At 58.5% G+C, this 98487-nt stretch carries 92 protein-coding genes and 1 pseudogene; 51 read left to right on the top strand and 42 right to left on the bottom strand.

Features of this window, described 5'->3' with window-relative positions; translation table 11 throughout:
- Positions 1-299 precede the first annotated feature (299 nt).
- The 4 genes from A3GO_RS26455 to A3GO_RS0115835 all read right to left on the bottom strand — a co-directional run bounded on the left by A3GO_RS26455 (position 300) and on the right by A3GO_RS0115835 (position 3068).
- Positions 300-554 carry a hypothetical protein gene (locus tag A3GO_RS26455; protein ID WP_029134238.1) on the bottom strand — a complete coding sequence of 85 codons (255 nt, stop codon included), beginning with the start codon at positions 552-554 and terminating at the stop codon, positions 300-302.
- A gap of 32 nt (positions 555-586) precedes the next feature.
- Positions 587-1033, bottom strand: coding sequence for a hypothetical protein (locus A3GO_RS0115845; protein ID WP_157606842.1), 447 nt, complete (start codon positions 1031-1033; stop codon positions 587-589).
- A 107-nt stretch (positions 1034-1140) separates the two neighbouring features.
- The gene (gene ggt, locus A3GO_RS0115840) at positions 1141-2805 is read right to left on the bottom strand and encodes a gamma-glutamyltransferase (protein WP_029134236.1); all 1665 of its coding nucleotides are present in this window, start codon (positions 2803-2805) and stop codon (positions 1141-1143) included.
- 14 nt (positions 2806-2819) lie between these two features.
- Positions 2820-3068 carry a YfhL family 4Fe-4S dicluster ferredoxin gene (locus A3GO_RS0115835; RefSeq protein ID WP_029134235.1) on the bottom strand — a complete coding sequence of 83 codons (249 nt, stop codon included), beginning with the start codon at positions 3066-3068 and terminating at the stop codon, positions 2820-2822.
- A gap of 222 nt (positions 3069-3290) precedes the next feature.
- Here A3GO_RS0115835 and A3GO_RS0115825 point away from each other — a divergent pair, with 222 nt between their 5' ends.
- Both A3GO_RS0115825 and mobA read left to right on the top strand, forming a co-directional pair.
- On the top strand, positions 3291-4163 hold the full coding sequence (locus A3GO_RS0115825) for a formate dehydrogenase accessory sulfurtransferase FdhD (protein ID WP_051302456.1): 873 nt from the start codon (positions 3291-3293) through the stop codon (positions 4161-4163).
- Positions 4156-4773, top strand: a complete 618-nt coding sequence (mobA, locus tag A3GO_RS0115820; protein ID WP_029134233.1) for a molybdenum cofactor guanylyltransferase MobA — start codon at positions 4156-4158, stop codon at positions 4771-4773. Before A3GO_RS0115825 ends, mobA begins: the two co-directional genes overlap by 8 nt.
- 299 nt (positions 4774-5072) lie before the next feature.
- Here the strand turns inward: mobA and A3GO_RS0115815 are convergent, their stop codons facing one another.
- The 11 genes from A3GO_RS0115815 to had form a co-directional block, all read right to left on the bottom strand.
- Positions 5073-6266 carry an acyl-CoA dehydrogenase gene (locus A3GO_RS0115815; RefSeq protein WP_029134232.1) on the bottom strand — a complete coding sequence of 398 codons (1194 nt, stop codon included), beginning with the start codon at positions 6264-6266 and terminating at the stop codon, positions 5073-5075.
- A gap of 98 nt (positions 6267-6364) precedes the next feature.
- Positions 6365-7072 (bottom strand): 3-oxoacyl-ACP reductase FabG, encoded by a 708-nt coding sequence (gene fabG / locus A3GO_RS0115810; protein ID WP_029134231.1) that lies wholly within the window; start codon positions 7070-7072, stop codon positions 6365-6367.
- 10 nt (positions 7073-7082) lie between these two features.
- A complete protein-coding gene (locus A3GO_RS24145; RefSeq protein ID WP_037375644.1) occupies positions 7083-7997 on the bottom strand; it encodes a GNAT family N-acetyltransferase in 915 nt (304 codons plus the stop codon).
- Positions 7998-8144: 147 nt separating this feature from the next.
- Entirely contained in the window at positions 8145-8387 is a 243-nt protein-coding gene (locus A3GO_RS0115795) for a YfhL family 4Fe-4S dicluster ferredoxin (protein WP_029134230.1), read from the bottom strand.
- A 29-nt stretch (positions 8388-8416) separates the two neighbouring features.
- On the bottom strand, positions 8417-9259 hold the full coding sequence (gene bcrD / locus A3GO_RS0115790) for a benzoyl-CoA reductase subunit D (RefSeq protein ID WP_029134229.1): 843 nt from the start codon (positions 9257-9259) through the stop codon (positions 8417-8419).
- 2 nt (positions 9260-9261) lie between these two features.
- Entirely contained in the window at positions 9262-10581 is a 1320-nt protein-coding gene (gene bcrA / locus A3GO_RS0115785) for a benzoyl-CoA reductase subunit A (RefSeq protein WP_029134228.1), read from the bottom strand.
- Between the two features lie 12 nt (positions 10582-10593).
- The gene (bcrB, locus tag A3GO_RS0115780) at positions 10594-11889 is read right to left on the bottom strand and encodes a benzoyl-CoA reductase subunit B (protein WP_029134227.1); all 1296 of its coding nucleotides are present in this window, start codon (positions 11887-11889) and stop codon (positions 10594-10596) included.
- Positions 11890-11896: 7 nt separating this feature from the next.
- Positions 11897-13057 carry a benzoyl-CoA reductase subunit C gene (gene bcrC, locus A3GO_RS0115775; protein WP_084610151.1) on the bottom strand — a complete coding sequence of 387 codons (1161 nt, stop codon included), beginning with the start codon at positions 13055-13057 and terminating at the stop codon, positions 11897-11899.
- Positions 13058-13059: 2 nt separating this feature from the next.
- Positions 13060-13830: a cyclohexa-1,5-dienecarbonyl-CoA hydratase gene (locus tag A3GO_RS0115770; RefSeq protein WP_029134225.1), complete on the bottom strand. Its 771-nt coding sequence runs from the start codon at positions 13828-13830 to the stop codon at positions 13060-13062.
- Positions 13831-13833: 3 nt separating this feature from the next.
- Positions 13834-14970 (bottom strand): 6-oxocyclohex-1-ene-1-carbonyl-CoA hydratase, encoded by a 1137-nt coding sequence (gene oah / locus A3GO_RS0115765; RefSeq protein WP_029134224.1) that lies wholly within the window; start codon positions 14968-14970, stop codon positions 13834-13836.
- Positions 14971-14982: 12 nt separating this feature from the next.
- The gene (gene had, locus A3GO_RS0115760) at positions 14983-16056 is read right to left on the bottom strand and encodes a 6-hydroxycyclohex-1-ene-1-carbonyl-CoA dehydrogenase (protein WP_029134223.1); all 1074 of its coding nucleotides are present in this window, start codon (positions 16054-16056) and stop codon (positions 14983-14985) included.
- Positions 16057-16264: 208 nt separating this feature from the next.
- Here had and A3GO_RS0115755 point away from each other — a divergent pair, with 208 nt between their 5' ends.
- From A3GO_RS0115755 to A3GO_RS0115655, 20 genes are all read left to right on the top strand, one after another.
- Positions 16265-18028 (top strand): 2-oxoacid:acceptor oxidoreductase subunit alpha, encoded by a 1764-nt coding sequence (locus A3GO_RS0115755; RefSeq protein ID WP_157606841.1) that lies wholly within the window; start codon positions 16265-16267, stop codon positions 18026-18028.
- Positions 18028-18867, top strand: coding sequence for a 2-oxoacid:ferredoxin oxidoreductase subunit beta (locus A3GO_RS0115750; RefSeq protein WP_029134221.1), 840 nt, complete (start codon positions 18028-18030; stop codon positions 18865-18867). The genes A3GO_RS0115755 and A3GO_RS0115750 overlap by 1 nt, the downstream gene beginning before the upstream one ends.
- Positions 18864-19382, top strand: a complete 519-nt coding sequence (locus A3GO_RS0115745) for a ferritin-like domain-containing protein (protein ID WP_029134220.1) — start codon at positions 18864-18866, stop codon at positions 19380-19382. Before A3GO_RS0115750 ends, A3GO_RS0115745 begins: the two co-directional genes overlap by 4 nt.
- Positions 19383-19680: 298 nt before the next feature.
- A complete protein-coding gene (locus A3GO_RS0115740) occupies positions 19681-20085 on the top strand; it encodes a thioesterase family protein (protein WP_029134219.1) in 405 nt (134 codons plus the stop codon).
- 12 nt (positions 20086-20097) lie between these two features.
- Positions 20098-22833, top strand: a complete 2736-nt coding sequence (locus tag A3GO_RS0115735) for a molybdopterin-dependent oxidoreductase (RefSeq protein WP_029134218.1) — start codon at positions 20098-20100, stop codon at positions 22831-22833.
- Positions 22830-23483 carry a 4Fe-4S dicluster domain-containing protein gene (locus tag A3GO_RS0115730; RefSeq protein WP_029134217.1) on the top strand — a complete coding sequence of 218 codons (654 nt, stop codon included), beginning with the start codon at positions 22830-22832 and terminating at the stop codon, positions 23481-23483. The genes A3GO_RS0115735 and A3GO_RS0115730 overlap by 4 nt, the downstream gene beginning before the upstream one ends.
- On the top strand, positions 23483-24367 hold the full coding sequence (locus A3GO_RS24140) for a hypothetical protein (RefSeq protein ID WP_037375642.1): 885 nt from the start codon (positions 23483-23485) through the stop codon (positions 24365-24367). Before A3GO_RS0115730 ends, A3GO_RS24140 begins: the two co-directional genes overlap by 1 nt.
- Positions 24364-24966 (top strand): NADH-dependent phenylglyoxylate dehydrogenase subunit gamma, encoded by a 603-nt coding sequence (gene padE / locus A3GO_RS0115720; protein WP_037375641.1) that lies wholly within the window; start codon positions 24364-24366, stop codon positions 24964-24966. The genes A3GO_RS24140 and padE overlap by 4 nt, the downstream gene beginning before the upstream one ends.
- Positions 24963-25271: an NADH-dependent phenylglyoxylate dehydrogenase subunit delta gene (gene padF / locus A3GO_RS0115715; protein ID WP_051302454.1), complete on the top strand. Its 309-nt coding sequence runs from the start codon at positions 24963-24965 to the stop codon at positions 25269-25271. Before padE ends, padF begins: the two co-directional genes overlap by 4 nt.
- Positions 25271-26509 (top strand): NADH-dependent phenylglyoxylate dehydrogenase subunit alpha, encoded by a 1239-nt coding sequence (gene padG / locus A3GO_RS0115710; protein ID WP_051302452.1) that lies wholly within the window; start codon positions 25271-25273, stop codon positions 26507-26509. Before padF ends, padG begins: the two co-directional genes overlap by 1 nt.
- Positions 26510-26519: 10 nt before the next feature.
- The gene (gene padH / locus A3GO_RS0115705; protein WP_029134213.1) at positions 26520-27773 is read left to right on the top strand and encodes an NADH-dependent phenylglyoxylate dehydrogenase subunit epsilon; all 1254 of its coding nucleotides are present in this window, start codon (positions 26520-26522) and stop codon (positions 27771-27773) included.
- A gap of 15 nt (positions 27774-27788) precedes the next feature.
- Positions 27789-29120: an NADH-dependent phenylglyoxylate dehydrogenase subunit beta gene (padI, locus tag A3GO_RS0115700; RefSeq protein ID WP_029134212.1), complete on the top strand. Its 1332-nt coding sequence runs from the start codon at positions 27789-27791 to the stop codon at positions 29118-29120.
- A gap of 25 nt (positions 29121-29145) precedes the next feature.
- A complete protein-coding gene (locus A3GO_RS0115695) occupies positions 29146-30456 on the top strand; it encodes a phenylacetate--CoA ligase family protein (protein ID WP_029134211.1) in 1311 nt (436 codons plus the stop codon).
- A 9-nt stretch (positions 30457-30465) separates the two neighbouring features.
- Positions 30466-30672, top strand: coding sequence for a hypothetical protein (locus A3GO_RS0115690; RefSeq protein WP_029134210.1), 207 nt, complete (start codon positions 30466-30468; stop codon positions 30670-30672).
- A 227-nt stretch (positions 30673-30899) separates the two neighbouring features.
- On the top strand, positions 30900-33233 hold the full coding sequence (locus A3GO_RS0115685; RefSeq protein WP_029134209.1) for an aldehyde ferredoxin oxidoreductase C-terminal domain-containing protein: 2334 nt from the start codon (positions 30900-30902) through the stop codon (positions 33231-33233).
- A 91-nt stretch (positions 33234-33324) separates the two neighbouring features.
- Complete coding sequence (locus A3GO_RS24135; protein ID WP_051302451.1) at positions 33325-34218, top strand: helix-turn-helix transcriptional regulator; 894 nt, start codon at positions 33325-33327, stop codon at positions 34216-34218.
- A 260-nt stretch (positions 34219-34478) separates the two neighbouring features.
- Positions 34479-35684 carry a 3-oxoadipyl-CoA thiolase gene (pcaF, locus tag A3GO_RS0115675; protein WP_029134208.1) on the top strand — a complete coding sequence of 402 codons (1206 nt, stop codon included), beginning with the start codon at positions 34479-34481 and terminating at the stop codon, positions 35682-35684.
- Positions 35685-35914: 230 nt separating this feature from the next.
- Positions 35915-37969 (top strand): CoA-binding protein, encoded by a 2055-nt coding sequence (locus A3GO_RS24130; protein WP_084610149.1) that lies wholly within the window; start codon positions 35915-35917, stop codon positions 37967-37969.
- A 684-nt stretch (positions 37970-38653) separates the two neighbouring features.
- The gene (locus A3GO_RS0115665; protein ID WP_029134207.1) at positions 38654-39796 is read left to right on the top strand and encodes a helix-turn-helix transcriptional regulator; all 1143 of its coding nucleotides are present in this window, start codon (positions 38654-38656) and stop codon (positions 39794-39796) included.
- Between the two features lie 535 nt (positions 39797-40331).
- Positions 40332-41471, top strand: a complete 1140-nt coding sequence (locus tag A3GO_RS0115655; protein ID WP_157606840.1) for a hypothetical protein — start codon at positions 40332-40334, stop codon at positions 41469-41471.
- A gap of 271 nt (positions 41472-41742) precedes the next feature.
- On the opposite strand, the gene tehB is transcribed toward A3GO_RS0115655, so the two are convergent.
- The gene (tehB, locus tag A3GO_RS0115650) at positions 41743-42309 is read right to left on the bottom strand and encodes a tellurite resistance methyltransferase TehB (protein WP_029134205.1); all 567 of its coding nucleotides are present in this window, start codon (positions 42307-42309) and stop codon (positions 41743-41745) included.
- A 130-nt stretch (positions 42310-42439) separates the two neighbouring features.
- Here tehB and A3GO_RS26915 point away from each other — a divergent pair, with 130 nt between their 5' ends.
- From A3GO_RS26915 to A3GO_RS0115630, 5 genes are all read left to right on the top strand, one after another.
- Positions 42440-42589, top strand: coding sequence for a hypothetical protein (locus A3GO_RS26915; RefSeq protein ID WP_435685527.1), 150 nt, complete (start codon positions 42440-42442; stop codon positions 42587-42589).
- Positions 42590-42643: 54 nt separating this feature from the next.
- On the top strand, positions 42644-43189 hold the full coding sequence (gene sigZ, locus A3GO_RS0115645) for an RNA polymerase sigma factor SigZ (protein ID WP_029134204.1): 546 nt from the start codon (positions 42644-42646) through the stop codon (positions 43187-43189).
- A gap of 81 nt (positions 43190-43270) precedes the next feature.
- Positions 43271-44071, top strand: coding sequence for an arsenite methyltransferase (locus A3GO_RS0115640; RefSeq protein WP_029134203.1), 801 nt, complete (start codon positions 43271-43273; stop codon positions 44069-44071).
- 246 nt (positions 44072-44317) lie between these two features.
- Positions 44318-45175, top strand: coding sequence for a flagellar motor protein MotA (locus tag A3GO_RS24125; protein ID WP_245621760.1), 858 nt, complete (start codon positions 44318-44320; stop codon positions 45173-45175).
- Between the two features lie 6 nt (positions 45176-45181).
- A complete protein-coding gene (locus A3GO_RS0115630; RefSeq protein WP_029134202.1) occupies positions 45182-46459 on the top strand; it encodes a peptidoglycan-binding protein in 1278 nt (425 codons plus the stop codon).
- Between the two features lie 76 nt (positions 46460-46535).
- On the opposite strand, the gene A3GO_RS0115625 is transcribed toward A3GO_RS0115630, so the two are convergent.
- The 3 genes from A3GO_RS0115625 to A3GO_RS0115615 all read right to left on the bottom strand — a co-directional run bounded on the left by A3GO_RS0115625 (position 46536) and on the right by A3GO_RS0115615 (position 48911).
- Positions 46536-46760, bottom strand: a complete 225-nt coding sequence (locus A3GO_RS0115625; protein WP_029134201.1) for a hypothetical protein — start codon at positions 46758-46760, stop codon at positions 46536-46538.
- A gap of 104 nt (positions 46761-46864) precedes the next feature.
- Positions 46865-47530 carry an FAD-binding oxidoreductase gene (locus tag A3GO_RS0115620; protein WP_029134200.1) on the bottom strand — a complete coding sequence of 222 codons (666 nt, stop codon included), beginning with the start codon at positions 47528-47530 and terminating at the stop codon, positions 46865-46867.
- A gap of 16 nt (positions 47531-47546) precedes the next feature.
- Complete coding sequence (locus tag A3GO_RS0115615; RefSeq protein WP_029134199.1) at positions 47547-48911, bottom strand: NAD-dependent succinate-semialdehyde dehydrogenase; 1365 nt, start codon at positions 48909-48911, stop codon at positions 47547-47549.
- A gap of 549 nt (positions 48912-49460) precedes the next feature.
- Between A3GO_RS0115615 and A3GO_RS0115610 the strand changes: the two genes are divergently transcribed.
- Both A3GO_RS0115610 and A3GO_RS0115605 read left to right on the top strand, forming a co-directional pair.
- On the top strand, positions 49461-50207 hold the full coding sequence (locus A3GO_RS0115610; protein ID WP_029134198.1) for a flavodoxin family protein: 747 nt from the start codon (positions 49461-49463) through the stop codon (positions 50205-50207).
- Positions 50208-50432: 225 nt separating this feature from the next.
- Entirely contained in the window at positions 50433-51644 is a 1212-nt protein-coding gene (locus A3GO_RS0115605) for an MFS transporter (protein WP_029134197.1), read from the top strand.
- 27 nt (positions 51645-51671) lie between these two features.
- Here A3GO_RS0115605 and A3GO_RS25440 read toward each other — a convergent pair whose 3' ends face one another.
- A complete protein-coding gene (locus tag A3GO_RS25440; protein WP_084610147.1) occupies positions 51672-52202 on the bottom strand; it encodes a DUF4405 domain-containing protein in 531 nt (176 codons plus the stop codon).
- A 387-nt stretch (positions 52203-52589) separates the two neighbouring features.
- On the opposite strand from A3GO_RS25440, the gene A3GO_RS0115595 reads away from it, so the two are divergent.
- Entirely contained in the window at positions 52590-53567 is a 978-nt protein-coding gene (locus A3GO_RS0115595) for an alpha/beta hydrolase (protein WP_029134196.1), read from the top strand.
- Between the two features lie 32 nt (positions 53568-53599).
- Here the strand turns inward: A3GO_RS0115595 and A3GO_RS0115590 are convergent, their stop codons facing one another.
- The 9 genes and pseudogenes from A3GO_RS0115590 to A3GO_RS0115545 form a co-directional block, all read right to left on the bottom strand.
- The gene (locus tag A3GO_RS0115590) at positions 53600-54373 is read right to left on the bottom strand and encodes a ferredoxin--NADP reductase (RefSeq protein ID WP_029134195.1); all 774 of its coding nucleotides are present in this window, start codon (positions 54371-54373) and stop codon (positions 53600-53602) included.
- Between the two features lie 140 nt (positions 54374-54513).
- The gene (locus A3GO_RS0115585) at positions 54514-55047 is read right to left on the bottom strand and encodes a DUF2244 domain-containing protein (RefSeq protein WP_029134194.1); all 534 of its coding nucleotides are present in this window, start codon (positions 55045-55047) and stop codon (positions 54514-54516) included.
- Positions 55048-55121: 74 nt separating this feature from the next.
- Positions 55122-55949: an SURF1 family protein gene (locus tag A3GO_RS0115580; RefSeq protein ID WP_029134193.1), complete on the bottom strand. Its 828-nt coding sequence runs from the start codon at positions 55947-55949 to the stop codon at positions 55122-55124.
- A complete protein-coding gene (locus tag A3GO_RS0115575) occupies positions 55946-56821 on the bottom strand; it encodes a cytochrome c oxidase subunit 3 (RefSeq protein ID WP_029134192.1) in 876 nt (291 codons plus the stop codon). Before A3GO_RS0115575 ends, A3GO_RS0115580 begins: the two co-directional genes overlap by 4 nt.
- A 59-nt stretch (positions 56822-56880) precedes the next feature.
- A complete protein-coding gene (locus tag A3GO_RS0115570) occupies positions 56881-57435 on the bottom strand; it encodes a cytochrome c oxidase assembly protein (RefSeq protein WP_037375640.1) in 555 nt (184 codons plus the stop codon).
- Between the two features lie 126 nt (positions 57436-57561).
- Positions 57562-59157 (bottom strand): cytochrome c oxidase subunit I, encoded by a 1596-nt coding sequence (gene ctaD, locus A3GO_RS0115560; RefSeq protein WP_037375638.1) that lies wholly within the window; start codon positions 59155-59157, stop codon positions 57562-57564.
- Positions 59158-59167: 10 nt separating this feature from the next.
- Complete coding sequence (coxB, locus tag A3GO_RS0115555; RefSeq protein ID WP_335340055.1) at positions 59168-60289, bottom strand: cytochrome c oxidase subunit II; 1122 nt, start codon at positions 60287-60289, stop codon at positions 59168-59170.
- A gap of 412 nt (positions 60290-60701) precedes the next feature.
- Positions 60702-61485 (bottom strand): annotated as a pseudogene (locus A3GO_RS24115) (slipin family protein).
- A 1-nt stretch (position 61486) separates the two neighbouring features.
- A complete protein-coding gene (locus A3GO_RS0115545) occupies positions 61487-62881 on the bottom strand; it encodes an NfeD family protein (RefSeq protein ID WP_029134188.1) in 1395 nt (464 codons plus the stop codon).
- Between the two features lie 306 nt (positions 62882-63187).
- Here A3GO_RS0115545 and A3GO_RS24110 point away from each other — a divergent pair, with 306 nt between their 5' ends.
- The gene (locus tag A3GO_RS24110; RefSeq protein ID WP_051302447.1) at positions 63188-63658 is read left to right on the top strand and encodes a c-type cytochrome; all 471 of its coding nucleotides are present in this window, start codon (positions 63188-63190) and stop codon (positions 63656-63658) included.
- 9 nt (positions 63659-63667) lie between these two features.
- Here the strand turns inward: A3GO_RS24110 and A3GO_RS0115535 are convergent, their stop codons facing one another.
- From A3GO_RS0115535 to A3GO_RS0115515, 4 genes are all read right to left on the bottom strand, one after another.
- Positions 63668-64561 carry a CPBP family intramembrane glutamic endopeptidase gene (locus A3GO_RS0115535; protein WP_029134187.1) on the bottom strand — a complete coding sequence of 298 codons (894 nt, stop codon included), beginning with the start codon at positions 64559-64561 and terminating at the stop codon, positions 63668-63670.
- A gap of 262 nt (positions 64562-64823) precedes the next feature.
- Positions 64824-65027, bottom strand: coding sequence for a YgaP family membrane protein (locus tag A3GO_RS0115525; protein ID WP_029134186.1), 204 nt, complete (start codon positions 65025-65027; stop codon positions 64824-64826).
- A 30-nt stretch (positions 65028-65057) separates the two neighbouring features.
- The gene (locus A3GO_RS0115520) at positions 65058-66203 is read right to left on the bottom strand and encodes an OmpP1/FadL family transporter (protein WP_037375634.1); all 1146 of its coding nucleotides are present in this window, start codon (positions 66201-66203) and stop codon (positions 65058-65060) included.
- Between the two features lie 49 nt (positions 66204-66252).
- Entirely contained in the window at positions 66253-66867 is a 615-nt protein-coding gene (locus tag A3GO_RS0115515; RefSeq protein WP_245621759.1) for a cytochrome c, read from the bottom strand.
- A gap of 170 nt (positions 66868-67037) precedes the next feature.
- Between A3GO_RS0115515 and A3GO_RS0115510 the strand changes: the two genes are divergently transcribed.
- From A3GO_RS0115510 to A3GO_RS0115500, 3 genes are read left to right on the top strand one after another with little or no spacing between them, the layout of a single operon-like run.
- A complete protein-coding gene (locus A3GO_RS0115510) occupies positions 67038-67745 on the top strand; it encodes a response regulator (RefSeq protein ID WP_029134183.1) in 708 nt (235 codons plus the stop codon).
- 9 nt (positions 67746-67754) lie between these two features.
- A complete protein-coding gene (locus A3GO_RS0115505; RefSeq protein WP_029134182.1) occupies positions 67755-69089 on the top strand; it encodes a HAMP domain-containing histidine kinase in 1335 nt (444 codons plus the stop codon).
- Positions 69086-69538, top strand: a complete 453-nt coding sequence (locus A3GO_RS0115500; protein ID WP_029134181.1) for a hypothetical protein — start codon at positions 69086-69088, stop codon at positions 69536-69538. Before A3GO_RS0115505 ends, A3GO_RS0115500 begins: the two co-directional genes overlap by 4 nt.
- A gap of 4 nt (positions 69539-69542) precedes the next feature.
- Here A3GO_RS0115500 and A3GO_RS0115495 read toward each other — a convergent pair whose 3' ends face one another.
- Positions 69543-70235, bottom strand: coding sequence for a hypothetical protein (locus A3GO_RS0115495; RefSeq protein WP_029134180.1), 693 nt, complete (start codon positions 70233-70235; stop codon positions 69543-69545).
- A 115-nt stretch (positions 70236-70350) separates the two neighbouring features.
- On the opposite strand from A3GO_RS0115495, the gene A3GO_RS0115490 reads away from it, so the two are divergent.
- The 3 genes from A3GO_RS0115490 to A3GO_RS0115480 all read left to right on the top strand — a co-directional run bounded on the left by A3GO_RS0115490 (position 70351) and on the right by A3GO_RS0115480 (position 73981).
- Positions 70351-71163 carry an NAD-dependent protein deacetylase gene (locus A3GO_RS0115490; RefSeq protein ID WP_029134179.1) on the top strand — a complete coding sequence of 271 codons (813 nt, stop codon included), beginning with the start codon at positions 70351-70353 and terminating at the stop codon, positions 71161-71163.
- 240 nt (positions 71164-71403) lie between these two features.
- The gene (locus A3GO_RS0115485) at positions 71404-73134 is read left to right on the top strand and encodes a 2-oxoacid:acceptor oxidoreductase subunit alpha (RefSeq protein ID WP_037375631.1); all 1731 of its coding nucleotides are present in this window, start codon (positions 71404-71406) and stop codon (positions 73132-73134) included.
- Position 73135: 1 nt separating this feature from the next.
- Positions 73136-73981, top strand: a complete 846-nt coding sequence (locus tag A3GO_RS0115480; RefSeq protein ID WP_029134177.1) for a 2-oxoacid:ferredoxin oxidoreductase subunit beta — start codon at positions 73136-73138, stop codon at positions 73979-73981.
- A gap of 226 nt (positions 73982-74207) precedes the next feature.
- Here the strand turns inward: A3GO_RS0115480 and A3GO_RS0115475 are convergent, their stop codons facing one another.
- From A3GO_RS0115475 to A3GO_RS24105, 5 genes are all read right to left on the bottom strand, one after another.
- Positions 74208-74453, bottom strand: coding sequence for a YfhL family 4Fe-4S dicluster ferredoxin (locus A3GO_RS0115475; RefSeq protein WP_029134176.1), 246 nt, complete (start codon positions 74451-74453; stop codon positions 74208-74210).
- A 44-nt stretch (positions 74454-74497) separates the two neighbouring features.
- On the bottom strand, positions 74498-74977 hold the full coding sequence (gene coaD / locus A3GO_RS0115470) for a pantetheine-phosphate adenylyltransferase (protein ID WP_029134175.1): 480 nt from the start codon (positions 74975-74977) through the stop codon (positions 74498-74500).
- A gap of 248 nt (positions 74978-75225) precedes the next feature.
- The gene (gene rsmD, locus A3GO_RS0115465; RefSeq protein WP_029134174.1) at positions 75226-75801 is read right to left on the bottom strand and encodes a 16S rRNA (guanine(966)-N(2))-methyltransferase RsmD; all 576 of its coding nucleotides are present in this window, start codon (positions 75799-75801) and stop codon (positions 75226-75228) included.
- Between the two features lie 6 nt (positions 75802-75807).
- Positions 75808-77127, bottom strand: a complete 1320-nt coding sequence (locus A3GO_RS0115460; protein ID WP_037375628.1) for a M16 family metallopeptidase — start codon at positions 77125-77127, stop codon at positions 75808-75810.
- A complete protein-coding gene (locus tag A3GO_RS24105; protein WP_037375626.1) occupies positions 77117-78496 on the bottom strand; it encodes a M16 family metallopeptidase in 1380 nt (459 codons plus the stop codon). Before A3GO_RS24105 ends, A3GO_RS0115460 begins: the two co-directional genes overlap by 11 nt.
- 200 nt (positions 78497-78696) lie before the next feature.
- Between A3GO_RS24105 and ftsY the strand changes: the two genes are divergently transcribed.
- From ftsY to paaX, 7 genes are all read left to right on the top strand, one after another.
- Positions 78697-79692: a signal recognition particle-docking protein FtsY gene (gene ftsY, locus A3GO_RS0115450; RefSeq protein WP_029134172.1), complete on the top strand. Its 996-nt coding sequence runs from the start codon at positions 78697-78699 to the stop codon at positions 79690-79692.
- An 18-nt stretch (positions 79693-79710) separates the two neighbouring features.
- A complete protein-coding gene (gene ftsE / locus A3GO_RS0115445) occupies positions 79711-80388 on the top strand; it encodes a cell division ATP-binding protein FtsE (protein WP_029134171.1) in 678 nt (225 codons plus the stop codon).
- Positions 80388-81359 (top strand): permease-like cell division protein FtsX, encoded by a 972-nt coding sequence (gene ftsX / locus A3GO_RS0115440; protein WP_029134170.1) that lies wholly within the window; start codon positions 80388-80390, stop codon positions 81357-81359. The genes ftsE and ftsX overlap by 1 nt, the downstream gene beginning before the upstream one ends.
- Before the next feature lie 134 nt (positions 81360-81493).
- Positions 81494-82342, top strand: a complete 849-nt coding sequence (gene rpoH / locus A3GO_RS0115435) for an RNA polymerase sigma factor RpoH (protein WP_029134169.1) — start codon at positions 81494-81496, stop codon at positions 82340-82342.
- Positions 82343-82880: 538 nt separating this feature from the next.
- Positions 82881-83345 (top strand): ABC transporter substrate-binding protein, encoded by a 465-nt coding sequence (locus tag A3GO_RS0115430; RefSeq protein ID WP_029134168.1) that lies wholly within the window; start codon positions 82881-82883, stop codon positions 83343-83345.
- A 78-nt stretch (positions 83346-83423) separates the two neighbouring features.
- Entirely contained in the window at positions 83424-84083 is a 660-nt protein-coding gene (locus tag A3GO_RS0115425; protein WP_029134167.1) for a CBS domain-containing protein, read from the top strand.
- A gap of 102 nt (positions 84084-84185) precedes the next feature.
- A complete protein-coding gene (paaX, locus tag A3GO_RS24100; protein WP_051302445.1) occupies positions 84186-85133 on the top strand; it encodes a phenylacetic acid degradation operon negative regulatory protein PaaX in 948 nt (315 codons plus the stop codon).
- Positions 85134-85632: 499 nt separating this feature from the next.
- Here the strand turns inward: paaX and A3GO_RS0115415 are convergent, their stop codons facing one another.
- The 3 genes from A3GO_RS0115415 to paaZ all read right to left on the bottom strand — a co-directional run bounded on the left by A3GO_RS0115415 (position 85633) and on the right by paaZ (position 90050).
- Positions 85633-86676, bottom strand: a complete 1044-nt coding sequence (locus A3GO_RS0115415) for a 2Fe-2S iron-sulfur cluster-binding protein (protein WP_029134166.1) — start codon at positions 86674-86676, stop codon at positions 85633-85635.
- Between the two features lie 96 nt (positions 86677-86772).
- Positions 86773-87798, bottom strand: a complete 1026-nt coding sequence (locus tag A3GO_RS0115410; protein ID WP_051302444.1) for a hypothetical protein — start codon at positions 87796-87798, stop codon at positions 86773-86775.
- A 230-nt stretch (positions 87799-88028) separates the two neighbouring features.
- Complete coding sequence (paaZ, locus tag A3GO_RS0115405) at positions 88029-90050, bottom strand: phenylacetic acid degradation bifunctional protein PaaZ (RefSeq protein WP_029134164.1); 2022 nt, start codon at positions 90048-90050, stop codon at positions 88029-88031.
- A gap of 346 nt (positions 90051-90396) precedes the next feature.
- Between paaZ and paaF the strand changes: the two genes are divergently transcribed.
- The 7 genes from paaF to A3GO_RS0115370 all read left to right on the top strand — a co-directional run.
- Positions 90397-91176 carry a 2,3-dehydroadipyl-CoA hydratase PaaF gene (paaF, locus tag A3GO_RS0115400; protein ID WP_051302441.1) on the top strand — a complete coding sequence of 260 codons (780 nt, stop codon included), beginning with the start codon at positions 90397-90399 and terminating at the stop codon, positions 91174-91176.
- Between the two features lie 11 nt (positions 91177-91187).
- On the top strand, positions 91188-91979 hold the full coding sequence (paaG, locus tag A3GO_RS0115395; RefSeq protein ID WP_029134162.1) for a 2-(1,2-epoxy-1,2-dihydrophenyl)acetyl-CoA isomerase PaaG: 792 nt from the start codon (positions 91188-91190) through the stop codon (positions 91977-91979).
- A gap of 5 nt (positions 91980-91984) precedes the next feature.
- The gene (gene paaH, locus A3GO_RS0115390; RefSeq protein ID WP_029134161.1) at positions 91985-93502 is read left to right on the top strand and encodes a 3-hydroxyacyl-CoA dehydrogenase PaaH; all 1518 of its coding nucleotides are present in this window, start codon (positions 91985-91987) and stop codon (positions 93500-93502) included.
- 36 nt (positions 93503-93538) lie between these two features.
- Positions 93539-94750 carry a 3-oxoadipyl-CoA thiolase gene (pcaF, locus tag A3GO_RS0115385; protein ID WP_029134160.1) on the top strand — a complete coding sequence of 404 codons (1212 nt, stop codon included), beginning with the start codon at positions 93539-93541 and terminating at the stop codon, positions 94748-94750.
- Between the two features lie 140 nt (positions 94751-94890).
- Entirely contained in the window at positions 94891-96195 is a 1305-nt protein-coding gene (paaK, locus tag A3GO_RS0115380; protein WP_029134159.1) for a phenylacetate--CoA ligase PaaK, read from the top strand.
- A gap of 27 nt (positions 96196-96222) precedes the next feature.
- A complete protein-coding gene (locus tag A3GO_RS0115375) occupies positions 96223-97425 on the top strand; it encodes an ABC transporter substrate-binding protein (RefSeq protein ID WP_470406615.1) in 1203 nt (400 codons plus the stop codon).
- A 184-nt stretch (positions 97426-97609) separates the two neighbouring features.
- On the top strand, positions 97610-98487 hold an 878-nt coding region (locus tag A3GO_RS0115370; protein WP_029134157.1), incomplete at its 3' end, for a branched-chain amino acid ABC transporter permease.

Genomic DNA, 98487 nt, shown 5'->3' with positions numbered 1-98487 from the left:
CCTACCCAGAGTTGCGAAGGCAAGAGACCCTCGATGACAACACAGGTCAGACCGGCATACCGAAAACCTGGCGTGCCCACAGTTTACGAGAACGATAGGGNGATAAGGACGGTATGTGCGCATGCTCATCAAGGCCAGAAGCCAAGAGTCGCTTCGATAACAGGCCGGATATATGGTAGCAACTTGTCCCTGCCATCGAGATCTAATGCCTTGCAAATGGGGAGGAGACCATATATGGGCACGCTTTCCGTGCCCACCCTGCGAGATTTTGGTGCAGCCAAAACGGCACCCCGGCAATCTCACTTGCCGACCGGAATCCCGATACCGCCCATCTGACTCAGCTGCTGCTGTTTGCGTACATTCCTTGCCGCCTTCTCGCCCACAAAGGCAGTGAAAGCCTCTACATTCTCGTAACCCATGTCCATGGCGAACTTGGTAACGGCAAAGACCAGGTCACGGGTCTTGGCGATCTCTTCGTGGCTGCGCCCGCAACCGGAGCAGTGGGTGCCCTCCTGACTGCAGAAATCACCACCTTTACACGGACTGAATTGCATAAATACTCTCCTCACTTTTAAAACCGTTACTATCAATGAGCGGTCATCAAACGAACCGTACCGATGACCTCTTTCGCGCCACCGTCGTGGCTGTCATAGATCCTGAAGAAGATACCACCTTCCGGCAGCTCCCCGCCAAACTGGCCGGTGGCGGCATAGCGCCAGTCATCCTGACTGGCCTGCACGTTGTCAAACTTCAGTTTATCGAACAGAGTGCCTTCCCTGTCCATGATATCCACCTCAAGTTGATGCTCACCCCTGTCCAGCAACAGATTGAGCACCATATAGGCCATGACCTCGGGATCACCCGCCCTCAGCCGGTTAAACACCCGTTCCGGCTGCACCGAATCCTCATCCGATGCGATCCGCTCGGCGAAATAGAGGTTGGTGATATAGGCAGCCTGACGATATTTTCCCGCCAAGGCCAGTTCGGGAAGCAGCAGACCCAGCAGGCACAAAACAACGAATACTCTAAGCATCCATCCTTTCCGGTAACGTTTGCGGACAGGCACATTGAAACCAGATGAGGCGACTTTTTCAAGTCGGCGGCCTTCCACGAACAGCCGCACGGATTCGGAGAACGCACTCACTCCACAACCGCCTTGCCGATTCCCCGGGGATCACTGGCGCCACTCAGGTGGCCGTCCTGCCGGTTCCAGAACAGGGCCTGCATGTTCCCATAACCTGAATCAAGCGGCTTCAGTTTGTGTCCCAGCTCCATCAGCTGCCGCTGTTCATCGGTATCCAGTGCGCCGGGTTCAAATTGGATCACGTCCGGCAGATACTGGTGGTGGTATCGCGGCCGGCTGACCCAGGCTTCGGGTCCACCCCCCTCCGCTAATGCCAGGATACCGTGCAGCAGCATGCTAATGATCCGACTGCCTCCGGGTGTGCCCAACACGGCCACGCCCTGATCGGTTTCAACAAAAGTGGGGGTCATGCTGGAGAGCATCCGCTTGCCCGGTTCAATGGCATTCGCCTCACCCCCCACCAGACCATAGACATTGGGTGCGCCGGGGCGCGCCGAGAAGTCATCCATCTCATCATTCAGCAGAATTCCGGTGCCCGGCACCACAAAGCAGGAGCCAAAAGGATAATTAATGCTCAGGGTGGCGGAGACCCGGTTACCCTCGGCATCGATAATCGAATAGTGAGTGGTGTCCTGCCCCTCAAGCCCAGTTCCGGCCGGCTGGTAACGACTCGGAGTGGCGGCATCCAGCTGAATATCGCGCGTCAGCCCGGCCGCATAGTCGGGATCTATCAGCCGCGCCACCGGCATATCGACAAAATCCGGGTCACCCAGATACTCGGCCCGATCCCGATAGGCGCGACGCATCACCTCCACCACCAGATGCTTGCGCTGCACTGACGGGTATTTATCCAGGTCAAACCGGGCCAGTTGGTTGAGCATGCTGATCAGTACGATACCGCCGGATGAGGGGGGCGCCGCACTGGTGATTTTCATGCCGCGGTACTCACCATGGACCGGCTCCCGCTCCACCACCCGGTATTCGGCCAGATCCGGCAACTGCCAGATCCCCCCGGCGGCCCTGACACCGGCCACCAGACGTTCCGCCACCGGACCGCGATAGAAGCCATCATGGCCCTGCTCCGCCATCCGGCGCAGGGTTTCTGCCAGCTGCGGCTGCCTGACAACTGCGTCCAGAGGCGGTACCGCGTCATCGATCAGGAACTGTTGTTTGCTGGCCGGCCACTGCCGAAGCTGCTCCAGCCGCCACTCCGCCATGCGCCGGTAGTGGCCGTCCACCGGGAAACCCTCCCGCGCCAGGCGTATCGCCGGCGCCAGGGTCCGGGCCAGCGGCAGGCGACCGTAGCGGGCCGCGAGATGGGCCAGCGCCGCCGGCTGTCCCGGAATACCGGCAGCGAGTGGACCATTCACCGACAGGCCTGGCACCACTTCGCCCTTCGAGTCCAGATAGAGATCACGATGCGCCGCCAGCGGCGCCCGCTCGCGGCCATCCAGCATCACCTCGAAACCGTCCCGGGCCCGGTGCAGCAGCCAGAAGCCGCCACCGCCCATACCGGAGCTGTAGGGTTCCACCACCGCCAGCACCGCTGCCACCGTGACGGCGGCATCGAAGGCGTTGCCGCCTTGGGCCAGGATGGCATGCCCCGCCTCGGTAGCCAGCGGATGGGCCGAGGCGATGGCACCGCGCTCCTGGGCCGCCGGCAGACCAGGCGGCAGCCACAGGAGCAACAACAACCACAGGAAGGGGCGCTGATGCCGCACGTCAGGCAACCGGGTTATCCATTGATGATCCGGTTGAACTTCTCCAACAACTGCTCTTCGGTCTCCACATGGTCCGGATCTTTGGGGATACAATCCACCGGGCAGACCTCGACACACTGGGGTTCATCGAAGTGGCCCACGCATTCGGTACAGAGATTTGGATCGATCACATAGATCTCATCCCCCTGGCTGATGGCGCCATTGGGGCACTCGGGTTCACAGACATCACAGTTAATACACTCATCGGTAATGATCAGGGCCATTGTTTAAACTCCAGATAGACTTGGCATCATGCCGTGAATTATATCCTGTATCCGTTATGTCAGGATAAATTGATAAAAGTAACGATCTGTCGGTCCAACCTTCAGGGCGGCCGGTTTACGGATCTGTGGCATAATGCCGCATCGACCAACGGCGGCGGCATGTAGCGATCCAGCTTCGGCCCCATCAACAGGTAACCCGTCAGATCAAGGAATTCGAGCATCATGACTGCCGATTCAATATCCTCGTCCGCATCCACCAGCCTGATACTGAGTGACGCCGGACTCGACTCCACCCTGGCCGTTACGTCGCTGGATGAATACGGCGACCCGCGCGAAGGCCATGTAGCGGCGGAGCGTGCCCTGACCCTCTATCTCAACAAACGCGAGCTGGTCACCCTAATGACCCTGGGGTCGCAGCCCGAGATGCTGGTGCTCGGCTGGCTGCGCAACCAGCGACTGGTGCAGCGGGTCGACCAGGTCGCGGTGATCCAGGTGGACTGGGAGACCGGTTCCGCCGCCATCCAGACCCGTGAAGAGATCCCGGACCTTGAAAACCGGCTCAGCCGCAAGACCGTCACCACCGGCTGTGGCCAGGGTACGGTGTTCGGCGACCTGATGGATGACCTGGACAAGATCGACCTGCCCAAAACCGAACTCAAACAGTCCCTCATCTATGGCCTGCTCAAGGCCCTGGACCAGCACAACCAGATCTACCGGCGCGCCGGCGCCGTGCATGGCTGCGCCCTCTGCCAGGGCACCGATATTCTCCATTTCGTCGAAGAGGTCGGTCGCCACAACGCCGTCGACACCATTGCCGGCCACATGTGGATGAACCAGACCGCGGGCCACGACAAAATTTTCTATACTACCGGCCGGCTCACCTCGGAGATGGTGATCAAGGTGGCCCAGATGGGCATCCCGATCCTGCTCTCCCGCTCCGGCGTCACCCAGATGGGGCTGGAACTGGCCCAGCGCTTGGGGGTCACCCTGGTGGCCCGCGCCAAGGGCGAGCACTTCCTGCTCTATCACGGTGCCGAACAGTTCCAGTTCGACCAGCCTCCGGGCAGAGCCAAACAGGTAAAACACCATGACTGACCAGACATCCCGGCCATCAATCACCGCCGTCATCCTGGCCGGCGGCAAGGCCCGCCGCATGGGCGGACAGGACAAAGGGCTGGTGGAACTGGCCGGCCGGCCCCTGATCGAGCATGTGATTGCCCGTATCAAACCCCAGGTCAGCCGGATCCTGATCAACGCCAACCGCAATACCGAGCAGTATGCCCGTTATGGCTATCCCGTGGTCAGTGACAGCCTGAGCGATTTTCAGGGCCCACTGGCCGGATTCCTCGCGGCCATGCAGCAGGTGGAGAGCGATTTCATCGTCACCATCCCCTGTGACGGTCCCTGCCTGCCTGATGACCTGATCAACCGCCTCTACAACGCCCAGCAGGCGGCACAAGCCGAGATTGCCGTGGCCCACGACGGCAACCGCATGCAGCCGGTCTACGCTCTCATCTCCACCCGCCTGCAACAGAGCCTGAATGAATTTCTCGCATCAGGCGAACGCAAAATCGACTGGTGGTACGCGCGGCACAACACGGTCACCGCCGACTTTTCCGATGCACCGGAGACCTTCCTGAACATCAATACCCTGGAAGAGCGGGATCGGTTCCAGCCAATCGGCCACAACAGTCCCTCCTGTTGATCCAATCCGCCGGTTTCATCGGCAACGGCAACCCCTGCAACTACCCGGGTTTCCGCTCGCATCCAATCAGATCAGGTACAGCCCCACCTCCCAATAAACGACAGAAACAGAAAGCTGGCAGCCCCACGCTGATTCATTAGATTCACATCTCTCCGACTATGGCGCTGCGCTCCCTGAGCCTCGCCGCATCACTTCACCCGTGGTCAAAAAAACGGCCCCGGGGAGGGGCCAAAAATGAGAGACGGGAATACGAGATGAAATGGTTGCCGGTTGCTATAGCAACCGGCATTGGAGACGAATCAGGGCGCGAACGCCTGAATGCCGGTCTGGGCACGCCCAAGTATCAGCGCATGCACATCATGGGTACCTTCGTAGGTATTGACCGCCTCCAGGTTCATGGCGTGACGAATCACGTGGAACTCATCCGAGATGCCGTTGCCACCGTGCATATCACGGGCAATACGCGCGATATCCAGCGCCTTGCCAGCGTTGTTGCGCTTCATCAGGGAGATCGCCTCCGGCGCTGCCTGTCCGGCATCAAACAACCGTCCAAGCTGCAGGCAGCCCTGCAGTCCCAGGGTGATCTCGGTCTGCATGTTGGCCAGTTTCAACTGGATCAGCTGATTGGCCGCCAGCGGCCGACCGAACTGTTTCCGGTCCAGGGTATAGGTGAGCGCACGATGCCAGCAGTCTTCCGCAGCACCCAGTACGCCCCAGGCAATGCCGTAGCGGGCACGGTTGAGACAGCCGAAGGGACCGGCAAGCCCCTTCACGTTTGGCAGCAGATTCTCCGCCGGGACAAATACCTCGTCCATGACGATCTCGCCGGTGATGGACGCGCGCAGCGAGAACTTGCCTTCGATCTTGGGTGCGGACAGTCCCTTCATACCCTTTTCCAGGATAAAGCCACGGATCACACCCTCGTCATCCTTGGCCCAAACGATAAAGACGTCGGCGATCGGTGAGTTGGTGATCCACATCTTGGAGCCGGACAGGGAGTAGCCGCCATCCACGGTGCGGGCACGGGTCTTCATGCCGGCCGGGTCGGAACCGTGATCCGGCTCGGTCAGGCCAAAACAACCCACCAGTTCACCAGTGGCCAGCTTCGGCAGGTATTTCTCGCGCTGCTCTTCCGTACCGTAGGCGTAGATGGGATGCATCACCAGGCTGGACTGCACGCTCATGGCGGAACGGTAGCCGGAATCGACCCGCTCCACTTCACGCGCAATCAAACCGTAGGAGACATAGTTGAGTCCGGCGCAGTCGTAACCATCAATGGTGACGCCCAGCAGACCCAGCTCGCCCATCTCGTTCATGATTTCACGATCAAAATGTTCGTGGCGATTGGCCTCGAGCACCCGTGGCATCAACTGTTCCTGACAGTATTTCTGCGCGGTATCCCGCACCATCCGCTCTTCCTCAGTCAACTGCTGATCCAGGAGTAACGGGTCTTCCCATTTGAATGGGGCTCTTGCCTGTGTTTTTGAATTCATAGCCACTTATTCCGGTTGTCTGAGAATGGTGGATGCGCTTCGCTTATCCACCCTACATCTGTGGGTGGATAAGCCGGCAGGCGTATCCACCGGATCTGTTAAATATACTGACCGCTATCCACCTTGATCACCTCACCGGTAATCATGCGCGCCTTTTCGGAAAGCAAAAACAGCACCGCATTGGCGATATCTTCCGGAGTTGCCAGCTCCTTCAGCATCGTCTCATCCAGCGCCTTCTGCAGGAATTCCTCCGGCAGCTTTTTCGCCATCTCGGTAAGTACCATGCCGGGAGCCACGGCATTCACCGTCACACCCTTGCCGCCCAGTTCCCGGGCCGCCGTCTTGGTCAGACCGATCATGCCCGCCTTGGCAGCAGTGTAGTTGGCCTGACCAAACTTACCCCGCATACCGTTGATCGAGGTGATATTGACAATACGGCCATGACCCTGTTCGCGCATCCGCGGGGCAAGCGCCCGGATCAGATAGAAGGCGCCACCCAGATTGATATTGATCACCGAGTGCCACTCTTCGTCACTCATCTTGGCAATACTTCTGTCCCGGGTGATACCGGCATTATTCACCAGCAGGGTGACATCATCCGGCAATTCATCCACCGCGGCCTTGACGCTCTCCGGGTCGCCGATATTGACCTCATGGAAGATGCCGGGTGTTGACCCGCTCTCTCCCACGCTCAGGTCAAATACATGCACCTCGGCACCCGCCGCTACCAACATCTCGGCCACCGTCCGGCCGATACCGCTGGCACCTCCGGTTACAACCGCCTTTCTGCCTGAAAAATCCCACATGACTATCGCCTCAGAGCGCGCAGGAGAGTGACAGTTCCTGGGCGGGACGGAACCCCGAGCTGGCCAGGAAACGATTCAGGTCAAAATTCTCCCACTCCACTTCGGTGCGCACATTTTCCACCTGCAACGAGGCCAGGTTATCCATCAACTGGGCCATCAGGGCGGAGCCGATACCGGCCCCCTTGTACTCCGGCCCGACACCCAGGGTATCGACCACGGCGGTGGACTCGGCACGGCCAAAGCTGCCGTAGTCAACCCGCGCCATTACAAACCCGGCCACCAGACCGTCCTGCTCGGCCACCATGGAGACACGAACACCGCTATCCGAAATCACTTCTGCTACCTTTTGCGTCAGATAGGTCTCACGATCCTCATTGGTGATATGTCTGTCAATCCGGCGAATCGAATCCAGGTCGGATTCAGCCAGTGAACGTACCGGGCGAAGTTCGATATCATCTTCCTCGTCCAGCGCCAGCGGGCTGGTATCCCGGGTCAGCACATTGCGTGCCGCCAAGGTGAAACCGGCGTTGGCAAAGTAAGCCAGCAGCTCCTGCTGATGCCAGTTGGCCTGGGTGCGCAGGCTGCCGCAACCCCGTTTAGCCGCCTCTTGCTTGAGTGCATTCATCAGCAGCATGCCGACACCTGAACCCTGCTCACCGGGTTGCACACCGAGAGCATCGATCACCGCCACCGGCTGATGGGTGCCAAACTCGCCCTTCAGCACATGGGCGAACAGGAAACCACAGAGCTGGCCATTCACACTGGCGACGAAACTGATATGGGTCTCCGGAGAGCGGCCCATCGCCTGCAGGCGTTTATTAAAAAATTCCGGGCGCGCATCGCCGCCGAGATTTTTGTCCAGTCCAATGACCTGCTCAATATCGCCTTCCTGCATTGGCTGTATCTGGCATTTTTTTTCCGACATCTCAACCCCTCCGGGTATTTTGTTTAGCATGCTGATGCACCAATGTGCACCGCCTGGCCAATACGGCGGGCAAGCGACTCCACTGCGGATTGGTACGGCCTGATCCAATCCGCGGGAGACGGTTGCCCGGCTTGACCTTCAGTCAACTCAGTGCAGCGTCTCGTACTTCGCCTGCAGCTGTTCCTGGGTCTCCTCAAAATCCGGATTGGGTACGATACAATCCGGTGGGCAGACCAGCTGGCACTGTGGTTCGTCCTCGGCGCCGACGCATTCGGTGCATTTCATCGGATCGATCACGTACATCGGATCACCCGCCGTGATGGCATCGTTCGGACACTCGGTCGGGCAGGCATCACAAGCGGTGCAGTCTTCATTAATCATAAGGGCCATAGCAATTTCTCCTTACGTGGGATAGATGATTATGACGCGATTGCCAGTGAGCCCTGCTCAGCCAGCTTCTCGTAACGATAGGCGCCCCAGATGGCGGCACCGATGGCACCAGCATAAGGAGAATCCGGATGGTTCACCGCCTTGGTCGGAATCTTCATTTTAACCATGGAGGCGTTGATGGAGTCCATCAGCCCCTCGTCCAGCGCCAGACCGCCACTGAGGAATGTCACACCCTCGTTAGCCTTGATTACGCGCAGCAGTTTTACCAGTCGACCCGCCATGGAGTCATGGATTCCACGCAGGATATTGGGTGCCGAGATGCCGCGCGACACCATGTTGATCACATCGGTCTCCGCCAGTACCGCACAGATACTGGATACATCTTCCGGATTGTCAGCCTGCTTGGAGAGTTCACCAATCTCGTTCTGGGCAATACCCAGGTAACGGGAGATATTCTCCAGGAACTGGCCCGAGCCGGAAGCACACTGACTGGTCATACGATAGGTCAACACCTTGCCGTGCTCATCCATCTTTACCGCTCGACCATTGAGCGCGCCCATATCCAGCACCGAGCGGGACTCGGGGTTGAGGTAGATGGCGCCACGGGCGTGTGTCGTCATGGAGTAGAAGTGACCGGTAGAGAACTCGATGTTCTCACCGTCGCCGGTGGTGGCGGTGTACTGAACATCCGACTCTTTAAGCCCGGCCTCTTCCAGCACCTCGTCGTAGGCGCGCCGCGCCAGCTCCTTCGGATCGCGTTGACGGATCTTGTCATTGCGACGGGCCACCCACTCATAGTTGTCCCCATCTGTTTTGAACAGAACGGTTTTAATACAACCTGAGCCAACATCAATGCCTATACTTGTCGTCATGCTTATGCCTCCTCTACGGCACGGCGGGCAAACTCTGCACCACCCAGTGCCCCGGTATAAATTGAATCCGGGTCGATATTGATCTGCACGTCGCCATAGTTCTCCTGAACCAGTTCGCGCAACTGTTTGACAGCGGCCTCGTTCTTGGCCACACCACCGGTAAAGGTGAATTCATCATCGATACCGCCGGAGCGGGAAATGATCGACATGGCGCGCAGGATAATGGCGCGGTGCAGACCGGCCATGATGTCCTCACGTTTTTCACCCAGCGACAGGCGGTCGCGCAACTCGGCACCGGCAAACACGGTACAGGTAGAGTTGATGCGCACGGTCTTGGTGGCTTGCATGGCCATCGGTCCCAGTTCGTGCAGGCCCAGGTTCATCTCGTCAGCGATGTAACCGAGGTAGCGACCGCAACCGGCGGCACAACGGTCATTCATCTGGAAGTTGACCACGATACCCTTGTCGTCGATCTGGATACCCTTGGTGTCCTGTCCGCCGATATCCAGCACGGTGCGGGTCTTGGGATACATCAGATGAGCGCCCAGGCCGTGACACAGAATCTCGGAGCGAATGTGCTCTTTCGGGAACGGCAGACGTACGCGGCCATACCCAGTGCCAACGACAAAGGTCTCTTCCAGGTCCAGATCCAGCACCTTCTTGATTGCCTCCATCACATCAGCCGGATCGACACTGAGATCAGTCTCTTCTTCCAGCACCTTGGTCAGTGCCCGCAGGAATTTTCCTTCCATGTCGGCATTTGGTGGACGGTTCTCCACCTCAATAATCGACTTGTCATAGATGTTGATCAGGGTATCGAAATTCATACCCATCTCTTTCGCGGTCTCTTCGGCAATGTTCATGTACTCAGAACCGGCCAGATCGCGGAAGAAGTCAGACTTGCGCACCACGCCCGGTCCAAACAGTCCCTGCAGCTTGTCGGCCAGACGGGCAAAGGCCACATCCAGCACGCCACAGATCTTCTCTTTCTGTCCCGGATAGCGCAGATCTCCCGCATTTTCCGCACAGGTCTGATGCAGATCTTCCAGCTGTTCCAGGAACAGCTCCAAGCGGAAGTGACGCTCCAGGTTGAACAGCAACCGGTCGATCTTCTCACCCTCGAGCCCGGCCAGCCCTTCCAGCTGGCGATGAAACAGGGTCAGACGCGTGCTAATGAATGCTTCCAGTTTCGCCACGCGGCTGGCGGTATCATAGTTGGAGCGGGAGTTGGTAATACCACGTCCCAATACTTCGCCTTTTTCGTCCATTACCACCGCCTTGGTGGTGGTGGAACCCAGGTCAATGCCTATATAACACTTCATGCTCAGGCCCCCTTAAGCTGTCTTTCTGCTGGAACGACGTTTCTGATCGACCATCTGGAAATAACTCTCCAGGCGGTTTTTCACATTGGCCGCGGAGAAGTAACGCGGGTCAACCAGATCAGTCTCTACAAATGCACCCGGTTTACCGGTGCGTTTCTCGATTTCGTTCATCATCATCAACTGGCCGGCTGAAAAGCTGTTGCAGCTCTTGATGGAGTTGATGAGCAGACCATCGGCCTGATACTCATTCATGTACTTCTCAATCAGGTCGACACGGCTGGGCATGTTGCGGTTGGTGTAACAACCCAGGCAGTAGTCGGCCAGTGACTCCAGCGGATTGGTCGGATCATGACGGAAACCCTCGTCATACACGCCGCCCACCTTGGTGTAGGTGCTGGCCACAACCACGGCGCCCTCGTCATAGAACATCTTCCAGAACTCGCGGAAGCTGGTCCAGTTTGGCGGACCTTCCACAACCAGACGGTATTTCTCTTCACCCATGTCACCTTCCGGGGTGATAGGTCCAAGACCATCCTTTAACCGCTGCTCGATCTCACCGCGCAACAGCTGATAGTACTCAATGGCATCCTGGGTACCGCGGAATGCGGTGAAGATCGGGCCAATGTAGTAGACACCACCGAAGTAGGCATCAATAGGTGAACGCACATTCTTGGCGCTCTCCAATACCCAGACCAAGTCGTCTTCCGCCTTGGCGGAACGGGCCATGTTCTCCCGCAACCGGTCGATATCAAACTTGACGCCCGAGGTCTTTTCCAGTGCCGGAATCACCTCTTCCTTTAACTGCTTGACCACAAAGTCACGCATGTTGTCGGTAATGACACCGTCGCCGGTATAGGGCACCTGCAACATGACGGTGTCGCAGTTGTACTCCTTGCGCAGCAGCTCGAACCACTTCATGAAAGTAAAGCAGCCGGTGTAAGAGAGCAGCAGCAGATCGGGGTTTGGCATCACCTTGCCATTGGGGGCAATGTTGCCCTTGGACATCATGCCGATGTCCGCCTTCACGTAGGTACAAACATCCTCTGAGTGACCACCGCGTTCGGCATCCATGATCATGCCGCCGCTCTGCTTGCGCATGCCGTTGTTGATCGCATTGATCTCCGGCAGATTATTGAGCAGGCCGAAGCTGCTGATCAGCTCGTTCAGGTTTCCCGGAACGAAAGTTGAGACGATCTTTTTGCCGGTTTCAGGAGCACCGGTGAGTGCATCGTAGTTGCCTGCGATCATCTCTTTCTGCTTGAGCATCGATGCGTCTTTGATCGCTTCTGGTTTGGTTGCAGTATTCATAGTGATCTTAGCTCCACAGCTTGAGGGAATCGGCAAAGGTACCCGCCTGTTCGCGGATCGGCTGCATCTGACCCGAGTTCTCTGCATATTTAAAGGAGATGTGCGGTACATCATTCTCGCTCATCTTGGCGGCCAGCAGGGGGCGTTCCAGCAGGGCCGGGTCACAGAAACTCGGCGCGGCGAAGATCACACCTTCCGCCTTGTTTTTCCTTACCGAGTCCAGTAGATACTGACCAACCTTCTCCTGGGTGTCGCAGTATTTGGCGGAAGAGTCGGCCGAGTGATGGAGGAAGGCATCCGCCAGGTTCTTGATCGGGTCACCCTCCGTGGGCACCTCTTCCATCAGCCAGCGGTTGACCAGCATGTAGTCATCATCCACCACATAACAACCGGCCATCTCGATCGACTTGATCAGGTTCAGCGGCGGCTGTTCACAGAACGCACCACAAGTGATGATGCGACAGTTATCGCGGATCGGGCGATCCTCTTCCTGGGCCGCTGCCATGTAGTCGGTCAGCATCACAATATGCTCTTCAACCGGCAGTACCTGACCGGCACGCATCAGCAGATAGACCTCGGAACTCGGCACCTTCCAGGGCTCGTCGGAACGCATGGCGTAGACATCACGCACCAGTTGACGGTGCTGGTTATAGATGGCGATGGAGTTGCTCAGCGCCTCATCGGTAATCTTGTTACCGGAGAGCTTCTCCATGTCATGGCGCAGCTCCTGCATCTCCCTCTGGTAATACTCGCCACCGATGTCATCGCGGTAGTTCTGCGGTACGTCAAAATACTTGGCATAGACGTTCGGCTTCATCAGCTTCCACATACCGGAGAGGTTGCGGATTACGTCGCAGATGCTGGGGAACAGCATGCCATCGACAAAGTCGAGACGACCGGTCAGGCCCAGTTCAATGGTGGAACGGGGGATGCGGCAGATGTAGCTCTGGTAGAAGGCGTCACCATGGATCACCTCCAGGCCGTCACCACCACCCAGGATGCCCAGGGGCAGCATGCCGGCGGCATGGATGATCTCCTCCGGAATGTACACCGGCATGAATCCAACCACTTTGCGACCGGGAGCCGCCTCTTTCCAGGCACGTGATGCAGCGAAAGTAGTATCTTCATACAACTCTTCACAGCGTGCGATTATCTCTGCAGTACTCATACTTACCTGTCCTCCCATTTGGCTGGACGTTTCTCAAGGAACGCATTTAAACCTTCTACAGCATCATGACTGGCCATCAGACCGTCCAGATAAAGGGCTTCAACGCTTGCCAGTTTGGCTTTGATACGCGCCACCACATCACTTCTGGCCGCCTGCACTGCAAAACGCAGCGAAGAGGCCGAATGGGGCGCAAGGAATTTGTCGAAATAGGCGATTGCCGCTGCCTCGGGATCTTCGGCAACCTGATTAACCAGCCCCATGCTCAGGGCCTCGTCACTCTTGACGCTGCGACCGGAAAACAGCAGGTCTTCCGCGTTGGCCAGACCGATTCGCTCGGGTAGCAGGCAGGAGGCCGCCGGGGCGAACACCGCCAGCTGTATCTCCGGCTGACCCAGACGCGCATCGGGCGCGGCAAACAACTGGCTGCCGGCCGCGACCACTTCCAGGCCACCGCCCAGACACTGACCCCGGATGGCTACCAGGATCGGCACCGGGAAATCCAGCATGGTCTCAATCAGGCGATGCAGGCTGCGCAGCATGGCAGCGCAACTGCCGGGCAGATGCTCCTCCACACTGGCGCCAAAGCTGAAGTGGGGACCTTCAGCATCCAGCAGCACAGCGCGCAACGAAGCCTGCCCGGCATATTGCTCGAAGGCCGTCTGCAGTGCGCCGATCATGGCGGCATCCACAATATTGGCCTTGGGCCGGTTGAGCCGCAGCCGCAGCAGCGCCCCGTCCCGGTCCATCCAAACCTTGAGCGGCGAATCGCTCATGCCTCAGCCCTCCTTACCCGGCATCAGGCTCTCGATCAGCTCGGGAGTCCAGGGAGCCGCCTCTGCCAGGGCCTGGCGCAGGGCGACAAAGTCGATCTCACGTCCCACCTCGCGATTGCCTTCATTGAAGGCACGGAAACCGGTGCGGGCCTCGTTCATCATGTTCAGGGCCAACCAAGCCCGGGAGTTTTCCTTGTTGCGGTTCCACGCCTCCAGTTTCGGTTTGCGCAGTTCCTCAAGACTTTTGGTCATGCACTCGGGGAAGGTCTCGATCAGCTTGGCGCAGAGATCTTCCACCGCCTGGTCCAGCAGGCTCAGATCGATCTCGCCCTGCTTGATCAGTGCCTTGGCCGCCTTGGCCTCTTCGCCACTTTTGAACTCACCGTGCACGATGCGACCATACTCATCCAGCATCTGGTCGGTGACCGCCATCGGGTTGGCGACAAACTTACCGTCCACCTTCAGGGCCGGTACGATCTGGGAGACGATACCCAGGCGGTACGCCTTGTGTGCCGAGAAGGGCTCACACAGCGTGCCGGAAACCATCGCCTGCTCGCAGCCGATCATGACCGGCAGGAAGTCGGTAGCGCCGCCAATGGCCGCGGAACCGTGCTTGGGACCGGCCTGGCCGAAGTTGGCCAGATCCTGTGCCACGGAGTAATCCGCCGCCATGCCGATCTCCTGTCCGCCGCCGATACGCATGCCATTGACCCGGCAGATCACCGGCTTGTCGCAGCCCAACATGGCGCTGACCATGTCGTTAAACAGGCGCATATACTGACGGTATTCCTGCGGGTTGCCGGCATAGTACTCGGCATATTCCTTGGTATTGCCACCGGTACAGAACGCCTTGTCGCCGGCACCGGTAAACACCACGGCGTTCACATCACGGGCGGAACTGGCGGCACGGAACGCGAGGATCACGCCCTTCACCATCTCAGTAGTATAGGAGTTATATTGGGCCGGGTTATTCAGGGTGATCCACATGTTGTAGAGCCCCTCTGCCACGGTACCGTCACGGCGCTTGGCAGGCCGTTTCTCGACCAGCAGCCCCTCGAAACTGAGTTCAGGAACCAGGTTATGGTCAACCATGGCGGCCGGCTTGGTGTTATTGATAATGCTGCGTGTTGAATCTCTCATAATACGTCCCCTTTAAAGATTCGGAACCAGAATGGCACGCTCGGTCAGAAGGTGGCCCTTGGCCGCTTCAAACACCGCGTTGATATCGTTTAACGAATGAAGTTTCACAAAGGGCTTCATCTGAATCTTGTTCTGCATCACCAGATCAAGCGCTTTTGGATAGTATTCAGGCAGGCAACCCCAGTTGCCCTGCAGGCGGGCGCTGAAGGCCATCAGATTTGACAGCCGCAACTCCAGCTTGGCCATGGTAAAACCGACCACCGCCAGATGGGAGCCGTAGGTCAGCAGACTGAAGGCGGTCTCCTGACCCGGAGCCGAACCGGAACATTCAAAAATCTTCCACTCGGTGGCACGCAGCCCATTCGACTTCACATGCTCTTTAATCAGCTTTTTGATCGCACGGGCATCGTGCTCCTTGGCGTTCAGGGTCAACTCGGCACCAAAATCCTTCAGCTGATCCAGCTTGCCCTGATCCACGTCGATAGCGACCACATGGGCCCCCATGGCGTTGGCAATCTGCACCGCGTAGCCACCGACACCGCCAACACCGATCACAATGGCCACATCACCCTCATTGATCCCGGCCAGCACCGCGGCCTGGTAGGGGGTGGTCACCGCATCGGCCAGCACCGCCACTTCGGCCAGACTCATACCGGCCGCCTCGAGCTGGGCCTCATCCACCGGACAGAGTCCGCGGGCCGGCACATTAATATGGGAAGCGAAGCCGCCCTGGATATCGTTACCCGGCATCTTTTGGCTGCGGCACATGGTACCCAGGCCGCGCTGGCAGAGATCACACTCACCACAGGGCATCACCGCGGGAATTACCACCGCCTTGCCCAGCATGGCCTCGGCACCTTCTCCACAGGCGACTACCCGGCCGCTGATTTCATGCCCCAGGGTCAGGGGCAACTCGTGGTTGGTACGGACACCGTCATATAGAAAACCAAGATCGGTATGGCAGACACCGCAGCCGGCCACTTCCACCGTTACCTCACCTGCCACTGGCGTCTCGAAAGTGCACTCCTGCTTGGCGAAAGGCTCGCCAACAGCAGTCATTTGCCAACGGTATCCATTAATACTCATAGTCTGCTCTCTCCGAAATTTTCATTTCACGCACTTACGCTGTGGCAATGAATTATATTTCACTTTCAACCCTTGTCAACCTAAAATTGTGTACTATATTTCCTTTGACACGACCCATTTCATGAAATATGATTCATTTCACCTGCAACCAATCGGGTAAATCCCAGCAAAATCCTGCGATATATATCATATTTATAAGGTATATCTAATGAACAATTCTGCATCCACCGAGACCGCCAAAGGCAGTTCCACAGGCGCTCCCCGTTCACTCTCCATTGCCATGCTCGGCAGTGGAGGTTCCGGTGTCATGACTGCCGGCCAGCAACTCCTGGACGCAGCTGGCCAGGCCGGCTGGTACGGCATGATGACCCGTTCATCGGGCCCACAGATCCGCGGCGGTGAAGCCGCCGCCCTGCTGCGCCTCTCCCCTCAACCCGTGGAGACCCACAAGGGTCGTTTCGATATCCTGCTGGCCATCGACTGGCTGAACGCCGACCGTTTTGTCGGCGAGATCATTCTGGACAGCAACAGCATCGTGATCGGCGATGTGGGCGGCCAGGTACCTGATGCCATCAGCAATATGGGTGGACGTTATGTGGAACTGCCCCTGAGCGAACTGGCCAAGGGCATCACTGGCGGACGCCCCAACATGGTGGCGCTCGGCGCTCTGGCGCAGCTGATCAACCTGCCGGTGGACGCCCTGGAAAAGGTGTTGACCAAGTCGTTGTCAAAAAAAGGTGAGGCGGCTATCGAGGCCAGCATGTCTGGCGTCAGGGCCGGTATCGAGCAGGCATCCGCTATTCCTGATATCCCGGAATTCCGGATTGAAGCCAACTCCCAGGTGGAGCGCTGGAGCATCACCGGCAACGAAGCCGCCGGCCTGGGCGCGATCCGCGGCGGCGTGCGCTTTGTGGCGGCCTACCCGATCACCCCCGGCACAGAAATCCTCGAGTGGCTGGCACCCAATCTAAAGAAGGTGGGCGGCGTACTGGTGCAGGCGGAAGATGAACTGGCCTCGATCAATCAGTTGATTGGCGGCTCCTTCGGCGGCACTCCCTCGCTCACCGCCACCTCCGGCCCCGGTCTGGCGCTGATGATTGAATCCATCGGTCTGGCCGTCGCCTCGGAGACGCCGGTGGTCGTGGTCGACGTCATGCGTGGCGGCCCCTCCACCGGTATCCCGACCAAGTCGGAACAGAGCGATCTCAACATCGCCCTCTACGGTCTGCACGGTGACGCACCCCACATCGTGGTCGCACCGATGTCGATTGGCGATTGTCTGTTCACCACCCAGTGGGCCACCCACCTGGCCGAAACCCTGCAAACCGCATCGATCGTGCTGTCCGATCAGTCACTGGGCCAGACCCGCGCCCTGATCGACCGGCCGGCCGATATAGCGTTTGTCTCCGGGGGCCGCAAGATCACCAGCAAGGCGGAAGATTTCCGTCGCTATGTGGTCAACGAATCCGGCGTTTCTCCCATGTCCATCCCGGGCACACCGGGCTGCCAGTACACCGCCGACGGCCTGGAACACTCCCCCACCGGCACTCCCTCCAGTCGGGCCGAGGACCATATCCAGCAGTTGAACAAGCGCAAGCGCAAGCTTGACCAGTTTGACTATGGTGATCACTGGGCCAAGATCGAGGGTAAAGGCGACATGGCGGTACTGACCTGGGGCTCGAGCACCGGGCCGGTCAGCGAGGCGATCGACATGCTGGCGGCGGAAGGCCACAAGGTCAGACTGATCAGCATGCGTCTGCTGTCACCGACACAACCGGAACGCCTGGCGGCCGCCCTGGCCGGCGTGCAACGCACCCTGGTGGTCGAACAGTGCCACGGGGCACAGTTCTATCACTATCTGCGCGCCCATTATGACCTGCCATGCGAACTTCGCTCCATGGCCGTCCCCGGCCCCCTGATGATCCGTCCCGATGATGTCTACAGCGAACTCAAAGCGTGGGAGAACGACTAATGGAAACAGCAAACCCCTGTCCCAGTCTGAAACCGAATGAATACAAATCCGGCACCAAGCCCGTCTGGTGTCCCGGGTGTGGTGACTACAGTGTGCTGCTGGCCATCACCAAGGCGATGTCCGAGATGAACCTGGAGCCGGAAAACGTCGCGCTGGTCTCCGGCATCGGCTGCTCCTCGCGTCTGCCCGCCTACCTTAACGTCTACGGATTCCATGCCGTTCACGGCCGTGCGCTGCCCGTTGCCACCGGTCTCAAAGTCTCGCGTCCCGACCTCACGGTACTGGCGGCGGGTGGTGACGGTGACGGTTTCTCCATCGGCGGCAACCACTTCATGCACGCCTGCCGGCGCAACGTGGATATGACCTATATCGTCATGGACAACCAGGTCTATGGCATGACCAAGGGCCAGGCATCCCCCACCACCGATCCCGATTGGGACAAGAGCAAACTGACCCCGGGTGGCACCAAGATCAATCCCTATTACCCGCTGGTGATCGCCCTCGCCTCCGGTGCCAACTTTATTGCCCGCGCCTCCAGCACCGATCCCAACGGCGCGGCCAAGGTACTGGTGGACGCGATTCGCCATCCCGGCTTCTCCTTTGTGCACATGCTCAGCCCCTGCGTCACCTTCCGCCCCGAACAGAAGGACTGGAAGAAAATGGTGCGCGCGGCGCCGGTCGAGCCGACCAAGGATCCGGCGGTCGCCGCCAAGCGGCTGATGACCGATGACAACTTCTTCCTCGGCACGCTGTACAAGGGCGACCGGGCTGCCTATCAACCGGAGCTGAAAACCACGGTTGAACACCTGTCGGACCTGGAACAGGGGTTCGTGTTGTGACCGGGTCACAGATCGACAGCAAGGTCGAACTACTTGCCCGCACCCTGGCCATGCTCTCGGAAATGGTTGAGCGCTATGACCTGTTTGCCGACCAGATGGAGGTGATGAACAATCCGGAAGCGGCGGAGCTCTTCCGCTGGCTGGAAAAAAAGCAGAATAGCCGTACCCGGGTGGTGCAGGAACTCAGCGAAGGACTGACCCTGCCACATATCCCACCCTGGGATTACAACTGGGATGACGCCATCAATACCGAGGTGCCGGGACACAGCAGCGCCCACTATATGATGACGCCCTACCACACCCTGACCCTGGCAATGGATGTCGAGCAGAGTGCCGCTGACCTGTTCCGACAGATCGAACAGGGTTCGACGGTTGCGGAGGTACAGAAACTGGCGCGCAGCTTTGCCCGGGAGGCCAGTGAATTCCGTGACTACCTGAAACAGAAACGCGCAGCGCATCCAGTGCCTGAAGCAGGCTGGGACGAGGATGAGGATCCACCCTTGCTGCTTGAGTAAAGCAACAGATAGTTTCTTTAATAACTTTTTAAAAAGGAGATTATCACGTGGTCGACGGGGTTCGTTTTACTCGTCAGATTCTGCGGACTTTACATCTGACCACGTACCATCCCAGGATCATCTGACAATTGTCAGAAACAACTCAATTGGAACAAAAACCGGTTGACGATTGCACCAAATAGTTTATTTTGAAACTAAATCAATAATAATAAATGCGAACATGAAAACTGTATCGGATTGTCACTGACAAGACGATTCAAAACCCTTACTTGAACAATAACAGACGAAGGCATAGGCAATGAAAGAGAGCTTGAAGGAAGGACTGGCAAGAACCGACCGCTACGAGATTGACAAGGCTCGTACCGTAAACTTTGTCGGCGACGACTGCGCGGTCTATTCAACACCCAGCCTGATCTACGATATGGAAGTGACCAGCCGCAACCTGCTGCTGGAGCATCTGGATGCAGGTGAGGACTCGGTCGGCACCCGGGTTGAAATGGATCACACCGGCGCCACCCTGCTCGGTATGTGGGTGGAGATCACCAGCACCATCACCGAGGTAAAGGGTCGCATGGTGAGCTACGAGTTCACCGCCCGTGACGCGCTGGAGAATGTCGCCAGGGGCAAACATACCCGCTTTATCGTGGATACCGAGCAGACCGCCGCACGGCTTAAATCCAAGGCCGCAAAAGCAACCAGCTAAAGGCAGACAGCCATGACCACTGAATCACCCACAGGCAAGACCAAGATCCCGACATACTGTTATCAGTGCGTCGCCGGTCCCGACCTGCTCAACGTCCGGGTCGAAGACGGTATCGCCACCGAGGTGCAACCCAACTTCGACGCGGCGGACTGCACACCGGCCGCTGGCAAGGTGTGCGTCAAGGCGTTTGGACTGATTCAGAAGGTCTACAATCCGCATCGCATTCTCACCCCGATGAAGCGGACCAATCCGAAGAAGGGGCGCAACGAAGATCCGAAGTTTGTCCCGATCAGCTGGGACGAGGCGCTGGACACCATCGCCGACAAGGTGAAACAGATCCAGGTCGAAGGCAAGACCGACGAGGCGGGCTACCCCAAGATCGCCGCCAGTTTCGGCGGCGGCGGCACCTCCACCTACTACATGGGCACCTTCCCCGCATTCCTCAGTGCCATCACCCCGATCGACATGGGATTCGGCAGCGGCCAGGGCGTCAAGTGCTACCATTCGGAGCATCTTTACGGTGAGCTCTGGCACCGCGCCTTCATCGTCACCCCGGATACACCGAAGTGCGATTACATTATCTCCTTCGGCATGAATATCGAGGCCTCCGGTGGTGTGTGCGGTGTAAAACGGCATGCCGACGCCCGCGACCGGGGAGTCAAACGGATTCAGGTTGAACCGCATCTCTCCCAGACCGGTGCCGCCTCCTCCGAATGGGTGCCGATCAGGCCGAAGACCGATCCGGCATTCATGTTCGCACTCATCCATGTGCTGCTGCATGAGCAGCGCGACCGCCTGGACAAGGTGTTCCTGCGTGATCGCACCGGCTCCCCCTACCTGGTGGCGCCCAACGGCTACTACCTGCGTGACCCGGAGAGCAAAAAGCCGCTGATCTATGACCTGAAAAGCAAGCAGGCGGTGCCCTTTGATACGCCGGATACCGAACCGGCCCTGGAGGGACAGTACATCCTCAGCGGCATCGAGCTGGGCGCCGACGAGGATCGCTGGGAGCACCAGGATATCAAGGTCACCACGGCCTTTGAGAAACTGGTTGAACACATGAAGCCGTTCACCCCGCTATGGGCCGGACGGGTCTGCGATGTGGACCACAAGATCATCCGCCGCATCGCCCTGGAGTACCTGGATCACGCCCGCATCGGCGAGACCATCGAGGTGGACGGGCGCACCATGCCGCTGCGCCCGGTCGCGGTCACCCTCGGCAAGACCGTCAACAACGGCTGGGGCGGCTTCCACTGCTGCTGGGCCCGTACCATGCTGGCAGTGCTGGTGGGTGCACTGGAAGTGCCGGGTGGTACCATCGGCACCACCGTGCGTATCAACCGCCCCGCCTCCGATCGCAACGACAGCGTCAAGCTTTCCGAGGACGGCTTCCTCGCCTATCCGATGAATCCGACCGACAAGGAGAACTGGGTCGCCAAGCCGGAGGTACGTAACGCCAACCGCACCCTGGTGCCGCTGGTCGGTAACTCGGCCTGGAGCCAGGCCCTGGGGCCGACTCATCTGGCCTGGATGCAGCAGGAGAAGGGGCCGGAGCATTGGCCACAGGCCACCAAGCCGGCCCTCTGGTTCGTCTATCGCACCAATCCGGCCATCTCCTTCTGGGATACCGAGCAGATCACCGAAACCATCGCCACCTTCCCGTTCACGGTCTGTTTCGCCTATACCCGCGACGAGACCAACCACATGGCGGATATCCTGCTGCCGGATCGCACCGACCTGGAGGGGCTGCAGCTGATCCGTATCGGCGGTACCAAATTTATCGAACAGTTCTGGGATCATCAGGGCTTTGCCCTGCGCCAGCCGGTGACCGAGCCGCAGGGCGACACCCGCGACTTTACCTGGATCAGTACCGAGCTGGCACGACGCTGTGGCGTGCTGGAGAAGTACAACAAGGCCGTCAACCGCGGCGCCGCCGGCGTCGCACTGAAGACCGACTATTACGATTTCAGCCTGGACGAGAGCCAGGCCCACGACGTCGAGACCATCTGGGACGCCAACTGCAAGGCGGCCAGTGCCGAGATTACCGGCGGCAAGGAGAGCCAGGGCCTCGACTACTACAAGGAGAAGGGCTACCGACTCACCGGCTTCCCGCGCATCAAGTGGTACCTCACCGCCAAGATGGAGGATGAGGGTGTGCGCTATGAACTGCCCTACCAGGAGACCCTGAAGCGGGTCGGCGTACAGCTGGGTCGGCGCCTGCACGAGCGCGGCATCAGCTGGTGGGACGAGCAGTTGGAAGAGTACGAGGGACTGCCCGACATGATGGATTTCCAGGCACTCTGGGAAGGGGCGCTGGAGCGCAACTTCGGTGTCGATATCAGCGATTATCCGTTCTGGCTGGTCACCTCCCGCAGTATGCAGTACGCCTGGGGCGGCAATGTCTCGATCCAGATGATCCGCGAAGTATCCCAGAACATCGGTACCCATGGCGGCCTGGTGATGAACACCGGTCAGGCGCACAAGCTGGGCCTCAAGGATGGCGACCGGGTGGAGATCACCTCACCGCTCAGCGCCACCCGGGGCATCCTGGTCACCCGCCAGGGCATTCGCCCCGACACCCTGATGCTGATGGGCCAGTTCGACCATTGGGCGACCCCGTTTGCCAAGGATTTTGACGTACCGAGCATGAACTCCCTGGTACCGATGCTGCTGGATCTGACCGACTCCAGCGGTTCCGGCGCGGATCTGGCCCGAGTCAAGATCAAGAAGATTGGAGATGCCAAATGACCCGTTATGTGATGGTCGCCGATATCAACCGCTGTGTCGGTTGCCAGACCTGCACCGCGGCCTGCAAGCACACCAATGCCACGGCGCCCGGCGTGCAGTGGCGCAAGGTACTGGATTTTGAAGTCGGCACCTACCCCAATGTACGCCGCGCCTTCATTCCGGTGGGTTGCAACCACTGCCTGGATGCGCCCTGTGCCGATGTCTGCCCCACCCTGGCCACCTACAAGCGGCCCGACGGCATCGTCTCCATCGACTACGATCTCTGTATCGGCTGTGCCTACTGTATCCAGGCCTGCCCCTATCAGGCCCGGGACCGGGTAGACATACCCAACAAGGCCTATGGCAAGCAGTTCGGTCAGATGAAACATGAGCAGAAAGTGCCCCACAGCGAACGCCGCGCGGTGGCGCAGAAGTGCACCTTCTGCGTTGACCGCATCGACTATGGCACCGCCAACGGCCTCACGCCGGGCATCGACCCGGACGCCACGCCGGCCTGCGCCAACAGCTGTATCGCCAATGCCCTGATTTTCGGCGACATCGACGATCCGGAGAGCAACGTGTCCCAGCTGCTGCGCACACATGAACACTTCCAGATGCACGAAGAGCTGGAAACCGGCTCGGGCTTCTATTACCTGTGGGAACGTAAATAATGTTAGGTCCTACTCTACAGAAACGCTGGGACTGGCGCGCTGCCGGCAACTTCATCTGCGGCGGCACCGGCTCCGGTCTGCTGGTGGTCGCAGCCCTGTTGTCGGCCCTGGGGCTGCACACCACCGGCTACGCCCTGCTCGCCAGCGCCTTCGTCGCCACCGGCCTGGGTCTGGTATGGCTGGAGATCGGCCGCCCGCTGCGCTCCATGAACGTGTTCCGCAACCCGGCCACCTCCTGGATGACCCGCGAAGGCATGGTGGCCATGCTGCTGCTGCCACTGGGCATCCTCACCTTCTTTACCGGCTCCACTTCCCTGCTGATCCTGAGCGCCATCCCGGCGGCCCTGTTTCTGTATGCCCAGGCGCGTATCCTGCACATGGCCAAGGGCATCCCGGCCTGGCGCACCAATGCCATCAATCCGCTGATCGTGACCACCGGCCTGACCGAGGGCATGGGTGTGTTGCTGATATTTGCCGGGCTGGTGGAAGGCAACGTGGCCGCCCTGTTCGTCGGCTATGGCTGGATCATCGCCCTCTCGCTGGTATTCCTGCGCGGCGCGGCCTGGCTCAACTACCGCTACTCACTGGCCAACAACGCACCGGAGCAGACGCTGCAGGTGCTGGAACGGGCCAACATCGTCATCACCCTGCTTGGTATAGCCACGCCGCTCGTGCTGCTGTTCCTGGGCAAGAGTTACGCGGCCTATCAGTTACCGCTGGCGGCGGTAGCCGGATTTTTCATGGTGCTGTGCGGCTGGTTCTGCAAGTACCAGATCATCATCTATGCGGCCTACTACCAGGGCTTTGCCATCACTCACACCCCGGCGCGGGGCGGCGGCAAGCCCGGCCCCGGACTGAAACCCGGCTGGAGATTGCCACAATGACAATAACCGCAGTAGAACAAAAAACCACCCACGAGGTACGCCTGCATGGTCGCGGCGGACAGGGCGCGGTGCTCGCCTCCAAGATCCTCGCCAAGGCCATAGTCATGAGCGGACAGCATGTCACCGCCATCCCGGCCTTCGGCTTCGAGCGGCGCGGCGCGCCGGTGGCCGCCTTCTTGCGCTATTCCGATCGACCCTTGCGGGCGGTCACCAATATCTATGCGCCGGATTACATTATCTGTATCGATCCGAGCATCCCCAAGGCGGTGGATATCTTTGCCGGGGTGCAGCCGAACAGCACCCTGATCCAGGCCACGCGCCAGTCGGCCGAGTCGCTCAACTGCCCCGAACAGGTCACCAGGGTGGTGCTGTGCGACGCAGTCACCATTGGCATGGAGGTGTTCCGCCGCCCCATCACCAATACCATTATGCTCGGCGCCTTCGCCAAGGCCACCGGCATCGTCACCATGGAGGGACTGCGCGCCGGACTGGAGTCGGCCAATTTCCGCGACGCCGGCCTGGAGCAGAATCTGATCGCGGTCGAGCGCGGCTTCAACGAATCAATAGTGAAACAGCGACAGGGAGGAGAGTGGGTATGAGCAACGACCCGGATTACAAAATGAAAGCCCACCCGCGTCCCGATATGAGCCAGGTGCCGGACAACCTCTGCCCGGTCGCCATCATCGAGAACGGCATGCTGCCAGGCGACTGGCGCGCCGAGCGGCCAATCGTCGACCGCGCCAAATGCGTCAAGTGCGCCATCTGCTGGATCTTCTGCCCCGTGCAGTGCATCGTCGAGAAGCCGGCCTGGTTCGATGTCAACTACGACACCTGCAAGGGTTGCGGTATCTGTGCCGTGGAGTGTCCGCACAATGCCATCAAGATGATTGAGGAGATCAAGTAATGGCCACGCCTGCCCTGAAGATGAAACACCCCGGCTGCGCCCAGTCCATTGTCTGTGACGGCAACGAGGCGGCCGCCTGGGCCGTCGCCCTGGCCCGCCCCGACCTGGTGGCGGTGTATCCGATCACCCCCCAGTCCTCGCTGGTGGAGTACGTCTCCCAGTTTATTGCCGACGGCAAGATACAGGCGGAACTGATGAACGTGGAGGGTGAGCACAGCGTGCTCTCCGCCCTGCACGGCGCCGCCCTCGCGGGTGGCCGCACCTATACCGCCACCTGCGGTCCCGGTCTCGCCTTCATGTTTGAACCCTACTGGCGCACGCCGGGCATGCGCCTGCCGATCGTCGCCTCGCTGGTCACCCGCGACGGCATCACCCCGCAATGCGTCTGGGGTGGCCAGCAGGACGCCATGACCATGAAGGAGACCGGCTGGATCCAGATCTACTGTGAGACCGTGCAGGAGGTGCTGGACACCACCATCATGGCCTACCGCATTGCCGAGCATCACGACGTGATGCTGCCGGTGAATATCTGCCATGACGGCAACTATCTCTCCTACGGCGTCACCCAGGTGGACGTGCCGGAGCAGTCCGCTGTGGATGACTACCTGGGCGAGAAGGACGTCAACTGGCATGTGGCACTGGATCCCATGCGGCCCATGGCCGTCGATCCGCTCACCGGTGGCGCCGGCGGTCCGGGGCCGAGCAAGTTCGTCGCCTATCGCAAGGGTCTCTGTGAAGGCATGCAGAACGCCCTCGGCGTGATCGAACAGGCCCATGCCGACTGGGCGGATATTTTCGGTCGCGACTATGCCCCGCTGGTGGAGGAGTATCGGCTGGATGACGCCGACTACGCCCTGGTCACCATCGGCTCCATGACCGGTGCCGCCAAGGATGCCATCGACAGCGCCCGGCTACGCGGTGAACGGGTCGGCCTGATCAAGATCAAGACCTTCCGCCCGTTCCCCGTCGAGGCCATGACCCGCGCCCTGAAAAAGGTCGAGGCGGTCGGCGTGGTGGATCGCTCTGTGCACTACGGCTGGGATTGCGGACCGCTCTACCAGGAGGTACTGAGCTGCCTCTACCGCGCCGGCAAACCGGTTGCCTCCGGCTCCTTCATTGGCGGACTGGCCGGTGCCGACCTGACCGAAGGCCACTTCGCCCGCGCCATCGAGCGCACCGCGCAATTGCTGGCGGGTACTGAATTCGACGGCCCGGTGTGGCTGAACGAGAACGATTGAGGAGCACCCGATGAACACGACCCACTATCTCATCGCCGGTGCCAGTCATGCCGGCCTGGAAGCGGTCCACCGGATTCGCCTGGTGGATGAGACATCCCCCATCACCCTGGTGACCCGCGATGCCCACGCACCCTACTCACCCACCATCCTGCCCTACGTGGTGTCGGGACAGAGTGCCCCGGAGCGGGTGGTGCTGCGCAAGGCGGATTATTTCACCCAACACAACGTCACCCTGATCAGCGACAACGAACTGGTGGCCATTAATGAGAACGACCGGGTCGCCAGCCTCAAATCCGGCGACCAGTGGCAGTATGAAAAACTGCTGCTGGCCACCGGGGCCGACCCGATCATCCCGCCGATTCCGGGACTCAGCGAGACACCGTTCCATGTCCTGCGCACCATGCAGCACGCCATTGATCTGCGTGAGCATGCCGGCAAGGCAAAGCGCGCCGTGGTGCTGGGTGCCGGTCTGATCGGCATGCACGGCGCGGAGAACCTGCGCCACGCCGGTCTCGATGTCACCATCGTGGAGATGTGTGACCAGGTGCTGCCGGGTTATTTCGACCCGCGCGCCGCTTCGGTCATCGAGACCGCCTTCAACGACAACGGCATCCACATGGTGATGGGTAGCCGGGTAGTTAAAGTTGAATCACAGGATAACGGCTGTCGGATCACCCTGGAGAATGGCAACAGCCTGGAGGCCGACCTGCTGCTGGTAGCCACCGGCGTGAAACCGCAACTCGATTATCTCAAGGGCACCTCGGTCCAGGTGGACCAGGGCGTCCTGGTGGATCGCAACATGCGCACCGACGCACCGAATATCTGGGCCGCCGGCGATGTCGCCCAGGCCGCCGACTTCTATGGCGAGGACAAGGTGATGATGGGCATCCTGCCGGATGCCGTTACCCAGGGCGCGATTGCCGCCATGGATATGGCCGAGGATCATGCACTCGCACCCTACGTGGGCGGTGTGCCGATCAACACCTACACCTTCTTCGGCCAACAGGCGATTTCGGTCGGCCAGTGCATGGCCGATGCGCAACTGGAAGAACTGACCCGGACCGATGACGATAACCAGCGCTACCTGAAGATCCTGCTCAAGGATAACCGGCTGCATGGCATCTCCAGCATCAATGAAGAGATGGATGCCGGCATCATGTGGCAACTGATCCTGCGCAAGATCGATCTCACCCCGGTAAAAGATGCCTTTATCGCCCGACCGCTGGAAACCGGCCGCGCCCTCATGTCCAGCACCTGGCGATAACGGGAGAACAGATTTATGACCGCTTATAACACCATCGCCTTCGATCCGTCGCGCTGCGAACTGTGCAACGACTGCAATGCCTGCATGACCGCCTGTTCCCAGATCAAGGCAGGTACCGACGACCTGCTGCACTCACGGATCAAGATTGTCGCCGGCTTCAACGGCAACCCTCCGGAACTGGCCCTGTGCCGTCAATGCGGCGACCCGGAGTGCACCAAGAGCTGCCCCTCCACCGCCCTGACCAAGAACCCGGAGACCGGCCTGATCGACTGGGACGAGAGTCTCTGTATCGACTGCCTGCTCTGCACCGTCGGCTGTACCTACGGCGGCATCACCTACAACGCCGAACTGAAGCATGTGGCCAAGTGCGATCATTGCGATGGCGACCCGGCCTGCGTCAAGGCGTGCCCGAGCGGCGCGCTGACCTATATCACCTCGGCCAGTATTTTCAACGAGCAGCATGAGCGGGAAGACCTGTTCGTACCCGGGCTCTCCGCCTGTCAGGGCTGCAACTCCGAGATGATCATGCGCCACTCGTTGCGCAAGGTGGGACCCGACACGGTGCTGGCCACCCCGCCCGGCTGCATCCCCGGCATGGGTTCAGTCGGATTCAACGGCACCACCGGCACCAAGGTCCCGGTATTCCATCCGCTGCTGACCAACACTGCTTCGATGCTGGCGGGGGTGAAAAAGCAGTACAACCGCATGGGCCGCAATGTCACCGCCATGGCACTGGCGGGCGATGGCGGAGCCGGTGACGTGGGCTTCCAGTCGCTCTCCGGTGCGGCCGAGCGCAATGATCAGATCCTGTTTATCTGTGTCGACAACGAAGGCTACATGAACACCGGCATGCAGGCATCCGGCAGCACCTCCTACGGCTCCTGGACCACCACCACGCCGGTGGGCACCGAGATGAAAGGCAAGCGCACCAGCCAGAAAAATCTCGCCATGATCATGATGAACCACAACTGCGAGTACGTGGCCACCGCCTCTACCGCCTTCGTTGAGGACTATTATGAAAAACTGGACAAGGCACTGGCCGCCTCCGAACGCGGCTTTGCCTATCTGCACATCTACTCTCCCTGTCCCACCGGCTGGCGCTTCCCGTCGTCCCAGACCATCGAGGTCTGCCGCAAGGGCGTGGAGACCAACTTTGCTCCCCTCTGGGAGTATGAGCGGGGGGGTGAACTGCGCTTCACCCACTCCATCGATAACCCCCTGCCGGTCGAGGCTTATCTGAACCTGAGTGGCAAGTACCGCCATGTGAGCAAAGAGCAGTTGGCTCACATACAGGAGCAGGTCAATGAACGGGTGAAATCCCTAAAACGCTTTGCCGGACTAAACTAAAAAATACAACGAGGAGTGTGACACCATGTCAGATACTGGTGCCGATAATTATTATTTTGATCAAGAAGCCGAATGCATGCCGCGTGAGCAGTTGTTGCAACTGCAGTTGCAGCGACTGAAGACACGCCTGCAGCACGCCTATGACAACGTCCCGCACTATCGGGAGGCGTTCGATGCACAGGGTGTGAAGCCTCATGACCTGGAAAACCTGGAAGATCTCGCCAAGTTTCCCTTCACGGTAAAGAACGATCTGCGCGACGCCTACCCGTTCAACATGTTCGCCGTGCCCCGGGAACAGATCTCCCGGCTGCACGCCTCTTCCGGCACCACCGGCAAGCCGACCGTGGTTGGTTACACCGATGGGGACATCAATAACTGGGCCGACCTGATGGCACGCAGCATCTCCTGTGCCGGCGCCCGCCCCGGCGACATTGTGCACAACGCCTATGGTTACGGCCTGTTCACCGGCGGGCTGGGCGCCCATTACGGTGCCGAGCGGCTGAAGTGCACCGTCACCCCCATGTCCGGTGGCAATACCGAGAAGCAGATTGCGGTGATGAGCGATTTTGGCTCCCACGTACTGCTCTCCACCCCCTCCTACGCCCTCAACATAGCCGAGGTGGCCAGGAGTGAGGGCGTGGACCTGGCGGCCGGACCACTGCGCGTAGGCATATTCGGTGCCGAGCCCTGGAGCGACGAGATTCGTGGCGAGCTGGAGAAACAGCTTGGCGTGAAGGCGATGGATATCTATGGCCTGTCCGAGATCATGGGCCCGGGCGTGGCCTGCGAATGTACCGAGCAGAACGGCCTGCACGGCTGGGAGGATCACTTCCTGTTCGAGATCGTCGATCCCGAAACGCTGCAGCCCCTGCCCTATGGCGAGGTGGGCGAACTGGTGATCACCACCCTGACCAAGGAAGCGCTGCCGATCATCCGCTACCGTACTCACGACATCACCAAGCTGACCGATGAGCCGTGCAGCTGCGGCCGCTCCCATGTGCGCATCCTGCGCGTCACCGGTCGCAACGACGACATGATGATCATCCGCGGCGTCAACGTCTATCCGTCACAGATCGAGTCGGTGCTGGTGAGTGTTGCCGGCGTGGCGCCCCACTACCAGCTGGTGATCCAGCGTGAGGGCATCATGGACACCCTGAGCGTGGATATCGAGCCGGAACCCGATTTCATCGGTGACAGAAAGGCGCTCGGCGCGGAAGTGAAACACCACATCAAGTCGATGATCGGTGTGACCTGTACAGTCAACGTACTGGATACCGGCGAGGTTCCCCGTTCCCAGGGCAAGGCCATTCGGGTTCGCGATCTGCGAAAAAAATAGGAGGCACTCGTGAGCTTTTGTCACAGCTGTAGTCACTGGCGTTATGAGGAGAACGTCGTCCTGCGCAATGAGCATGAGCAGGAAGGGTTCGGCGTTTGCGAACTGTTCGAGCAGATGCGCTCAAATCCGCTGCGCGCCCTGGTGCGCACCGATGATGAATTCGCCGGGATACAGATGCGTGGCGAGTTCGGTTGCAATCTGTTTCAACAGAAGTAGCGATTCAAAACGGATCGGCGCCCGCAGGGCGTCCGCAGGGCGGACCAGCTCCGCCACCGAAAGGTCGGGGTCGGCGTTGACTCCGCCCCTCGGGTAAACATGGATCAACAGCGGCTTCCGGCAAAGGGAGCTACACAGGGAGTGGGCGTATGCAGGCAACGGAGGCCTGTACACGCCCGGCCCGCCTGCTGCCGAATCGGTAACAGGAGAATGTCAGAGGATATGTCATGAATACCAGAGATCGCGTCGACGCATTGCTGAACCGCCTGCATGATGCACCCCAGTACCCCACTCAGGGTGCTGTACTGTTCGTGGATCTGGAGCGGCGCAGCCACCGCAAGGCCTATCTGCCGAAGGAGGTGTTGACCACCTTCCTCAGCGGCCGCGGTGCCAACATGTACCTGCTCTACAATCTGCTCGCAACCGAGCAGGCGGAACCGCTCAAACCTCTCGATCCACAGGTACCGTTGATCTTCGGCAGCGGGGTCTTCACCGGCTACATGGCCTCCGCCACCCGGGGCAATGTCACCAGCCTCTCTCCGGAGAGTGACGCCATCCTCGACAGTAATGTCGGCGACTATTTCCCCGCCTTCATGCGCCACCACGGTTATGACCACCTGGTAGTTTATGGGCGCAACCCGCAGTGGACCCTGTTGAAGATCTCATTCGACGACGTGCAGTTCCTTGATGCCACCCCCTACATCGGGATGGACAACCTGGACGTTACCGAGGCGATCGAGCGAGATTTCGAACGCACCGAGCGCAAGGACATGGCCCTGGCGCGTATCACCAGCGCCGGCGAGAACCTGGCCCTGAGTGCCGGCATCATGGGTGGTATCAAGGCGATCTGGGCGCGTGGCGGCCCCGGCGCCAAGATGGGCTCGCTGGGTCTCAAGGCGATCATGATCGATGGCGCGCCGGGCAAGATCGCCACCTCCAAGGAGTTCAAGCTGGGAGCCAAGGAGATCAGCAACAAGGTGATCAGCACCAGCGTGATTCACAACGCACTGAAGACCGTTGGCACCCCGTTTCTGTACAAGCCAAGCCGTATCCTTGGTGCCATCGGCACCAAGAACAACCAGGAGAACACCTGGGTGGAGGACCTGGACGCCGACAATTTCGACGGCTACCGCACCGGCATGGACGGTTGTTACAAGTGCCCGGTGAAGTGCCGGCCGTTGAACGACATGACTCCCGGCGCCAAGGGTGGCTTTGGCGCCAACGCGCTGAAAGGCGTGACCGGCAACGCCAGCTACGATACCTCGCAGGCGGAGGTGCAGCATGAACACACCGCCAGCTACCAGGGCATCAAGGGCGACGGGGTATTCGACCGGTACGACAAGGGCGATGGTCCGGAATATGTCACCGTCGGCAAGTTCGGCCCCAACATTGGCATCACGGAACCGGAAAAGGTGCTGCGGCTGAACAACATCCTCAACGACCTGGGACTCGACTCCTCCGGTACCGGAGGCGCCATCGGTTGGGCCATGGAGCTCTACCAGCGCGGCGTTATCGACCAGACCACTACCGGCGGCCTTGACCTGAGCTGGGGCAACTATGAGGCGGTAGAAAAACTGCTGTTCATGCTGGCCCGGCGCGAAGGCTTCGGTGACGTGGTGGCCGATTCCAGCCAGGCGGTGGCCACCGGCAAGTATCCGCCCGAGGCACTGGACTATCGCATGACCGTTAAGGGGCTGTTCCAATCCGACCCCCATGACAGCCGCATCCTCAAGGCGTTTGCCCTGGGGCTGGCGGTGGCGACCCGCGGCATGGATCACCTGCGCAACCGGGTCACCCTGGAGATCAACGCCCGTATCAACGACGACGCCGAGTTCAAGACCGCCCTGTATGGCGGCAAGGTCTCCGCGGAACCGAATCAGTACGGCGGCAAGGAGTACGCGGTACGCCGCTGTGAGGACACCTTCGCGGTCGGCGACTCGGTAGGCATGTGCCGCTTTACCACCAAGCTGTTCAACTCGCCGTCCCTGACCGGTACCGAGGAGTTTGCGCAGCAGCTCAAGTTGCTGACCGGGATCGAGATGAGCAGCGACGACCTGCTCAACAGCGGTCGCAACGTGATCGCCGTGGAGCGCATGATCAATGCCCTGCGCGGTCTCACCGATGCCGACGACACCCTGCCCAGACGCTGGTTCGAGGAACCCAACAGCGCCGGCCCATTCAGCGGCGAAAAGATCGATCAGCAGGCGTTCGATGAGATGAAACAGCGTTTCTACGAAGTTTCCGGCTTCGAACCGGATGGACTGCCCAGCAGCGACTGGTGGGACAGCCTCTCCCAGGTGCTGACCGGTTACAGCCTGAAGGTAAATCTGCCGAAACTGCCCGGGGTCAAACGCAACAGCCTGGTCATCAACCGGCCGGTGAAAGATATCCGGGAGCTGAGGCAGCGCCTGAAAAACAGCCTGCCGCAGGCGGCTGAGGCGCTGGGCGACAGTTCGTTCGGTATCTCCATCAACGATCATCTGGTAGTCGCCTCTGAACAGGGAATGACCCTGCACAATGGCGACGAAGTGAGTCTGGTACCGATGCTGGCGGGGGGGTAAATATATAGACAGAAATCAATGTGGAAAAGGTACAAATATCAGTATCATGGTAATATCAGGCTGGAGAGGTTACTCATAGGAACGTGAAGGCATGACCGAGACAATCAACCCCCCCACAGGGGAAGACGCAGGTATTGAAGAGCTCACCGAAGTGGTCGGCTCTCGGGTGCGTTCCGTGCGTTCGCGGCGCGGGCTGACACGCAAGAACCTGGCCTTTCATTCGGACGTCTCGGAGCGTTATCTGGCCCAGCTGGAACGCGGCACCGCCAATGTCTCACTGGCCCTGCTATCACGTATCGCCAACGCTCTCGGGGTACGTATCGGCTCACTGCTACCTGAGCAGGAAGAGACCTGCATCAAGTACCCGCCGCTCGGCGAGTTGATCGATACCTTCACTCCCGAGATACAGGAGAAGGCGTTCAAGCTGTTGCGTAACGCCTTCTCGCCTGGCCAGGGCGTCTATCGCGGCGTAGCCCTGATCGGGATGCGCGGCAGTGGCAAAAGTACCCTGGGTGAACTGCTGGCAAAGCATTTCCAGGTGCCGTTCATCCGCTTGCAGAACGTGACCTCACGACTGGCGGGGATGGACATAGGCGAGTTGATCTCCCTCACCGGCCAGGGCAACTACCGCCGGCTGGAGCTGCAGGCGCTGCAGCAGACCATTACCGACTATCGGCACGTGGTGCTGGAGACCGGCGGCAGTCTGATCTCCGAGGCGGAGACCTTCCGGATGCTGCGGGAGCACTTCTACACCATCTGGGTGCGTGCGCTGCCGGAGGATCACATGAACCGTGTCATTGAACAGGGTGACATGCGTCCGATGGCAGGCAGCCAGCAGGCGATGGATGATCTGAAACTGATATTGGATGAACGGGAAGCGGACTACCGTCTGGCGAATTTCGAGATCATGACCTCGGGCCAGACCATCGAGCAGAGTCTCGAAGTGCTGATTCAGCAGTGCGCGCCCTACTTGCAGGGCAACTGACCGGCCAGCGTTCGTTTTGCTACCCGGCCGGCCCGACCGGCTACACCTGCCTTTTCCCACACTGAATTCCCATAGCCAAGCCATACCGGCAGGAGGCCCACGTCCGGGCCGAAATCGCCGTGGTCCGAGACAATTGCTGTAGGAGGCCCGCCCCGGGCCGATGCGACCACGAAACGTTCGCGACGGGGGCGTCGCTTCTACAGGCCGACGGATCACTGAACAACATTGGACAACCAACATTCAACCAAAGGAGCATAAACATGCCCGAAGCCTTTATCTGCGATGCCATCCGCACCCCGATCGGTCGCTATGGCGGCACCCTCGCTGCCCTGCGCACTGACGATCTTGCCGCCCTGCCGGTCCAGGCGCTGATGGAGCGCAATCCTGATGTCGACTGGTATCAGCTGGACGATCTGCTCTACGGCTGCGCCAATCAGGCAGGCGAGGATAACCGCAACGTGGCACGCATGACCGCCCTGCTGGCCGGCCTGCCCGATGCCGTGCCCGGCGGCACCCTGAACCGGCTGTGCGGTTCCGGCATGGATGCGGTAGGCACAGCCGCCCGCGCCATCAAGAGCGGCGAGGCGGAATTGATGATTGCCGGCGGTGTGGAGTCCATGTCCCGCGCCCCGTTCGTCATGGGCAAGGCGGAGAGCGCCTTCTCGCGCCAGGCGGAGATTTTCGACACCACCATCGGCTGGCGCTTCATCAACAGGAAAATGAAGGAGATGTACGGTGTCGATTCAATGCCCGAAACCGCCGAGAATCTGGCAGTCGAGTTCGGCATCAGTCGCGAGGATCAGGATGCCTTCGCCCTGCGCTCCCAGCAACTCACCGGCGCCGCCCAGGAGGCGGGTCGGCTGGCCGAAGAGATCATCCCTGTCACCCTTCCCCAACGCAAGGGCGACCCGGTCATCTTCAGTCAGGACGAACACGCCCGTCCCCAGACCCGAATCGATCAGCTGACGAAACTGCGCCCCATCGTCCATCCCGAGGGGAGCGTCACCGCTGGTAACGCCTCGGGCGTCAATGACGGTGCCTGTGCACTGCTGATCGCCTCCAAGCAGGCGGCCCGGCAACAGGGGCTGACACCTCGCGCCCGCATCCTCGGCATGGCCACCGCCGGTGTTCCGCCGCGCACCATGGGCTTTGGCCCGGCACCCGCGAGCGAAAAGCTGCTGAAACGGCTCGGACTGACCCTGGACCAGATGGATGTCATCGAACTCAACGAGGCGTTTGCCGCCCAGGCCCTGGCGGTGACACGGCACCTGGGACTGGCCGATGACGACGCGCGCATCAATCCCAACGGCGGCGCGATCGCCCTGGGACACCCTCTTGGCATGAGCGGCGCACGCCTGCTCACCACCGCCACTTACCAGCTGCATCGCAGCGGGGGCCGCTATGCCCTCTGCACCATGTGTATCGGCGTTGGCCAGGGCATAGCCGTGGTGATTGAGCGGGTTTGATGCCACCCAGCGCTAAAAACGACCTGTAGGAGTCCCGCCCCGGGCCGATATGCCGCGACACATTCGCGGCGGGGGCGCCGCTCCTACGGACAACGACGATCGATGGCTGCGTCTTATCCATCTTTTGCCGCGCTAACAACAACCTGTAGGAGGCCCGCCCCGGGCCGAGTCGCGGCGGGGCGCCGCTCCTACATGCAGCAAACATACTGACCACTATCAGGAACAGCACTATGACAAACAACACCCACGACCTGGACGGCATCACCGCCCTGCTGCAGACCCGCACCGGCGACGGCCACCAGACCCTGCACGACGCCGACCTGCGGCAGTTGCTGGAGATGGCCGGCCTGCCGCTGGCCAGTGTCGAACCCGGCACCGGCATTGAGCTCTCCCTCGCTATCCGTAACACCCGCGAATTCGGCATTGTGATCAGTGCCGGGCTGGGTGGCGAGACCGGCGAACTGCTGGCCAGCGCCCTGCGTAAGGGCCAGGGCGGCGTCAGTGCCGCCGCCGACCTGACCAGCGGTGAAGATCTGCTGCAGGCATTCAAGGCGACCATCGCCTATCGCAAACTGGAAGGAAAGGTAGACGACCAGAACCTGAGCGACTGCTTCACCGCCTTCATCAGCCTGGCCCGACACTACGCCCCGACCAACCCGGACGCCCCGTTCGTGCTGGAGTGCCTGGAACTCAACCCGTTCAGCTTTATCGATAACCGGATCGCCCTCGGTGAGGGCGTCTGCGAGTACAGCCGTCCCACCCCGGTGCCGGCTCCGCGCCCGGTAAAGAAAATCGGCAAGATGCTGCATCCAAAATCGATCGGCATTATCGGTGTCTCCGGCAGCAAGATGAACTTCGGTCGCATCATCCTCAAGAATATTCTGGCCAGTGGCTACCCGGCTTCGCAGATCACCATCATCCGCCCCAACGAGGATGAGATCGACGGCGTCAAATGCGCCGAGAGCCTCGCCTCCCTGGAGCACAAGCTGGACCTGTTCGTGGTTGCCATTGCCGCCGACGCAGTCTACGACCTGGTGGACGAGGTGATCGCCACCAACGCCGCCGAGGCGGTGATGCTGATCCCCGGCGGACTGGGCGAGACCACCGCCAGTCGGGAACCGGCGGCGGCCATGATGAAACGCATCAACGAGGCGCATCACAGCGAGGACGGCGGCCCGGTTTTCCTCGGCGGCAACTGCCTCGGCATCGTTTCCCATCCCGGTGAGTACGACACCTGGTTTATCCCCAAGAACCGCCTGCCCCAGGGGCAAAAGAAGGCGCAACGCAACTCGGCCCTGATCAGTCAGAGCGGCGCCTTCATGATCACCCGTATCAGCCATAATCCCTGGCTCGACCCCGCCTACATGACCGCGCTGGGCAACCAGAACGACCTCACCCACGGCGACATGGTCAACTATTTCGCCGAGCTGGACGGCATAGACACCATCGGCGTCTATGCCGAGGGCTTCCGCGACCTGGATGGCCTGCACTTCGCCAAGGGCGTGCGCAAGGCGGTGCTGAAGGGCAAGCAAGTGGTGCTCTACAAGGCGGGCCGCTCCGAGTTCGGCGCCAACGCCACCATGGGCCACACCGCCTCGATCGCAGGAGACTTCGCACTGCTGGAAGCGGTGATCACCCAGGCCGGCGGCATGGTCTGCGACGACTTCGACCGCTTCAACGACCTGTTCTACATAGCCGACTGCCTGCACGACAAGACCATCGGCGGTAACCGGCTGGGCGCAGTCAGCGGCGCCGGCTTCGAGGCCGTGGGTATGGCCGACAACGTTCAGTCGGACAACTTCTCACTCGAAGTGGCCGCCCTCTCGGCCGAGACCGAGACCCGCATTGGCGAGATCCTGAAAGCGAAACGGCTGGACGCCCTGATGGAGATCCGTAACCCGATGGACATCAACCCAGGCGCCGACGACGAAGCGCACCTGCAATGTGCCGAGGCGATGGCGAAGGATCCCAATATCGACGCCGTTGTGGTGGGACTCGATCCCATGTCACCCGTGATGCGCACTCTGGTGGAGAACAAGCTGCGCCCCGGCTATGACCTGGGTGACGAGCAGAGCATCGCCCACCAGATGCCGAAGATGGTCGCTGCACTGGACAAGCCGCTGATCGGGATTGTCGATGGCGGCGAACTCTACGAACCCCTGGTGGCAAAAATGAAAGACCAGGGCGTCTGCGTGTTCCGTTCCTGCGGCGCCGGCGTCAAGGCGCTGTCCAGCTACACCCGGGCACGGCTGCGGGCGGAGGAGATCCGGAAGCGGTTTGGTTGACATGTTGACAGGGCCTCGGAGCGTCTCGTAGTGGTGCCCTGAACCAACAAGAGGCTGTACAAAACAGAGCCGGTATCGCTTGCGTGATACCGGCTTCTTCTTGCAGACCCGCTTAGGGCTGGAACGCTTCTCCCCTTACCCCATCCAACCCACTAACAAGAAAGGCATTCCTTCCCTCGCCGTAAACTGGTAACTTTTAGCGTCAATGGGCAATCCCTAGGGCAGGAGGCTTAATAATTGGGGTCATATAGAGCCCAGAAACGGCAAAATTTATCATTTAAGGAAGACTGTGTTTATGGGCAACTCACCACGCCCCGAAAGGCCATCGACATGACAGATCTCAAGAAGACTATTACATCGCATCTATTGGAAACATCAAGTACCTACACCCTTCAAATAATTGGGGTCAGATGAAAAACACAATGGGGCTATTTTAGCGCTCTGCATTGTGAAATCCGTGGGCGCTTGTCATTTTAATAAATCGTCTATCGAAAGATAAAAATGAAAACACCATTGGGGTCAGATGAAAAACCCAATACCGCACTTTTGGTCCCTTGATGCCAGGTTGCAGGGCGCCATACATATCCTATTCTTAAGGGTAGCGCAGCTAACGACTCACGCAGTTGCCCGGGAAACCTGGGGTTACAGATAGATTGTTCAACCGCGACAAGGAGGTTCGATGCCATGCAGGATATGCAGCAGGCCGTACTCAACCTGATCCCGCTCATCTATCAAGCTGCTGGAGATGATGAGGCTTGGCGCAACGTCATAACGGCAATCTGTCAAACCGTCGGTGCAGACCAGGGATTGTTCGTTCACCACAACTCATCCATACGCCAGACAAATCTGGAGTGCTGCATCAACCTGGAAGAGCGGTATGCACAGGAGTATGACGCTTACTACCAGTACATCAACCCATATATCTCCATCCACCCGTCGCTACTGCCTAACCCCGGTACGCTGGGTTTGCTAGCTGATCTGATCCCCGATAAAGAGGTGGAGAAGGGTGAATTCTTCAATGATCATGTGTCACCACAAGGTTTAACGGTTCGGAATGCCATCCGAATCACCTTACAAAAAACGGGACAGGTACATTCAACTATCGCTCTACACTATGCCAAGGATAAGCGACATTTGGATCCGGCAAGTCGATTGAGGTTCTGCGAACTCATACTTCCTCACCTGCAAACCGCGTTACAGCTGCACACAAAAATTTCTCATATAGATGCGCGACTTGACCGGCTATCCAGAGTTGTCGACACGGTTCTTCAAGGCGTTGTACTTCTGGATATCTCTGGCCAGGTACTGGAAATCAATGATGCAGCAAGAGTGATGCTTGAACGGGCAGATGGACTGCATCTCAGAAATCATGAGCTCCACACCATGCTTCCCGGCGAGGATACTGCGCTCTATAGACTTATCAATGGCATATGCAAAACGATTCAGGGTGAAGCCATCACCCATGGCCGGTCCTTTCCTGTTCTCCGCCCATCAGGAAAACGCCCCTTTGAATTGCTGATTGCACCAGCCTATGAACAAACAAATATCAATAGTAAGCGTGATAATGCGGTTGTTATTTTTATTCATGATCCTGATGCCGCTAGTGAATCCAGGGAGGAATTGATCCGACACCGCTACAACTTGACGGTGTCGGAAACCAAGGTAACGATCATGCTGGTTCAGGGTTATACCGGCAAGGAGATTGCCGATGCCATGAAAATTTCTCGTGAAACCTTGAAATCTCACTTGAAACATATTTTCAAAAAAACCAACACCCACCGACAAAGCGAACTCATTTCAGTGGTGATGCGCAGCTTTCCATCCTGAAGAACCGACACAGGCTTATCAATTCAAGACTTCGGACGGAACAAAACTAAAGATGCAATGCCTTGCGCATATAGCCCAAGCTCTCACCGGTCTATTCTCGCCATCGTGAGAATTGCCGATCGATCAGTGACACCTTCGAAATTGCCAAGAACTTGGTGTCTGCCGATACCGATCGACACATGCTGGATGAGTGCAATCTTGGCGCACGGTTAATTGTGCCGCTTACGCTGACCGTCTCTTCTTTTCATAATCCGGCATTGCCCATATCCCCCGTTCGGGGGAGACGACCCGTTTTACATGTTAATCATGGCAATAGATATAAGTTATTGATTTATATTACATGGCCCGATACTTGCTTATCTCTATGCGACGTTACTGGGCTTTTGGCCGTTTGCCGTGCCTCTTCAAAGTAATCGGTCACATGGATTAAGAATATGCACAAGGAACTTCATACCCCATTGAATGGAACTTTGGCTGTTGGCGCTTCAATTTTACTACCTCGCCAAGCTGGGGCCTTTAAAGGGAGGTGATGCCGATGAAGACCACATACTTAGGGTTGCTGATTTTTATATTCCCGCAATTTGCACCATGCGCTGAGTCTGGGAGTATTTGGACACCCCTGGTACAAGATTACTTCATGGATATTCTGCTCGATTTTGGACCAACCGACACTTCTGCCATCACTGTTAAGACAAGTGACTTGCTGATTGACGACCTGGAGAAACTGATTGTTTATCAGGACGCCATATTTGCCGATAAGGCAATAAGTCCCATCGATGTTTATGACGTCAGTTTCAATCTGCAAGGCAACCCAATCAAATGCACGGGTTTTATCGTCAAAAGGACAGATGACATCAACCGGATCAAAAACAAAAAAACTGTTGAACGGGCTCGCCTGGTTTTATTGGGAAACTGCCAAAATCTCGCTACACGGGAAAAGGTGTCGATAAACATTTCCAAGTATGTGATTTTTCCACGGAAATTGGCATTTGGAGCCACAACCGGCTACGAGCGTTATCGCTCGGTAAAAAATATAAACACCAACGACAAGATCCTGGCATGTGTATCAAATGACAGTAATCCTCTGACTCAAGGCCCGCGCCATATAGTGGCTGTATATAACACGGCAGATGAGTATATTCTCGGTTGGGAGAGTGAGAGTTCTTCCATAGATCAGCGGAAAGCAGAATACCCCGTAAAAATCAACGATTACCATGATTCGGGAACAATCGAAGATATCAAAGACACCATCCAGTTCTTTCAGGGGCATGACGGGCGTGGTCAAATAGTTTTTGACAAGGATGACTGTGAGTTTCACGCCGCCGACCACCAGGACCTCATCTATCTGCAATGCTATATCGGGAAACAGGACCGGTTTCATCCACCTGTTTCGCAAATCAATGCCGAGATCGTGATGAAAAAAATCCGTGACGCTCGTTATCTGCGTGGAAACAGCACACCTGAAACCAAAAGCTACGACTATATTTCAACAGAAGTGTCCATATCATTTGTAACGACTCCCGCTTCCGGTGGAAAAAGATTTTCAACGGGTTTTGAATTCAGAAACAGTTATCCTGATTCGGCGGATGCGAACAGGGAATGCTATATCAGGGTGCCAGTAAAATCTGGATTGGCGGGGCAAATTCAATCAAAAAAGCAGATAGGACAAAATTGACTGGGAAACACCGAGAAAATTCGAGAACCACAACCTGACACGAATATTCAGGGTCACCCATTAGCCGCCTTTAGTCAACGGAGCGAGGGTTTCTCTGACGAGACGCCGCCCCGGTAGATGATGAGACCACCGATGGCGCGTCTGCTTTTTCATCTCTTGGGAGGGCCAAAACGTGCATTGGAGCCAGTTATGGCTAGGTAGTCTGTTGAATCTTTATGCGGTGTGGTTATGTCGACCGCTGAGGTAACAACGGCCTTCATCATTCATTTAACTACCCAGGTTTCCGCGCCAACATGGTCGCAAACTGCAATTGCGCGCCATTGTGCATGGTACCTAAATCTTCATTGTACTTAATCAGCTCCCACCCCGCGTAAGCCTCACGCAACTGCCCTGCTTTCAGGGTAAAAGCGAAGGGGACTGGGCATGGGTGTTCTTCAGTGCTCATGGCGCAAACAATCAGGTTATAACCGCCGGGCAGAGTATGCTCTTGCATATCGGCAATAACAGCATCAACACGAGTTGGGTCGAGAAACATTAAGGTTACGGTGCTGGCAATAAAGCCATAATCCACACCAAGCCCGGCATTATTGATGTCGTACACCTGCGCCTTAATGTTGGCTATCCCCTCTTCGCTCACAATCTGCTGCAGCATATCGATAGCGCTGGGGTTGTTGTCTACTGCGATCACGTTAAAGCCAAGCTGGTTGAGATATAAGGCATTGCGTCCATTGGAACAGCCCATATCCAAGGCATTGCATGGCTCAATAATTTTGCACGCCTCTACCACTTCACTATGCGCAGGATTTAAGCCGTAACGGCTATTTAGGTCAACTGTCATGGCAACCACTTAGTTTTTGAAATGAGGACCTGTATGTTACTACTTTTTAGGCGCAGTTAAATGGCAATAGCCAAAGCTATTAACAAAAATTGGGGTCGGATGAGAAACCCAATATCGCACACGCAGGTCCATGAATAGTTTTTCATTTGACCCCATATTTTGCCATACTTTGGTTTGTATGATCCTTGTCCATCCGGATCAGTACATTGCGAATATTCTGCCGGTGGATGATTTTGCTGGTCTTACCCGATTCTTCGATGGGATTTTAACAGGTGCCTGAGAATCAAAGGCCTAATCCTGCTTATGACCAAACGCTCCTTAAATTGAGAAAACCATGCACCCGATATCTGACATATGGGACGAACACAAGGCGCGTTTACGCGCTTACGTGGTCAGACGCGTACCTGAACCGGACGTGGTGGATGATATCCTCCAAGAGGTATTTATTAAGGCGTATGAAAACCTCCATTCACTGCGGGTGCGCGGTAGCGTCGCACCGTGGTTGTATCGGATAGCATCAAACGTCATCGCCGATCACTACCGATCGCAGAAACCCTGGACTGAACTGCCGGAGGAATTGACCGCCCCGGAATGGGAGCGCGACCCGGTAGAGGAACTGGCTAGCTGTCTCCAGCCGCTTATTGACGACCTGCCGGAGACCTACCGCTTGGCCCTGACGCTGTCCGAGATTGAGGGGTTATCCCAAAAGGAGGTAGCAACGCACCTTGGGCTCTCCTATTCCGGAGCGAAATCGAGGATACAGCGGGGCCGTGACCAATTACGGCAGCGCTTGCACGACTGTTGCGTGATCGAAACCGGACAAAACGGCGTCGTCGACTATGAGCCGCGTCAAAAAGAATGCAATGGACGGTGCTCGTGAATTTTGCGTCTTTTTTGCTATGTCTCCGTCTATATGGGTATGACGCAACCAGCGTCGGTACCCAAGCGACAGGAGAAACCAATGGGTTATGTGAGAAATGATGAGATCCGCCAGGCGGTGCGCCGGCGGTATGGGCAAGTGGCAGAGAGTGAAAGTGCGGGCTGCGGTTGTGGCACAACCTGCTGTGATGCCTCCACGCCAAGTGCCGAGGCCATTTCACAAGAAATGGGTTACAGCACTGACGATGTTACGTCCACCCCCCAAGGAGCAAACATGGGGCTTGGATGTGGAAACCCGCAAGCAATTGCTGCACTCAAGGCAGGTGAAATCGTCCTTGATCTGGGTAGCGGTGGCGGCTTCGACTGTTTTCTTGCAGCCCGACAGGTAGGAGACACGGGACACGTCATCGGCGTGGATATGACCCCTGAAATGATCACCAAGGCACGCGCCAATGCGGACCAGGGCAACTACCGGAATGTGGAGTTTCGCCTCGCCGAGATCGAGAACCTGCCGGTCGCCGATGGCAGTGTCGATGTGATCATTTCAAACTGTGTCATCAATTTGTCACCAGACAAGCCCAGGGTATTTTCCGAGGCTTACCGTGTCCTGAAACCCGGCGGCAGACTGGCAATTTCGGACGTGGTTGCCGCTACGGAACTGCCGCAAGAGGTTCGTGAAGACATGGCGCTGTATGCGGGGTGCATGGCGGGTGCATCCCCGGTGCCGGAGATTGAGCGGATGCTGGCAGAAGCAGGGTTCACGAGCATTCATGTTGCCCCAAAGGATGAAAGCAGATCATTCATCCGTGAATGGGTGCCGGGGACTGATATTTCAGACTATATCGTTTCCGCAGCGATTGAGGCGGTAAAGCCAGCAACTTAACAACCGTGTTAACCCGGACCGCCCGCACCCTAACGGACTGCCGCCACCGGGTGATATGGCCTGTGCGGCACGATGGGAAGTCATCCGGTCAGGCCACCCTTTTCTTCCGCCCGGGCAAATTAATCGAGCCGATCACAGATTCGTGATTTGCCGGCGCGCCACACATGGCGGGGCCATGCGCCCCGTTGAACCCCCTGCCGTCCCGGAGTATGGTGGCAACTCTGCTTTCGGGAGGTTTCTCAAGACATGAGTAATCCACGCCATTCCCTGCTCTGGATGGGTATTTATCTGGCCCTGGTGGCCGGCGTCTGCCTGTTGCTGTTTGCGCCGCTGCAAAGCGCCTTCATGGCCAACTGGGGTTTCAACTCACTGATTATCGGCGCCCTGCTGATCGGCATTATCATCAACATACGCCATGTGGTGATCCTGGAACCGGAGATCCGCTGGATCACCCTGTTCCGGACCGGGGAGGCGGGGATTTCCGTTGCCGAAAGCCCGCGCCTGATGAAAGGGCTGGCCCGCCATCTGCATGGACGGCGCAAGGACCGTTTCCGTCTCTCCGCCCTGTCATTGCGCACGGTACTGGACGGCATTCGCGCGCGCCTCGATGAGTCCCGCGAGATCTCCCGCTACATGATCGGTCTGCTGGTCTTTCTCGGCCTGCTCGGTACCTTCTGGGGGCTGCTCGGCACCATCTCCTCGGTGAGCAGTGTCATTGGTGGGCTGGACGTGGGCAATCGGGACTTTGCGGCCGTCTTCGGACAGCTCAAGGCCGGACTGCAGCAACCCCTGAACGGCATGGGCACCGCCTTCAGCTCATCCCTGTTCGGCCTCGGCGGCTCCCTGGTGCTGGGATTCATCGATATCCTCGCCGGGCATGCCCAGAACCGCTTTTTCAACGATCTGGAGGAGTGGCTTTCCGGCGTCACCCAGTTGATCGACGAACCCGGTGGCCGTCCCCCCGTGGAGGACCCTGATGATATGGAGCAGCGTCTCAGCCTGCTCATCGAGGAGAAGCTGGGGCAACGCAACCAGTCGTCGCAGATGCAACCAGCCACCGATGAGGCGGTGGCTGGAAAACAGCCTGGCAGCGGCGCGGAGTGATATCCCATGTCAGCCTACTCACGCCGCAGCCGTCTCAGCGTCAACGTCTGGCCCGGCTATGTGGATGCCCTGGCCGCCCTGCTCATGCTGGTCATCTTCGTTCTGCTGGTCTTCACCTTCGCCCAGTTCATGCTGACCCAGATCCTCTCCAGCCAGGAGAGCGAACTGGGCGACCTGGAACGACGCCTCAATCAACTGACCATTGAGCTCGGACTGGAGCAGCAGAAGAACCAGGCGCTGTCGGCTAATGTAGAGAATCTATCCGGGATGATCAGTCAGCTCACCGAAGAGCGCTATGATCTCACCAGCCAGATGGATCAACTGAAGCAGGCGCAGGCAGCCGATCGTCAGCAGATCGAACAACAGTTGCTGAACATCGCCAGCCTGCAACAGGACATCGACCGGCTCCGGCAACTGCGGACGGAACTGGAAGCGCAGATCGGCAGCCTGAGCGCCAATCTCCGGCAGCAGACCGATGAGGCGACCCAACTGCGTGATCGCAGCAAGGCACTGGAGGCACGCCTGGCCGAGGCGAACGAACGCACCCATCTGGCACAGGTGGAGGTCGAGGACCGGGAGATCCGTATCCAGGCCCTCAGTGCCCTGGTTGGCGAACAGTCACAGGCGCTGAGAGAGGAGCGACGGCTCTCCGCCGACGCCCAGGCCGAGGTGGCGCTGCTCAAACAGAAAATCGACGGACTCAGCGCCCAGCTCAAGGAGATCAGCCAGGCCCTGGCGCTTGCCGAGAAACAAAAAATAGCGCAAGCGGCCGAAATCACCGATCTTGGCAAACGGCTGAATGTCGAACTGGCGCGGCGCGTCAACGAACTGGAGCGCTATCGCTCGGATTTCTTTGGTCAGCTAAGCAGCCTGCTTAAATCCAACCCCTACATCCAGGTGAAGGGGGACCGCTTCCTGTTCCAGTCAGAACTATTGTTTGATTCGGGTTCGGCGCAACTGGGCGAAGCAGGCCAGCAACAGCTTGATGAGCTGGCCCGGGTGCTGCGTGATGTGATCAAGATCATCCCGGATCAGATCGACTGGATTTTACGCATTGATGGACACACCGACCGGGTACCGATCAAGAGCGCCGTATTTGCCTCCAACTGGGAGCTCTCCACGGCACGGGCCGTGTCGGTATTGCGCCATCTGGCGGCGCGGGGCATTTCCCAACAGCGCATGGCCGCCACCGGCTTTGCCGAGTTCCACCCGCTGAATCCGGCGAACAACGAGGCGGCCTACCGGCAAAACCGCCGTATCGAGATCAAGCTGACGGCACGCTAGTGCGGCCAGACCAATGGTCTGGAGTCAGTTGTCCCGCTCGGCAGAACAAGGACCAGGAAGGGTTTGTGTGACAGGTTCACCGCCCTGCCGTATGCAGAAACTCATCCACCAAGGCGTTGACAATCTGCTCTTCCGACGCCACGCAGGGGCATAATTTTTGCCGGACTACCTGTAGCGCACACTGATATACCTCTGGCCGGGAGTGGGCGTTGCACAGCGTGATCCGGGAACGGGCAATCTGCAATAGCTCCTCGAATGGTATGGCTTCCGAATACCAGTCCAGTGGGGTTGCTTTCGTCATGACATCACCTGCCGTATAAACCTGAAGGGTTTCAGTTACAAAGTATTTCCCTGATCAACAATTAGCAACAGCGGCCATCGCATGGCCGGCACTGGCAGCGACTGCTACTGCTCGAACACCAGCGCATCCGATTTCGCACCCAGCGACGCCAGGGCATCTGTTATGGCTTTGGTAAATGGATCGGGTCCACAGATATAAAAATGCTGGTCAAAATCAGTAAGCTTTTTCTCAAGAAACGTCCTGTCGATTCGCTGATGGTCATAACCCGGCACATTGGCCTGGGTGCAGGTCAGCAGGCAGCGTTCAGCCAACGTGTATCTGAACTCCTTTTCGTTAATAACATCCGCCGGGGTTTTGTTGGAAAACATCAGCGTCTGATGCTTGAGTTTCTTCTGTATGGACAGATCCCTGAGAATGGCGATAAAGGGAGTGATGCCGGCGCCACCGGCGATAAAAACACCGGGCCCCTTGTATTCGATGGTACCGAAAGGGTCACTCAGGGTCAGTGTTGCGCCGGGCGGTAGCTCATGCAGCGCCTGTGTGACCCCCTGATGCTCCGGATACCGTTTGATTATAAATTCAAGCACACGGTCGTCCGCCAGGGATGTCGGCGTGAACGGCCGTCCCTGGTCTCTCCAGCGGCTGTTGTCAATCGCCAACTCCACCCCCTGGCCGGGGGTGAATGTGAACCCATCCGGTTTTTCCACGATGAAGCGCTTTACATCATGGGTGACAAATTCGCTCATCAATAGTGTTGTGGTGTAGGTCATGCCTATTATCCCCCCGCTATTTTATCCACACGGTTTTGGCGTTGATGAACTCCTGAATACCCAGACGGGACAACTCACGGCCGTAGCCGGAATGCTTTATGCCGCCAAAGGGCAATCTTGGGTCGCTTTTGACCAGGCCGTTAACGAAGGCGGAACCGCACGCCATGCGGCGCGCAAATTCTTCGCCGCGTGCCGCATCTCCTGTCCACACGCTGCCGCCCAGACCAAATCGGCTGTCATTGGCAATGCGCAGGGCATCCTGCTCATCGGTGGCCCGTATCACCGCAGCCACCGGCCCAAACAGCTCCTCTTCATAGGCCGGCATACCGGGTGTTACCTGGTCCAGCAGGGTAGCGGCATAGAACCAGCCCGGCCGGGGCAGGAACTGGCCACCCGCAAGCAGCAGGGCACCCTGATCGATACTGTCGGTTACCTGCCGATGCAAGGTCTCACGCAGATCATCCCGCGCCATGGGACCCAGCGTGGTCTCCGCATCCAGCGGGTCACCGACTCGCAGGTTGTTGATAGCGGCGTGAAACTTTTCGACAAAACGGTCGCCTATCCCATCCACCACAACAAACCGCTTGGCGGCAATACAGCTTTGCCCGCAATTGAGAAAACGGGACTGTACGGCCGCCTTTACCGCGGCATCAAGATCTGCGTCATCCAGCACCACAAAGGCATCTGAACCTCCCAGTTCAAGGACTAACTTTTTCAGATTTTTCCCCGCTACCGAGGCCACGCTGCGGCCGGCCGCCTCGGAGCCGGTGAGGCTGATGGCGTGTATCTGTGCATCGGCCACCAGGTCGGCCACCTGGCCTGATGAAATCAGCAGGGTTGAGAAAACACTGCTCGGAAATCCCGCATCCTGGAATAGCTGCTCCAGCATCAGCGCGCAGCCCGGCACATTGGAGGCATGCTTTAACAAGACGCCGTTGCCGGCCATCAGCGCCGGGGCGGCACAGCGAAAAACCTGCCAGAAAGGGAAATTCCACGGCATGATGGCCAGCACCAAACCCAGCGGCTGTTTGACCAGCATACTGCGGCTGGCATCGGACTCGATAACCTCATCCGCGAGAAACTGATTGGCCGTGTCGGCATAGTAATGACAGACCCAGGCACATTTTTCGACTTCACTCTCGGCTTCGCCAATGAGCTTGCCCATCTCTGAGGTAATGAGCTTTGCCAGCTGCCGCTTCCCCGTCTCCAGTTGCCGGGCAACTTCGCGTAACAGTGCGGCACGCTGATCGATTGTCAGCGCCATCCAGTCACCCTGTGCGTGTGATGCATTCACGCACAGGGTTGACAGGTCATCCGCAGAGAGCTGTTCGTAAGACTGTATCTCGTGACCCGTTGCGGGGTTGATTGAACTGATCATCATGACTTGAAAACTCCACTACCGACAATGTTCCGTACGGTCTGCATCCGTCGGAAACAGATGGGGCAAACACCCTGCGTGCAAGCCTGCCACCACCACTGGCAGCTGTCCCGGGTCGGCCGGAGGTTTGGGCGGTTTCTCCGGCTTGGGTGGCTGGTTCGGTGGTTTCTCCGGCTTGGACGCCCTTTTCAGCGCGGATTGAAGAGCTGAAGCGGGGTACAACCCTGCCCGGGTACTGCACTCTGTTGCTGCCGAGATTGCAGCTGCAACAGTCATTTTCCAAGGACAGCCGACTGTAGCGAGTCAAATTGTTGTGCAGTAAAAACATGTCTGAATGGTCCGCTTGCTGCTATTTGTGCACCATTTTCAGTTCGGATCTATCGGAAACCGGATACACCTTCCGATCATTATAGACGCTCAGTTTCAGGTGACTGATGCATGGCGGGAGCCACCGGCCGGTCTTTGTGGATTCTGGTCTGCGCTGAATAGCCTATATTTTCTAAACAGGATGACCCTGTTCATGGGCCTACACGCGGCGGGAGGATCGCTATCATGCAATTGAACAGCGAACAACAGACACTTTGTGACAATCATCCCTTTGACTTTACGGGACTATCCGCCCTTTTTCTCAACTGCACACTCAAGCCAACCGGCGTGACCTCAAACACCGAAGCCCTGATCGATGTCTCCCGCTCCATCATGGCGGCCAACAAAGTCAAAACCGAGATCCTGCGCCCTGTCGATTATCTGTTGCCTCCCGGCGTCTACCCCGACATGACAGAACATGGCTTCGAACGGGATGACTGGCCAGGTCTTTGCCGCAAGGTCATGGCGGCCAACATTCTGGTGATCGGCACACCAATCTGGCTGGGAGAGGAGAGTTCCGTCTGTCGCCGCGTCATTGAGCGCCTTTACGGTGAGTCGGGAAAACTGAACAGACACGGGCAATATGTCTATTACGGAAAAGTGGGTGGAACCATAATCACCGGCAACGAAGATGGCGTGAAACACTGCGCCATGAGCGTGCTGTATGCCCTGCAGCATCTCGGTTACACCATCCCGCCGCAGGCAGACGCCGGCTGGATTGGTGAAGCAGGACCTGGGCCCTCCTACGCCGATCAAGGATCAGGCGGACCCGAGAACGAATTCACCCAACGCAATACCACTTTCATGACCTGGAACCTGCTGCACATGGCCCGAATGCTGGAGGAAAATCGCGGCATTCCTGCGCATGGCAATCAACGCGACAAGTGGGAGGCGGGCTGCAATTTTGACCACCCGAACCCGGATTACCGGTAATCCGCCCGTTTAACATCTCGGCGGCCGCATCCTGGCCCGGTCAAGGTATATTCAACCAGACGGCAGGCCAAAACCTTTTTGCCGAAAGCTTCATCGACACGGCTATCGCCCCCAGCTCCGGTACTTCCTCCACAAGAGGGATCAGGAAGAAAGAGTAAAAGTGCGTGAAAAATAACGGATTGCAAGTGACAATAGCCGGTTACCATCGATCAGTTATTGAGGCCAATGAAACAACCATCAAAGACCAACTGGGGAGCCGTCATCATCGCACTGGCCGCCGGCATATTTGCGGCGGCTCATTATGGCAAGGCGCCAACCGCATTGCCGGAGATCCGATCACAGATACCCATCAGCCTCATTGTCGGCGGCTGGGTGATGTCAGTCTTCAGCCTGACAGGCATGGTATTCGGTATCGCAGCGGGTACCTTTGCCGATCGACTGGGGGCGAAGCAGGTGGCCATGCTTGGACTGGGAACCTTGAGCCTGGGCAGCCTTATAGGAGGGCTGGCTGATTCCGGTGAAATACTACTGCTCAGTCGGGTTATCGAGGGTTTTGGCTTCATCTCGGTAGCTGTCTCGGCACCTATTCTGATTATGCGCGCCGCATCACTCAATGATCTGCAACTCTCGCTGGGCATATGGACCACTTACATGCCGGTGGGTATGGCACTCTCCATGATATTTACACCCATCATGGTTGCCGCCATGGGATGGCGTGCATTCTGGATACTCTCCTCGGCCACCACACTGCTCTGGCTCTCGCTTCTCTGGTTAAAAACCGACAGCGGAAAACAATCGGGCAATGTTACCGCCGCCCCGGAACATGGCCTGCTGGAAAATATTATGCTGACCATCCGCAGTCCCGGCACCTGGCTGTTGAGCATCGGTTTTGGCTTTTACACCATCCAATGGATCTCATTGATGGCCTGGTTGCCCAGCTTCATGGTCGAGCAGCGCGGTCTGTCACTTGAAGCAACGGGCCTGCTAACCGCGCTGGTGGTGGCTGCCAATATCCCCGGTAACCTGACGGTGGGCTGGCTGTTCCGATGGGGATTGACGCGTTCAACCACATTGATAATCTCCGGCGCCGGTCTCGGCATTACCGCGCTTGGCATTTTCAATGACGGATTTTCTGATCTGTCGCGCTTTCTACTGTGTCTGGCCTTCTCATTCTTTGGCGGCATGACACCGGGCTCTGTACTCTCCGGTGCTCCCGTCGTGGCCCCGACACGCGGGCAGATCGGCACTGTCAATGGCATGATGGTACAGGGCTCGCACATGGGGCAGTTACTCGGCCCCCCGGCACTGGCCGCACTGGCCACCTATACGGGCAGCTGGCAGGAGACGCGCTGGCTCATGCTGGCCAGTGCATGTGGCATCATAGTGATATCACTGCTGTTTCAACGTCTGGCGACAAACAAGCCGATAAAAATATAACCTCGAGACACTATCCAGATCCATAAATCAGCGCATGCTGCCTACACTGCTGACCAGCTGTTTCACGGCATCGCGTTCGTTCATTCCTGCCAGCACAGCGGCATCGCGTATGCTCTGATCATTTGCGGCTACAGGGATACCACGACTCCCAAGCTCTTTTATCAAGAGCGATTCGTCGACTTTGAACAACACCGCCAGCGATGCGATCGGCGCATCCCCCAAGGCACTGTATATGACGTTTGGACCACCCGGCTGGCTGATAGCGCCACTGCCAAGAAAAACTCCCGTTAGCAGTAGTACCGAAAGCACCCCCGCCCTGGCAGTACTCTGTCTGAAGTGCTGGGTAAATGCTTTCCAGTTGGAGAGTATGTGAATCAGCATGGCTGCCACGAACAGCAAGCCCAGCCATTCATGGGCCACCTTGACCAGCCCCTCGCCCAGATGAAAGAACAGCATACCGCCACTGACACCGATAACCAGCGCCAGGGCTCCTGTGACAGGCGTAATGACTCTTCGCGGAAACACTTTTACAACACCTGTGTTGAATTGACTTGCCATGTTGACTTCCCCTCAAAATTTGAGACTTCAGTGTAGGGGAGCTGTTTTTCTGGCATATGTCTGGCTTGTAATAAAGTGTAACGGCGGTTAATAGCGGGTCGGATAAACCGACCATACGGGCAATTTTTCGAAAAGTGCAATCAATTTCAATTCTCTGCTAATCTCATTAGTGACAGAGGGAGTATGGCCACGGACAGGATACCGCTCGCTTTTAATGATCCTGCCACGAGGCTGTTCTTCCACTTCAGTGCGGGTGGCAGTCGATCCATGCCGGGGAACACATAATCTGACAGAGTTTTGTCGTGGATAATAATTCTGTGATTTTCACGTTTAGTACAGGATCCACTGTTGGATGACGTGGCGTAGATATAGAGGGAGATAATACCAATGCTGTTCATCACCAACCGTTTTCCTAAGCAGAGTATACGCACCCGCGTGGGACGGAAGTTTGATTTCAATCTTGATAATAATGCAGCAAGCAACTCTGTCTTTTTTTGCGAGAGGACTGGCGATACCGCCTATACGGAAATAGGCAGTATTGAATTTCTTTCCAGGCTCAAGATCGCTCCTTACCGGCAGGTACTCATTTACATTCACGGCTTCTCAAATCTCCCTGAGGAGGTGTTCAGTGCCGTAGAGGAGTTTCAGAAACTGTGCGAAAAAAAGAAGAAGCAGGAGGTGCTGGTCGTGCCGTTGATCTGGCCATGCGATAACGATATCGGGATCGTTCAGGATTACTGGGATGATCAGAAGGCGGCCGACTCAAGCGCCTACTCGTTTGCCAGGATTCTGGAAAAATTTTTAACCTGGAGGAATTCTGAAGAGTACAATCCGCAAGCCGATCCCTGCTTCAAGCGAATCAACGTGCTCTCCCATTCGATGGGCAACCGGGTGTTACGCGAGACCCTCTCCACATGGAACAGATATGACCTGGCCGATGGGGTTCCGCTTATTTTCAGAAATACTTTTCTTGTGGCGGCAGATATTGTCAATGAATCCCTGCATGTGGGTGAACCCGGCGAATTGATATGCCACGCTTCACGCAATGTAATTGTCTACTTCGCGTCCGATGATCTTGCGCTGCGCGCCAGCAAAGCATCCAACCTCAAGAACAAGATCGCCTCCCGCCGGTTGGGACATACCGGCCCGGAGGACATGCGGCTCACCCCAGCCAACGTGTATACCGTGGACTGCGATGATGTGAATAATATTTACGATAGCCCCAAGGGGCACTCCTATTTCCGGTCCGGCAGAAAGAAGGGCCAGCCCGGACTGGTATTTGAGCACATTTTCGAAACCCTGATATCAGGCCGGGTCTTTCCTGATGATGAGTTTCGCCGGACAACCATCATCAGGGAGGCTTGAGCACCAGGAAAATAGAAGAACAGATATGGCGATCAGGACTCCACGAACGCCCGTTCAATAACATAACGTCCCACCACCCCATTGCGGGATTCGTCAAATCCCCTGCTTTTCAGAATATTGCAGGTATCTTTCAACATGCTTGGACTGCCACAGATCATGAAGCGATCATGCTCATGATCAAATGCCGGCAGACCAATATCACTGAACAGCTTGCCGCTCTCCATCAAATCGGTCAGCCGCCCCTGGTTACGGAAGGATTCCCGGGTAACAGTGGGATAATAGATGAGCTTGTCGGCCACCAGGTCGCCAAAGAATTCATTCTGAGGCAACTCATCAAGGATCATATTTTGATAGGCAAGCTCGGATACATAGCGTACTCCATGCGTCAGGATCACCTTTTCGTAGCGCTCGTAGATATCGGGGTCCTTGATAATACTCAGAAATGGGGCCAGACCAGTCCCTGTCGCCAACAGGTAGAGACGTTTGCCCGGTAACAGATGATCCGCTATCAGCGTACCGGTGGATTTTTTACTGAGCAGCAGTTCATCACCGGCCCGGATTTTCTGCAGGCGTGAAGTGAGTGGGCCGTCTGGCACCTTGATGCTGAAAAACTCCAATTCGTCTTCATAGTTTGCGCTGGCGATGCTGTAGGCTCGCATCAGCGGCCTCCCCTCCACCTCGATACCGATCATGGTGAAGTGGCCATTGTGAAAGCGAAACGAGTCGTTGCGACTGGTCTTAAAGCTGAATAGTGTCTCGTTCCAGTGATGAACACTGGTAACCCGTTCACGAATAATATTACTCATTGGATAAAACCTGTCCTGGAAAATTTGCGGTACTGGTTGTAAGACCATAACCCGGCCCAGAGTTCATCCAAAAGAAGTAATTGGAATCAGCTTATAGGGAAAGCCAAACCACAAAACTACTAATGTATTCGCACTGCCGTTCAGGGTACCCGCCAGCCCCAGCCATGGCCTGATGACCGCAGAGGTGAGCCAGCCAGCACCCGGCAGGCGGCAACCGCACGGGCCAGATCACCGGCCAGTGTTTCACGCTCTGACTCAACCAGGCAACCACCTATTTCAACTTCGGAATCCGCTGACCGCAGGTAGAGGTGACCGGAACCCAACGGGCCTTCCCCTCTTTGCAGATTGACATGCGCATGGGGCAGGATCATCTGAAACTCCGGGTGATCCCGGCCCTGCTGTACCCGCACCGATTCTGCTTCAACCGAGATCACCTCCCTGGAGTACGCCTTCAACGAGGTTCGGTAGAGCGCAAACGCGAGCACCGCCAACTCCGCGACGACAAAGGGAAAGACCAGCCAGGCCCCAATCGACCAGAAGGCCAGCGCGATAGCGAGCATGCCCAGGGCAATAATATTGAACAACCACTTGGCGTGCCGCCACTTCAACGAGTTATTCGGGCGAACAATGAACACCTCACCCTGTGAATTGGGCAGTTCATAATGCATCACCATACTGAACCTCCTCCGCAGACCCGCATCCGCGGTCCAAAACCCGATCACACCCGGCCCGGCGAAATCTGTGCCGGTCAGCTTGAATCAGGCCGTTTCAGATTGGTTACCAGGTAAATAATCACCAGGGCCAGCGCCAGAGAGAACCACTGCAGCGCATAACCCCGGTGCCGTTCCGGATCTAGCCAGAACGTCTCCCGCTGTTGCCTGTACTGGCCCACTAATTGCGCATCCTGCAATAAGACAGACGACCGCAGATCCACATGCAATACCTGCCCCAACCAGGACAGGTCAAGATAGGGCAACTCCATTACCGGGGCCTCGGGTTGATAACGCAATTCCCCGAGGCGCAGTCCGACACGCGGCACGGGTACCAGCATGCCCTGCACCTTCTGGTTGTTGTAGAGGTTGAACCGGGAAGCCGTGATCATCGGTTTACCCTCAGCGGTCGCGGGAACCCAGCCCTGGTTGATCAGCAGGTACTGGTCGGATTCCGCCAGTCGGAACAGATTCAGCAGATGAAAGCCGACCCGTCCCTGATAGATCTGGTTATTGAGCAGAATGAGGGGGGCATCCCGATACTCGCCGTCAGCCGCTGCAAAGCGATAGTCCAGCTGCTGACCATTCAAATCCCCGGCATTCAGATCCACCGCCGGCAGGGCGCTGTTTTTCTCATAGCGGTCGATCAGCTGTACCTTTGCCTCCGCACGAGCCAATTGCCAGAAACCCAACATCACCAGCAACGAGACCAGCACCAGGGTCAACAATGTCATGGACCAGCCCGGCTGGAAACAGTAGCGCCCCAGATGAATAGAGGGATGGCGAATTACCAGTCCACGCCAACCACCCGGGCCGCCGACCAGCAGACCGGAGTCTTTGCGACGCTCTGCATCAACAGGTTTCATAGCCAGTAGACAAAGGTAAACAGGATCAGCCAGACCACATCCACGAAGTGCCAGTACCAGGCGCTGGCCTCAAAGGCAAAATGGCCCAGCGGGGTAAAATGCCCGGCCAGACTGCGCCCCAGGATAACCATCAGCATAATCGCCCCCACCGTCACATGCAGACCATGAAAGCCGGTCAGCATGATGAAGGTAGTGCCATAGATGCCGGAGCTGATGCTCAAATTGAGATCGGTGAAGGCGTGCCGGTACTCATAGGCCTGCAGCCCGAGAAACAGCAGACCGAGGGCAATGGTCAGCGCCAACCCCACAATCAGTTGGCGCCGGCGACCGGCCTTCAACCCCCAGTGCGCCCAGGTCACCGTGGCCGCACTGGAGAGCAGTATCAGGGTGTTCAGTGCGGGAATTCCGGCGGCGGCCATGGGTGCCTTGGCGACATCGAACTGACTGGGATCAGGCAGTTGCAGCAGCGGCCAGGCAGCAAGAAAATCGGGCCAGACGTACAGGTGGGTGCTGAAGCCACTGCCTTCGCCTCCCAGCCAGGGGACCGAGAGCACGCGGGCATAGAAAAGCGCGGCAAAAAAAGCACCGAAGAACATCACCTCGGAGAAGATAAACCAGCACATGCCCCAGCGGAATGACCGTCCCACCTGCTGGTTGTAGCTGCCGGACTGACTCTCACGAATCACCGTGCCGAACCAGCCGACCAGCATCAGCACCATGATCAGACCGCCCACGACCATCAAAGTGCTGCCAATATTTTCACCAGTGAGTACGCGGGCAAACCCGACGAACAACGCGCATAAACCAATCGACCCCAGGATCGGCCAGTAGCTGTTATGCGGCACATAGTATCTATCGTTTACTGAAGACATGGCATAACACCTTCAGCCATCAACATGGCTGGGTTACGAACCGGAAAACCCTGGACCATTCAGGAGCCGGGCGCGGACTCTCCGTCCAGGCTGTCAAACAGGGTATAGGCGATACTGACGGTGCCCACCTCAGGCGGCAGCCTATTGTCCACCATGAAACGCAGCGGCATCAGGCGCTGCTCATTCGCGGCAAAACGCTGCTGCCGAAAACAGAAACACTCCAGCTTGTTGACATATCCGGCCGCCGTGCCAGGCGCGATACTGGAAACCGCCCGCATGGTCATCGACCGATTGGTCGGGTTGTGGGCCCTGTAACTGACCGAGTAGAGTTTCCCCGGCTGCACCCGCAACTTGCTGATGCTGGGGTGAAACTCCCAGCTGCCTGCCGCATTGCTGTTGGACAAAAATTCCACTGTTACCCAACGACTGCCGTCAACCGCGACCGGCTCCACCGCACTGATCCGGTTTACGTCCTTGCCATTCAGGCCGGTGATATCACAAAACACGTCATACAACGGGACCAGGGCGAAACCGAAAGCAAACATGGCAAGAGTGACGCCGGCCAGCCGCACTGCCAGTTTCCGGTTCGTCTGTTGTCGGGTTGAATTTTTCATGGCTCAAAGATGGCTCAGAAGTGTGAGACTGAAAAACAGCAGGGCGACAATGAACAGGCCCAGCGCCAGCAGGATGTTGTTGCGCCGACGGCTGGCTTGAGCTGTATCGATTTGTCGCTGCACAGCCTAAACCCCCTCACTTTGCAACTGCCCATCCGCCAATTTCGGCGGCTCCTGAAACGTGTGATAGGGTGCCGGCGAAGGCACACTCCACTCCAGTCCAACTGCCCCATCCCAGACCCGGGCCGGCGCCTTGCGCCCCGCGCGTATCGCGTGAAACACGACATAGACAAAGATCAACTGACTGAGCCCAAAACCGAATCCTCCAATGGAAGAGACCTGGTTCCAGTCGGTGAACTGGATGGCATAGTCCGGGATTCGTCGCGGCATACCGGCCAGACCGAGAAAATGTTGCGGGAAATAGAGCAGGTTGGAGAATACCACCGAGCACCAGAAATGGATCTTGCCCAGTCGTTCGTTGTACATATTCCCGGTCCATTTCGGCAGCCAGTAGTAGACTGCACCGAAGATGCCGAACACCGATCCGGTAACCAGCACATAATGGAAATGGGCGACGACAAAATAGGTGTCCTGATATTGAAAATCGGCCGGCGTGATGGCCAGCATCACCCCGGACAGTCCGCCGATGGTAAACAGCACGACAAAAGAGATCGCCCACAGCATCGGCGTCTCGAAGGTCATGGAACCGCGCCACATGGTCGAGACCCAGTTGAAGATCTTCACCCCGGTGGGGATGGCAATCAGCATGGTGCTGTACATGAAAAACAGCTCGGCAACCAAAGGCATACCCACGGTGAACATGTGATGGGCCCAGACAATGAATGACAGGAAGGCGATGGAGGCGGTTGCATAGACCATCGAGGCGTAGCCGAACAGCGGTTTGCGGGCAAAGGTGGGAATGATGGTCGAGACCACGCCGAAGGCGGGCAGGATCATGATATAGACCTCGGGATGCCCGAAGAACCAGAAGATATGCTGAAACATCACCGGGTCTCCGCCCCCGGCGGCGTTGAAGAAACTGCTGCCGAAATAGCGGTCGGTCAGCAGCATGGTCACCACACCGGCCAGTACCGGCATGGCGGCAATCAGCAGAAAGGCGGTCACCAGCCAGGTCCAGACAAACAGCGGCATTTTCATCAGCGGCATGTCCGGGGTGCGCATATTGAGAATGGTCACAATGATATTGATGGCACCCATGAGTGAGGAGAGCCCCATCAGGTGAATCGAGAAGATCAGGTAGGGAAACGCATCGCCGGTCATCAGCACCAGCGGCGGATACATGGTCCAACCACCGGCGGGTGCGCCACCGGGCATGAACAGGGTGCTCAACAGCATGCTGAAGGCGAACGGCAACAACCAGAAACTCCAGTTGTTCATGCGCGGAAAGGCCATATCCGGCGCACCGATCATCAAGGGAATCTGCCAGTTGGCCAGGCCGACAAAGGCCGGCATCACCGCCCCGAAGATCATCACCAATGCATGCATGGTGGTCATCTGGTTGAAAAACAGCGGATCGGTAAACTGCAGACCCGGCTGAAACAGCTCGGTACGGATCACCATCGACATGGTGCCGCCGATAAAGAACATCAGCAGTGCGAACAGCAGGTAGAGGGTACCTATATCCTTGTGATTGGTGGTCACCACCCAGCGCCAGAGACCGGCCGGTTTCTCATCTGCGTGTGCCTGTATCGAGTCCGTCATGACTGTCTCCTCACCGCGCTGCCTTTATCTGCGTCGGCTGAACATGATCTCCGGTGTTATTTCCGAAGGCGTTGCGTTCATAGCTGATGACCGCCGCCAGATCCAGGTCCGAGAGCTGACCGGCAAACGCCTGCATGGCTGTGCCCTGCTTGCCGTTCAGCACGATGTTGATATGAGCCTCAAGGGGGCCGGTCGCCACCGGGCTGCCCTTGAGGGGCGGGAATACGTTGGGTACACCGACACCCCCAGGCTGATGGCAGGCGACACAGGTCTTGTTGTAGATTTCCTCACCCCGCGCCACCAGTTGTTCCAGGCTCCACTCCTGCTCTGACAACGCCTGCTCACTCTGCTGGGCCACTTTCTGACTTGCGACCCACTGCCGGTATTCGTCCTCGGCTTTGGCCACGACCACGATAGGCATAAAGCCGTGATCCCGGCCACACAGCTCGGCACATTGACCGCGGTAGGTACCGGGCTCCTCTATCCAGGCCCAGGATTCATTGATAAAGCCGGGAATGGCATCGCGTTTCCAACCCAGGTCGGGCACCCACCAGGAGTGGATGACATCATTGGAACCGAGCAGAAAGCGTATCTTTTTCTGCGTCGGCACAACCAGCGGCTGATCGACTTCCAACAGATAGTGTTCGCCCTTGGGCGAGCGGTTTTCGATCTGGTCACGAGGGGTCGCCAGCAGACTGAAAAAGCTGACCTCATCATCCAGATAGCGATAGTGCCATTTCCACTGATAACCGGTGACCTGGATGGTCAGGTCAGGATTGCTGGTATCCTCCATGGCGATCAGCGTTTTGGTTGCCGGTATCGCCATCGCCACCAGAATCAGGCTCGGCACCAGGGTCCAGATAATCTCCACAAAGGTGCTTTCGTGAAACTGCGCGGCCACCGCTCCTTGTGAACGACGGTGGCGGAGAACGCTGTAAAACATGACGCCAAACACCAGCACGCCAATCGCCACGCAGATCCACAGGATAATCATATGCAGGTCATAGATCTCCCGGCTGATCGGGGTCACGCCCTGACGCAGGTTAAGGGTGTAATCCGCCTGAACAACTGGTGCCGCCTGAACCAGCAGCACCGCGGTAAGACCGGTGACTATCCGTTTTATCCCGTTCAACAGAGCCTCCAACCATAGCGTTTTCGCATAGCCGCGACGGCTTTGATTGGCCGGAGATTCACATTGTCAAACACCAAAGATGTGGTGGCCAATTCTGGCTGCAGCCTTGATGCTTACCCTGAAAGTAGCGATGAATGGCAGGTCTGGTGGCAGGCGCGCCACAGACAGCAGAAGGATGCCAAGGACTTGATGCTACTATCGAGACAGCACCCTAAGCATAGTTGATGAATGGCGTTATTCAATTATTGGAACCGGTCTTGTATCCTGACTATCCACCGGTATCCTCATATGATTTAGCGGTACCACAGGATGCATCCAGAGACGAATCGTATTCCACAATTTAACGATCCACCCGTTCTGCCAATCTGCCTATCCATGCGGCCGGATATCCGGCCAGTGCCCACGGGACAGCCTATTTCTCGCTGTTATCCGGCCCGTCGGCACCACCGCTTTTGGTCCACTGATTGATCAGATCGACCGGCAACGGGAAAACAATGGTGTGGGTATTCTGGCCGGCAATCTCGGTCAGGGTCTGCATGTAGCGTAACTGCAGCGCCTGCGGTTGTTTCGCCAGGATCTGCGCCGCATTGAGCAGTTTTTCGGCCGCCTCCAGTTCACCGCTGGCATGGATCACCTTGGCGCGCCTGGAACGCTCCGCCTCGGCCTGTTTGGCGATGGCGCGGATCATGCTCTCATCCAGGTCGACGTGCTTGATCTCCACGTTGGCCACCTTGATGCCCCAGGCGTCGGTCTGCTTGTCCAGGATCTGCTGAATATCGGCATTGAGCTTGTCACGTGCGGACAGCATGTCATCCAGCTCATGTTGGCCAAGCACCGATCGCAGGGTGGTCTGGGAGAGCTGGCTGGTCGCCTCCAGATAGTTTTCCACATGGATGATAGCCCGCTCCGGATCCACTACCCGGAAATAGAGTACCGCATTGACCTTGACCGAAACGTTGTCCAGCGAGATGACATCCTGGGTCGGCACGTCCATCACCAGGGTTCGCAGATCGACACGCACCATCTGCTGAATCACCGGCACCACAATCCACCAGCCCCGGCCCCTTCACCTTGTAGAAGCGCCCGAGCATAAAGATGACGCCGCGCTCATACTCGCGCAGGATGCGAAACATCGTGATCATCAGTAATACAACAGCAACGATCAACGTCAGAGCAAAGTACTGTATGCCTATCATGTCAATCCTCCAGCTTGTCGACGACCAGGGTCAATCCATCCATCGCCCGGACCCGGACCCGGTCGCCCACGACCAGCGGGTCGGCACAACGCACCGACCAGAGCTCACCTTCAAGCCGCGCCATCACCTGATCGGCACTCACCCGTTCAATTGTGGCACACTGGTTGATCACCGACTCCGCGCCGAAGACCCGGGGTCGCCGGTGGGCGCGCATGGCCATACTCAGAATCACAAACAGCAGCACACCGGTGATAACCGACAGGGCCACGATGACCGGCATCGCCACCTGATAAGCGGGAATTTCGGTGTCCATCAGCATGATCGAGCCGACCACAAAGGCGATCAGCCCACCGACCCCAAACACGCCAAAACTCGGCATCATCACCTCGGCCGCGATCAACCCCACACCGAGCAGCATGAGACCGAGTCCGGCATAGCTGATCGGCAGTATCTGAAAGGCGTAGAGCGCCACCAGCAGGCAGGTTGCGCCGAGTATACCGGGCAGGCCGAAGCCGGGATTGGAGAACTCGAAGATCAGTCCATAGAGGCCGATCAACATCAGCACATAGGCGACATTGGGGTTGGTAATCACGGCGAGGAACTCACTGCGCCAGTCCGGGTTATGCACCACCCGGGGTGCGGTGACCAGATCCAGACTGATTTCCCGTGAGCCGATCTTGATGCGCTTATCCCTCAGTGCTTTGAGCAGTGCTTCGGTATCCGCCGCAACCAGGTCGATCACGCCCATCTCCAGGGCGCGCGCAGCACTCAGGCTGGCCCCCTCCCGTACCGCCTTTTCCGCCCAGTCGGCATTGCGGCCACGCAGTTCGGCGAGACTGCGGATATAGGCGACGGCATCGTTGGTCACCTTGCGCTCCATCGCGCTCTTGGAGGCCGGGGCTGCCGGCTTGTCGTCACCCGCGGCATCACCGCCAGCCTCCGGCTTCGGACTTTCCCCACCCGGTGCCGGGGTCAGCGGCGCACCGATCGAAACCGGGGTCGCCGCGCCCAGATTGGTGGCCGGCGCCATGGCCGCTATATGGCAGCTGTAGAGCAGAAAAGTACCGGCACTGGCCGCGCGCGCGCCGCCGGGTGCCACATGACAAATCACCGGTATCGGCGCGGCCAGAACCGCTGCGACCATATCGCGCATGGAGCTGTCCAGCCCGCCTGGCGTATTGATCCTCAACATTACCGCTGCCGCGCCGGACCCGGCCGCCTGCTCCAGTCCGCGCACCAGGTAGTCAGCCGTTGAAGGACCGACCGTGCCATCCAGTTTCAGCATCCAGAGTGCACCCGCCGGCACGCGCTCCTGCTCTTCGGCCTGGACCGATACTCCCGATGCAATCAGCAATACCAGCAGCAATAGCCGGAGTGTGGAATCCAATATATTCATACCTGTCCCACCTTCTCACGATTTAAGTATAGAAGGCTCAGCCGCACGGTGACTTGCGTTCACGCATGGCTGGCATCGCCCCTGAACACAGCTGGATCAGATGGGTCGTCAGCTCCACTTTTTACTGGAGCAAAGAGCGGAGCGTGCCGACAGATTCCAGAAAAAATTCCCGTTGCCCGGGACGCGAAGGAGCGGATACATGGTAAATAATGGTTTTATGAAACTAACCGTGTTACAGATTGCCACACTATGGAATAAACCAATCTGCTCATAAACACCCGAGCGGAACAACCGACTGGAAGCACCATGACTGTGAAAATACACCGATTAGGCCTGGCCGCCGCAATGCTGATGATCTCAGGTACACTGGCCGCTGATGCAACCGGGCCACTGAGCCAGTATCAGCCGCCATTGAGCGAATCATTCAAGCAGCAACTCAGAGAGGCGGATCTTGCCGCCGGAGAGAATACCTTCATGCGCAAATGCTCATCCTGCCACGACCTTAAGCAAGAGGGCGGTCACGGCAAGGGGCCGCACTTGTGGAACCTGATGGGGCGCAAGGCCGGTACGGTGGCGGGGTTTGAATTCTCCGCCGCCATGCGCGACAGCGGCCACACCTGGAGTATCAATGCCCTTAACTATTACCTCACCAATACGGAACAGGCAATACCCGGCAGGTTAATGGACTTTCGCGGCATCCGGCGTGATGCAGAGCGCGCCAACCTTATCGCTTTCCTGAGCCAGTTCAACGACAACCCGCCCGCCCTGCCTGAATGAGCACGGCCGCTATTGCGTAACTGTCCGCCCGGCATGTGGACGGCGCCAGAAACGATAGACGATCAGGGTGTGAATCAGAAGACCGGCTGCCGACAGGTAGCCGATCATGCCGTCATAATTTCCCACCATAAAGTTGAACATGCTGTCCGGATTTAGGTCGGTGAATTTTCGTACGATTTTGATCACAAACACAAAGCCGGCATGCGCCCCAATGCAATAGGCGATATTGCCGGTGCGCTCCCGTACCACGGCAAAAAAGGCGCCCAATCCAAACAGGGCGATGAATGAATCGGCTATCTGCCATTCGGTAAACTGCACAAAGGCACCGGACAGAATCAACAATCCACTGTACCAGGCCCCCGCCGCATCGCCTGACACCGGCAGCGGTTTAATAAAATGCAGCCCGGCATAGAACAGGCTGGAGAGTAACAGGGTTACTGCAAAGCCGTGATCCCTGCGGATGGCACCAAACAGCCCACCACGGAAGAAGGTCTCCTCGATAAAACCGATCAGCAAGCCGCCGATCAGGGCAACCAGCGTAGTTTTCAGCAGCAGGGGTAACCATGCCTCCGCTGGAATACTGACGGTGCGCACGCCAAACAGGATCAGGGCGACACTTAACAGCATCAGGATCAGCAGGCCACTGAGCCAGCCTCGCAGCAGATCGCGCAGAAATTCCGATTTCGCGAGGCCATAGCCAAGCCCGATCCTGTTGTCGATGGCAAAGTGCCGGATGATGAGAATAAACCCTGGTATGGCAATCAGCTTTGCCACGGTATTGATCAACTTGTGCGGTCCATTGCTCATGCTCTCCTGCAGCAGATTGTAGAGCGGATAGTTGATCAGGGCGCTGAGAAACAGGGACACCAGCAGGAGCAGAACAAAGTAGGCGAAGGCGCGCATGGATGACGGATACTCCGGTGCGGATCATTGGCATGGTGGATACAGGTCAGCCGCGCATTCTACCGGAAACCGGCGCGTGGCAACATGCAGTTCGCTCTCTGACCGCCGGCCGGGCCTGTCCGACACAACACCACTAGCTCATCGCGCAAAAAAAAGGGATAGTCGGGTTAACTACTGCCTAACCCGACGATCCCTTGAACCGGTGGTGATCCCTATCGATCATTACCACCGGAGTCAGCCTACCTTCACTTTTTACCTTCTATCAGGAGCAGCAGCTCCCCTCCTGTACCCCCAGGCGCTTCAGAATACTCGCCAGGGGACAGAAGTTGGTGAACCCACTCTGTGCCAGGTTCAACCCAACAAACACCCCCAGAAATATCCAGTTGGGGTGAACAAAATGGGCCAGGGCGATACTGATCAATACCATCAGTCCCGCCACAATATGTACGATTCGATCAACTGTCATTAGTCTCAATCTCCCGATTGACTATGATGATTAGAAGCGATAGGACATCTGCAGATTCACCACATTCTGCTCCAGCTCGATCTTGTTGCCACTGCCGCTGCTCGAAGTCACCTCGTTATGGAAGGCGTGGGCATAGGAGAGCGAGGTGAACAGGCGCTGACCGAGCTGGCGGGTCAGACCCAGTGTCAGGTGTGCCTCGGTGACCGCCAGGGAGCCGATGTTGCGGTCCACGTCTTCCGGGCCGATAGGCGATTCCCCATAGTTGAAGCCTGCGCGCACGGTGGTTTTTGGATTAACCTGTTTCTGCACACCGATGGCAAACACGGTCTGATCCGACCAGCCGAAATCCATCTGTCCCATACCCGCGGGGGTCTTGAAGGCGACCTTGTCCAGCACATCACTGAAGGCGATATGCTTGATATCGGCCTCGATCAGCAGACCCGGCATCGGCTTGAAGGCGAGACCTACGCTGAAGATCGGCGGCGCATCCATGGTCATGCCATAAGTACCCGCCGTGGTGTTCCACTTGAACTCATCCATCTCCTGCTTGGTGGTATAGGAGGCACCGATGGTGAAACGGGGACTGGGTTTATAGGTCAGACCAAAGGTGGCACCAAAACCATATACCTGATTCTGTGGCAGCTGGAACGCAGGAGTGGCCAGCGCCAGGCTCTGATAATCGATATTCAGGGCGGCACCCACCGCCAGCTTGTCATTCACCTGATAACCGAATCCCGGGGCGATCTTGTAAAACTGCTTGGTGGTGACAATCGACTGGAAACCGGGAGCTGGCTGCGTGTCCGGAAAATCCACCCCCATGCCGGAGAGTCCGGCCATGCCCATGCCCAGGGTCAGCTTCTCATTCGGCCGATAGGCGAGCGCGCCTGCCGGCATCAGATAGTAATCCGAATCACTCTCCTGGTTGTTCACCTTGCGCGGCGGGTTCAGGATGCCGAAACCAAAATCGGCCCGAAACTCCTGCATCGACAGGTCGGCCAGGCCGGCCGGGTTGGTCAGTACGGTGGCCGCGTCCTGGGGCGCGGCGGTGTGAGCACCAGCCATACCCCACTGCATGGCGGTTACACCCAGCATCTGGTCGCCATTGGTAGCGAAAGACGGGGCGCTGATGATACCAAGTGCCATGGCTACTGACAGTCTGCAGTATAATTTCTGCATTATATTCTCCTCCAATTGATGGTTTTATGTGGCTGTTTGTTTTTGTTGTTTAGCGGAGCAGTGCGGACTTTCCGGGCACACCGCGGAATATACTGTGGCAACTGAAGCAACCCTGGGTGATATCCCCGACCAGCGCGGATGCCTTGATCATATCCCCTTCATCCGCGGCCGCTGCCAAACGCTTGGCATTGCCCTCCACGGCATCATTGAACCCGGCCAGCGCACTGAGACCTTCGTCATTGACAAACTTGATATCCAGATAGGGCACCAGGCCACCGATGGGGATGCGGTGGTTGGCCAGACGACGAGCGCTGTCAGCGGCCTGCTCGGCATTGTCGGTAAGGACACCGGTGACCATGCTATGGTAATCCGACAGCACCTCATGCATCACCTGGCGCAGGGTCACCTTGTCGCTATGACGGGTATGCTGGCCATAGATCTGCAGCAACAGTTTCTTGGTCTGGGGTGACAGTGCCTTGACCTTTTCCTGCAGCTCCGGTTTCATTAAACTGATCTGCTGACCCATCATCTGTTGCAGTTTCTGCATATCGGGCGCAGCATTTTGGGCCTGCGCCACGCTGACGCTGGCGGACAGACTGATGGCGGCGAGTAGCACCGCACCTTTTTTGATAGTACCTTGAAACTGTTTTATCGGGTTTTGCATAAAATGAGACCTCTTCTGCGGTTGCACAACGGCATGAAAAACATGGACTGTCTGTTGGTTTTGTTGTAACTGGTGAGATTGTCGAAGAGTTATGCGGATTTGATTGCGCTGAGGTGTCATGTTGTTTCAAATTGTTTCAAAGCGGTTACATATATCCGATCGGAACGGCCATGAGTGAGCAGACCGGCCGTCTGCTGGTGGTGGATGACGAACCTGAACTGCGGGCATTGCTGAAACGTTATCTGACCGAACAGGGTTACCAGGTCGAGGCGGTGGCCGACGGCGCGGCCATGGAGCGTTATCTGAAAAAGCAGCCGGTGGACCTGATCATTCTCGATCTGATGATGCCGGGTGATGACGGTTTGACCCTGGCCAGGCGCTTACGCCAGCAGGGGGACCAGGCCATCATCATGCTCTCCGCCCGGGGCGACGAAGTGGACAAGATCGTCGGACTCGAGGTAGGAGCTGATGACTACCTGACCAAACCGTTCAATCCACGCGAATTGCTGGCGCGGGTACGCGCGGTCCTGCGGCGCAGCCCGCAGACACAGCCCACTCACGCTACTCCCGGGGAAGTGATCCGCTTCGGACCGTTTGAACTCAATCTCTACAGCCATAAACTGAGCCGGGGACAGACGGACATTCCGCTCACCGCCGGTGAATTTGAACTGCTGCGCATTTTTGTCCAGCACCCGAACAGCGTATTGAGCCGGGATCGCCTGCTCAATCTGACCAAGGGCTATGAGCGCGCTCCCTTCGACCGCAGTATCGATGTACGGGTCAACCGGCTGCGCCGCAAGATCGAGACGGATGTCTCCGAGCCGCACTACCTGCGCACCATTTGGGGCGCGGGTTATCTTTTCTCCCCCGATACGTAATCCTGCCCTGTGACGTTCCTGAAGCCACGCACCCTGTTCGGCCGCACCCTGAACACCATCGCCGTGGTTTCCATCGGCTTTCTGGTGTTCATGCTGATGGTGATCGGCTCACTGCTGCTGATTCCCCTCGGGCAGCGCTCCGCGGATGACCTGGCGGCCCTGATGATCGCCAGTGCGGAACAGTGGCAGACAGCCGGCTCTGAACGCCCCGCGCTGGAGGCGATGTTCGTCAATCGCTACCACATCACCCTGACCGGTAGCGACCAATCCCATCCACCCAGCAACAGCTGGCTACCCTACCGCTTCTTTCTTGAACAGGCCCTGAGCCAGCGCACCGGGCAACCGATTCGGCTGCTGGAGGAACGCTCGGTCAGCCAGGGACAGTGGTTCTGGGTCGATATCCCAATCAGGGGGCAACTGATACGGCTCGGCTTTCCACGCTCCCGAATCGGCGTCCGCCCGCCTGTCGCCATCCTGCTGGTGCTGATTGTCGGTGTCGGCGTAACCCTGATCACTGCCGTGGTCCTGGTCAAGCGCCAGACCGCGCCGCTGGAGTCACTATCCAAGGCGGTCCGCACCCTGGGGTCCGGTGAGTGGCCTGATCCGATTGCCGAACGGGGTCCCGATGAGCTGGCCAACCTGGCCCGCAGCTTCAACCGCATGACCGGGCAGGTGCGAGAACTGCTGGCCAACCGCACCACTCTGTTGGCCGGCATCTCCCATGACCTGCGCACCCCCATCACGCAGATTCAACTGGCCCTGGCAATGTTGCCCGATGAAGGAGGCGATGCCGAACTGCTGGCCGGCATTCGCCGCGATCTGGAGCGGATGAACCGGTTGATCGGCATGTTTCTGGATATCAGCCGGGGACTGGAGGGGAGACAGAGTGAGAACCTGCTGATCGAGCCGCTGCTGGACGAACTGGTCCGAAAATTCAGGGAACATGGCGTCACCATCCACTGGCAACCCTGCCCCGGCTGTCGCCAGGAGGTCAACGCCATGGCATTGACCCGCATCGTCTCCAATCTGCTGGAAAACGCCCTGCGCTATGGAGAAGGATCACCTATCTCCGTGACTTGCGGCTGTACCGAAAAAGGAGTGGTCATTGCGGTCTCGGACCAGGGGCCAGGCATCCCTGAAGAGGAACTGGAAAATGTCTTCCGCCCCTTCTACCGCCTGGAACAGTCGCGCAACCAGGGTACCGGCGGCAGCGGCCTGGGACTTGCCATCGTCCGGCAACTGGCACTGGCCTATGGATGGGATGTGACACTGCAGGCCAAGCCGGAGAGCGGCACAACAGCCACCATCAGCCTGAACCGAAAAAGCTGTGAGCCACAACCATGACCCGATCACTCATCGCGGCACTACTCTGCCTGGCTGCATTCACAGCCTGTAGCGATACGCTGAAGCCCTTCACCAGTGACGGTTGCAGCGCCTTTCCCGATGGCACCCTGCAACAGCAGTCACGCTGGGTGACCTGCTGCATAAGACACGATCTGGCCTACTGGAAGGGCGGCAGTTATGCACAGCGTGTGCAGGCAGACAGGTCACTGCAACGCTGTGTACAGCAGGTCGGGGAAAGGCAGATTGCCGATCTGATGCTGGCGGGCGTGCGGGTCGGAGGGTCACCCTACTGGCCTACATCCTTTCGCTGGGGCTACGGCTGGTCCTACGGCAGGGGCTATAAGCCGCTATCAGAGGAAGAGAGACAGGAGGTCAAGGCACAGTTGATCAATCTCAGACTACTGTTGGAAACCCTGGACAAAGAGTTGGAAGACGGCATATCCCGATAACCGCTCAGCCGGCGTCCATAGCCGCTTCGAGAAGCCGTACCAACTCCTGCGCCTCCTGCAGAAACGCCGGCAGCTCCTTGGCCTTCAGACGCTGGCCAAAACGATAGAACAGCAGATCATGGCCCCGCCCCTCCACGACCAGTCCGGGGTGATTCAGCAGAAACGCCCGCACCTCGGGGTTAAACAGCATCCGGCAACGGACACCGTCCCTCACCAGCAGATGATAGGCCTGACTGAACGCTCGCGCCTCTTCAAAGAACAGCGGCGAGAAGCCGAACCGGGCAGCGACCTGACGCTGGTGACTCCGAGTGGGACTGACATCAAAATCGGCAAAGCGCATTGTCGACTGCACGCGAATAACGGTCTGATTGCGCCGCTCCATACTGACCGGATCATCGGCTGCCGGGTGGGCGCCATAGCCCTCACCTGCCGCCATGGCGTCGTAGCTGTAGTCGAAGATATCAATCTGATCACCCTGCTGCTTTCCCGACATCCGGTTGGCGATCTCCCGGTTGCCCTGTGCCAGCAGGTCAAACTCCAGCGCACTCAAGTCGGCGGATATGGGCTGCAGGCCTGAACTGAAAGCCAGCCCCAGTCGTTTGGCGGTATGCTCCAGATTATTGCTCCGCTGCAGTTCCGTATAGACACCGGCCGCGACAATCAGCACGATAACAATCAGGATGGCTATCTTGGTCATGGTTTTCTCTGTTGCGACATCATCCGATTCGGGTCAGACAGCCATCCCTGACTGCCCTGCTCATGGGCTAATACGATACACTAAATTCAAGAACCACGGGCGGACGGCTCCTCTGATGCAGCTCCTTCAACAATTCATCGCACAACACCGGCAGCTGCTGGTACTGACCGGTGCCGGCTGCAGCACCGACTCCGGCATCCCCGACTATCGTGATGGCGAGGGTCTGTGGAAACGCCGCAAACCGATTCTCTACCAGGAGTTCATGGGCAGCGAGGCCACCCGCCAGCGCTACTGGGCTCGCAGTTACCTGGGCTGGCAGCCGTTCAGTCAGGCCATTCCAAATCCCGCGCACCACGCCCTGGCCCGCCTGGAATCACAGGGCAGAATAGGCCAACTGGTCACCCAGAACGTGGACGGCCTGCATCAGAAGGCGGGCAGCCGCCGGGTCATCGACCTGCACGGCCGGCTGGAGCAGCTCTGCTGCCAGTCCTGCGGCGAGCTGGAATCACGCCACTGGATGCAACAGAAGCTGGCCTCACTCAATCCCGGGATCGACGCACTGAGCGCCACCACCGCGCCAGACGGCGATGCCGATCTGGAGATCGATTTCAGCCGCATAACCATACCCGGCTGCCCGATCTGTGGCGGCATCCTGAAGCCTGACGTGGTGTTCTATGGTGAGCAGGTGCCGCGCAGCCGCATCGCAGCGGTCTATGACGCCCTGCGCCAGGCGGATGCGCTGCTGGTGGCAGGCACTTCCCTGATGGTGTTCTCAGCGTTTCAGTTTATCCGTGAAGCATCCCGACTGGGCAAGCCGATTGCGGCAATCAACCAGGGAAAAACACGGGCGGACCACCTGTTTCAATTAAAAATAGAACAACCCGTCGGTGATACCCTGACGGCGCTGTCCGCCAGCCTGCCGGAGTGAAGTCTGCCGCTCCGGTCACATGACGTTTGCTTCATAAGCCGGGAATTACTGCGCCAGGAATCTGTCCCGCTGCACACAGGGGCAGTGTGTCGAAAACCACCATAACCGACTGGCTGCTACTTACCAGCAGATGATTATTATCATTACCTTATAAACCCGAACATGCGAGTATAAGGAGCAGCAGAAATAACTTGGCGCTGTTCCGCCCGGAACGGATTGAGAGCTTAAACAGGAAGGCCCATGGACAGGAAAACCGATTTGAGCGAAACCCGCAGCCTCTCGGTGGCCATTATTGGTTCCGGTGGGAGCGGGGTGGTGACGACTGGAAAAATACTGCTCGAGAGTATCGCACGGTTTGGCCTTTATGCGTTGATGACCCGCTCATCAGGGCCCCAGATCAGGGGCGGAGAATCGGCCATCATGCTGCGGGTGGCAGACCGGCCGGTGGCCAGCCTGGATGACCATTTCGATCTCCTGCTGGCACTGGACTGGCTGAACGTCGACCGCTTTGCCGACGAACTACCGATCAGCACCGAATCGATCATTCTGCGCGACAGTGACCAAGGCGAGGTGCCGCCACGCTTTAATCTTTCGCCGGAGCAACAGCTGGCGGCCCCGCTCTCGCAACTGGCCGCTGAATCCGAAAACGGCCGCGCCAATATGGTGGGGCTTGGTCTGCTGGCGCAGCTAATGGGCCTGCCACTGGAAACGGTTAAAGAGACCGCGCAGGATATCCTGAAACGGAAAGGAGATGCCGTCCTAGCATCCAGCCTGCTCTGTATCGAACAGGGCTACGGGCAGGCACCGGAGAAAAAAATCGTCACCCCGCTGACACAACCCGCATCACCCACGACACGCTGGAATATCAGTGGCAACGAGGCGAGCGGACTGGGTGCCGTGCAGGGCGGCATACGTTTTGTGGCCGCCTATCCCATCACCCCAGCCAGTGAACTGCTGGAGTGGCTGGCACCGAACCTGGAACGGCTGGGTGGCGGACTGGTTCAGGCGGAGGATGAGCTGGCCTCCGTCAACATGATCATCGGCGCCTCCTTCGGCGGCGTCCCCTCACTCACCGCCACCTCCGGCCCCGGCCTCAGCCTGATGATGGAGGGACTTGGCCTGGCGGTTGCCAGCGAAACCCCGGTGGTGGTCAGCAATGTGATGCGCGGCGGTCCCTCCACCGGCATTCCCACAAAATCCGAGCAGTCAGACCTGAACCTGGCCCTGTACGGCCTGCATGGTGATGCCCCGCACCTGGTTTTGTCTGCCCTCTCCATCCGGGACAGCGTGTTTACTACCGAATGGGCGGTAAAACTGGCCGAGACACTGCAGACCGTGGCGATAGTGCTGAGCGACCAGTCGCAGGGCCAGGCCCGGGCGGTGATCGATCCGCCCACTTCACCCATGCTGGAAGGCAAACGCAAACTGGCCGTTGAACACGCGGATTATCGACGTTATGCACTGACGGAAGACGCCGTCTCGCCGATGGCCATACCGGGCGACGCCGACTGCATGTATACCGCGGACGGTCTGGAGCACAATCAACTCGGCACCCCCTCGGCAACCGCCACGGACCATCAACTGCAGCTGGACAAAAGGCGCAATAAACTGAGCGGATTTGATTACGGCGACGACTGGGCAGATATCGGCGGCGAAGGCGATATCTGTCTCATCACCTGGGGCTCCGCCAGTGGCGCCGCCCGGGAGGCGGCTGAACGGCTCACCCGGGCGGGCTACCCGACCCGCACCGTTGCGGTTCGCCTGCTCTCCCCGCTACCGATCGCCCGGTTCAGCGCCGCCATCGAGGGCACAACCCACCAGCTGGTTGTAGAACAGAATCACGGCGCTCAATTCTATGATTATCTCAACGCGCGCAAGGTGTTGCCCCCGACCGCCGGCTCTCTTGCCCGACCCGGGCCGCTGCCATTACGGCCCCAGGAAATCGTCAACCACATCATGAAAGGACTATAAAATGCACGGCCCACCTCCCCTGCCGCCCCTGAAGGCAAAAGATTACAAGTCGGATGTCAAACCGATCTGGTGCGCCGGCTGCGGCCACTTCGCGGTGCTGAGCGCCATAACCAAATCACTGGCCCACCTCGCGCTGCCCCGGGAACAGGTGGCCCTGGTTTCCGGTATTGGCTGTTCATCCCGCCTGCCGGCCTACACCCATGTGTATGGATTTCACGGCATTCACGGGCGCGCCCTGCCGATCGCCACCGGACTGAAGGTGGCACGCCCCGATCTGACAGTGCTGGTGACCGGCGGTGACGGCGACGGTTTCTCCATCGGTGGCAATCACTTCATGCACGCCTGTCGACGCAATCTTGATCTGACCTATATCGTGATGGATAACGAGGTGTACGGCATGACCAAGGGACAGGCCTCGCCCACCACCCCGCCGGACTGGACCGAGAGCAAACTAACGCCTCACGGCACCGGCCTGCCCAGTTTCAACCCGGCCGCCATTGCGCTGGCAGCAGGGGCGGGATTCATTGCACGGGGTTTCTCCGGTGATCCGAGCGGACTGACCGACCTGCTGACCGAGGCCATCCAGTATCCGGGCTTCGCCTTCATTCATGTGCTCAGTCCCTGCGTCACCTTTCATCCGGAACAGAAGGCGTGGAAGCAGACCGTGCATGAGCAGACCCAGACCACCACCGCCGACCGCGTTGTGGCGGCCCAGCGCCTGCAACAGGATGATCGCATGGCGACAGGCCTGATCTTTCGGTCGCCGGCCAACGCCAGGACGGAACATGCCGCCCCCGCGCACCCAGCCACACTGGAGCAGATGGCCGCGCGGTTTTTAACCGGGTAAAGCCCCCAGCCGGGAGCCTGCTTATCAGAACGCTTGGTATAGAAAGGCACTGTCCCAATTATGTGTTGGTCTTGTTTTGGCTTAGCTTGGCGATTCGCCCGGTAGGAGCGGATTTATCCGCTCCTACAAAATCACCGCCCCTCACGCAACAGGTAACTGGGACGGAGCCATAAAAAAGGCCCTTGCATGAAGGGCCTTAGTAACTTTACCGGCGAAGCGGGCCAAATCAGCCGCAAAGACGCTCGTACTTGGCCTGCAACTCCTCTTCACTCTCTTCGTGATCCGGATCCTTGGGGATACAGTCAACCGGGCAGACTTCGACACACTGGGGTTCGTCATAGTGTCCTACACACTCGGTACAGAGCTCCGGATTGATCACGTAGATCTCGTCGCCCTGGGAGATAGCCCCGTTCGGGCACTCCGGCTCGCACACATCGCAGTTGATGCACTCATCAGTAATCATTAATGCCATAACACATACTCCTGAAAGAGGTCCTTTACCTCATATTTTCTGGGTTAAACCGGTTGCTTGCCGTTTAGCGCCTCGACAACAAGGGGATGCACAAACTCTGACACATTCCCCCCCAAGGCCGCAATTTCCTTTACCAGGCTTGAGGATATATAAGCGAACTGTTCGGCCGGGGTAAGGAACATCGTCTCCACCTCCGGTGCCAGTCGCCGGTTCATCCCCGCCAGCTGAAACTCGTATTCAAAATCGGATACCGCGCGCAGGCCACGCAGAATCACATCCGCCTTGCACTGCCGGGTAAAATCCACCAGCAGGGTATCAAATTCAATAATCTCAATCTTCTTCACCGAGGCCAGCACCTGGTTGGCCAGATCGACCCGTTCCTGAAGCGAAAACCGGGGGCGCTTGCCACTGCTTGCCGCCACCGCAACGATAACTTTATCAAACAGTTTGGCCGCACGCTGGATCAAGTCGGTATGACCATTGGTAATGGGATCAAATGTACCTGGGTAGATTGCAATGGCCATAGTGTATGTCCTTGGTCTTTAGTCGCCCGTATCGGTGCTGAACCTGACGGCAATCGCATAACGACACAAAAATATGGTAAGGGATGGCGGCGATCATCTGATTGAAGAGCCGCATCTTACCGCGAAGGGCCCGTTTCTGATCAGCGAAGCGAGCCCGTTTTGTTCCCCAGGGTGCGAGATAATAGTATCGGATGAGACAATGTCAAATGAGAAATCTCATTTTTCCGGAAATTTATCAACCCTGTATGCTATCGGGTATAAAGCGCATAGGCCACTTGACCGGCCTTTTTCTCTTTCAGATTGACCCAGTGCGGAGGGAGTTTAGGGGTCGGGCCGTGCAGGTCCCACTCCAGATAGATACGTGGATCGAGCCCCAGCCAACCACCTTGATCCAGCTTCCGGCAACAGTCGGTGAGCAGGTGATCGGCGAATGGCGGATCCAGAAAAATGATATCGAACGGTTCCGGCGCTTGATCGAGCCACTTGATGGCATCGGCCTGGCGCACTGCGACCGACGCCATGTCCAGCAGCGCGCGGTTTGCCTCCAGTTGCGCGGCAACCCGTGAATCCTGTTCCAGCAGGGTCACCTGCCCGGCGCCACGGGACGCCGCCTCAAATCCCAGCGCGCCACTGCCGGCGAACAGGTCCAGGCATCGCGCTCCGGGAAGCTGCATCTGCAACCAGTTGAACAGCGTCTCGCGGGTACGGTCGGCGGTCGGACGCAGTCCGGGGCTGTCGGGAAACTCCAGCCGACGCCCGCGATGCTCGCCACCGATGATGCGGACCTGGTTGCCCTGTCCCGTACGATGCCGCTGTTTTGCCATGGCCGCTCAGTTGGCCTGCTGCTCATTGCCCACCACGACCGTGAGCAGCTGATCCGGTTTGATACGACGCTTGAAGGCGTCGCGAATCTGTTCACCGGTAACGCTGTTGACCTTGTCGACGAAGGTGTCGAGATAGTCCAGCGGCAAGTCATAGAAACCGAGCATAGCGATGTGTTCCAGTATCTTGCTATTGCTGGCGATGCGCAGCGGGAATCCACCGGTGATGTTCTGCTTGGCTGCAGTCAGTTCCGCCTCGCTCGGCCCCTGTTCGATAAACCGCGCCAGGGTTTGGCGGATCACCTCCAACGCCTCACCGGCCTTGGCGTTCTGGGTCTGGGCGCCGATCAGAAACGGCCCGTTTCTGCGCATCGGCGAGAAGTAACTGTACACACTGTAAGAGAGGCCCCGCTTCTCCCGCACCTCTTCGCTCAACTGGGAGACCAGCCCACTGCCACCGAGGATATGATTACCTACGTAAAGCACGAAGTAGTCAGGATCGCCCCGGTGCATGCCGGGCTGTCCCATCAGGATGTGAGACTGGCTGGAAGGAAACGGCAGGTTCAGGGTCCGCGAAGTCTGCAAGTCGGATACCGGGGGCAATTCCGGAGCACGCTCTCCAGATTGCAGCCCGGCGGTCACCAGTTCTGCAAGGCGCGCGGCCTCCGGTTGTTCCACCGCACCGACAATGGCGATTACCGCATTCTGCGCCACGTAGAACTTTTTATAGTGGGCAATCACATCTTCACGGGTAATGCGCTCCAAGGACTCCTGGGTACCCTCCACCTGGGAGGCGTAGGGATGGTCGCCAAACAGGGTGTGCATAAAGGTCTTTTGTGCCACCGTGCCGGGCGACTGCTCATCATGATTCAGCGATACCAGCATCGCTTTTCGATTGCGCTCAAAGGCAACCGGATCGAAACCGGGAGCGCCCAGTACCTGGGCTACCGTATCCAGAGTCACGGTCAGCGCCCGCTTCTCGGTCAGGGTACGTACCGTCAACCAGGCCATATCGCGCTGGGAATCCACCGACATCTTGGCGCCGACACTGTCCAGCCGGCGGGCAATCTCATCGGCATCCCAGTCACCTGCCCCCTCTTCCAACAGGGCACTGGTGAGTGCCGCGGCACCAGGGATCGCTTCACGCGCACTGCCGCCATCAAACACCACCCGCAGATCCAGCATCGGCAGCTCCGGCGCCGACACAAACAGGACCCGAGCACCTTTTTCCGTGGTCCAGCTCTGGATCGCCGGCCCAGCCCAGATCTGGTTCGACAGCAACACCAGTACCAGCATCAACACACGATAGCCCATCCGCTTAACCTCCATGACGCCCCCCTGCGGACCGGCGCACCTGCTTACCATTTTCCATCGGCTGAGGATCCAGCTGAGTAACCGTCAGATTGTCATCCTGCAGATAGCGCTGCGCCACCGCGCGCACCTGTTCGGGCGTCACCTGCTTGAGTTTTTCCACATACTGATCCAGCAATCGCCAGTCCAACCCGATAGTCTCCAGCATGCCGATCTCCATCGCCTGATAGAACACCGAATCAAGCTCAAACACCTTGGAGGCGATTACCTGGGTGCGTACCCGATCCAGCTCCTCTTCCGCCACCAGATCGGTGCGCAGGCGGGCAATTTCCTCACGCAACGCCCCTTCCAGTTCGGCAATGCTGCGTCCCTTGGCCGGAGTTCCATCAAGCATCAGCATGCCCGGCAGACGGGTAAAGGCGTTGTATTCCGCACTGGCAGAGAGCGCCACCTCGCTGCCACGTACCAGATTTTTACTGAAACGGGCGCTGTTACCACCATCCAGTATCGCCACCAGCATCTCCAGGGCATAAGGCTCCCAATCCTTTTCCGCCGTGGTGACCACCGGGGTCTTGTAGCCCATCACCAGGTAGGGTTCGTTGGCGGGTATCCTGACTAGCGAGCGGATCTCACCCTTCTGCGGCGGTTCCCGCAGGGGTTTCAATACCGGGACCGGCTCCTGCTTCAGTGGACCGAAATACTGCCTGGCCAGTCTGAAGACCTCCTCCGGCACCACATCACCCACCACCACCAGAATGGCGTTGTTCGGTGCATACCAGAGACGGTACCAGTCGGCCAGGTCCTCAACCTGCATATTATCCAGGTCATTCATCCAGCCGATTACAGGATTGGCATAAGGCAGGCTGCGGTAGGCAAGTGCAGCAAACTGCTCATAGGTCTGTCCGGTCGGCTTGTCCTCGGTACGCAGGCGTCGCTCCTCCTTGACTACCTCGACCTCCTTGGCAAACTCTTCGGCCGGCAGGGTCAGGTTACGCATCCGGTCCGCCTCCAGCTCAAGGGAGATGGCCAGCCGGTCACTGGACATCGTCTGGAAGTAGGCGGTGTAGTCTCGCCCGGTAAAGGCGTTCTCGGTGCCGCCGTTGGCGGCAATAATGCGCGAAAACTCACCCGGCGCATGGGATTGGGTTCCCTTGAACATCATGTGTTCAAGGACGTGGGAAATGCCGGTAATACCATCCGGCTCATAAGAGGCCCCCACCTTGTACCAAACCTGGGAGACCATGATCGGCGCCCGGTGATCCTCCTTTACTATCACCTTCATGCCGTTATCCAGCCGTGTCTCATGTACCTTGATATCGGCCAGCACGGATTCGGCCGATGCAGAACTGGATAGCAGCAACAGGGCCGCGCTAAGGAGTAATCTCATATTGTGTTCCATGACACCCTTTAATTACCGATGAAGTAAGAGGGATAGGTTGATTCCCCGCAAAATGATACGATCGACTCTAACACTTAAAAACCGGCCTGCAGATTATTTTCACTGCACGCATAAAGTCCAGGGCCGGATTTCCTTTAAAGAGACAAGACGTATTGCCATCAGTTCAATGGCATACCGGATAAACCAGCATGTTCGGATTTGGAAAGAAAAAACCACCCCAGACCACTCCCGGCGAAACCAGCATCGCAGCAGAACCTGAAGCCAGGGAGGGGTTATTTGCACGCCTTAAAAACCGGTTGGTCAAGACCCGCAGCAACTTTACCGATGGACTGGCCAACCTGGTGCTCGGGCGCAAGAGTATCGACACCGACCTGCTGGAGGAGCTGGAGACCCTGCTGCTGATGGCGGATGTCGGGGTGGACGCCACCAGCCGCATCATTGACGACCTGACCGGACAGGTAAAACGCAAGGAACTTTCCGACCCCGAGCGCCTGACCGCAGTGCTGAAGGAGCAACTGGAGCAGATCCTCAGCCACTGCGACAAACCGGTCCGCCAGGCAAAACCCGGCAAGCCTCAGGTGATCCTGATGGTGGGTATCAACGGGGCAGGCAAGACCACCACCATCGGCAAACTGGCCAAGCGGCTGCAGGATGAGGGACAGAGCGTCATGCTGGCCGCCGGCGACACCTTCCGAGCCGCAGCGGTGGAACAACTGCAGACCTGGGGAGAACGCAACCGGATACCGGTGGTGGCCCAGCACACCGGAGCGGACTCTGCTTCGGTCATATTTGATGCCCTGCAGGCAGCCACCTCCCGGGGCATCGATGTCCTGATCGCCGATACCGCCGGGCGCCTCCACACCAAAGGCAACCTGATGGAAGAGCTGGCCAAGATCGCCCGGGTAATGAAAAAGATCGATCCCGACGCCCCACATGAAGTGATGCTGGTGCTGGATGCCACCACCGGGCAGAATGCCCTCAATCAGGCCACCCAGTTCAACCAGACCGTTGGGATTACTGGCATTACCCTGACCAAGCTCGATGGAACGGCCAAGGGCGGCATCGTCTTCGCCATTGCCGAGAAGCTCGGCCTGCCGATCCGCTTTATCGGGGTTGGCGAGGCCATCGAGGATCTCAGGCATTTTGATGGGGCCGAGTTCGTCAACGCCCTGTTTGCGGAATAACACACAGCGGTCCGGCGGATGATCCACTTTGATAACGTCACCAAGCGCTACCCCGGTGGACATGAGGGGCTGAGTAACGTCAGCTTCCATATCGAGCCGGGGGAGATGGTGTTTCTCACCGGGCACTCGGGTGCGGGCAAGAGTACCCTGCTCAAGCTGATCGGACTGCTGGAACGCAGCACCCGCGGACAGGTCCGGGTGGCCGGACGCAATCTGACCCGGCTGGGCCGTGGCCAGATCCCCTATCACCGTCGCGAGGTCGGCATGATCTTTCAGGATCATCGCCTGCTCTATGACCGCACGGTGTTCGACAACGTCGCCATGCCGCTGGTGGTGGCCGGCCTCGGTCATATCGAAATCGGCCGCCGGGTGCGTGCCGCGCTGGACAAGGTGGGGCTGCTCTCGAAGGAGAAGAACCTGCCGATCACCCTCTCCGGTGGCGAGCAGCAGCGGGTCGGCATCGCCCGCGCAGTGGTAAGCAAACCGCCGGTGGTATTGGCCGATGAGCCCACCGGCAATCTGGACCCCGCGCTATCCCGGGAGATCATGAGCCTGTTCGAACAGTTCAATGACGTAGGCGTCACCCTGCTGATCGCCACCCATGACCTGGAACTCATCTCACGCATGAACCGGCGCATCCTGGTACTGGAAAAGAGCCGACTGGCGAGGGACAGCGCCGCCGAGGTGATGACCTGATGCGCAGATCCCGCAAGAAACTGTCAGCCAGGATCAGTCCACGCAGCTCCCTGAGAATGGATGTCTGGCTGATGCGTCATCTGCAGGTAGCCCTGGCCAGCCTGGGTCGCCTGATCCGGACCCCCCTGTCCAGCCTGATGACCACCCTGGTGATCGGCATTGCGCTGGCCCTGCCAGCCGGACTCTACCTGCTGTTGGGCAATGTCCAAACACTCAGCGGCAACTGGGATGGCGCTGCCAGCATCTCGCTGTTTCTGAAGCAGGAAACCAGCGACAAACAGGCACGGCAACTCACCAGCCGACTGCAAAACGATCCGGCCATCAACCAGGTCAAATTGATCAGCCGAACCGAGGCACTGGAGGAGTTTCGCCAGCTCAGCGGCTTCGCCGGCGTCCTGGATAGCCTGGATGAAAACCCGCTCCCCTCGCTGCTGATCGTAGAGCCAACGGCGCAACATGCGGAACCGGTCCCGGCCGAGGCACTGCTCGCCAGACTCAGACAGAACAGCGAAGTAGAGTTTGCCCAGCTCGATCTGCAGTGGGTCAGACGCTTTCACGCCATTACCAGGATCGCCCAGCGCGGTGTCATCATCCTGGCATCGCTACTGGGGCTGTCGGTCCTGCTGATCGTCGGCAACACCATCCGGCTGGAGATTCAGAACCGTCATGCGGAAATCGAGATCACAAAACTGATCGGCGGCACCAACGCCTTCATACGCAGACCCTTCCTCTATAACGGCGCCTGGTATGGTCTGTTTGGCGGCATCTCCGCCTGGCTGATGGTCACCGTCTCACTGCTGCTGCTGGATAACCCGATCGAACAGCTCGCCGGGCTCTACCAAAGCGGCTTCCAGTTAAGCGGCATCGGCTTCTCCACCCTGCTGATGCTGCTCGGCGGCAGCACTCTGCTGGGACTGGCCGGCTCATGGATTGCCGTGGGCCGGCATCTGAATGAGATTGAACCCTCCTGAAATCAACGATCGCGCCACTCTCCTGGAACTTATCCGGCAATTAGCACTCCTACACCGCGAGTGCTAAAATGTAATGGCACTCCATATTCAAGAGTGCTAATATAATACCAGACTAATTAACTAGGGTATTTCAGATGAGCAAAGAACTCGCTATCGCAAACACACTGCCCACAGGCAGTATCGACGCCTACATCAGCGCTGCCTATCAGTTGCCGATGCTGAGCGCCGAAGAGGAGCGTAGCCTGGCAGTGAGACTGCAGGAAGAGGGTGATCTTGAGGCAGCCCGCGCCCTGGTGATGTCCCACCTTCGCTTTGTCATCCGTATTGCACGGGGTTATGCCGGTTATGGCCTCGCCCTTCCTGACCTGATTCAGGAGGGAACCGTCGGTCTGATGAAGGCGGTGCGCCGCTTCGATCCCGACCACGGCGTTCGCCTGGTCTCCTTCGCTGTCCACTGGATCAAGGCCGAAATCCACGAATACGTCCTGCGCAACTGGCGCATTGTCAAGGTGGCCACCACCAAGGCACAGCGCAAGTTGTTCTTCAATCTGCGCAGCTCAAAAAAACGGCTGGGCTGGTTCTCCCAGGAAGAGGTCGAGGGCGTCGCCAAGGATCTCGGCGTCAAGCCGGAAACCGTGCTTGAAATGGAGAGCCGCCTCAACAACCATGACCTGGCGTTCGACGGCATTGATCACGGTGATGATGACCAGGCACCAGCACCCTCAGCCTATCTGGCCGATATGCGTATGGAACCCTCTCGTCAGTTAGAGAACACCGACACGGAGGAGAATGACAAAAAACAACTCTATCTGGCCCTTGACGGACTGGATGAGCGCAGCAAGGAGATCCTGGAAGCCCGCTGGCTGGCGGAAAAGAAGATGACACTGCATGAGCTGGCGGATAAATACGGGGTCTCAGCCGAACGCATCCGGCAAATCGAAAAGGCCGCCATGGGTAAACTGAAGGCGCACCTGATAGCCTGAGACAACCGGGAAACATGAATAATATTTCATGTTTCCCGACATCTGATGTCACGCCAAGTAAAATAATTCAATATTACCTCATAAAATCCCCAGAAAATAACTATTCTGTTACATGGGTAATTATATTTAATAGCTATTTCACATTGAGTTAGACATTTTTTTAGTTTAATTTTAGATTAACGACACCCCTTCTCCATCCTGTTGACCCCAACACACCTAGCCGTTATGCTCACCCCGCGAATCCTTAAGCAGTGGCATTTAAAGGGTTTTTGCCTCAAATCAGGTCTGCACATTCAGTACCGTCAGGTGCATGTGCGACCTCCAAACAAGCATTAACGGACATATAAAACCCGAAATGATATGTACTATTTTTCATTTCTTTCGACTGACACCGATATATCTACCATAGGTTTCGCGCGGTAATAATTAAAATGTATAGTAGTGGTCTGCATTGACAGCGTACTGCATGGCAGCACCCTTTCAAACGCACGATTCACAAGAACTTACAGACACAACCATTGAGGAGTGACCATACGATATGAACATTAAAAAAAGCGTAACTGCCCTGGCCATCGGTGCGGTACTCACCCTGGGCGTGGCGGGACAGGCTGTGGCGGCGGAGCCGATCAAGGTGGGCACCTTTTTGGCGGTGACCGGCCCGGCGTCGTTTCTGGGTGATCCGGAGCTGAAGACCCTGCAGATGTACATTGAGAACATCAATGCCAAGGGCGGTATTGACGGTCGGCAGGTGGAGCTGGTGCATTATGACACCGGCGGCAATGCCAAGGAGGCAGTCAACTTCGCCAAGCGCCTGATCCAGAAGGACCGGGTGGATGTGATCGTGGGCGGATCCACCTCCGGTTCCAGCCTCTCGGTGATGCCGCTGGTGGACAAGGCCGGGACCCCCTTCATCTCCCTGGCCGGTTCGGTCAAGATCATCGATCCGGTGCAGAAGTGGACCTTCAAGACCCCCCATACCGACCGTATGGCGGCGCAGANTTGAAATGTAGTTTTTAGGATAACCGGGCGGCCGCGCGGCGGCGCCCACTGGAATTAAGACAACACCGAGGTTGAAGACGCTATGTATGTGGAACAGATCATGACCCGTGAGGTGGATACCGTGACGGCGGATATGAAGCTCAGCCATGCGGCCCAGGTGATGCGGGAGAAGGGCCGGCGTTATCTGCCGGTGGTGGATGACAAGAACCACCTGGTGGGCCTGTTCAGCCAGAAGGAGCTGGACCGGGCCGAGCCCTCGGCCATCACCACCCTGTCGGTGGGCGAGGTGAACTATCTCACCTCCAAGATCACCGTCGGCGAGCTGATGGTGCGCGAGGTGATCACCTGCGCCCCCGACACCCTGGTGGAGGAGGCCGGCCAGCTGATCCGCGACAAGCGCATCGGCAACCTGCCGGTGATCGACAACGGCGAACTGGTCGGCGTGGTCAGCGAGACCGATATCCTCGACTTCTTCCTCGATATCATGGGCTGCGGCCTGGATAACACCACCCGCATCGCCGTCAGCCTGCCCAACAAGGCCCGCGCCCTCGGCGGTCTGCTGCACCAGATCAACGACGCCGGCGGCTATATCGCCACCGTCGTCTCGCCCGTCTCCCAGATGGGCAGCCCCCAGCGCGTCGCCATCGTGCGCTACATCGCCGACGAACCCGAGGCACTGGATGATCATCTGCAGGAGATCGGCTACGAGCTGATCACCGAAATATTACCCAAAAAAGCCTAGTCACTGGCCGCCGCCCTGCACCGGGCGGTGGATCAATTATGACTCGGGATTATCGGACTGTTAGAATGCAGCCACTCCATTCCAGCCTGTGACCGAGGAACAGTGGCCAGCAATCCTTTTCATCGACAGCTCAAGTCCATCCTGGATGGATTTCGCAAAGAACCCCCCAGCCGCACGCCGTCACTGGTGGCCACCCTGTTTGGCGATGTGGTGGAATCCCACGACCGGGAGATCTGGCTCGGCAGTATCACTGCCCTGCTGGAACCACTGGGCGTCAATGAACGGCTGGTGCGCACCGCCGTCTATCGGCTGGCCAAGGATGACTTTGTTGAAAGCACCAAGATCGGGCGCCGCAGCTATTATCGCCTGACCGATAGCGCCCGGGAAAAAGTCGGCGCCTACGATCAGCTGATCTACTACCCCTCCGACAAACAGTGGGATGGTGACTGGATACTGGTGTTTACCGGCACCCACGGGATCAATGCCAAACAGCGGGCCAGACTGCGTAAGGAGTTAAGCTGGCTCGGCTACGGCATTATCGCACCCAACGTCTACGGTCATCCAACCGCCCCAATCACCCAGACTCAGGCGATTCTGGCCAAGGTCGGCGTAACCAACCAGGTGGTGGTGCTGCGGGCGAGCAACTATGACCCGATGTATGGACTAGGCACCAAGGGGATGGTGCGCCAGTGTTTCAAACTGGGGGAGCTCGAGAAGCAGTACAGCGCCTTCATCAAGCACTACCGGTCATTGGCCAGGGCGATGCAGAATATCCGCCATGTCGAACAGGAGAATCCGGAGCACTGCTTCATGCTGCGCATTATGCTGATCCACCACTACCGGCGCATTCTCTTGAAGGACCCCAAGCTTCCAGCAGAACTGCTGCCTGACAACTGGCTGGGGAAGCAGGCACAGGACCTGTGCGCCGCTATCTATCGGCCGCTGGAGGCGATTTCGGAACAGCATATCCTGACGCATTGTGAAAATCAGGTCGGGCCGTTCCGCCAGACCTCACCCCGGTTCAGCCAGCGGTTCACGGCTTGGGAATAGATAGTAGTCTGGGCACGATTCTTGTGTCCAGGCGGGCGAAACCTGTGGATGACACGATGATGCGAAAGCCGGAAAGGGTGTGGCGACCTACTGTAGGAGGCCCGCCCCGGGCCGAATTCGCGGCGAGGCGCGATGCACAAGGAAGTGCTAATGGCGCGGGAGGCAGGATGCCGGGAGCGGGCGCTCCTACCCATCGTGATCTGAAATCCCATCAAAAGGCAGCCGGCCGGACGAACCTGATACAGCTCAGCGCAAACCCAAGCATCATTCAAAGCAACCGATCAGTTCCGCAGGGTAGGCACGTTGTCTGTGCCCACTAGGATGCTTAACCGCCATTCACCTTTAATACCCCATTTCAACCGTTAAGCACGCAAAGAGCGCGAAGGAAAACAATGGGCTGTCGATCCTTCACCCGCGGAGTGGGACTGGAAATGCAGGCAAGCCATTGTATTGCTTTGCGTTCTTTTGCACTCTTCGCGGTTCAATAGAGGAATTTGATTCAAAGCAACCTATCCGCCGACGGCGTATCCGGCACCGACTGCTGCTCAAAGAAACCTTCGGTATGAATCAGCGACTCTTTTGCGCCTAGCGCCTTGGCGGCGGTGATGCAGGCATCCACAAACTCCGGGCTGCCGGCGGCATAGACGCTGTGCCGGGAGAGATCAGGGAACATCTCCGGCAGAATCGCCGGTATCCGTCCCACAAGACCCTCACCCGCTTCCTGGGTCAGGGTACGTACAAATTTGAAGTTGCGGTGTTTCGCCTGCCACAGGGCGAGACGACCGGAATCATACAGATCACCGCTAGTAGGCGCCGAGAACAACACCGTCACCGGCTGCCGGTAACCCCGGCTCAACGCCGCTTCGGCCAGGGCCATGATTGGCGCCAATCCGGTACCCGCCGCCAGACAGAGTACCGGTGTCTCCGCCGCCGGATCACCAATAAAAGTGCCATAGGGACCCGACAGTTTGACCCGGTCACCCACCTTCAGGCTGTCATGCACCCAGTTGCTGATACCGCCACCCTCGACCCGCGCGATCTGCAGTGTGATTTCGCCATCGGGGCGCGAGGCGTTGGCAATGGAGTAAGCACGGGGGGGGATCTGATTGTCCGGATGATTGAGCTGTACATACTGGCCCGGCCAGTAGCGTAGCGGCTTGCCTACCGGGCGCAGTCGCAACTCAACAATGCGGTGGGTACGCTCAAGCCGCTCCACCACCACGAAAGAGACATTCTCCCTGGGCGGAAACAGTTTCGGTTGTGCATCCTCGGTGCCCCACTCGATCTCCAGCAGATCCGACAGCGGCTTTGCCATGCACATCAGACCGAACCCCTGGTCCCGCTCCTCCTGGGCCAGCGCCATATCCAGCACCATGCCCTGATCGAATTCACCCGCCCGGACCTTGATCTTGCATTCACCACAGGCACCGGCCCGGCAGTTGTTGGGCAGCGCGTAACCCGCCTTCTCAAGAGCGGAGAGGACAGTCTCCCCCTGCTGACACTCCACTTCATGACCGGATGGATAGAGACGGATTTTTTTCATAGACAGACCACGTATTAGCTATAGCTGCTCACAGACAAAGCCGCTCCCGGCCATCCATGGCCTCCGCGGCATAAGTTCATCCCTGGATAGAAAGGATCAGAATATCGGAATGATCTCGTCCAGATCAACATCCAGCACCTCTTCGCCGGTGATTCCCACTTCAGGGATGGCGGGGAACGGGATGTCGTAGCGATCCAGCACGCCCTTCAGATTGAGCATCGCCTTGCGCCAGTTCTCCAGCTTGGCCTCGGGGGTGGGGATACCAAAACCGGCATTGCGGGCAATCGTTTCCGCTTCCCGTTGCACTTCAATAAAATCGTCCGGCAGGTCCCAGAACTCCATTGGCGGCTCATACAGGACTGCCGAGAGGAACAGGTAACCGGCACGAATCTGCTTGGTGATGATGGACTTGTTCTCATCCTGCAGGCCGGGATAGTCACGCTCCATCAGTGCCATGCAGATGGCCATGTGGCGACCCTCATCGCGGCCGATATTGCGGAACGCCTCCTGGAACACCTCCTCCTCGCAGCCTTTGGCCATCTGGTGGAAGATGGTGGCGGCAGCGATCTCGCCCATCAGGAAGGAGCTGAACAGAACCGCCAGGCTGTACTTGGGCACCGCCTTCTTGTAACCGTTCCAGTAACGCCCGCCGTTGAAATAGAGCCACTTGGCATTGCGCTGCAGTTTTTTGCCCAACTCGGTCTTGGGGGTGTAGGTGATGGCATCCGGGTGACCCAGCAGCTTGGTGATGGCCAGGCCGCACATCTGCTCATGATTCTGCTCATCCCGGGTGACCGAGAAGAAGCAGCGCCGTACCGGATCCTCCTCATGATCCTCATAGGTCTTGATCATCGCCTCGGCGAATACCGGTGGGGCAGAGGCATCGAACACCGACAGCAGGGTCCACCAGTAGGCGATGGACTCGCGCTCCTCCCAACTGTACTGATCCGGATCAAAGGTGTCCCAGGAGAGTTTTTCCGGATCCCAATATTCACGCTGGGCCGCCTCCCACACTTCCTGCATCTTGCTGGTTTCACGCACCCAGCTCAGGGGATAGATATTGGGCTGGGGAGTTTCCGGCGGAAACTCCATGGTATCTGCAAACCGCTCTTTCTCACTCATCGTCTCGCTCCTCGACTCTTTGTAGCCACACGGATCAGGCCGTGTGGATAGACAAACCGCATGCGACTCGGTACGCATGGGGGAAACATACCAAGCATTTTAAAATGATACAATATATTTTTTATTTTATTTTATTCTGTATCAATTTTAACCTTCGCCATCAGCCGTTCGTTCAGGCTCACCCCGGAGGCGGGTCGGCGGGATCATCACCACACCGACCCTTCCGGCCGCTACGCGGCCCGCTGCTTGGCCACCAGCGTCAGCACATCATAAGTAGCCACCAGTTCGCCAGTCTGGTTCTTCACCTGACAGTCCCAGCGCACCTCACCGTAATCCTCGTTCACCCGTGGCACCTTCTGTTTACAGGTAAAAGTCACCTGAATGGCATCCCCGGGATTCAACGGCGTAAGAAAGCGCAGGTTCTCCAGACCGTAATTGGCCAGCACCGGTCCCGGTGCCGGGTCGACGAACAGTCCGGCCGCCGCCGACACGATGAAATAACCGTGGGCTACCCGTCCCTCGAAGAACGGGTTGGCCTTGGCCGCCGCCTCGTCCATGTGGGCATAGAATTTATCGCCACTGAATTCGGCGAAATGTTCAATGTCTTCCAAGGTGATGACACGCTGTTTGGTCACAATCCCCTCGCCTATCCGCAGCTCTTCAAGCGACTTGCGGAACGGGTGTACATCATCCTCAATGCGCCTGGCACCGGTAATCCATTTGTCACTCACGGCGGTCAGCATACTGGGCGACCCCTGCAGCGCCACGCACTGCATATAGTGTAGTACACCGCGGATGCCGCCCATCTCCTGGCCNCCCCCGGCCCGGCCCGGTCCACCATGAATCAGGTAAGGCAACGGCGAGCCGTGGCCGGTGGACTCCTTGGCGCTGTCGCGGTTATTGATCAACAGTCGGCCATGCCAGGCGCCCAGCCCCATCACCATGGATCGGGCAAAGGCCTCATCGTAAGTAAAAATGGAACTGACCAGGCTGCCCTGTCCCATACCGGCGAGCCGGATCGCCTCGTCCACCCCGTCGTAAGGCACCACGGTGCTGACCGGGCCGAACGCCTCGATATCATGCACCTCACGGCTCTTCAGGGGCTGATCGCAATAGAGCAGCACCGGGTTCATGAATGCACCGCTACCGGCCAGGGATTCATTGGGATCGCCATGCACGATTTCGCAGGAGTTGGCGAGCTCGGCAATCCGCTCACGCACCTCGACACACTGGTCGTCACTGGCCAGTGCACCCATGGTAACCCCCTCTTTATCGGGATCACCCACCACCACCCTGCCAAGCCGGGCCTTGAGGGCGTCAATCACGAATGGCGCCAGGCGGCGCGGCACGATGGCACGTCGGATGGCGGTACACTTCTGCCCGCACTTGACCGTCATCTCCCGCATCACCTCCTTTACATAAAGGTCAAATTCGTCGGTGCCCGGTTCGGCATCCGGCCCCAGGATTGAGGCGTTCAGCGAATCCGCCTCCATGGTGAAGCGTACCGAGTTGTTGAGGATGGCCGGATGCCGACGCAGCATCAGGCCGGTGGAGGCGGAGCCGGTAAAGGTAACCGCATCCTGGCAGGTGACATGATCCAGCAAGTCGCCCACGCTGCCACAGATCAGCTGCAGCGAACCCTCCGGCAGGATGCCGGATTCAATCATGTGCCGAACCATCAGTTCAGTCAGATAGGCAGTCTGGCTGGCCGGCTTGATGATGCAGGGCACACCGGCAATAAAGCTGGGCGCCAGTTTCTCCAGCATACCCCAGCAGGGGAAATTGAAGGCATTGATATGGATCGCCACACCCTCCAGCGGCACATGAATGTGCTGCCCCACGAAGGTTCCCTTGCGTGACAGCATCTCCGGCTGCCCATCAATATAGACATGGCCGTTGGGCATCTCACGGCGCCCCTTGCTGGAGTAGGCGAACAGGGTGCCGGTGCCGCCCTCGATATCGATCCAGGAGTCGGAACGGGTGGCGCCCGTGTGTCGGGAGAGTGCGTAGAACTCCTCCTTGCGCTCCTGCAGATAGAGTCCCAGCTCCTTTAACTTGTAGGCGCGTTCATGAAAGGTCAGCGCCCGTAGCGCAGGACCACCCACCTCGCGGCCATAACGCAGCATGGCGGCAAAATCGAGCCCCTTGCTGCTGATCTCGGCCACCCGCTCACCGGTCACCGCACTGTTCAGAACCGCCCCCTGGCCCTCTCCTTCAACCCAGGCACCACAGGCATAACTCTTCAAACGCATCTCTTGCTCCTCCGGCCCGCCGGGGCCCGCTTTCACGCTATTGGTAGCTCAATTAAGTATGGTCTGTAGAAACGTCCCGACTACCTCAGATGAAAAAGAGGCTATGCTCACTGGAACGCGCTGCACCATTACAGACAACTGACTGGATAGTAGCCTGCAATCCAATGCGATACAATATTTTGATTATTATTTTATTTTTTGTAGCGTTTTAAGATGGAGTTGTGTTACAACATATTCCACAATTGTTGCACCGCCCCGGTATCATCGTTATGGAAGTGATGGCAGACGCTAACCTTAATAACCGAGCGGAATCGTCCGGCACGACAACCACGGGCAAGGAGAGGAGATGACGGCTTATTCGGACATCCAGGTGGATACGCCCTACAACGGCGTTCAGCTGATCCGGCTTAATCGTCCCGACGCACACAACGCGCTACGCACGGCACTGCTGGGTGAGCTCGCGACCGCCCTGGCAGCCGCGGCGGAGGACAAGCGGGTCCGGGCTGTCGTAATCACCGGATCGGAAAAGGTGTTTGCGGCGGGAGCCGATATCAAGGAGATGGCGGCGCTCGATGCGGTCGGTCTCTGGAAGGATCAGCGCCCGCAGCACTGGCAGACAATCCGCTCATTTTCCAAGCCGCTCATCGCCTCGGTCAACGGCTACTGCCTGGGTGGCGGCATGGAGCTGGCGATGCACGCCGACATGATCATAGCCGGAGAAGACGCCCGGTTCGGTCAGCCCGAGATCAATCTGGGCATTATTCCCGGTGCCGGTGGCACCCAGCGGCTGGTGCGCTCGGTCGGCAAGGCCCTCGCCATGAAACTGGTCCTCAGCGGTGAATTCATCAATGCGCGGGAGGCGCTGGCTGCGGGTCTGGTGGCCGAAGTGACCCAGCCGGAGCTGACCCTGAAACGGGCCACCGCGCTGGCGGAAACCATCGCGAGCAAGTCGCCTATTGCCCTGCGGCTGGCAAAAGAAGCCATCCTGGCCAGCTATGAAACGCCCCTCAGTCAGGGGCTGGAACTGGAGCGCAAGGCGTTCCTGTTCCTGGCCACCACGCAAGATCGTCAGGAGGGCATTGACGCCTTCCTGGAGAAACGCCCCCCACAATTCACAGGTCAATAATAGAGAGTCCCATGAGCTACAACGCCATACTATTCCAGGTGCAGGACGGGGTTGCCACCCTGACCCTGAACCGGCCGGAGAGCCTCAACAGCTTCAATACCGAGATGCATGGCGAGATCCGCGATGCATTGAAACAGGTGAAACAGGACCGGACCATCCGCTGCCTGCTGCTGACTGGTGCCGGACGCGGCTTCTGTGCCGGTCAGGATCTAAACGACCGGGCGGTAGCGCCAGGCGAGGCGATGCCGGACCTGAGCCTCTCCATCAAGCGGAACTACAACCCGCTGGTACGGACCCTGACAACCCTGGACAAGCCGGTGATCTGCGCGGTGAACGGTGTCGCCGCCGGCGCCGGCGCCAACCTCGCCCTGGCCTGCGATATCGTGCTGGCCGCCCGCTCCGCCAACTTTATCCAGGGCTTCTCCAAAATCGGCCTGATCCCTGACTCCGGGGGCACCTGGACCCTGCCGCGCCTGGTGGGCCGTGCCCGTGCCATGGGCATGGCGATGCTCAGTGGCAAACTGTCGGCGGAACAGGCGGCCCAGTGGGGACTGATCTGGCAGGTGGTGGACGATGACCAGCTGATGAGCGAGGCCAATACCCTGGCCAGCCATCTGGCCAGCCAGCCCACCAAGGGGCTGGCCCTGACCAAACGCGCCATCAACGCGGCCGGCGGCAACAGCCTGGAGCAGCAACTGGAACTGGAATGCGACCTGCAGTACATCGCCGGCTGCAGTCACGACTATCGCGAAGGGGTTGCCGCCTTTGTCGGCAAGCGTAAACCGGAATTCAAGGGGGAATAGCACCCATGGGCGCACTGACCACCGACCAGACCATCGCCGTGATCGGCGCCGGTACCATGGGCGCCGGCATCGCCCAGATCGCTGCGGCGGCCGGCCACCCGACACTGTTGTTCGATGCCAACCCGGAGGCTATCGAACGCGGCATTGGACAGATCGATGCCGGACTGAAGAAACAGGTGGCCCGGGGCAAGATGAGCGAGGCGCAGCGCACGGCCCTGCTGGCCAACATTACTCCGGCACACAAGCTGGAGGAGTTGGCCGAAGCGGCACTGGTGATCGAGGCGATCCTCGAGGACCTGAAGGTGAAGCAGGATCTGTTCGCCCAGCTGGAGTCGCTGTGCGGCGATAAGACCATCCTCGCCACCAACACCTCATCCCTCTCGGTGACCGCCATTGCGGCCGATCTGGCGCGTCCCGACAACCTGGTGGGCATGCACTTTTTCAACCCGGCCCCCGTCATGAAACTGGTGGAAGTGGTCTCCGGCGTCACCACCAGTCCGGCGGCGGCGCAAACCCTGTTCGACACTGCCGCCAACTGGGGCAAGCACCCGGTCTTTGCCAAGTCCACACCCGGCTTCATCGTCAACCGGGTGGCCCGTCCCTTTTATGCCGAAGGACTGCGCCTGCTGGAAGAGGGGGCAGCGGACGTCGCCACCCTGGACGGCATCATCCGTGAGGCCGGCGGTTTCCGTATGGGCCCGTTCGAGCTGATGGACCTGATCGGCCACGACGTCAACTACGCGGTCACCAGCACCGTCTACGCCGGCTTCTACTATGACCAGCGCTTTCTGCCGTCACTCATCCAGAAGGAGTTGGTCGATGGCGGACTCTATGGCCGCAAGAGTGGTCGTGGCTTCTACGACTACCGTGAAGGGGCGGTCAAGGCCAGTGCCACAGATGCCTCGGCCGCTGCGGCCCCCGACTCGATCGAGATTACCGGTGAGCTGGGTATCGCCGAACCACTGGTGGATCTCTGGAAACAGGCAGGTATCCGCATCAAGCGCACAGAAGGCAACGGCTGGATCCGTATCGGCCACACCCGCATCGCCCTCACCGACGGTCGTAGCGCCACCCGTCGCGCGGCCGCCGACCACCTGTCAGACACCATCCTGTTTGATCTGGCGCTGGACTACAGCAAAGCCACCCGCATCGCCCTGGCAGCGGGTGACAACGCCTCGCCCGAGGCGCTGCGGCAGGCCACCGGCCTGTTCCAGGCCCTGGGCAAGCAGGTGTCGGTGATTGCCGATATTCCCGGCATGGTGGTGATGCGCACCGTCTGCACCCTGGCCAACGAGGCCGCCGACGCCGTATTCCAGCAGGTATGCGACGTGGCCGGCGCCGACACCGCCATGCAGAGCGGTGTCAACTACCCCCTCGGACCCCTGGCCTGGGCCGAACGGATCGGCCTGCCCCGGGTGCAGGCCGTGCTGGAGAACCTGCTACAGGCCTACGGCCTCGATCGTTACCGGGTCTCCCAGCTGTTGCGACGCAAGGTCGAGGGCAGCAACCGCTTCTACGACTGAAGCAGACCACACTACCCACCAGATAAGAGAGTGACTATGAACGACGCCTATATCTTCGATGCCATTCGCACCCCCATCGGCCGCTTCGGCGGCGCCCTCTCCGGCGTGCGCGCCGATGACCTCGGAGCCATCCCTCTGAAGGCGCTGATGCAGCGCAATCCTGGTGTCGACTGGTCACAGGTGGAGGATGTCATCTTCGGTTGCGCCAACCAGGCGGGCGAGGACAACCGCAATGTCGCACGCATGTCGGCCCTGCTGGCCGGTCTGCCGGCAGCGGTGCCCGGCACCACCGTCAATCGCCTGTGCGGCTCCGGCATGGATGCGGTGAGCATGGCGGCGCGCGCCATCAAGACCGGCGAAGCCCAGCTGATGATCGCCGGTGGCGTCGAATCCATGTCCCGGGCGCCCTTCGTGATGCCCAAGGCGGACAGCGCCTTCTCGCGCAGGGCGGAGATCCATGACACCACCATCGGCTGGCGTTTCGTCAACAAGCTGATGCAACAGCAGTTCGGCATCGACTCAATGCCGGAGACGGCCGAGAACGTGGCCGAACAGTTCCATGTCTCACGCGCGGACCAGGATGCCTTCGCCCTGAGGAGCCAGCAACGGACCGGGGCGGCCCAGGCCAGCGGACGCCTGGCGCAGGAGATCGTTCCGGTCACCCTGCTGCAACGCAAGGGGGAGGATATCGTTGTCTCCAGCGATGAACACCCCCGTCCCGACACCCGGCTGGAGAAGCTGGCCAGCCTGCCCACACCGTTCCGCAAGGGTGGATCGGTCACGGCCGGCAACGCTTCCGGGGTGAATGACGGCGCCTGTGCCCTGCTGCTGGGCTCGCAAGAGGCGGGAAAACGATTCGGACTCAGCCCGAAGGCCCGGGTGGTGGCCGCCACGGCGGTTGGCGTGGAACCGCGCATCATGGGCTTCGGCCCGGCACCGGCCAGCCGCAAGCTGCTGCAGATGACCGGCCTGACGATTGAACAGATGGACGTCATCGAACTGAATGAGGCATTCGCCGCCCAGGGACTGGCAGTGATGCGCGATCTGGGTCTGGCCGATGATGCCGCCCATGTCAATCCGAACGGTGGCGCCATCGCCCTGGGCCACCCGCTGGGCATGAGCGGCGCCCGCCTGGTCACCACGGCCATGTACCAGCTCCAGCAGACCGGCGGGCGTTATGCCCTCTGCACCATGTGTATTGGTGTCGGCCAGGGTATTGCCCTGATCATCGAGCGGGTACAGGGGTAAATTTACAAGTCACGGCGTGCGTCATGCGCCGTGACCTGCACGTACGACTTTTTCACCAACATAACGATCCGGGCAGACGCTGAGCGTACTGAATAAAAGCAACAATACCGGGCCATACCAGTGATGAGAGGAGCGGTAATATGAGTGACCCACGGGCCGAACTTGAGCCTATCGAAAAGGCGAGCCTGGATGAACTGCGGGGGCTGCAACTGGAGCGACTGAAGTGGTCCCTGAAGCACGCCTATGACAACTCACCTTTCTACAAGGCGCGTTTCGATCAGGCCGGGGTACACCCGGATAATCTGCAAAGCCTGGCGGATCTGAGCCGCTTCCCCTTTACCCACAAACAGGATCTGCGCGACAACTATCCGTTCAACATGTTCGCCGTGCCGAAACAGCAGGTAGTGCGGGTGCACGCCTCCAGCGGCACCACCGGCAAGGCCACGGTGGTCGGCTACACCCAGAATGACATCGACACCTGGGCCAACGCGGTGGCCCGCTCCATCCGTGCCGCCGGCGGCCGGCCGGGTGACACCTGCCACATCTCCTACGGCTACGGCCTGTTTACCGGCGGACTGGGCGCGCACTACGGCGCCGAGCGGCTGGGCTGCACGGTAATCCCGATGTCCGGCGGGCAGACCGAGAAACAGGTGCAGCTGATCAGTGACTTCGAACCGCGCATCATCATGGTCACCCCCTCCTATTTCCTCAACATCATTGATGAGATGGAGCGCCAGGGACTCGACCCCAGGGCCAGTTCCCTGAAGATCGGCATATTCGGCGCGGAGCCCTGGACCAACGCCATGCGCCTGGAGATGGAAGAGCGCATGGGCATTGATGCGGTGGATATCTACGGCCTGTCCGAGATTATCGGTCCCGGCGTGGCCCAGGAGTGTATCGAGACCAAGGACGGGCTGACCATCTGGGAAGACCTGTTCTACCCTGAGATTATTGACCCGGTAACGGGGGAAGTGCTGCCGGACGGTGAGCCGGGGGAGCTGGTATTCACCTCCCTGACCAAGGAGGCGTTGCCGATGATCCGCTACCGCACCCGGGATCTCACCCGTCTGTTACCCGGTACGGCCCGCAGCATGCGACGCATGGACAAGATCACCGGGCGCTCCGATGACATGATGATTATCCGCGGGGTCAACGTATTCCCGACCCAGATCGAGGAGATCATCCTTACCCTGCCACAACTCACTGCCCACTATCAGCTCGAGCTGTATCGGGATGGTCACCTGGATAAACTGAAAGTTTTTGTCGAGGAGAAGCAAGAAGCCGGGCTGGATCAGCAACAACGTGATACGCTATCCAAAACCTTGTGGCATAAAATCAAATCCTATGTCGGCATCAGCACCCAGGTAACGGTATGCGAACCTGGCCGGGTGGACCGCTCACAAGGCAAGGCGCAACGGGTGATTGACAAGCGCCCCAAGGAATAACCGGCAGATTTATAACCGTTGCAGACCATGTATCTGCGACCTGTTCACACTGAAGATAGTGAAATCGAGGAGAGAGTGATAATGAAACTAAAAAAACTGGCAACTGCCCTGGCCATCAGTGCGGTACTCACCCTGGGCGTGGCGGGACAGGCTGTGGCGGCGGAGCCGATCAAGGTGGGCACCTTTTTGGCGGTGACCGGCCCGGCGTCGTTTCTGGGTGATCCGGAGCTGAAGACCCTGCAGATGTACATTGAGAACATCAATGCCAAGGGCGGTATTGACGGTCGGCAGGTGGAGCTGGTGCATTATGACACCGGCGGCAATGCCAAGGAGGCNGTCAACTTCGCCAAGCGCCTGATCCAGAAGGACCNGGTGGATGTGATCGTGGGCGGATCCACCTCCGGTTCCAGNCTCTCGGTGATGCCGCTGGTGGACAAGGCCGGTATCCCCTTCATCTCCCTGGCCGGTTCGGTCAAGATCATCGATCCGGTGCAGAAGTGGACCTTCAAGACCCCCCATACCGACCGTATGGCGGCGCAGAAGATCTACGAGGACATGAGCCGGCGCGGCATTACCAAGGTGGCCCTGATCAGCGGCAACGGCGGTTTTGGCAAGTCCGGCCGCAACGAGAGCCTGGCGATGGCGGCCAGTTATGATATCGAGATCGTCGCCGATGAGCAGTACGGCGCCAAGGATACCGATATGACCGCCCAGCTCACCAAGATCCGCGACACCGACGCCCAGGCGATCCTCAACTTCGGTTTCGGTTCCGGGCCGGCGATTGTCACCAAGAACGTGCGTCAGCTTGGTATCGATCTGCCGCTCTACCAGTCGCATGGCGTCGCCTCGAAGAAGTTCATCGAGCTGGCCGGTGACGCGGCCGAGGGCGTCCGCCTGCCGGCCGCCGCCCTGCTGGTGGCCGACAAGCTGCCGGAGGACAATCCGCAGCGCCCGGTGCTGCTGGGTTACAAGAACCTCTACGAAGCCAAGCACGGTGATGTCTCCACCTTCGGCGGTCACGCCTATGACGGTCTGATGATCGCCCTGGAGGCGATCGATCGCGCCAACTCCACCGACAAGGCCAAGGTGCGTGACGAGATCGAGAAGACCAAGGGCTTCCCCGGCACCGGCGGTGTCTTCAACATGAGTCCGAGCGACCACATGGGTCTCGGCCTGGATGCGTTCCAGATGCTGGAGATCAAGAACGGTGACTGGACCATCGTGAAGTAAGTCTGCCGTCAATCGGTCCGGCGGTCCGGTGGTCACACCGGGCTGCCGACTGCCCGCAGGGAGCGGGCGCATCACTCAACCAGCTCGTTTCAAAAACCCGGGAGTGCCGCAGCCCAGCCTGCCTCAAGCGCCGTTTGCTTGGGCCTGTGCGGTTCGCTGACCTCCCTGACACAGGATTTTTCGGATGTTCGATCAGATCCTCCAGTTTCTGCTCACCGGGATCACCGTCGGCTCGACCTACGCCCTGGTGGGACTCGGCTTTGCCATTATCTATAACGCCTCGGACGTGGTGAACTTCTCCCAGGGGGAGTTCGTGATGATCGGTGCCATGAGCGCGGTGGCGCTGTCGGCCGGCGACACCGGCCTGCCGCTGTGGGCGGCCGCCCTGGCGGCGGTGCTGATCACCACCCTGGTGGGCATGGCGCTGCAGCGGTTCGCCATCNCCCCGGCCCGCGGNGCCTCGGTGGTCACCACCATCATCATCACCATCGGCGCCTCCATCTTCCTGCGTGGCGTGGCCCTGCTGGTATGGGGCAAGGATCTGTTTGCCCTGCCGCCCTTCTCCGGCAACGAACCGATCCNGATCGGTAACGCCACCGTNCTGCCCCAGAGTCTCTGGGTCATGGGCGGCGCCGCCGTGCTGGTGTTCGGTGCCCAGTACTTCTTCACCCACACCACGCTCGGCAAGGCGATCCTCGCCTGCTCCTGCAACAAGACCGCCGCCCATCTGGTGGGGATCAATGTGGGGGTGATGCTGCTGGTCGCCTACGGCCTCTCCGCCGCGCTCGGCGCCATGGCCGGNATCCTGGTGGCGCCGATCACCTTCGCCTCCTATGACACCGGCGTCATGCTCGGCCTCAAGGGCTTCTCCGCCGCCATCCTCGGCGGCATGGGCAACCCCATGGGCGCGGTCGCCGGCGGCCTGCTGCTGGGACTGATCGAGTCCCTCTCCGCCGGCCTCATCTCTTCCGGTTACAAGGATGCGATCGGCTTTATTATTCTGCTGCTGGTGCTGTTCTTCCGCCCCAGCGGCCTGTTCGGCAAAGCGTCCGTGGAGCGGGT

This window comes from Sedimenticola selenatireducens DSM 17993 (assembly GCF_000428045.1).
Lineage (GTDB): Bacteria > Pseudomonadota > Gammaproteobacteria > Chromatiales > Chromatiaceae > Sedimenticola > Sedimenticola selenatireducens.
The sequence above is the reverse complement of the archived record's forward strand: the minus strand, read 5'-3'. Positions and strand labels throughout refer to the sequence as shown.

Bases quoted from the DNA above. Each gene is read 5' to 3' on its own strand.
- A3GO_RS0115510 (WP_029134183.1), top strand. From the start codon at position 67,038: ATGAGTGAGCAGACCGGCCGTCTGCTGGTGGTGGATGACGAACCTGAA.
- A3GO_RS0115415 (WP_029134166.1), bottom strand. From the start codon at position 86,676: ATGAAAAAAATCCGTCTCTATCCATCCGGTCATGAAGTGGAGTGTCAG.
- A3GO_RS0115695 (WP_029134211.1), top strand. From the start codon at position 29,146: ATGTCAGATACTGGTGCCGATAATTATTATTTTGATCAAGAAGCCGAA.
- A3GO_RS0115735 (WP_029134218.1), top strand. From the start codon at position 20,098: ATGACCACTGAATCACCCACAGGCAAGACCAAGATCCCGACATACTGT.
- A3GO_RS0115825 (WP_051302456.1), top strand. From the start codon at position 3,291: ATGACTGCCGATTCAATATCCTCGTCCGCATCCACCAGCCTGATACTG.
- bcrD (WP_029134229.1), bottom strand. From the start codon at position 9,259: ATGACGACAAGTATAGGCATTGATGTTGGCTCAGGTTGTATTAAAACC.
- ftsX (WP_029134170.1), top strand. From the start codon at position 80,388: ATGCGCAGATCCCGCAAGAAACTGTCAGCCAGGATCAGTCCACGCAGC.
- A3GO_RS0115410 (WP_051302444.1), bottom strand. From the start codon at position 87,798: ATGAGTGAGAAAGAGCGGTTTGCAGATACCATGGAGTTTCCGCCGGAA.
- A3GO_RS0115500 (WP_029134181.1), top strand. From the start codon at position 69,086: ATGACCCGATCACTCATCGCGGCACTACTCTGCCTGGCTGCATTCACA.
- A3GO_RS26915 (WP_435685527.1), top strand. From the start codon at position 42,440: ATGAATAGTTTTTCATTTGACCCCATATTTTGCCATACTTTGGTTTGT.
- A3GO_RS0115615 (WP_029134199.1), bottom strand. From the start codon at position 48,911: ATGATGATCAGTTCAATCAACCCCGCAACGGGTCACGAGATACAGTCT.
- A3GO_RS24125 (WP_245621760.1), top strand. From the start codon at position 44,318: ATGAGTAATCCACGCCATTCCCTGCTCTGGATGGGTATTTATCTGGCC.
- A3GO_RS0115485 (WP_037375631.1), top strand. From the start codon at position 71,404: ATGGACAGGAAAACCGATTTGAGCGAAACCCGCAGCCTCTCGGTGGCC.
- A3GO_RS25440 (WP_084610147.1), bottom strand. From the start codon at position 52,202: ATGGCAAGTCAATTCAACACAGGTGTTGTAAAAGTGTTTCCGCGAAGA.
- A3GO_RS0115845 (WP_157606842.1), bottom strand. From the start codon at position 1,033: ATGCTTAGAGTATTCGTTGTTTTGTGCCTGCTGGGTCTGCTGCTTCCC.
- A3GO_RS24130 (WP_084610149.1), top strand. From the start codon at position 35,915: ATGACAAACAACACCCACGACCTGGACGGCATCACCGCCCTGCTGCAG.
- rpoH (WP_029134169.1), top strand. From the start codon at position 81,494: ATGAGCAAAGAACTCGCTATCGCAAACACACTGCCCACAGGCAGTATC.
- A3GO_RS0115620 (WP_029134200.1), bottom strand. From the start codon at position 47,530: ATGACCTACACCACAACACTATTGATGAGCGAATTTGTCACCCATGAT.
- A3GO_RS0115425 (WP_029134167.1), top strand. From the start codon at position 83,424: ATGTATGTGGAACAGATCATGACCCGTGAGGTGGATACCGTGACGGCG.
- bcrC (WP_084610151.1), bottom strand. From the start codon at position 13,057: ATGAGTACTGCAGAGATAATCGCACGCTGTGAAGAGTTGTATGAAGAT.
- A3GO_RS0115575 (WP_029134192.1), bottom strand. From the start codon at position 56,821: ATGTCTTCAGTAAACGATAGATACTATGTGCCGCATAACAGCTACTGG.
- A3GO_RS0115815 (WP_029134232.1), bottom strand. From the start codon at position 6,266: ATGAATTCAAAAACACAGGCAAGAGCCCCATTCAAATGGGAAGACCCG.
- padF (WP_051302454.1), top strand. From the start codon at position 24,963: ATGAGCAACGACCCGGATTACAAAATGAAAGCCCACCCGCGTCCCGAT.
- A3GO_RS0115665 (WP_029134207.1), top strand. From the start codon at position 38,654: ATGCAGGATATGCAGCAGGCCGTACTCAACCTGATCCCGCTCATCTAT.
- A3GO_RS24140 (WP_037375642.1), top strand. From the start codon at position 23,483: ATGTTAGGTCCTACTCTACAGAAACGCTGGGACTGGCGCGCTGCCGGC.
- A3GO_RS24110 (WP_051302447.1), top strand. From the start codon at position 63,188: ATGACTGTGAAAATACACCGATTAGGCCTGGCCGCCGCAATGCTGATG.
- A3GO_RS0115625 (WP_029134201.1), bottom strand. From the start codon at position 46,760: ATGACGAAAGCAACCCCACTGGACTGGTATTCGGAAGCCATACCATTC.
- sigZ (WP_029134204.1), top strand. From the start codon at position 42,644: ATGCACCCGATATCTGACATATGGGACGAACACAAGGCGCGTTTACGC.
- A3GO_RS0115755 (WP_157606841.1), top strand. From the start codon at position 16,265: ATGAACAATTCTGCATCCACCGAGACCGCCAAAGGCAGTTCCACAGGC.
- ftsY (WP_029134172.1), top strand. From the start codon at position 78,697: ATGTTCGGATTTGGAAAGAAAAAACCACCCCAGACCACTCCCGGCGAA.
- A3GO_RS0115655 (WP_157606840.1), top strand. From the start codon at position 40,332: ATGAAGACCACATACTTAGGGTTGCTGATTTTTATATTCCCGCAATTT.
- A3GO_RS0115595 (WP_029134196.1), top strand. From the start codon at position 52,590: ATGCTGTTCATCACCAACCGTTTTCCTAAGCAGAGTATACGCACCCGC.
- A3GO_RS0115750 (WP_029134221.1), top strand. From the start codon at position 18,028: ATGGAAACAGCAAACCCCTGTCCCAGTCTGAAACCGAATGAATACAAA.
- paaG (WP_029134162.1), top strand. From the start codon at position 91,188: ATGAGCTACAACGCCATACTATTCCAGGTGCAGGACGGGGTTGCCACC.
- padG (WP_051302452.1), top strand. From the start codon at position 25,271: ATGGCCACGCCTGCCCTGAAGATGAAACACCCCGGCTGCGCCCAGTCC.
- bcrA (WP_029134228.1), bottom strand. From the start codon at position 10,581: ATGAAGTGTTATATAGGCATTGACCTGGGTTCCACCACCACCAAGGCG.
- padE (WP_037375641.1), top strand. From the start codon at position 24,364: ATGACAATAACCGCAGTAGAACAAAAAACCACCCACGAGGTACGCCTG.
- paaF (WP_051302441.1), top strand. From the start codon at position 90,397: ATGACGGCTTATTCGGACATCCAGGTGGATACGCCCTACAACGGCGTT.
- A3GO_RS0115590 (WP_029134195.1), bottom strand. From the start codon at position 54,373: ATGAGTAATATTATTCGTGAACGGGTTACCAGTGTTCATCACTGGAAC.
- A3GO_RS0115685 (WP_029134209.1), top strand. From the start codon at position 30,900: ATGAATACCAGAGATCGCGTCGACGCATTGCTGAACCGCCTGCATGAT.
- A3GO_RS0115640 (WP_029134203.1), top strand. From the start codon at position 43,271: ATGGGTTATGTGAGAAATGATGAGATCCGCCAGGCGGTGCGCCGGCGG.
- oah (WP_029134224.1), bottom strand. From the start codon at position 14,970: ATGAGAGATTCAACACGCAGCATTATCAATAACACCAAGCCGGCCGCC.
- tehB (WP_029134205.1), bottom strand. From the start codon at position 42,309: ATGACAGTTGACCTAAATAGCCGTTACGGCTTAAATCCTGCGCATAGT.
- A3GO_RS0115610 (WP_029134198.1), top strand. From the start codon at position 49,461: ATGCAATTGAACAGCGAACAACAGACACTTTGTGACAATCATCCCTTT.
- A3GO_RS0115520 (WP_037375634.1), bottom strand. From the start codon at position 66,203: ATGCAGAAATTATACTGCAGACTGTCAGTAGCCATGGCACTTGGTATC.
- A3GO_RS0115795 (WP_029134230.1), bottom strand. From the start codon at position 8,387: ATGGCCCTTATGATTAATGAAGACTGCACCGCTTGTGATGCCTGCCCG.
- padH (WP_029134213.1), top strand. From the start codon at position 26,520: ATGAACACGACCCACTATCTCATCGCCGGTGCCAGTCATGCCGGCCTG.
- A3GO_RS0115570 (WP_037375640.1), bottom strand. From the start codon at position 57,435: ATGAAAAATTCAACCCGACAACAGACGAACCGGAAACTGGCAGTGCGG.
- A3GO_RS0115740 (WP_029134219.1), top strand. From the start codon at position 19,681: ATGAAAGAGAGCTTGAAGGAAGGACTGGCAAGAACCGACCGCTACGAG.
- bcrB (WP_029134227.1), bottom strand. From the start codon at position 11,889: ATGAATACTGCAACCAAACCAGAAGCGATCAAAGACGCATCGATGCTC.
- A3GO_RS0115460 (WP_037375628.1), bottom strand. From the start codon at position 77,127: ATGGAGGTTAAGCGGATGGGCTATCGTGTGTTGATGCTGGTACTGGTG.
- rsmD (WP_029134174.1), bottom strand. From the start codon at position 75,801: ATGGCAAAACAGCGGCATCGTACGGGACAGGGCAACCAGGTCCGCATC.
- pcaF (WP_029134208.1), top strand. From the start codon at position 34,479: ATGCCCGAAGCCTTTATCTGCGATGCCATCCGCACCCCGATCGGTCGC.
- mobA (WP_029134233.1), top strand. From the start codon at position 4,156: ATGACTGACCAGACATCCCGGCCATCAATCACCGCCGTCATCCTGGCC.
- A3GO_RS0115770 (WP_029134225.1), bottom strand. From the start codon at position 13,830: ATGAGCGATTCGCCGCTCAAGGTTTGGATGGACCGGGACGGGGCGCTG.
- A3GO_RS0115475 (WP_029134176.1), bottom strand. From the start codon at position 74,453: ATGGCATTAATGATTACTGATGAGTGCATCAACTGCGATGTGTGCGAG.
- A3GO_RS0115730 (WP_029134217.1), top strand. From the start codon at position 22,830: ATGACCCGTTATGTGATGGTCGCCGATATCAACCGCTGTGTCGGTTGC.
- coaD (WP_029134175.1), bottom strand. From the start codon at position 74,977: ATGGCCATTGCAATCTACCCAGGTACATTTGATCCCATTACCAATGGT.
- A3GO_RS24145 (WP_037375644.1), bottom strand. From the start codon at position 7,997: ATGTCGGAAAAAAAATGCCAGATACAGCCAATGCAGGAAGGCGATATT.
- A3GO_RS0115535 (WP_029134187.1), bottom strand. From the start codon at position 64,561: ATGCGCGCCTTCGCCTACTTTGTTCTGCTCCTGCTGGTGTCCCTGTTT.
- paaH (WP_029134161.1), top strand. From the start codon at position 91,985: ATGGGCGCACTGACCACCGACCAGACCATCGCCGTGATCGGCGCCGGT.
- A3GO_RS0115605 (WP_029134197.1), top strand. From the start codon at position 50,433: ATGAAACAACCATCAAAGACCAACTGGGGAGCCGTCATCATCGCACTG.
- paaK (WP_029134159.1), top strand. From the start codon at position 94,891: ATGAGTGACCCACGGGCCGAACTTGAGCCTATCGAAAAGGCGAGCCTG.
- A3GO_RS0115545 (WP_029134188.1), bottom strand. From the start codon at position 62,881: ATGAATATATTGGATTCCACACTCCGGCTATTGCTGCTGGTATTGCTG.
- pcaF (WP_029134160.1), top strand. From the start codon at position 93,539: ATGAACGACGCCTATATCTTCGATGCCATTCGCACCCCCATCGGCCGC.
- A3GO_RS0115490 (WP_029134179.1), top strand. From the start codon at position 70,351: ATGCAGCTCCTTCAACAATTCATCGCACAACACCGGCAGCTGCTGGTA.
- A3GO_RS0115585 (WP_029134194.1), bottom strand. From the start codon at position 55,047: ATGGTGATGCATTATGAACTGCCCAATTCACAGGGTGAGGTGTTCATT.
- A3GO_RS0115515 (WP_245621759.1), bottom strand. From the start codon at position 66,867: ATGCAAAACCCGATAAAACAGTTTCAAGGTACTATCAAAAAAGGTGCG.
- A3GO_RS0115630 (WP_029134202.1), top strand. From the start codon at position 45,182: ATGTCAGCCTACTCACGCCGCAGCCGTCTCAGCGTCAACGTCTGGCCC.
- had (WP_029134223.1), bottom strand. From the start codon at position 16,056: ATGAGTATTAATGGATACCGTTGGCAAATGACTGCTGTTGGCGAGCCT.
- A3GO_RS0115835 (WP_029134235.1), bottom strand. From the start codon at position 3,068: ATGGCCCTGATCATTACCGATGAGTGTATTAACTGTGATGTCTGTGAA.
- fabG (WP_029134231.1), bottom strand. From the start codon at position 7,072: ATGTGGGATTTTTCAGGCAGAAAGGCGGTTGTAACCGGAGGTGCCAGC.
- ctaD (WP_037375638.1), bottom strand. From the start codon at position 59,157: ATGACGGACTCGATACAGGCACACGCAGATGAGAAACCGGCCGGTCTC.
- A3GO_RS0115495 (WP_029134180.1), bottom strand. From the start codon at position 70,235: ATGACCAAGATAGCCATCCTGATTGTTATCGTGCTGATTGTCGCGGCC.
- A3GO_RS24105 (WP_037375626.1), bottom strand. From the start codon at position 78,496: ATGAGATTACTCCTTAGCGCGGCCCTGTTGCTGCTATCCAGTTCTGCA.
- A3GO_RS0115580 (WP_029134193.1), bottom strand. From the start codon at position 55,949: ATGAAACCTGTTGATGCAGAGCGTCGCAAAGACTCCGGTCTGCTGGTC.
- A3GO_RS0115480 (WP_029134177.1), top strand. From the start codon at position 73,136: ATGCACGGCCCACCTCCCCTGCCGCCCCTGAAGGCAAAAGATTACAAG.
- ftsE (WP_029134171.1), top strand. From the start codon at position 79,711: ATGATCCACTTTGATAACGTCACCAAGCGCTACCCCGGTGGACATGAG.
- A3GO_RS24135 (WP_051302451.1), top strand. From the start codon at position 33,325: ATGACCGAGACAATCAACCCCCCCACAGGGGAAGACGCAGGTATTGAA.
- A3GO_RS0115525 (WP_029134186.1), bottom strand. From the start codon at position 65,027: ATGACAGTTGATCGAATCGTACATATTGTGGCGGGACTGATGGTATTG.
- A3GO_RS26455 (WP_029134238.1), bottom strand. From the start codon at position 554: ATGCAATTCAGTCCGTGTAAAGGTGGTGATTTCTGCAGTCAGGAGGGC.
- padI (WP_029134212.1), top strand. From the start codon at position 27,789: ATGACCGCTTATAACACCATCGCCTTCGATCCGTCGCGCTGCGAACTG.